The sequence below is a fragment of the Comamonas composti DSM 21721 genome (genome assembly GCF_000429845.1).
Classification (GTDB): domain Bacteria; phylum Pseudomonadota; class Gammaproteobacteria; order Burkholderiales; family Burkholderiaceae_C; genus Comamonas; species Comamonas composti.
Map to the genome: position 1 here is coordinate 230,058 of NZ_AUCQ01000002.1, position 115,343 is coordinate 345,400.

A 115,343-nucleotide genomic window follows, 5' to 3' on the forward strand; every position below is an offset into this window, starting at 1 on the left:
ATAGCTGAAGCTGTCGCTGCCCGAAAAGCCGGCGGCAGGCATGTAGCTGATGCCTACCCCGCTGACCGTGGCCGTGCCATGCGCGGCCTGCGCAACCACGGACACGCTGGTGGCCGCACCGCCGCTGATGTCCAGCGCCACCGGACTCGGGCTGCTGTTGGCCGCCACCGTGAGGCCTGAAGCATTGGTCACGGGCACGGGGATGGCCGCGATCTGCAGCGCATAGCCTTGCGTGCCGGTTGCGCCATAGCGGTCGGTGGCCTGCACCGTGAAGCCGAAAGAGCCACTGCCCGAGGGCGTGCCCGTGATCTGCCCGGTGGATGCATCCAGCACCAGCCCCGAAGCCAAGCTCCCCTGGCTGATCACATAGCTGTAGGCAGGCGTTCCCAGGCTGGCCGCCAGGCTCTGGCTGTAGGCCGCGCCCACCATGCCCGCAGGCAGGCTCGCAGGCGCCAGCGCCAGCACAGGAGCCGAGACCGTGACCGCCACCGTGGCCGGGCTGGAGCTGCCGCTGGCATTGCTCGCGGTATAGGTGAACGCATCCGCTCCCGAATAGCCGGCTGTGGGCGTGTAGCTGATGCCGCTGCCGCTGGCCGTGGCCGTGCCATGCGCGGGCTGGCTGGCCACGGCCACGCTGCTGACGGGGCCGGCAATGCTCAGGTCCATGGCATTCGCCGCGCTGTTGGCAGCCACCGTGGCCCACACATTGCCGGCCACGGGCATTTGCACCGCGACCAGCAGCGCATAGGGCTGGGCGCCTGCAGCGCCATAAACGTCCCTGGCCTGCACCGTGAAGCTGAACGAGCCGCTGGCCGTGGGCGTGCCGCTGATGCTGCCGGAGCTGCTCAGGCTCAGCCCGTCGGGCAGGCTGCCGGAGAGGATGGAATAGCTGTAGGGCGCGCCTCCTAGGCTGGCCGCCAGGGTCTGCGCATAGGCCGCGCCCACCATGGCCGATGGCAGGCTCGCAGGCTCGATGTCCAGCACCGCCGCAGTCACCGTGACCGTCACCGTGGCCGGGCTGGAGGTTCCGCCCGCATTGCTGGCCGTATAGCTGAAGCTGTCCGTGCCCGAAAAACCCGGGGCAGGCGTGTAGACGATGGCCGTACCGCTGGCCGTGGCCGTGCCCTGCGCGGCCTGCTGGGCCACGGCCACGCTGCTGGCCGCTCCCCCCGCCAGATTCAGCGGCACCGGATTTGCACTGCTGTTGGCCGCCACACTCATGCTTGCAGGATTGGCCACAGGCAGCGCCATGGGGGCGATCTGCAGCACATAGCTCTGGGTGCCCGTGGCCCCATAGGCATCGCTGGCCTGCACCGTGAAGCTGAAATCTCCGCTGGCCGTGGGCGTTCCGCTCAGGTTGCCGGTGCTGCCCAGCGCCAGCCCCGCAGGCAGGCTCCCGGCGCTGATGGCATAGGAATAAGGCGCTGTGCCCAGGCTGGCGCCCAGGGCCTGCTCATAGGCCGTGCCCTGGGTGCCTGCGGGCAGGCTGGCCGGCGTGATGCCCAGCGTGGGCGGCGTGACCGTGATCGTGGCCGTGGCCGCCGAGGAGCTGCCGCCCACATTGCTCGCGGTATAGGTGAACGCATCCGTGCCCGAAAAGCCCGCTGCGGGCGTATAGGTGATCGCCGTACCGCTGGCCGTAGCCGTTCCAGAGGCCGCCGGGCTGGCCACCGCCACGCTGGTGACGATGCCCGATGTACCCAGCGCAATGGCATTCGCATTGCTGTTGGCAGCCACCGTGGCGTTGACGGCGGCCGCCGTGGGCGGCGGCGGCAGCGTGACCGTGATGTTGGCCGTGTACGAGGTGGCATTCAGCAGGCTGGTGCCCAGCCTCGGGGTGCTGATCACATAGACGAACTTGTCCGTGCCTGTATATCCGGTGGTCGGCGTATAGAAGACGCTGTAGCCCACGATCGTGGCCTTCCCGTTGGAGGCCTGGCTGGAGATGGAAGCCCCTTTTTCGGTACCGTTCTGGGCGTAGATGCTGTTGTTGCTGCTATTGGTGTAGACGGTGTAGCTGGCCCCTGCAGCAGGGCCGGAAAAGAACGCAATGCACAAGCCCATCAACCATGCGCCAACTTGATGAAAGTGTCGCAGCATAGACATGGGAACTGGTGGAGAGCGGGGTCCTGAAAGATCCGTCTATGGGGGTTCCTCGTCTGCGAATCCTATTCCAATCGGGCCAGGATTTTTTCGTTCGCAAGCTCAAAGTGGGCCTATTCCAGGCCCGGCCTGCGCCCAGGCGCGCGCAGGCCGGCCGACACGCCCTAGTCGATGCGCGCCAGCACCGCGCCCTGGGTCTGGCTCTGGCCTTCAGCGGCCAGCAGGCGGATGCTGCCGCTGCGCGGGGCGGTGACCTGCATCTCCATCTTCATGGCCTCCATGATGGCGATGACCTCCCCCTCGACCACGCGCTCCCCCTCGCCGACCTTCCAGGCCAGCAGCTTGCCCGCAATCGGGGCCGTGACGGCGCCGGGATCGGGCGCCTGGCGCTCGGCCTGCACCTGCGCCGCAGAGCCCGCCTGCGCCACGCCGGCCAGGCCTTGCAGCAGCAGGGCCGGCAGGCCCAGGCTGACGCGGCGGCCGTCGATCTCAAGGCTGGTGCGCAGCAGCGCGGTATCGGGCGCAGGCTGGGCGCGCAGGGCTGCGGCCAGCGGTTCGGCGAAGTCGGATTCGATCCACCGCGTATGCACCTTGAAGCCATCGCTGCCGATGAAGTCCGCATGTTCTATGACCGCGCGGTGAAACGGCAGCACCGAGGCCAGGCCTTCGATCTGGAACTCGGCCAGCGCGCGGCGTGCGCGGGCCAGCGCCTGCTCGCGCGTGGCGCCGGTGACGATGAGCTTGGCCATCAGCGAATCAAAGCTGCCGGGCACGACCGAGCCCGCCTGCACGCCCGAATCCAGGCGCACGCCCGGGCCCGAGGGCGCATCAAAGCGCAGCACGGGCCCGGGCGTGGGCAGAAAGCCCCGGCCCGGGTCCTCGGCATTGATGCGAAATTCCAGCGCATGGCCCAGGGAGGCGGGGGTCTCTGACACGGACAGCCGCAGGCCGTCGGCCACGCGCAGCTGCTCGATCACCAGGTCCAGCCCCGTGACCTGTTCGGTCACCGTGTGCTCCACCTGCAGGCGGGTGTTGACTTCGAGAAACGAGATCACGCCATTGCCGCTGAGCAGAAACTCCACCGTGCCCGCGCTCACATAGGCGGCGGCCGCGCAGATATTGCGTGCGGCCTCATGGATGCTCGCGCGCTGGTCATCGCTGAGAAACGGGGCTGGCGCCTCTTCCACGAGTTTCTGGTTGCGCCGCTGCAGCGAGCAGTCGCGCGTGCCCAGCACCACCACCTGACCATGCGTGTCGGCCAGGACCTGGGCCTCGATGTGGCGCGGCCTGTCGAGGAATTGCTCGACAAAGCATTCGCCGCGCCCAAAGGCCGTGACAGCCTCGCGCACGGCGGAGTGGTAGAGCTCTTCCACCTCGTCCATGCGCCACGCGATCTTCATGCCGCGTCCGCCGCCGCCATGCGCGGCCTTGATGATGATGGGCAGGCCGTGCTGCTGCGCAAAGTCCAGCACCTCGCGCGCGCTCTTCACGGGATCGGGCGTGCCCGCGACCAGGGGTGCGCCGACCTGGAGCGCAATCCTGCGCGCCTCGACCTTGTCGCCCAGCCTGGCAATCGTCTGCGGCGACGGCCCTATCCAGACCAGGCCGGCATCGATCACGGCCTGGGCAAAGACCGCGCTCTCCGAGAGAAAGCCATAGCCGGGGTGCAGGGCATCGGCCCCGCTGCGCCTGGCCACGTCCAGCAGCTTGGCCATGTCCAGATAGGTGTCGGCCGGGCTGTCGCCGTGCAGGCCATGGGCCTCATCGGCCAGGCGCACGTGCAGCGCGTCGAGGTCGGCATCCGCATAGACGGCCACGGACTTCACGCCGTAGTCGGCGCAGGCACGGGCGATGCGGACTGCTATTTCGCCACGGTTGGCAATCAAAACTTTAGAGATCATTTCTTCCTACCTTGGACTCTGCAAATGGCAGGGCGGGCGAAGTAGCAGTCACCTGCTGCGCAGGTACGGCCATGTCGTGAAACGCCCGCGCTGCGGCCGTTTTCGCCACGGTTGGCAATCAGGACTCTGGAAATCATGGCGTGATCTCTTGGAAAGAACGTACGGAACGGAAGCGCACCCAGGCTCCCACGGGAATCTGGCCCGCAAGGTCCAGGTGGTAGGAGGCCACGGCAGCGATCACCGGATAGCCGCCGGTCAGCGGATGGTCGGCCATGAACAGCACCGGCTGGCCGTTGATCGGCACCTGGATGGCGCCGCGCACCACGGCTTCGCTGGGCAGCTCGCCCTCGACCGCGCGCTGCAGCGCCTGCGCGCCCGAAAGCCTCAGGCCCACGCGGTTGGACTGGGGCGTGACCTGCCAGGCCTGGGTGGTCAGCAGCTCCAGTGCCTCGCGCGTGAACCAGTCGCTGCGCGGGCCGGGAACTACATCCAGCACCACCTGCTGGCCGGGCGCCGGCAGCTCCTCGTGCGCCATACCGGGTGCGGCCACCGCAGCCAGGGGACGAGCGCACCCGATCTGCAGAACGCGGCCCGCAGCCAGGGGCTCGGGGCCGATCTCCGCCAGGGTGTCGCGGCTGCAGCTGCCGAGCACGGGCTCGACCACAAAGCCGCCGCGCACGGCCACATAGTTGCGCAGGCCCGCGCTGGGCGCGGCCAGGCGCAGGCTGTCGCCATCGGCCAGGGCCATGGGTGCATGACAGGGCATGGGCCAGCTTTGCCCGTCTGCCGTGGTGAGCCGGACCTCGGTGCGCGCGCCCGTGACCGCCACCAGGCTCTCGCCCCGGCTTTGCAGCACCAGGCCGCCGCCCAGCACCTCCAGGGCCGCGCTGTCGCTGGCATTGCCCACGAGGCGGTTGGCCTCCTTGAGCGCCGCTTTGTCCATGGCGCCGCTGGCCGATACGCCCTGGCTGGCCTGGCCGCTGCGCCCCAGATCCTGGAACAAGGTCTGCAGGCCCGTGGCGCGCACGACCAGGGCCGGGCCGGCCTGGGATTTTTGCGCTATCGAATTCGATGCTGCTTGCGCTTTCCCAGCCTTAGGTTGAAGGCTCTTATGCTTTGAAATCAATTGCTGGCAAGCGCTAGCCGCTTCTTCTTTGCTAGCACAAGCCAGGAAGCGCACACGCGCCCCCGGGGCCAGCAGGGCCGGGACCTCGCGCGCCATGTCCCACATGGCCAGCGGCGTGCTGCCTATGATCTGCCAGCCGCCGGGGCTGGCCTTGGGATAGATGGCGCTGAAGCTCCCGCCCAGGGCCAGCGAGCCCGCGGGCACACGCGTGCGCGGCGTGCTGCGCCGGCGCAGGTTGAAGACAGGATCGCCTCCGCTCAGGTAGGCGAAGCCGGGCGCAAAGCCCGTGAAGGCCACGCTGAACTCGCTTTGCGCATGGCGGCGCACGACTTCCCCAGCCGTGATGCCCAGGATCTGCGCGACCTCGGCCAGATCCTCGCCGTCATAGCAGACGGGAATTTCCACCAGCGCACCGGGCCGGGCCGCCTGGCGCGAGATGTTGCGCTCCGCCAGCGCCCGGGCCAGCTGCGCGGCGTCGGTCTGCCAGGGCGCAAAGCGCAGCAGCACGGTGCGCGCCGCAGGCACGAGTTCGGTCACGCCGGGCAGCGGCATGCGCTGCAGCGAGGCCAGCAGGCCCAGGGTCTGGTCCAGGTCGTCGAGCTCGACCAGCAGGGCATCGAGATTCGCAGGCAGAAAACGCATGCACTCAGCCCGCAGCGGCCACGGGTGGCACGAACGAGGCAATCGCCAGGCCTTGCTGCTCGAAGCTGGCGCGCAATTGGCGCGCAATGGCCACGGCGCCCGGGCTGTCGCCATGCACGCAGATGGAGCCGGCCTCGATGGCGACCAGGCTGCCGTCCACGGCCTCGATCACGCCTTCGCGCGCCAGGCGCAGCATGCGGCTGGCAATCAGCTGCGGATCATGCAGCACGGCCCCCGGCTCGCGGCGCGAGACCAGGGCGCCCGAGGGCTGGTAGGCACGGTCCGCAAAGGCCTCGGCAACCACGCTCAGACCCGCATCGCGCGCCCAGCCGATGATGGACGAGCCCGCAAGCGCCATGAGCACCAGCGAGGAATCCACGGCCTTGATGGCGCTGATCACATCGCCCGCCTGGCGCCTGTCCTCGGCCATGGTGTTGTAGAGCGCGCCATGCGGCTTCACATAGCGCACGCAGGTACCCGCCGCCGTGGCCAGCCCCTGCAGGGCGCCGATCTGGTAGATCACGTCGGCCTGCAGGTCGGCACTGGCCACATCCATGTTGCGCCGCCCGAAGCCCACCAGATCGCGGTAGCCCACATGGGCGCCCACGACCACGCCGCGCTGCTTCGCAGCCCGGAGCGTGGCCAGAATGCCGGCCGCATCGCCCGCATGAAAGCCGCAGGCCACATTGGCGCTGCTGACGATGTCCAGCATGGCTGCATCATCGCCCATGGCCCAGGCGCCAAAGCTCTCGCCCAAATCGCTGTTCAAGTCCATGTCCCATCCTTATGATCCAAGCCAACCGGGGGATTGTTGAGCAACCCCATAGAAACCTTCACCACCTGCCCACCATGTCCAGCAAGACCCCATCCAGCCCTGCAAGCCCTCCGAGCCTTACCGACACCGTGGCCGAAAAAATCCGCCAGCAGCTCATCGACGGCCAGCTGCGCGCGGGCCAGCGTCTTTCCGAGGCCGTTCTCAGCGAGCAGCTCGAGGTCTCGCGCAATACGCTGCGCGAGGCCTTTCGCATACTCACCAAGGAAGGCCTGCTGGTCCACGAGCCCAACAAGGGCGTCTCGGTCAGCGTGCCCAGCATCGCAGCCATCATCGACATCTACCGCGTGCGCCGCCTCGTCGAATGCCAGGCCCTGACCCAGGCCTGGCCCCGCCACCCGGCCCACAAGCGCATGCAGCAGGCCATGGACAGGGCCCAGGCCGCGCGCGAAGCCAGCGACTGGCTGGGCGTGGGCTCGGCCAACATGGACTTTCACGCCGCCATCGTGGCCCTGGCCGACAGCGAACGCCTCTCGGCACTGTTCTCGGACATCGCCGCCGAGCTGCGCCTGGCCTTCGGCATGCTCGACGACCCCGAATACCTGCACTCGCCCTATGTGGACCAGAACGCCCAGCTGCTCACCCTGTTCGAGAGCGGCCAGACCGCGGCTGCAGCCAAAACCCTGGAAGACTATCTGATTCATTCCGAACGCACGGTACTGGCCGTTTACGCAAGACGCATCGAGTAGGAGCAAGCTGCGGCGCGCCCTGCATCCACAAGGATGATCAAGTTCGCGCCCAATTATTGTTCAACAATCAAAACCAACGTGACCAGCATACACAAAATTAAAAGGCTACAAAAAACTTTTCATTGTTGATTTCCCTAGCACCAAAAGTCCTTCGGGGATGGTAATTTCGCAACCGGATCAGTCGCCCCTCGCGCACTGCCCGCGCGCCTTTCTTCCATCTTCGCAGGAGCTTTTCATGCAACGTCGCATCTTTTTTGCCGCCGCCACCCTGGCAGCCAGCCTGGCCACCACGGCCCAGGCCCAGACCAAGTGGGATCTGCCCTCGGCCTATCCGGCGTTCAACTTCCACTCGCAGAACATCGCCCAGTTCGCCAAGGAAGTGGATGCGGCCACCGGCGGTGCGCTCAAGATCACGCCCCACCCCGGGGCCTCGCTGTTCAAGGCTCCCGAGATCAAGCGCGCCGTGCAGGGCGGACAGGCCCAGGCCGGCGAGTTCTTCCTCGTGAGCTTCCAGAACGAATGGCCGCTGTTCGGAGCCGACGGTCTGCCCTTTCTGGTGAGCAACCAGCAGGACGCCTACAAGCTCTACCAGGCGCAGAAACCGCTGCTGCAGAAAAAGCTGGACCAGCAAGGCCTGACCCTGCTGTACACCGTGGCCTGGCCGGCCCAGGGCATCTACAGCAAAAAGCCCATCAACTCGGCCGCCGATCTCAAGGGGCTCAAGTGGCGCGTGTACAGCCCCACCACGGCACGCATAGGCGAGCTGGTGGGCGCCCAGCCCGCGACCATCCAGGAAGCCGAACTGTCCCAGGCCCTGGCCACGGGCGTGATCGAGGGCCTGATCACCTCCAGCGCCACGGGAGCCGACAACAAGCTCTACGAGAGCCTCAAGTACTACACCAACGTCCAGGCCTGGATTCCCAAGAACGCCATCGTGGCCAACAAAAAGGCGTTCGCCGCCCTGGACAAGAGCGCGCAGGAAGCCGTGCTCAAGGCCGCAGCCAGCGCCGAGGAGCGTGGCTGGAAGAAGGCCCTGGAAGTCGATGCCCAGTCGATCGCCAAGCTCAAGGAGGGCGGCATGCAGGTGGTCGAGCCCTCGCCCCAGCTCAAGGCCGATCTCGCCAAGGTCGGAGATGTCGTGGTCAAGGAGTGGATGGAAAAGGCCGGCCCCGACGGCAAGACCATGCTCGACGCCTACCGCTCCGCCAAGTAACAGCGGCCCGCACAAAAAACTGCTGCAGGCCCGAGCCGTGGCCTGCCTCTTTCCTATGACCCAGACCCTAGGAGCGCAAGACCATGCGCAAACTTCTTGATGGCCTCTATGCCAGCTGCGGCTGGCTCGCGGGCCTGTCCATGATCGGCGTGCTGGCCATGGTGCTGCTGACCATCGTCAGCCGGCTCTTCGGCTTTGCGGCGCCCGGCACCGACTCCTATGCCGGCTATGCCATGGCCGGCGCAGGCTTTCTGGCCCTGGCCTCGACGCTCAAAAAGGGCGAGCACATACGTGTGACCCTGGTGCTGGGCATGCTCAAGGGCCGCGCCCACCGGGGGCTGGAGATCACGGCCCTGGCAGCGGCCGTGCTGCTTTCGGGCTTTCTCGCCTGGTTCTCGCTGCGCCTGGTCTGGCAATCCTGGGAGCTGGAGGATCTGTCCGTGGGCATAGATGCCACGCCGCTGTGGATTCCCCAACTGAGCATGGCCCTGGGCTGCGTAGTGTTCTGCATCGCCTTCGTGGACGAATTCATTTCCGAACTGCTGGGCCATCGCGTACCCGTGCAAAACAAGGAGGCCCATCATGAGTGAGATCGCCGTCAGCGTTTTTCTGGTTCTGGTGTTGCTGCTCTTGCTGGGCGGCGGCGTCTGGATTGGCCTGGCCCTGGCCGGCGTGGCCTGGGTGGGCATGGAGCTGTTCTCCAGCCGCCCTGCAGGCGATGCCATGGCCATGACGATCTGGGGCTCGGCCAGCAGCTGGACGCTCACCGCCCTGCCGCTGTTCGTCTGGATGGGCGAGATCCTGTTTCGCACCAACCTCTCCGAGAACATGTTTCGCGGCCTTGCACCCTGGGTGAATGCCCTGCCGGGCCGGCTGCTGCACACGAATGTGATCGGCTGCACGATTTTTGCATCGGTCTCGGGCTCGTCGGCCGCGACCTGCGCCACCGTGGGCAAGATGAACATTCCCGAACTGCGCCGCCGAGGCTACCCCGAAGCGCAGATCATCGGCTCCCTGGGCGGCCCTGCCACGCTGGGCCTGCTGATTCCGCCGTCCATCATCCTCATCGTCTATGGCGTGGCGGCCGAAGTCTCGATCGCCAAGCTGTTCATGGCCGGCGTGCTGCCGGGGCTGATGCTCGCCGCCCTGTTCTCGGGCTGGATCATGCTCTGGGCCCTGCTCAAGCCCCAGCAGGTGCCGCGCGCCGACAGCTCCATGAGCTTCACGCAAAAGCTCTGGGAAACCCGCCACCTGCTGCCCGTGGTGCTGCTCATACTCAGCGTGATCGCGAGCATCTACTCGGGCATTGCCACGGCCACCGAGGCGGCCTCCATAGGCGTGGTCGGAGCGCTGGTGCTCTCGGCTTCCCAGCGTGCACTCACCTGGCAGAGCTTCAAGGATTCGCTGCTGGGCGCAACGCGGCTGTACTGCATGATTGCGCTGATCCTCTCGGGCGCGGCCTTCATGACGCTCTCCATGGGCTACATCGGCCTGCCGCGTCAGCTGGCCGAGTTCGTGGGCAGCCTCAACCTCTCGCCGGCCATGCTCGTCATCGCCCTGGGCCTGTTCTACATCGGCATAGGCTGCTTTCTCGACGGCATCTCGACCATCGTGCTGACCATGGGCGTGGTGCTGCCCATCATCCAGGCCGCAGGCATCGATCCGCTGTGGTTTGGCGTCTTCCTCGTGATCACCGTGGAGACCGCGCAGATCACACCGCCCGTGGGCTTCAACCTGTTCGTGCTGCAAAGCATGACCAACAAGCAGATCCTCTACATCGCCAAGGTCTGCGCGCCCTACTTCCTGCTCATGCTGCTGGCACTGGTGATCCTGTGGTTTGTGCCAGGCGTAGCGACCTGGCTGCCATCGCGCATGTAGGAAAGCCAGCAGGCGGCACAAGCCCTCAACGGGCATGCCGCCGCCCGTCGCCACGAAGGCCTTCTTCGCAGCGCAGGGATTGGGCCAGACATAAAAAAACCGCCAGCAAGCTGGCGGTTTTTTTGTGCAGGGCCGAAGCGGATTAACGCTTGGAGAACTGCTTGGCGCGGCGTGCAGAGTGCAGACCGACCTTCTTGCGCTCGACTTCACGGGCATCGCGCGTCACGAAGCCAGCCTGGCTCAGCACGGGCTTGAGCGTTGCGTCATAGTCGATCAGGGCACGGGTGATGCCGTGGCGGGCTGCGCCGGCCTGACCCGATTCGCCGCCGCCGTTGACGTTGATCTGGATATCGAAAGTCTCCAGGTTCTCGGTCAGCGCCAGGGGCTGCTTTGCGATCATGATCGAGGTTTCGCGGCCGAAGTACTCCTGAATGTCCTTGCCATTCACGGTAATCTTGCCGGAGCCCTTCTTCAGGAAAACACGGGCGACGCTGGATTTGCGACGGCCGGTACCATTGTTCCAATCACCAATCATCTAGGACTCCTTAGATTTCCAGAGCCTTGGGCTGCTGGGCGGTGTGGGGATGCTCTGCACCGCCATACACCTTGAGCTTCTTGATCATGGCGTAGCCCAGGGGGCCCTTGGGCAGCATGCCCTTGACAGCCTTTTCCAGAGCACGGCCGGGGAACTTGGCTTGCATGTCACGGAAGTTGGTTGCCGTGATGCCGCCGGGGAAGCCCGAGTGACGGTAGTACACCTTGTCCAGGTTCTTGGTGCCGGTGACCTTGAGCTTGGAGGCATTGATGATGACGATGTAGTCGCCGGTATCAACGTGAGGTGTGTAAATGGCCTTGTGCTTGCCGCGCAGACGGAGTGCCACTTCGCTGGCGACACGTCCGAGCACCTTATCGGTGGCGTCAATCACAAACCACTCGTGTTGCACCTCAGCGGGCTTTGCGCTGAATGTAGACATGAGTTTTCTCTTTCAAGAGGGTTTGGCGGGCCCTTTTCCGCGGTCGGTGCTTCTTCTTGAAAAAGGCAGGCGCAAAACCTTGTCTTGACCTGTCTTTTAAAGGAAGCCTCTTAGGCGGGGAAGTGAGCGGCCCGCACATTGCACCAAGGCAAACCAAGGCGAATCTGTGACAAGCTCTCACGCTTCGCCGCGGGACCCTAAAATCGCTGCGAAGCCCTCCATTATACAAAAACGCAAACCGCGCGCCAGAGACCGCTCGCTCGCCGGCCCTTTCCCCTGTTTCCCTGCCCCGGCCCGGGCTCTGCGCCGGGGCTTACCATCAGCGTCTATGTTCAGCTACCGCCACGCCTTCCATGCAGGCAACCATGCCGATGTGCTCAAGCACACCGTGCTGATTGCCACTGTCCAATATCTGACGCAGAAAGACGCGGCCCTTGTCGTGCTGGACACCCATGCGGGTGCCGGCCTGTACCGGCTCGACGGCGACTATGCCAACAAGAGCGGCGAGTCCGCCGATGGCGTGCTGCGCCTGGCCCAGGCCGACACCGCCGCGCTCGACCCCATGCTGCAGGCCTATCTGGAGATGGTGCGCAGCTTCAACCAGGGCCAGGGCCTGCGCAACTACCCGGGCTCGCCCTTCATCGCCCAATCGCTTTTGCGCGGCCACGACAAGCTCAAGGCCTTCGAGCTGCACCCCACGGACATGCGCTCGCTGGCCGGCAACATCGCCCAGCTCGAAGCCGGCCGCCAGGTCGCGGTGCTGCACGAGGACGGCTTCGACGGCGTCAAGAAATTCCTGCCCCCGCCCTCGCGCCGCGCCTTGCTGCTGTGCGATCCCAGCTATGAACTCAAGAGCGACTATGGGCGCGTGCTGGACATGGTGACGGACAGCCTCAAACGCTTTCCCACAGGCACCTATGCGGTCTGGTATCCGATCATTCCCCGGCCCGAGGCCCACGACCTGCCCAAGCGCCTCAAGACCATGGCCACCAAGGCCGGCAAGAGCTGGCTGCATGCAACGCTGACCGTGAAGAGCAACAAGACCTCGGAGCGCGGCGGACTGCCGGCCAGCGGCATGTTCCTGATCAACCCGCCGTTCACGCTCAAGGCCCAGCTCAAGCCCGCGCTGGCCCAGATGGCCAAGCTGCTGGGCCAGGACAGCAATGCGGCCCATACGCTGGAGTCCGGCGGCTGAGCACATGCCCGCAGCCTGCTCATGCGCCCACAGGCTCAGCCCCGTGCAGCCTTGTCCACAGGCGCGGCCATGCCTGCGGCGAGAAAGTCCACGGCCGTGCGGATCATGGCCGCATAGCTGCGGCTGCTGGCCGGCGTCACCGGCCCATGCTGGTGGATCCAGCGCGCAATGCAGTAGACCGCCTCGTTGTTGATCATCCATATCCTGTCCTTGAAGACCCGCTCCGAAAGCCCGGGCAGCAGCGCCCGCAGCATGGCCGTGCAGCGGGCATGGCCGCTCATGGCCCCGGGATCGATCAGCCGGCGCACATGCACCTGCGGGCTGAACAGGGCCTGGGCCGCAACCTTCACGTAGTCCGGCCCCCAGGGCTGGGCCTTGACCACGTCGCCCAGCACGCCCACGGTGGCGCTCACGATGGCGTGCACGTCTTGATTCCTGCCTGAGGCCTCAAGCCGGTCCAGACGCCTATGGCGCAGCTCGTTGATGACCCGCACCCGGCGCTCGACCAGGGCGCCGATCAGGGCATCCCGCGAACCGAAGTGATAGTGCGCAGCCGACAGATTTCCCTGTCCGCTGGCGCGCACGATCTCGCGCATGGACACGTTGTCAATCCCGCGCTCGGCAAACAGGCGCTCGGCCGTGTCGAGCAGATAGGCCGCCGTATCGGGCAGGACCGGCACGGCCTCTGAATTCTTGGAATGGCTCATGGGCAGGGATTTTGCGGCCTCCCGCAGGCACGGCCCTGGCCGCAAGTAGCCGAGGCGACAGACGCATGATTTGCTCCCGCATATGCTGGCCATATTAATTCACGTGAATTAATCATCCAACAATATCGACAAGGAGACAGGAAATGAGCAAGCGCCCATACGAGCAGGAGTTTGGCGGCGTCATCAAGCCCACGGTCCAGGAGTCCACCCCCTGGTGGCCGGAGCCGGAATTCAAGTCCGGAGCTCCGAATGTCGTGGTCGTCGTGCTCGACGACACGGGCTTTTCCCATCTGGGCTGCTACGGCTCCACCCTGACCACACCCCACATAGACCAGCTGGCTGCCAAGGGCCTGCGCTACACCGGCTTTCACACCACGGCCCTGTGCTCGCCCACGCGCGCCTGCCTGATGACGGGGCGCAACTCCCACTCCGTGGGCATGCGCGCCATCTCCAACTTCGACACGGGCTTTCCCAATATGCGCGGCTCGATTCCGCGCTCCGCCGCGACCATTGCCGAAGTGCTGCGCGACAACGGCTATGCCACCTACGCCGCAGGCAAATGGCATCTGGCTCCGATGGCCGAGTGCTCGGCGGCCGGGCCCTTCACCAACTGGCCGCTGCAGCGCGGCTTCGACCGCTTCTACGGCTTTCTCAACGGCGAAAGCGATCAGTTCTCGCCGGAGCTGGTGTGCGACAACCACGCCATAGAGCAAGCAAAATCCGCTGCCGAGGGCTATCACTTCTCGGAAGACGTGGTCGACCAGGCCAGCGGCTTCATCCGCGACCTCAAGTCCCTGGTGCCCGAAAAGCCCTTCTTCCTCTATCTGGCCTTCGGCGCCATGCACTCGCCCCACCAGGCACCCCAGGCGTATCTGGACAAATACCGAGGCCGTTTCGATGCGGGCTGGGACGTGGAGCGCCAGAACTGGTTCGAGCGCCAGAAGGCCATGGGCATCATCCCTGAGGACACCCAACTGGCCGGCAACAACCCCGGCGTGCGTCCCTGGGCCGAACTGTCGCGCAACGAGCAGCTTCTCGCTGCGCGCCTGCAGGAAGCCTATGCGGCCATGCTGGAGCACACCGATGCCCAGATCGGCCGCCTGATCGAGCACCTCAAGTCCCTGGATGCCTGGGACAACACCTTGTTCATCCTCATGTCCGACAACGGTGCCAGCCAGGAAGGCGGCGCCAGCGGCGTGCTCGACGAGATGCTTTATTTCAACGGCATGCGTGAAGACGTGGACACGGCCGTCAAGCGCCTGGACGACATAGGCGGGCCCAACAGCCACTCCAACATCCCCTGGGGCTGGGCCCAGGCCGGCAACAGCCCGCTCAAGTGGTACAAGCAGAACACGCATGGCGGCGGCGTGCGCGTGCCCATGATCATGCACTGGCCGGGCCGCCTCTCGGGCCCGGGCCAGACGCGCAACCAGTTCTGCCACGCCATCGACATCGCCCCCACGCTGTTCGAGGCACTGGGCATAGCCCTCCCGCAGGAGGTGGCCGGCGTGGCCCAGATGCCCATGCACGGCACCAGCCTGGTTGCGACCTTTGCCGATGCCCAGGCCGGCCTGGATCGCGGCCCCCAGTACTTCGAGATGTTCGGCCACCGGGCCATCTGGCTCGATGGCTGGAAAGCCGTGACGCGCCACAAGCCCGGCACGCCTTACGAGGACGATGACTGGGAGCTGTACCACCTGGACAGCGACTTCTCGGAATGCAGAAACCTGGCCGCAAGCGAGCCCCAGCGCCTTGAGGCCATGATCGCCCTCTGGTGGGAACAGGCGCGCGAACACGGCGTGCTGCCGCTGGACGACCGCGGCGTTGCCGAGCTGTTTCGCGCCTCGCGGCGGCCGGGCCTGCCGTCTTCGCGCAACCGCTTCGTCTACTACCCGCCGATCTCGCATATCGATGCTGCCTCCTGCCCTTCGGCGGCGCGCAGCTGGCGCACCACGGTGGAGATCGACCATCCCGCCCACGGCGGCGACGGCGCCCTGATTGCACGCGGCAATATCAACAGCGGCTTTGTGCTCTACATCCACCAGGGCCGCCTGCACTTTGACTACAACTGCTTTCACGAGCACACGCTGGCCCGCGCAGACAGCCAGCTCCCGCCGGGACCCCATGTCATCAGCCTGCATGTGGAGCGCAGCGAGGACGGCGGCGCCGAGGTGCAGCTCTATGTCGACGCAGCCCCTGTCGCGAGTGCCCGCCTGCCCAAGCTGCTGTTCATCGTCTCCAGCATGGGCATGGACCTCGGGCGCAGTCTGTCTCCTGTGAACGACGACTACCAGGCGCCGTTCGCCTATCCCGGAAAGATCCACAAGATGGTGTTCGACATCGGCAACCAGGCCAGCCTCGGCGAGATCAAGGCGCAGATGAAGGCCGAAATGGCACGTCAATGAGGGTTGGAGCGAAATCGGGCTATTTTCTAGCGCTAAAGCTTGCTTGCACCCTGGTGCAAGCTGCGCCCCATCGCTTTGAACTCATCCCGATTGCGCTCCAACGCGCCTGCGTAGAGATCGTGAACACGTTCTAAGAGCCCGGCCCCTGAAGACTCGATTCTTCAGGGACCTGCAGCCATGGCCACATGGCTTGCGCCCATGACGCCGCCAGCGCCGATCTTGTTTTCCACGAGCACCGGCTGCCCCAGGCGCCGGGTCAGGCCCTCGGCCACGACACGTGCAAGACTTCACATGAAAATCCTGCCTCTCCCGGATCCGTCCATGTCCTACTGTTTCGCAGACCTTGAAAAGCTGGCCCTCATACAGCGCGGCCTGCGCACCTGCGCGCTGTTTCGTACCTGGCCCGACGCAGCCCTGGACCGCATGGCCCGCCTTGCCCATGTGCGCTGCTACGAGCGCCACACTCAGGTGCTGACCCAGGACAGGCCGCGCCGTGAAGTGCTGGCCGTGATCTCCGGCTGCCTGGAAGTCAGCGGCGTCAACGCATCCGGGCTCAAGTTCGTGCTCGGGCTGCTCGGCCCCGGCGAAGTCACGGGCCTGATCCGGTTGCTCAAGAACCTGACGCCCATCTACGACTACCACGCGCACGAGGACACGACGCTCGTGCACCTGCCCTGCGAAGGGCTGAGCGCCGTGCTCGATGCACACCCCCATCTATGGAAGAGCGTGGCATTCGCAGCGCTTGAAAGACAGAGGGACAGCGTGGCCATCATTCAGCGCCGGGCGCTCGGCTGCTTTCAGCAAGTCCTGGCCGAGACTCTGGTCAGGCTCTCGCAATGGCATGGCCAGCCGGCCGGCAGCCCGGCCATGCTGAACCTGCATGTATCGCAAAGCGATCTGGCATCCATGCTGTGCGTCTCGCGCCAGACCATCAACAAGGAGTTGCAGCTGCTCGCACGCCAGGCCATGCTTGCGGTCAAGTACGGCCATCTGGTGATTCTCGACCTGCCGGCCCTGCAGGAGCTTGCTTCGGGGCCGCCCGGCATGCTCCCGCCCTGCAGGCCGCAGCCGCCCCCGTAGGCCGCAGACCATGCCCACGCCGATCTCAGAGCGTGTTCACGATCTCAGCGCACGGACTTGCCGCTGGTTCCGGCCTTCAGCTTGGCAGGCGCGCGCTTGCCCGCAGGCCTGGGTCTGGTCTTGGAAGCAGCCGCATGCGGCTTGGCCCTGGCCTTGCCCACAGCCGCCGCAGGCTGGGGACAGTCTTCCTCGTCCTCTTCCAGCTGCCACAGCTCCACCGACTTGATGCCCAGGCCGACCATGCCCAACTCCTGGGCCGCGCCCTGGCTCAGGTCGATGACGCGTCCCGCCGCATAGGGGCCGCGGTCATTGATGCGCACGACCACGGTCTTGCCCGTGGACAGGCTGCGCACGCAGACGCGGCTGCCAAACGCAAAGCTGCGATGCGCGGCCGTGAGATCCTGCTTGTCAAAGCGCTCGCCACTGGCCGTGCGCCGGCCGTGAAAGCCCGGCCCATACCAGGAGGCCATGCCCTGCTGGTCGCTGTCACGCACGGCAGCGGGTTCGGGCTCAGGCTCCTGGCTGACCGCCTTCTCAGGCGCTGGTTCGGGCTGGGGCTGCGGCTCGGGCTTGGGGTCGCGCTTGCGCCAGAACGGACGGCGCTCAGGCTCGGCCGGCGGCGGCAGCGTTGTTGCAGGCTGGGCCGCCTCGCGAGACGGCGCAGCCGCTGGCGGCTCGTCCACCTGGGCCAGGGGCGCGCAGCCCGCGAGCAGGGCCGTGGCCATGCCCAGAGCCATCCAGCGCCAGCAGCGCACTCCACATAAAACACTTGCCATGCGCAAGACTCCTCAATGTGCTTTTGAGGCCGCCGGGCTCACAGCCAAGGCTGTGTTCAAAGCCCCAGTCGATCGCAGATCTGCAGCGTGGCGACGCTCTGATTCATCGTATAAAAATGCAGGCCGGGCACACCCTGGCTGCGTAGCTGATCGCACAAACGCGTCACCACGTCCAGGCCGAACTCACGAATGGACGCGGAATCATCGCCGAATGCCTGCAGGCGCAGGCGTATCCAGCGCGGAATCTCGGCGCCGCAGGCGTCCGAGAAGCGCATCAGCTGCGTGGAGCTGATGATGGGCATGATGCCCGGGACCACGGGTACATCCAGCCCCATGGCACGCACGGCCTCCACAAAACGCCAATAGGCATCGGCATTGTAGAAATACTGGGTGATGGCCGAATCGGCCCCGGCGCGTACTTTAACGGCAAAGGCCTTGAGGTCGGCTTCCGGGGATTTGGCCTGGGGGTGGACCTCGGGGTAGGCGGCGGCCTCGATGTGAAACCAGTCGCCGAACTCTTCGCGGATGAAGGCAATGAGATCGCTGGCGTAGTGAAACTCGCCGCCCAGGCCGTAGCCGCTGGGCAGGTCGCCGCGCAGCGCCACCAGGCGCTTGACGCCCATGGACTTGAGCTCGTCAAGCTCTGCTCTGACCTTGCCTCGGGTCGCACCCACGCAGGAAAAGTGCGAGGCCGCGCTCACGCCCTCTTTCTGGATATCCGCCACCATGCCGAAGGTGCCGCTCTGCGTGGAGCCGCCGGCGCCATAGGTCACCGAGCAGAACTCGGGCCTGCGCGCATAAAGCTCCTGACGCACCTTGGCGTGCCGGGCCGCGCCCTCGGGCGTCTTGGTCGGGAAAAATTCAAAGCTGATGGGCAAGCTCATCAATACCACCTTTGATTCTTGAAAATGCCGGGGCCGGCAGCGGCCCCGGTATGGGCTCAGGCGTTGCGCTTGCGCTGCTTTTGGCGCGCGGGCCCGGGCATGCCATCGCTCTCGCTTTCGTCGATCACGCGCTCGTTGCGCTGCTCGCGCAGCACGGTGCGCGAAACCCGCTTGGGCGCGGCCGGCTGCTCGGGCAAGGGCAGGTCCACGGCAGCCGGCTCGGCCGCCTGCTGGGCATGGACGAAGAATTCATGGTTGCCGTCGCCGCCCTCGATGGGCGAATCCAGCCAGGCCTTGACCGTGAGCCCCAGCTCTTCCAGACAGGCGCGGATGCGTTGCTCGACCTCGGCGAACAAGGCCTTGTCGCGCACGATGCCGCCCTTGCCCACCTGGCCTGGCTGCAGCTCGAACTGGGGCTTGACCAGCATCAGCAACTGCCCATGGGGCTTGAGCAGGCGCGTGACGGCCGGCAGCACCAGGGTCAGGGAGATGAAGGACACATCGCCGGTCACGAAGTCGAACGCGGGCCGGATGTCCACATCGGCGAACTCGGGCCTGCGCTTGCGCTCGGTGGCCAGCGTGCCCTCTTCGCGCGCACGCGCCTTGGCTGCGCGCTGGGCCTTGAAGTCCTCGATGTCCTGCTCCCTGGCATCGTGGCTGTCGTCGTATTCCTCGTCGATCAGGCCGCCGTTGCGCATCCAGGCATAAGGCGCCTGGGGCTGGGTCTCGTTGTCCTCGGGCTCTTCCTCCCAGCGCTCGGACAGCACTTCTTCGCAGGCATCGAGCAGATTGTCGGCCGTCATGGCGCGCGCATTCAGCCCTTCCACACAGACCACGCGCGCATCGGCACGCAGGCGCTCGTGCAGTTGGCCATGGCCCACGTCCACGCCAATCACCTGGGCGGCACCGGCCTGCAGCAGGCAATCGGTAAATCCGCCGGTGCTCTGGCCCACATCCAGGCAGCGCAGACCGGCGACCTTCAAACCCGTGGCCGCCAGCGCGCCTTCCAGCTTCAAGCCGCCGCGCGAGATGTACCTGGCCTCGGCCGCGTCCAGCAGTTGCAGCTCGGCGCCCGCAGGAATCTCATCGCCGTTCTTCACGACCTTCTTCCAGGGCGCCAGCGGCGTGAGCCGCCACTGCACACCGCTGGCAATCAGGCGCTGGGCCTGGGAGCGCGTGGCCGCATGGCCGGCCTCCACCAAAAATACATCTGCACGCATAACCGGTCCTAGCCCAATGCTCTTTATTTCAGGAGCTGCCAGCGCTTGTCATACAAGGATTTCAGATATGAATCATGCTGAAATCCAATGACAGCAAGCGCTACCAGCTATCAATACCGTTAATCAATAACGGTAGGTCTCAGGCTTGTAAGGGCCTTCTTTTTTCACGCCGATGTAGTCGGCCTGCTCCTGACTCAGCTCGGTCAGTTGGGCGCCGACCTTCTTCAGGTGCAGACGGGCCACCTTTTCGTCGAGGATCTTGGGCAGCACATAGACCTTGCCCACTTCATAGGCGTCGGGGCGGGTGAACAGCTCGATCTGCGCCAGGGTCTGGTTGGCAAAGGAGTTGGACATCACAAAGCTGGGGTGGCCGGTGGCGCAACCCAGGTTCACCAGACGGCCCTTGGCCAGCAGAATGATCTTCTTGCCATCAGGGAAGGTGATGTGGTCCACCTGGGGCTTGATCTCTTCCCACTGGTATTTTTCGATCGATGCCACATCGATTTCATTGTCGAAGTGACCGATGTTGCAGACGATGGCCTCATCCTTCATGGCCACCATGTGCTCGTGGCGGATGATGTCCTTGTTGCCGGTGGTGGTCACGAAGATGTCGCACTTGTCGGCCGCATATTCCATGGTCACGACCTTGTAGCCTTCCATGGCGGCCTGCAGGGCGTTGATGGGGTCGATCTCGGTCACCCACACCTGGGCGCGCAAGGCCTGCAGCGCCTGGGCGCAGCCCTTGCCCACGTCACCGTAGCCGGCCACCACGGCCACCTTGCCGGCAATCATCACGTCGGTGGCGCGCTTGATGCCATCCACCAGCGATTCGCGGCAACCGTAGAGGTTGTCGAACTTGGACTTGGTCACCGAGTCGTTGACGTTGATGGCGCGGAACAGCAGCGTGCCCTTGGCCGACATTTCGTTCAGACGGTGCACACCGGTGGTGGTTTCCTCGGTCACGCCCAGGATGTGGGCGCTCTTGCGGCTGTACCAGGTGGGGTCCTGGGCCAGCTTGGCCTTGATGGCGGCGAAGACGATTTTCTCTTCTTCGCTCGTGGGATTGGCCAGCACGGAGATATCCTTCTCGGCCTTCTTGCCCAGATGCATCAGCATGGTGGCATCGCCGCCGTCGTCCAGGATCATGTTCGGGCCTTCACCCTCGCTGTCCTTGGCGCCAAATTCGAAGATGGCGTGGGTGTAGTCCCAGTAGTCCTTGAGCGACTCGCCCTTGATGGCGAACACCGGCACGCCGGTTTCGGCAATCGCCGCGGCGGCATGGTCCTGGGTGGAGAAGATGTTGCACGAAGCCCAGCGCACTTGCGCGCCCAGTGCCGTCAGCGTCTCGATCAGCACGGCGGTCTGGATGGTCATGTGCAGCGAGCCGGTGATGCGCGCGCCCTTGAGCGGCTGGGCAGCGGCGAACTCTTCGCGCACAGCCATCAGGCCGGGCATTTCGGTTTCGGCGATCAGGATTTCCTTGCGGCCCCAGGCGGCCAGGGAAATATCGGTGATCGCGGAGTCAGCAGGATTGAATCGAACAGCAGCGTTCATGGTTTTCTCCAAAAAATGAATGAAAAACCACGTTCTGCGGGGGACTTTGAATGGACCTCACCGCACAGAAAGCGTGGGTGAGCGTCGTTGCAATTGAAATCCGAGCCTCACGCCCCGCTCACACTGGGGACGCTGCAACGCTCCTCGGACAGGCCGCAATTATATGCCGCGGCCGGCACCCGACGAGGCCGGGAAAGGCCAGCTCATGCGGGCGCTTATCGGAGCTTGTCCGGCCCGGGTCTGGAGTAGGTCTTGAGGATTTGCTGAAATCTTGCGCAGGCCGGGCATTGGGCCGCGTGCTTGAGTCCTTCGCTGAGCGCCGTTTTGCACACGCACCCATTGCGCTGCAGCTCCCAAGGCCTTTGAAGCGCCGCTGGGCCGGACCGTGCACTCTGACCGGCATCGCCTTCGCCTCAGGCCTGGTGCTGCGCTGATCAGCCCGCCAGCCCCACCAGGCGATAGCCCACTTGCAGCTCGGTGATCAAGTGCCTGGGCTGGGCCGGCTCGTCTTCGAGCTTGTGGCGCAGATTGGCCATGTGCACACGCAGATAGTGGGCGCGGTTCAGATATTCGGGGCCCCAGACCTGCAGCAGCAGCTGGCGCTGGGTCAGCACCCGGCCCTGGCCTGCTATCAGGGCCGAGAGCAGCCTGAACTCTATGGGCGTGAGGTGCACAGCCTGGCCCGCGCGCTGCACTTCGTGCGTGGCCAGGTCGACCGTTATGCTGCCAAAGCTGGCCCGGCTGCCCTGCGCGGGAGCGCCCAGCTGCTGGCGTCTGCGCAGCATGGCGCGCAGGCGTGCCAGCAGCTCGGGCACGCCAAAGGGCTTGGTCAGATAGTCGTCGGCGCCTGCATCCAGGGCGGCCACCTTTTCCTGCTCGTGCTCGCGCGCCGAGAGCACGAGCACGGGCATGGAGGACCAGGCGCGCAGCTCGGCCAGCACCTGCTTGCCATCGGCATCGGGCAGGCCCAGGTCGAGGATCAGCAGATCGGGCTGGCGGCTCGCGGCCTCGATGAGGGCGCGGCGCGCGGTCTCGGCCTCGAAGACCTGCCAGCCTTCGTCCTCCAGCACCAAGCGCACGAAGCGGCGAATGCTGGCATCGTCCTCGACAAGCAGGATGCGGGCTGCGGTCTGGCCGCTTGAAGACTCCATGGGCGAACTCTAATCCATGGGCGGCGGCTCGCCCACGGGTAGATGGATCACGAACTCCGTGCCCGGCCCAGGCTCGGCCGCCATGGCCTTGATGCGCCCGCCATGGGCCTCGACGATGCGCCGCGCCAACGCCAGCCCCAGGCCTATGCCCGAGACCGTGGATTCGGCCTGCCCGCGCGTGAACGGCTCGAACAGGCTCTCCGCCACAAGACCGGCGGGCAGGCCCGGCCCCTGATCGCGCAGGCCCAGCCTGAGCTCGGCGCCTTCGACACACGCGCCTATGTGCAGCCCCGTGCCCGGCGACGTGTACTTGACCGCGTTGTCCAGCAGATTCACGAGCACGCGCTCCATGAGCAGGCCGTCGAGCTTGAGCAGGGGCAGGTCGGCGGGCAGATCGGTGCTCACGGTGCGCCCCGCAAGACTGGTCTTCATCTGGCGCAAGGCGCTGCCCACGACCTCGTCCAGCGGCAGCCACTCATGGCGCAGATGCACACCGCCCTGCTGCAGACGCGCCATGTCCAGCAGGTTCTCCACAAGCTGGCGCATGGCCTGGGCCTGGTGCTGGATCTGGGCCAGCATCTCGGCCGCCCCCTCCTTGCCCGCATGGCGCTGGGCGGCCTCGGCGGCGCCGAGAATCGTGGTCAGCGGCGTGCGCAGATCATGGGAGACGGCCGCGAGCAGGGTATTGCGCATGCGCTCGCCCTCCATGGCCAGTTGGGTCTGCTGGGCCACGGCCACGAAGTGCAGCCTCTCCAGCGCCAGCGCCACCTGGCTTGCGCAGGCCTCAAGCAGACGCTGCTCCTCGGGCACGTCCAGGTGCCCTGGCTGCTGCAGTTGCAGCACCAGCACACCGCGCATGTGCACGGGCGCGGCCAGCGGCACATAGCGGGCCGGCGCCGCAGGCAGCGTGTCCGTGCCTTGGCCCGCATGCCGGCCATGGTCCATGACCCAGCGTGCAATGCTTTCGTCCACCACGCAGAGGCTGCCCGGGGCCAGCTCCAGGGCCTCGCTGTCATCGGCCAGCATGAGGGCGGCCTGGGCATGGAACACGCCGGACACCGTGCCCAGCGCGATCTGCACGACCTGCTCCCGGGTCAGGGCCGCAGACAGGTCGCGCGCCAACCTTGCGAGAGCGCCCGCGCGACGCTCGCGCTCGGCGGCCACGCGCGCCTCATGACGCAGCCTGGCCATGAGCTGGCCGCAGACCAGGGCCACGCCCAGCATCAGCGAAAAGGTGAACAGGTATTGGGTGTCGTTGACGTGAAACGAATCGCGCGGCGGCACGAAAAAGAAATCAAAGCACAGCACGGACAGCAGCGCCGCCCAGGCCCCGGGGCCGCGCCCCCAGCGCAGGGCCGAGAGCACGACGACCAGCAGGAACAGCATGACCACGTTGGCCGGCTCGAACACGCGCATCAGCAGCTCGGCCAGGAGCGTGGCCGCAAGACAGGCCAGGGTCGCTCCCAGATAGCCCTGCCAGGCCAGGCTTGCGGCCTTTTCCACGGATACGAGCGGCAGCTCGCCGCGCACGCTTTTCTGCCCGCCGGCAAGCACCAGCACCTCCATGTCGGGATGCAGGCGCGCCAGGCGGTCGGGCAGGCTGGCCGTCCACCAGCGCCAGGGCGACCACGGCGGGCGCGGGGGCTGAGCCAGCACCAGGCGGCTGGCATTGCGCTCACGCGCAAACGCCACCAGGGCCTGGGCCACGTCGGCACCGGGCAGGGTCACGGTCTCGGCGCCCAGGCGTGCAGCCAGGGCCAGGGTTCTGAGCAGGGCCGCCTGGGCACTGCGCGGCCGGTGCTGGCGCTGCGGCGCGTCCACATAGGCCACAATCCAGTCCGCATCCAGCCTGCGCACCATGCGTGCCACCTGGCGCACCAGGGCATCGTCGCCCGCGCGCCCGGCCACGGCGACCAGCAGGCGCTCGCGCGCGGGCCAGACCTCGCCTATGGCGCGCTCGCGCCGGTAATCGCGCATGTCCTCGTCCACACGGTCGGCCGTGCGGCGCAGCGCCAGCTCGCGCAGGGCCAGCAGATTGCCCAGACGAAAAAAGCTGTGCGAGGCGCGCTCGGCCTGATCCGGGGCATAGACCTTGCCGCTTTTGAGACGGCGCAGCAGCTCCTCGGGCGGAATGTCCACGACCACGACCTCGTCGGCCTCGTCGAACATCTGGTCTGGCACGGTTTCATGCACCTTGATGCCCACGATGCCTGCCACCACGTCGTTGAGGCTCTCCAGATGCTGGACGTTGAGCGTGGTCCAGACGCTGATGCCCGCATCCAGCAGCTCCCGCACATCCTGCCAGCGCTTTGGGTGGCGCGAGCCGGCCACATTGCTGTGGGCCAGCTCGTCGAGCAGCAGCACGTCCGGGGCGCGTGCCAGCGCCGCATCCAGGTCGAACTCGGCCAGTTGCCGCCCCTGGTAGGCCAGCGCGCGGCGCGGCAGCAACTCCAGGCCCTGGAGCTGCTGCGCGGTCTCGGCGCGGTCATGGGTTTCCACCAGGCCGACGAGAACACTGCGCCCGCCTTGCCGTTCGCGCTGGGCTGCGGCCAGCATCGCATAGGTCTTGCCCACGCCGGCGTTGGAGCCGAAGTAGATGCGCAGCCTGCCGCGTGCGGCCTGCTTTTGCTCGGCCTGCAGCTGGGCCACCAGGGCATCGGGATCGGGGCGCCCGGGCAGGGCAGAGACAGGGCTGGTGTTCACGGCCATGGTCCAGCCATTTTCTCTGGTTTCAGGCCCATGCCAGGCCCAGGGCCGTCAGCAAGAGATCGATGAGCTTGATGCCCGCAAATGGCACGACGAGGCCGCCCAGCCCATAGATCAGCAGATTGCGCCGCAGCAGCGCGGCCGCGCCCAGCGCGCGGTACGTGACGCCGCGCAAGGCCAGGGGAATCAAGCAGATGATGATGAGGGCATTGAAGATCACGGCACTCACAATCGCCGACTCCGGGCTTGCCAGATGCATGATGTTGAGGGCTGCGAGCTGCGGATAAGTGCCCACAAAAGCGGCCGGGATGATGGCGAAATACTTGGCCACATCGTTGGCAATGCTGAAGGTGGTCAGCGCGCCGCGCGTCATCAGCATCTGCTTGCCGGTTTCCACCACCTCGATGAGCTTGGTCGGGTCGCTGTCCAGGTCCACCATGTTGCCGGCTTCCTTGGCGGCCTGGGTGCCGCTGTTCATGGCCACGGCCACATCGGCCTGGGCCAGGGCAGGCGCGTCGTTGGTGCCGTCGCCGGTCATGGCCACCAGCCGGCCAGCAGCCTGGTGCTCGCGTATCAGGGCCAGCTTGTCCTCGGGCCTGGCCTCGGCCAGGTAGTCGTCCACCCCGGCCTCGGCGGCAATGGCGGCGGCCGTCAGCGGGTTGTCGCCCGTGACCATGACCGTCTGGATGCCCATGCGGCGCAGCTCGGCAAAGCGCTCGCGCATGCCGGGTTTGACAATGTCCTTGAGCTCGATCACGCCCAGCACCCTGGCGCCGTCGCTCACCACCAAGGGCGTGCTGCCCTTGCGCGAGACCGCGTCCACCGCCTGCTGCACCGGCGCGGGGAAGCTGCCGCCCAGGGCCTCGACATGGCGGCGCACCGCATCGGCCGCGCCCTTGCGCAGGCTGCGCAGGCCCTGGGGCGTCTGCAGGTCCACGCCGCTCATGCGGGTCTGGGCCGTGAAGGGCACAAACTCGGCCTGCAGCTCTGCGCTGCTGCGCTCGGGCAGGCCGTGGCGTTCCCGGGCCAGGGCCACCACGCTGCGTCCTTCAGGGGTTTCATCGGCCAGCGAGGCCAGTTGCGCCGCCTCGGCCAGTTGGGCCGGTGTCACGCCGGGGGTGGCAAAGAATTCGCTGGCCTGGCGGTTGCCCAGGGTGATGGTGCCGGTCTTGTCCAGCAGCAGCACGTCCACATCGCCTGCGGCCTCCACGGCGCGGCCCGAGGTGGCAATCACATTCGCCTGCATCATGCGGCTCATGCCGGCCACGCCAATGGCCGACAGCAGGCCGCCAATGGTGGTGGGAATCAGGCAGACCAGCAAGGCGACCAGCACGGTCAGACTCACGACCTGGCCGCTGCCGGCCTGCTCCACCGCAAAGACCGAATAAGGCCGCAGCGTGACGATGACCAACAGAAACAGCAGCGTCAGCCCGACCAGCAGAATGCTCAGCGCGCGCTCGTTGGGCGTCTTCTGGCGGCTGGCCGATTCCACCATGGCAATCATGCGGTCCAGAAACGACTCGCCGGGATTGACCGTGATCTCGACCACCAGCCAGTCCGAGAGCACGCGCGTGCCGCCCGTGACCGAGGAGAAGTCGCCTCCAGCCTCGCGGATCACGGGTGCGGACTCGCCCGTGATCGCGCTTTCGTCCACCGAGGCCAGGCCTTCGATCACCGTGCCGTCCAGCGGAATCAGCTCACCGGCCTCGACCAGCACCCACATGCCGCAGCGAAGATCGCTGGACGACACGGACGAGCAGCGGCTCTGGTAGCCGGGCTGCTCCAGCTTCCTGGCCATGGTGCTGCGCTTCATGCTGCGCAGGCTGGCCGCCTGGGCGCGGCTGCGGCCCTCGGCCAGGGCCTCGGCAAAGTTGGCGAACAGCACCGTGAACCACAGCCACAGCGCAATCGCGAGGATGAAGCCGGGCCCTGCCTCGCTCTCGCCTGCGAGCGCCATCAGCCACAGCAAGCTGGTGAACAGCGCGCCCAGATAGACCACGAACATCACGGGGTTGCGCCACTGGGCGCGTGGCGAGAGTCTGGCCAGCGCATCGCACAAGGCCTGGCCCAGCAGCGCGGCATCGAACACGGAAAAGGACTTGCGCATGGTTTACTCCCCTGCCCCTGTCACATGGCGGGCCCCAGACCCGGACATGCGCTCGGACAAATCGTCGAGCGCCAGATTGAGCTGCAGCACGTTGACCCTGGGCTCTCCCAGAAGGCCTAGCGTGCGCGGCTCCACCTGCTGATCCACCAAGACCTGAACCCGGCTTTTCGCCAGGCCGCGCTCACGCGCCACGCGCGCCAGCTGCAGCCTGGCATTGGCCACCGAGATATGCGGATCCAGCCCCGAGGCCGAGGCCGTGACCGCATCCACGGGCACCAGGGCCTGGGGCTCCAGCCCGTTGAGCTTGCGATAGGCGACCACGCGCGCAGCCACGGCTTCGGCCAGGGCCTTGTTCGTGGGCCCCAGATTGCTGGCGCCCGACAGCGCCGCGTTATAGGGAGAAGCCTGCATCGCCCCGGGATTTTGCGCATCGACGGCCAGAGTCGCACTGGGCCGGCCCTGGAAATAGCGCGAGGATGAAAAGCCCTGGCCCAGCAGCGCCGAGCCCACGATCCAGCCCTGGCGCTCCATGAAGCTGCCATTGGCCTGATCTGGAAAAAGGCCCTGGGCCAGCAGCGTGGTCAGCAACGGATAGCCCAGGCCCGTGGCCACGGCCACCACAAGCGCCAGGCGCAGGCTGCTGCCCAGCAGGGAGACCGGGCCCTCGGCCCGGAGCAGATCGCCCGGTGCGCAAACAGACACAGAGCCGGAAATATCTTTTGTATTCATGGATCGAACTCCTGCTTCAGCAGTTCATTGCGCTTGCAGCGCATAAAAAACCGAGTCAACAAAGATCAGAGAAAGCCAGCGAGAACGGCCCAGCGCTTGCGAGACTCAAGGCCTGTGAAACTGGCGCCGACAAAAGCCAGAGACGCCGAGCAAGAACCGCCCCGCAGCGAGGGCGGCGCGCCCGCGTAGAGAGCGTGAACACGCTCTTAATTCCTCAACATCTGCAACTGCTCGACCACAGGCCCCAAGGCCAGCGCCGGCAAAAAGGTCAGGCCGCCGACTACCAGCACCACGAACACCAGCAAGCCCATGAACAGCGGCGTGGCCGTGGGAAAAGTGCCCGGCCCCTGGGCCACCGTGGGCTTGGCGGCCAGGCTGGCCGCCGCAGCCAGCATGGGCAGCAAGGTCAGATAACGGCCGGCCAGCATGGCCAGGCCCAGGGTGGTGTTGAAGAACGGCGTGTTGGCATTGAGCCCCGCGAACGCCGAACCGTTGTTGGCCGTGCCCGAGGCATAGGCGTAGAGCACTTCGGAAAAGCCGTGCGCCCCGGGGTTTCCGAGGCTGGCCGGCGTGCCTGGCCACAGCACGGCCAGGGCCGTGAAGCCGAGTATGGAGATGGGGTGGGCCATGACGGCCAGCATCACCAGTTTGATCTCGCGCGCCTCGATCTTCTTGCCCAGGAATTCGGGCGTGCGACCAATCATCATGCCCGCCAGGAACACCGTGAGCACCGCATACTGCAACAGGTTGATCAGGCCCACGCCGTCGCCGCCGAACACGCTGTTGAGCATCATCTGCGCGAGCGGCACAAGCCCGCCCATGGGCGTCAGCGAATCGTGCATGGCATTGACCGAGCCTGTGGTCGCGGCCGTGGTCGTGGCCACGAAGAGCGCGGTATCGGCAATGCCGAAGCGCATCTCCTTGCCCTCCATATTGCCGCCGGCCTGCTGCTCGGCGCCCACCGCCGCAAGCAGCGGATTGCCCGCCTGCTCGGCCGTATGGGCAAGAGCCAGAAAGCCCACGAACATCACCAGGCAGGCGCCGAACAGCACCCAGCCCTGGCGGCGGCGCATGAGCATGGAGCCGAAGGCATAGGTCAGCGCCGAGGGAATCAAGAGCATGCACAGAATGTGCAAGGCATTCGTGAGCGGTGTGGGGTTCTCGAACGGATGGGCGGCGTTCATGCCGAAGAAACCGCCGCCATTGGTGCCCAGGTGCTTGATGCTTTCAAAGCTGGCCACGGGGCCGAGCAGAACGTGCTGGCTGCGGCCTTCGAGGGTCGTGGCCAGGGCCTGGGTCTGCAGCGTCTGGGGCACGCCCTGCCAGACATGGAACACGGCCACGATCAGGCACAGCGGCAGCATCACGCGCCACAGCACGCGCATATAGTCGGCCCAGTAATTGCCGATGTCGCTGGCGCCAGCGCGCGACAGGGCGCGAATCACGGCAGCCGCCGCCACCACGCCCGTGGTTGCCCCAGCGAACATCAGGAACGTGATGGCCAGCATCTGCGTGGCATTGGACAGACTGTTCTCGCCCGAATACGCCTGCCAGTTGGTGTTCGTGACAAAGGACACGGCCGTGTTGAACGCCAGATCCGGCGCCTGGGCCGGATTGCCCAGCGGGTTCAGCGGCAGCCAGCCCTGCAGGCGCAAGACCGCATAGCCGAGCAGCAGCATGGCCGCGTTCGACAACAGCAAGGCCTTGCCATAGGTCTGCCAGCTCTGGCCACGCAGGCTGTCCGCAGGGTCCACGCCGATGGCGCGCAGGCTTGCACGCTCCAGCCAGCCCAGGTGCTGGCTCGAAAAACAGCGCGCCAGCCAGTGCCCCATGGGCACGACCAGGGCCGTCATGAGCAGCAGCACGGCTGCATATTCAATCCAAGGACTCCACATGTGGTTCTCTCCCAGAAAGAAGCTAGATACGCGCCAGGGCCGCAACAAAGCCCCACAGCCCGGCAAAGCAGGCGAGTACCAAGGCGATGAAGATCAGATCGGACATCGCAACCTCAGAAACGCTCGGGGCGCAGCAATGCATAGCCCAGGTAGACAAAGAGCAGCAGGGCGCCCAGGCCACCCAGCCAGAGCGCGATTTCGGACAGCGTCATGAAGATTTCCTTGCATCAGCGCACAGGCGCGCCGCCATGAAGACCCAGGAACTCTAGGCCGCACGGCATCAAGACCGGGTTGAGATTGCGCGCCCGGATATCAAGACCGCATCAAGAACCCGCAACTGACATAACATGACAAATAACCCTTGACATGTTATGTCGAACCCTGGAAACTGCAGCCATTGCCGCTGGTTGCCACACGCGACCGCCCGGCAGTCACAACGACTTGATTGGAGAGCCCATGACCGCCCTGCTTAGTCAACTCAGCCACCTGGACGCGCTGATCTCGGCCCTGCTGGGCGGCAGCAATGTCCAGCTCCAGCCGATCACGGGCGAGGTGCCCGTGGTGCAGATCAGCATAGAAGGCCGCGAGGAGCTGCCCATCTTCGTGACCTGCTCGGACTCGCAGATCATCTGCCTTTGCTATCTGTGGACCGAGCGCGATATCAAGCCCGAGCTCAAGGCCGAGCTGCACGAGGCCTTGCTCGACCTCAATCCTTCGGTTCCCCTGTCCTCGTTCGGCCGCGTGGACGGGCGCTACATGCTCACCGGTGCCCTGGCGCGCAGCGCGCGCGCCGAGGACGTGGCCCACGAAGTCGCCGTGCTCAGCGACAACGCGCTGGACGCACTCGATGCGCTGGCCGACTACCTGCTGTGACCCTTTCGAATCTTCAAGGAGCCCCACCATGACCGTCATCAAAAAGCTTGTCACCCTGTTGCGCGGCAGCGCCCGCGAACTCGGCCAGAGCGTGGTCGACAGCCAGGCCACGCGCATCTACGAGCAGGAGATCGTCGACGCCAAGTCCAGCATCGCCGAAGCCAGGAGCGAGCTCACGGCCGTGATGGCCAAGCAGATGCAGACTGCGCGCGAGATGGAGCGCATCCAGGGCGAGATACGCCGCCACGAGGACATGGCCCTGCAGGCGCTGGACAAGACCGAGGAAGGCCTGGCGCTCAAGGTCGCCGAGCGCGTGGCCGGCCTCGAAGCCGAGCTTCAGGCCCAGACCGAGGCCCATGCAGGCTTTGCGCTGCAGGTCAACCGGCTCAAGGACCTGATACGCGGCGCCGAGGCCCGCGTGCGCGAGCATGAGCGCGAGATCGGCATCGCCAAGACCACGGAAAGCGTGTATCGCGCCACGCAAAGCATTTCCGACAACATCGGCAGCACGGGCTCGCGTCTGAGCAGCGCACGTGAATCGCTGGAGCGCATCAAGAAGCGCCACGAGGACCTGGCCGACCGCATGGCCGCAGCCGAGACGCTGGACAGGGAGTTCGGCCACAAGGCGCTGGAGAACGAACTCGCGGCCGCCGGCATAGGCGACAGCGACAAGAGCCGCGCCGAGGCCGTGATGGCCAGGCTGCGCGCCAGGCAGCTTGCCGCAGCCCAGCCCTCGCCGCAGCCCAAGGCCGACAGCCAGGGCGGCTGAGCGCCCGGCCACCCGACACAGGAACGCCCCATGAACGCCACCAGAAAGACACCGCCGCGCTGGCAAGGCACGGAGCCCGCGCTGCGCGCAGTGCAGGTGGCCTTCGATGTGGAGCAGGCCGTGATCGAGGCCATACGCGTGGCGGCCTTTCATGAGAACGTCTCCACCTCGACCCAGATCCGCTCCGTGCTGGGCCTGCCCGTGGCCGACAAGCCCAAGCGCCCCAGGCTCACGGTGACGCTGAGCGAGGCCGACTATGCGCTGCTCGCGCAGCGCTACGGACTCTCGCCCGAAGACCGGCTGGGCATCAAGGAGGCAGCCACCAGAGAGCTCATCGCCTTCACCGCCCCGGCCCTGCCCAGTCCCGCCAGCACTCCCCATCGACACAAACGCTAGCCCTCGGGCTTTTCAGGCTTTGCTCACCAGAACCGATACACCAACACCATGAGCGAATTTCTTTCCGTAGCCCTGGGCTTTCCCACCATGCTGTTCAGCATAGGGCTGGCCGTCGTGCTGTTTTACTGGCTGATGGCCATCATCGGCCTCGTGGATTTTGGCGAAGGCGCCATCGACCTGGATATCGGCGATGCGGCCGACGGCAGCGAGCTGGGCCTGATCGCCAGCTATGTGGTGGCCTTCGGCCTTTCGGGCGTGCCCTTCTCCATCGTCGTGACCCTGCTGGTCGTCGTCGCCTGGACCCTGTCCACGCTGGCCGGCATCTGGCTGCTGTCCTGGCTGCCCGGCCTGCCGCTGCAACTGCTTGGCGGCCTGGTGGTGCTGGTCCTGAGCATGGCGCTGTCCGTCATCATCACGGCACGCCTGGTGCGCCCGCTGCGCGGCATGTTCGCCACGCAGTACGGACAAAGCAGCGCCGACCTCGTGGGGCAAAGCTGCCGCATTCTCACGGGCGAGGTCAACGAGCGCCTGGGCCGTGCCGAGGTCGCGCAGCGCGGTGCCAGCCTCAACATCCGCGTCTGGTCGCCCAGCCCCAACCCTCTGTGCCGCGGCAGCCTGGCGCTGATCGTGGAATACGATGCCGCCGCGCACCGCTACCTGGTCCAGCCCTGTGATGACTGAGACGCTCCCCCTGAGCGGCTGCGCCGCAGGGCCCTTGCTTGGCATCCCCGGTTTGGCCCGGCCGGTTTTTTGCGCTTCGCCCCCTTGTTTTGCGCCCCACCCCTTTGGGGAAGGGCCCGCCCTGCACTGCGCTATTGATGACTACTGATGACTGAAACGCAGCAACCTTCTGCCATTCCCCAGATTTTTAACCAGCCGTAGCCCATGACACTCTCCTCTTCGTCCATCACCTTTCTGGTCCTTGCGGGCTGTGCCGTCGTCATCCTCTTCGGCCTGTTCGCGATGTTCGCGCGCTTCTTCCACAAGGTGGAGCAGGGCCAGGCGCTCATCATCAACCCCTTCCGGGGACCGGCCAAGGTCACGTTCACGGGCGGGCTGGTGCTGCCCATCATCAACCGTGCCGAGCTCATGGACATCTCGATCAAGACCATCGAGATCGACCGCTCGGGCGACCAGGGGCTGATCTGCGCGGACAACATCCGCGCCGACATCAAGGTCAAGTTCTTCGTGCGCGTGAACCAGACGCCCGAGGACGTGCTGCGCGTGGCCCAGGGCATTGGCTGCGCCCGCGCCTCCAACCACGAGATCCTCGAGGATCTGTTCTCGGCCAAGTTCTCCGAAGCGCTCAAGACCGCAGGCAAGGCCCTGGACTTCGTGGACCTGTACCAGGCACGCGACCGCTTTCGCGACAAGATCATCGAGCAGATCGGCGACGACCTCTCGGGCTATGTGCTCGAGGACGCAGCCATCGACTATCTGGAGCAGACGCCTCTGACGCGCCTGGACTCGAACAACATCCTCGACGCCCAGGGCATCAAGAAGATCACCGAGCTCACGGCCGTCGAGCATGTGGTGACCAACGAGCTGCGCCGCAACGAGGAAATGCAGATCAAGAAAAAGAACGTCGAAACCCAGGAAGCCCTGCTGGAGCTGGAGCGCCAGCAGGCCGATGCCACGGCCCGCCAGGCACGCGAAGTGGCCGGCGTGCGCGCCCGCGAGGAGGCCGAGACCTCCAAGATCCAGGCCGAGGAGCGCACGCGCTCCGAGATGGCCCGCCTGCAGTCCGAGCAGCAGCTGGCCGTGCAAAACGAGAACGTGCTGCGCGAAAAAGAGGTGGCCGAGAACAACCGCAAGCGCGCGGTGGTGATAGAGCAGGAGCGTGTGACGCGCGCCCAGGAGCTCGAAGTCGTGGCCCGCGAGAAGGAAGTCACGCTGCAGCGCATCGAGAAGGACAAGGCCGTCGAAGTGCAGAAGAAGGCCATTGCCGACGTGGTGCGCGAGCGCATCGTGGTCGAGCGCACCGTGGCCGAGCAGGAAGAAGCCATCAAGGAAGTGCGTGAAGTGGCCGAGGCCGACCGCACGCGCAAGGCCGTGATCATCGGCGCCGAGGCCTCGGCCGAGGAAAAGGCCGTGATCGAGGTCAAGGCCGCCGAGGCGCAGGAACGCAAGGCGCGCCACAAGGCGGCCGAGGACCTGGTGCTGGCCGAGGCCCGCCTCAAGGTCGCCGAGCGCGAAGCCGAGGCCAAGAAGCGCGAGGCCGAAGGCATTGAAGCCCTGAGCGCCGCCCCGGGCCTGGCCGATGCCAAGGTGCAGGTGGCCACGGCCAGCGCCAAGCTGGCCAGCATGGAGGCCGAAGCCACGGGCCGCGAGAAGGTGGGCCGAGCCGAGGCCACGGTCACCGAAGCCCAGGCCCAGGCCGAGGCCACGGGTCTGCGCGCCCGCATGGACGCCGAAGCCGAAGGCAAGCAAAAGGTCGGCATCTCCGAAGCCCAGACCACCCAGGCCAAGGCCGAAGCCGAGGCCACGGGCCTGCGCGCACGCATGGAGGCCGAGGCCATAGGCAAGGAGAAGATCGGCCAGGCCGAAGCCCTGGTGCGCACGGCCGATGCCGAAGCGCTGGCCAAGCAGGGCGATGCCGAGGCCCACAACATCGACGCCAAGTTCAGCGCCGAGGCGCGCGGCCTCAAGGAAAAGTTCGAGGCCATGAAGGCCATGAGCCCCGAGACGCGCGAGCACGAGGAATACCGCATGCGCCTGGAGCGCGCGCATGTCGAGACCCTCAAGCAGATCGAGGCCCAGCAGCACATCGCCCGGGAACAGGCCGAGGTGCTGGGCGTGGCACTCAAGAATGCCAAGATCGACATCGTGGGCGGCCAGGGCGACTACTTCGACAGCTTTGTGCGCGCCCTGTCCGTGGGCAAGAACATCGATGCCACGCTGGGCAAGAGCGAGACCCTGCAGGTCGCGTTCAAGGACCAGCTCTCGGGCGAGCGCAATGTGGTGGACGACCTGCAAAGCCTGCTGGGCGCGGCCGGCAGCTCGGCCAGCGAGCTGCAAAGCCTCAGCCTCTCGGGTCTGATCACCAAGATCATGCAAGGCGGCAACGAGAGCCAGAAGCAGGCCTTGATGCAGCTCGCCCAAAGCCTGCGCAAGCCCGAGTGATACGCAGCAGGATGCAGGCGGCCCGCCCGAGGACCGCCTGCATCACGGCCGCACATTCTCCAAAAACATAGCTTCGAGCGCTTGCCACCACTCGGTTTCAGGTTGATTCCCATTTGAAATCCAGTCTAGACAAGCGCTAACAGCTTCTTTTTTCAAAGCATGTCCACCTCGCCCGAAGCACCAGACTCCGCCGCCGTCGATACCAGCGTGGCCGAAAGCAGCAGCTACGAGCTGCTCAAGAAACGCCTGGAACTCCAGGGCGAGCAGTTGCTGGCCAAGGCCCAGGCGCTGAACACCACGCGCGTGCAGCAGTTCGGCCAGCGCGAGCAGCGCCTGCTGCAGCGCCTGCGCGCGCGCACCGAGCACAACTGCGTGGCGCGCGACCTGGCCTTCATCGGCCACAACCGGCTGCTGTTCGGCTACAACGTGTTCATGGGCCTCAAGCGCGAGACCCGCGTGGAGGACGTGTTCGCGATCTACGAGCTCGCCCACCACGACGAAAGCCAGGAGCAGCCCGAGAGCGACGAGCTCGTGCAGGTGCCGCTGGCCGGCAGCTTTCTCGACGATGCGCGCTTTGTCGCCGACTTCAACGAGCTCTACACCTATTACAAACAGGCCACGCTGCAGCTGCTGCGGCCCACGCAGGACTTTCTGCTGGCCTCGTTCCAGATCGGCCAGCAGGCCCAGGACATACGCGTCTTCCGCTGGAAGCGCGAGAGCGACGGCACGCTCAAATACGTGGACAACCGGGGCGAGCGCGACCTTGCGCCCCCGCCCAGCCACGACTTTCACTGGACGGCGCTGACGCGCGAAAACCATGTGGGCGGCGCCCACCCGCACATCAATGTGCTGGACACGGTGTTCGTGGAAACCATTGGCGGCACGCTGACCATCAAGGTCGAGAACAACACCGAGACCGGCCTGGGCATCTACGAAGAGCCCGTGGAAGACGCCAACCAGGCCCTGGGCGATGCCGAGATCAGCTACGCCAGGCTGGGCCTTCTGATCCTGCTGCAGGTGCGGCCCTACCGCGAATCCACCACGCGCTACCTGGTCTACAACCAGCGCACGCAGGAGGTGGTGCGCATCGATGCCATAGGCGCCTCGTGCATGCAGCTGCCCGAGGACCACGGCATCATCTTCCCCGGCGGCTACTACCTGCAGTCGGGCGAGCACAAGCGCTTTGACCTGCCGGCCGACCTCACCGAGCAACTGCGCTTCACGCGCATGCTGCGCTCGCCCGGCGGCGAGGACGTGGCCTATATCTTCTACGGCACGGTGCAGCTCGACCAGGACGGGCGCGACGCGGGCTGGTATGCGCTGTTCACCTACAACCTCATCGAGAAGTCCCTGGCCCCGCCCATCGTGGCCGACGGCTACGGGCGCTTTCCCGACGGGCGCATGCTGGTGTTCCAGGCCGCACGCGGCGAGGCCACGCGCGTGCATCCCATGCAGCTGTGGCACACGCCGTTTGCCACCGAGGAATATGCGAGCCGCCAGCCTGCGGGCACGGGCTTTTTCGCGCGCGTGGGCAATGCCGACCTGGTGCGCGGCATCTCCGACCTGCTGGGCATTGCACGCGCCGTGCGCGAGCAGGCCCCCACGCGCACCGCCTATGAAGACCTGATACGCCAGTGCCAGCGCGCGCGCGACGCCTACTTCTGGCTGGATGCCGAAGAAGCGAGCAACGCGGCCGCCGACCTCGGCTCCATCGAGCAGGCCGCGCAGGCCACGCTGGGCGAGTTCGAGAAGGTGGAGAGCATCCGCCAGGACACGGCGCGCGCGCTGCAAAGGGCCGAAGGCCGGCAGCGCGAGCTCATGACCGAGATCGCCAGCCAGATGTGGCGCGCGCCCGCCGACTTCGTGCACGCGCTGGACAAGCTGCGCCAGCGCCAGGGCGAGCTGCATCTGCTGCGCGATCTGCGCTATGTGAACCTGGCCAGCATTGATGCCATGGCCGCCCAGCTGACCGCCGAGCAGCAGCGCGTGGGCGAGCGCGCCATGCAGTTTCTGTCCGACGAAAAGGCTTTCGACGCACAGCGCAAGGCCCTGGATCAGGTGGCCGCCAGCCTGCCCCAGACCGCCACGGCCAGCGAGCTCGCCGAGCTGCTGGCCAGCCTGGATGCCGAAGCCGGAGGGCTGGACCTGCTCAGCGAGCAACTGGGCAACCTGCCCGGCGGCGACGCCGTGCAGCGCACGGCCATCCTGGACCGCATTGCCCTGCTCTATGCCGACATCAACCGCCTGCGTGCCGATGCGCGCACGCGCCGGCGCTCCCTGGGCGCGGCCGAGCAGCGCGCCGAATTCGGCGCCCAGTTCAAGCTCTTTGCCCAGGCCGTGGAAAACGCGCTCGAACTCTCGGACACGCCCGAGAAATGCGACGAGGCGCTGACCCGGCTGCTGGCCCAGCTCGAAGACATAGAGGCCCGCTTTGCCGAGCAGGAAGACTTTCTTGCCGACATCGCCACCCAGCGCGAGACCGTCTACGAAGCGCTGACGGCGCGCCGCCAGAGCCTGGTCGAGGCCCAGCAGCGCCGCGCCCAGGCCCTGAGCGACGCCGCAGCCCGCATCCTGGACGGCATACCGCGCCGCGTGGCCGGCTTTGCCGAGCTGACCCAGGTGCACAGCTACTTCGCCTCCGACCCCATGCTGGCCAAGCTGCGCGAGCAGGTGGCCGAGCTGCGGCGCCTGGGCGCGGCCGTGGCCGCCGACGACCTGGAGACCAGGCTCAAGACCGCGCGCGACCAGGCGGTGCGCGCCGTGCGCGACCAGCGCGAGCTGGCCGCAGGCAGCGGGGACGGCATCCAGTTCGGCTCCCATGTGTTCACGGTCAACAAACAGCCCCTGGACCTCACGCTCGTGGCCCAGGGCGATGGCCTGGCCTGGCAGATCACGGGCACGGACTATATGGCGCCCGCCCATGACGAGCGCCTGCAGGCCCTGCGCCCGTTCTGGCAACAGGCCCTGGTCTCGGAGACCCCGCAGCTGTCGCGCGCCGAATACCTGGCCGCCGAGTGGCTGACCGCCCAGAAAAGCGGCAGCGCCGAGCCCGGCTGGAACGAGCTTCTGGTCCAGCTCACCGAACATGCACAGACCGGCGATGCCGAGCAAAAGCCGCCAGCCGCGCTGCTGGAACAGCTGCGCCGCTTCGCAGCCAGCCGCTACCAGGAGGGCTACCAGCGCGGCATTCACGACGACGATGCCCTGGCCATCGTCAGCCGGCTCGCGCCCATGGAGGCAGCAGCCGGCCTGCTGGCCTATGGCCCGGCCGAGCGCGCGCTGGCCAAGCTCTACTGGCACCAGGGCCTGCGCGATGAGAGCCGCCAGTCGCTGATGCGGCGCGCACGCAGCGCCGCGCAGATTGCCGAGCTCTTCGGCCAGAGCGCGGCGCGCGAGACACTGGAGCACGAAGCCTGCAAGGGCCTGGCCCATTTCCTGGAGCAGCACGCCATGCTGCGCGAGGAATGGCTGGCCGAGCTGGCCCAGACACTGAATGCCCCGCCCGAGGACATGCAGCACAACCTGGCCGAACAGGCCGCGGCCTATCTGGTGCGCGAGCTGGCCCAGGCCCAGCCGGGCCCGGCCGAACAGGCACAGGCGGCACCGCACTGGGTGATCAGCGGCGCAGGCGAAGACCTGCTGCAGGCCTTGCAGCGCGCGCTCGACCGTGGCGGCCTGGCCGCCGCCTGGCAGCGCGACCTGCAGGCCGCCGAGCCGCTGGAGCGCTGGCGCCTCGCACGCGGCTGGCTGCGCGCCTTTGCCCTCACACAACAAGACGACCAGGCCCTGGCCTGGATAGACGATGCAGCCACCGCCCTGGCCTATGCAGGCCAGCGCCGGCGCATCAACGCCCAGCTGGATGTGGAAATCCCCGGCCTGCGCAGCGAGCATGCGCGCATCCAGGACGGCCTGCTGCATCTCAACCTCAATGACTTTGCGCGCCGCCTGCAGCACCACCGCAACCATGCGGCGCGCGGCTTTGCCCGGCTCCAGGCCCTGCGCCACGATCTGCTCAAGCAGGAAAAGGCCCAGTTGCACCTGGAGCAGTTCCAGGCCAAGCCCCTGTCCACCTTTGTGCGCAACCGCCTCATCGACGAGGTCTACCTGCCCCTGGTGGGCAACAACCTGGCCAAACAGCTGGGCGCGGCCGGAGACAGCGCGCGCACCGACCGCATGGGCATGCTGCTGCTGATCTCACCCCCGGGTTACGGCAAGACCACGCTCATGGAGTACGTGGCCAACCGCCTGGGCCTGGTGTTCGTGCGCATCAACTGCCCGGCCCTGGGCCATGGCGTGACCAGCATCGACCCGGCCACGGCGCCCAACAGCGCCGCGCGCCAGGAGCTGGAAAAGCTCAACCTGGGCCTGGCCATGGGCAGCAACGTCATGCTGTACCTGGACGACATACAGCACACCCACCCCGAGTTCCTGCAGAAGTTCATTGCGCTGGCCGACGGCACACGCCGCATCGAAGGCCTGTGGCAAGGCCAGCCGCGCACCTGGGACATGCGCGGCAAGCGCTTTGCGATCGTGATGTCGGGCAACCCGTACACCGAGTCCGGCGATGTGTTCCGCATCCCCGACATGCTGGCCAACCGTGCCGACATCTACAACCTGGGCGATGTGCTCTCGGGCCGCGAATCCGTGTTCGCGCTGTCCTATATCGAAAACAGCCTCACGGCCCACCCGCTGACCCAGCCCCTGGCCTCGCGCGAGCCCAAGGACGTGCTGCTGCTGGTGCGCCTGGCCCAGGGCGAGGCCGTGGACACGACCCTCTTTGCCCACCCCTACAGCGCGGTGGAGTTGGACGAGCTCAAGAACCTGCTGCAGCGGCTGTTCAAGATCCGCGACGTGCTGCTCAAGGTCAACCTCGCCTATATCGCGTCGGCGGCCCAGGACGACCGCTACCGGGAATCGCCGCCCTTCAGGCTGCAGGGCAGCTACCGCAACATGGCGCGGCTCGCGCCCCAGGTCACGCCCCAGATGCAGGATGCGGAAATCGACGCCCTGCTGCGCGACCACTACCGTGGCGAGGCCCAGACCCTGACCACGGGCGCCGAGGAAAACCTGCTGCAACTGGCCCAGCTCATCGGCCGGCCCAGCGAGGAGGAAAGCCGGCGCTGGCAGCAGATCTGCGAGGACTACCAGCGCCAGCGCAAGCTGGGCGGCGCCGAGGACGACCCCAGCCTGCGCGTGACCGGCGGCCTGCTGGACATTGCGCGCAGCGTGGACGCCCTGGCCCAGGACCGGCGCGCTGGCGAAACCCAGGCCCAGCAGCAGCTCTTGCAGCAGGCCCAGGCCATGGACCAGCAGTGGCGCGCCAGCCTGGAGGCGAGCGCGGCCTCGCTCCAGGCCTTGCGCGAGAGCACCCAGGCCTTGAACACGCACAGCAGCTCGGCCCAGGACCAGCGCATGGTCGATGCGCTGCTGTCCCTGTCGGTCACCTACCGCCAGCTCATCATGCCCCTGGTCAAGGCCGTGGAGACGCGCCTGGGCGTGGACGATAGCCACGCCGACATCGCCCGCGTGGAGCAAAGCCTGAACGAGCTGGCCCGCAAGCCGCCGTCAGGAAAAAACTAGGGCACGGCCCCGGGTGAATCCGGGTGCCGCGCTCCAGGGCCACGTGCGAACTGGGATAATTGCAGGATTTTTCCGCTCGCGCGCGGCCCGCTTTCTCGCGGCCCCGCGGCCACGCGGATTCGCACTGGAGCCCTCGTGTCCTTTCTTTCCGAAACCCGCCGCCGCCGCACTTTTGCCATCATCTCCCACCCCGACGCGGGCAAGACCACGCTGACCGAAAAGCTGTTGCTGTTCTCGGGCGCGATCCAGATTGCCGGTGCCGTCAAGGGCCGCAAGGCCTCGCGCCACGCGACCTCCGACTGGATGGAGATCGAAAAGCAGCGCGGCATCTCCGTGGCCTCGTCGGTGATGCAGATGAGCTACCGCGACCACGTGATCAACCTGCTGGACACCCCCGGCCACAAGGACTTCTCCGAAGACACCTACCGCGTGCTGACGGCCGTGGACTCGGCGCTGATGGTCATCGACGCGGCCAACGGTGTGGAAACCCAGACCCGCCGCCTGATCGAGGTCTGCCGCCAGCGCGACACGCCCATCATCTCCTTCATCAACAAGTTCGACCGCGAGGTGCGCGACCCGCTGGACATCATGGACGAAGTGGAGCGCGAGCTGGGCATGCCCTGCTGCCCCATCACCTGGCCCGTGGGCCAGGGCAAGAGCTTTGGCGGCATCATCAATCTGCAGACCCAGAGCATGACGGTGTTTGCGGCCGGCAGCGAAAAGCGCCCCGAGGACTTCGAGGTGATTCCGCTGACGGAAGTCGACAAGCTGCGCGCCCGCTTCGGCAAGGCCTATGACGATGCGCTGGAGAGCATGGAACTGGCCCAGGGCGCATCGGCCGAATGGAACCATGAAGCCTTTCTGGCCGGCAAGCTGACGCCGGTGTTCTTTGGCTCCGGCGTGAACAACTTCGGTGTGATGGAGGTGCTGAACGCCGTGGTCGACATGTCGCCCCCGCCAGGCCCGCGCATTGCCTTCACCGAGGTCAACCGCAACCGCGAAGAAAAAACCATACACCCCGAAGACAAGGGCTTTGCCGGCGTGGTGTTCAAGGTCCAGGCGAATATGGACGCCAACCACCGCGACCGCATTGCCTTTGTGCGCGTGGCCAGCGGCAAGTACACACCCGGCATGAAGATGAAGGTGCAGCGCACCGCCAAGGAGCTGCGCCCCACCAGCGTGGTGACCTTCATGTCCCAGCGCCGCGAGGCCGTGGACGAGGCCTATGCGGGCGACATCATCGGCTTCACCATCCACGGCGGCGTGCAACTGGGTGACTCCATCACCGACGGCCCCAATCTGCAGTTCACCGGCCTGCCCTTCTTCGCACCCGAAATGTTCATGACCGTGGTGCTGAAGAACCCGCTGCGCACCAAGCAGCTGCAGCAAGGCCTGATGCAACTGGGTGAGGAGGGCGCCATCCAGGTCTTCAAGCCCGACGCCGGTGGCAACATGCTCTTGGGCGCCGTGGGCCAGCTGCAGTTTGAAGTGGTGCAGCACCGCCTGAAGACCGAGTACGACTGCGATGTGCGCCTGGAAGGCTGCCAGTACACGGGCGCGCGCTGGATCACGGCCGACACCCCGGCCGAGCTGCGCGAATTCGAAGCCGCCTACCCGCTGCGCCTGGCCCATGACGCGGCCGACACCCTGGCCTATCTGTGCACCAGCCCCTATGACGTGCGCCTGGCCCAGGAGCGTTTCCCCAAGATCCATTTCCACCCGCTGCGCGAGCATGCAGGCCTTTCGCTAGGCAGCGCGAATTAAGTGCCTTCACGCCCTCCCCTCCGGGGGAGGGTTGGGGTGGGGGCCTGCGGCGAAAGCCCATCAAGACGGCTGACTTGGCCCCGGAGGCAGCCCCCATCCCCGCCTTCCCCCGAGGGGGGAAGGAGCCATACCGGCAGGTCAGCGCATGGAGCTGAGCATTTGTTTTTGAGAGTTTGTAGTGAGCCAAGAATTTCTGCGCCCTTTGTCCGAGCTGGTCGTACCAGCGAATGTGCTGGGCGTGTTGACCGATATCGATGACACGCTGACCACCGAGGGCGAGGTGCCGGCCCATGTGGTGGCGGCCATGGCCCGCCTGAAAGATGCCGGCCTCAAGGTGGTGCCCATTACCGGCCGCCCCGTGGGCTGGAGCGTACCGTTTGCTACGGCCTGGCCGGTGGATGCCATCGTGGCCGAGAACGGTGCCGTGGCGCTGAAGCGCAATGCAGCAGGCGGGCTGGACAAGCTCTACCAGCAGGGCGAGGCCGAACGCACCCACAACTTTGCACGCATGCAAGAGGTTCTGGCCCAGGTCGAGGCCCAGGTGCCCGGTGCTCTGCGCGCCACCGACTCCCCTGGCCGCGAATGCGATATCGCCGTGGACCACAGCGAATTCACCCAGTTGCCCCAGGCACAGATCGATGCCTGCGTGGCCATCATGCAGGCCGCCGGCATGAATGCCACCGTCAGCTCCATCCACATCAATGGCTGGTTTGGCGGGCATAACAAACTCGAAGGCGCGCGCTGGATCGTGCGCCAGCTGTTCGACATCGACCTGGACGCCACGCTGGACCGCTGGATTTACATCGGTGACTCCACCAATGACCAGCTGATGTTCCAATCCGTGCCGCTGTCGGTGGGCGTGGCCAATATCGCCCGCTTTGTGCCCCAGTTGCAGCACCTGCCGCGCTACGCCACCCAGGCCGAGCGCGGCGACGGCTTTGTGCAGCTGGCCGAGCATATTCTGGCCAGGAAAAAATAAGAGCTTCCAGCGCTTGCTACATATAGATTTCAGATAGAAAAACACCTGAAATACCCGTATACCAAGCGCTAGCAGCTATGAAATCCATTTGGCCCTGAGCCCCAGCTCGCCCCGCCATCGCATTCGCAGATGTCACCAAACGTATAAGACGAAACCTGAATACCCCCGGATTCAGGGTTGGTGCTCACTACAATTTTTGCTTCCATTTCAAAGACATAACTAGAGAGAGAGCACTGTCATGCACATGACCCGCCGCCCCCTTGTCGCCGCCCTGGCCACCACTCTTGTCGCAGCCACCGCCAGCCTGGCTGGCGGCACCGCTTTTGCCCAGGGCAAGGAAGTCAAGATCGGCTATGCCCTGGCCGTGAACTCGCACTTTGGCGCTGCCGCCAATACCTGGGCCGAAGCCGTGGATCAGGGCACGAACGGCGCCTACAAGTTCAAGCAGTTCCCCTCCTCGGCCCTGGGCGGCGAGCGCGAACTCATCGAAGGCCTGCAACTGGGCACGGTGGAGGCCGCCGTGGTCTCCACGGGCGCCTTGAGCAACTTCGTGCCCGATGTGGGTCTGGTGGATATTCCCTTTCTGTTCCGCGACACCCAGCATGCGCGTGCCGTCATGGACGGCGCCTTTGGCCAGGAGCTGCTGGCCAAGTTCCAAAAGCGCGGCCTCGTGGCCCTGGCCTGGGGCGAGCAGGGCTTTCGCCATCTGTCCAACAACAAGCACGCGGTCAATGGCGTGGCCGACCTCAAGGGCCTGAAGATCCGCGTGACCGAGAACCCCGTGCACATCACGGCCTTTCGCACGCTGGGCGCATCGCCCACGCCCATGTCCTGGCCCGAGGTGATCGGCGCCCTGCAGCAGGGCACCATCGATGGCCAGGAAAATCCGGTCTCGGTGCTGACCTCGGCCAAGCTGTGGCAGGTGCAAAAGCATTTGACGCTGACCTCGCACGTGTACGCGCCCATGGCCTTGCTGGTCTCGCCCTCGTTCTGGGGCTCGCTCAACGCCAGCCAGAAGGCAGCCTTCACCGAAGGCGCGAAAAAAGGCGCCATTGCTTCGCGCGCCTTTGTGGACACGGTGGAGAAAAAAGGCATTGAAGAGGCCAGGGCCAACGGCATGAAGGTCGTGGACAAGGTCGACCAGGCGGCCTTCCGCGCGGCCCTGGAGCCGGCCTACAAGGAATACGCCAAGAAGTTCGGCCAGAAGACCCTGGACGCCATCACCGCCACCAAGTAAGCACCACGGCGCATCCCGAACAGCAGGCCGGGCCCATGCCCGGCCTTGTCCATGGAGCGCCGGCCTGCTGAAAGAATCCCATGCTTGAACGCTTCGAACGCCTTCTCGTGGCCTGCAACCGCTGGCTGCTCATCGTCCTGTTGCTGGCCATGGCCTGCATCGTCTTTGCCAACGTGGTGCTGCGCTACACCACGGGCGACTCCATCATCTGGGCCGAGGAAGTCGCGCGCCACATGATGATCTGGGTCACCTTCCTCGGCGCGGGCCTGGTGCTGCGCTTCGGCGGCCATGTGGCCATCGACAATCTGCACCGCGCCGTGGGCACGAAGAGCGCGCGCGTCATACGCGCCCTGGTCATGGCCAGTCTGGCCGTGTTCTTCATCGTGATGACGGTCGCCTCCTCTCAATACGTGTACGCCACGCGCTTTCAGACCACGGCGGCCACCGACATTCCCATCTCCTACATCTATGGCGCCATGCCCGTGGGCTTTGTGCTGATGCTCATGCATTTGCTGTTCATCGCACGCGGCTATATCGCGGGCGGCGACTTCGCCGAGTCCGAGGAGATGGATGCAGACGCTGCGGCGTCGGTATGAGCCACATCCTGAGTCGCACTCGGCACCTTCCCTCAGAACGTGTTTACGTTCTCAGGAAGGGGGACGACAGCCGAGCGCAAGAGACGGCTCTTGCCCTGCGGTCCCCGGCCCTGGGCCCTGCAGGCTCACACGCTGCATACCGTGCCAGGCCTTCATGCAGCACCTGGCGCACCTGGGCGGCGCACCGGTTTTTTGCGCCGCGCCCTGCATAACTGATTCGATTTCAACACCATGGGACTCACTCTTTTAATCGCCATCATCGTCCTGCTCGCGCTGGGCTTTCCCGTGGCATTTGCGCTCGCCATCTCGGCCGCGCTGGCCGTGTTCGTGGGCGGGCGCTATCCGCAGCTCATCGTCTTCAAGGAGATGTTCACGGGCATTGACAGCTTTCCGCTGATGGCCGTGCCGTTCTTCATTCTCGCGGCCGAGCTGATGTCGGGTGGCGCGCTCACGGCCGTGCTGCTGCGCTTCGCGGCCCAGTTCGTAGGCCATTTGCGCGGCGGCCTCGGCTATGCCAACGTGCTGTCGCTGACGCTGTTCTCGGGCATTTCGGGCTCGGCCCTGGCCGACGCGGCCGGCCCGGGCTCGATGATGGTCAAGATGATGGACAAGGCCGGCTACGGCCGCCCCTATGCGGCTGCGCTCACGACCAGCACCTCCGTGCTCGGCTCCATCATCCCGCCCTCGGTGACCATGATCATCTACTCGCTGCAGGACGAGAACGTCTCGGTGGGCGGCCTGTTCATGGCGGGCTTCATCCCCGGCCTGCTGACCGCGCTGGCCATGGCTGCCGTGAACTGGTGGGTCTGCAGACGGCGCGACTACCGCTCCACCGAGCCCCGGCCCAGCGCGCGCGAGATGTGGATCAACAGCTTCAAGGCGATTCCCGCGCTGATGCTCATCGTGCTCATCGTGGTCGGCATACGCTTTGGCATCTTCACGCCCACCGAGGCTTCCGTGGTCGCGGTGTTCTACGCCCTGGTCTGTGGCAAATGGGTGTACCGCACGCTGCAATGGTCGGCCGTGCCCGGCATTCTCGCGCGCTCGGCCATGCTCACGGCTTCGGTGCTGCTGGTCATGGCAACCTCGGCGGCCTTTGCCTGGGTGCTCACCGTGGAAGGCATTCCGCAGTACCTGTCCGAGCTCATCGTGGGCTGGGAGCTCTCGCCCGTGCTGTTCCTGATCGCCGTGAACATCCTGCTGCTGATCTTCGGCATCTTCATGGAGCCTCTGCCCGGCGTGATGATTCTGGTGCCCATACTCGCGCCGATTGCGGTGAGCCTGGGCATCGATCCCACGCACTTCGCCATGGTGGTCATCGTCAACCTCACGCTGGGCATGATCACGCCGCCCGTGGGCGGCCTGCTGTTCGTGACCTCGGTGGCCACGCGCGTGAGCATTACCGACCTCACACGCGAAATGCCGCTGTTCCTGGTCGCACACCTCGTGGTGCTGGGTCTGCTGACCTTCATCCCCGCACTCTCCACCTGGCTGCCGCATACGCTGGGCTTTCAGTGATCCGCCCCCCGGGATCGCAGGCACGATCCCGGGGCGGGGCCTTGAGCTGGGGGCACGCATAGAACGCCCAGGAAAACAACGTGCAAGACGGCCAGGCACGAGACCGAGTGCACCACCAGCGGCGGAGATTGCGTTCCAGCCAGTGAGCCGGGCACTTTCTCCCTGATCCTCAAGCGCCGAAGGGCTGCGGATAAAAATCCACCGCCTCAAGAAGCCCGCGCCGGCTCAGTTCTTTTCGGCTGCAGAGCAGAACACGTCCTGCAAGACCTGGATATTGGTCGTTTCCAGCCCGTCATGGAATGCGAGCCCGCTGCTGCTTCCCCGACACAGATTGGAGTGCGCCTCTTTGGAATAAGCGAATCTATGGGGAGAGGTTTTCCACTCCACCAAATAGCTTTGCGCAAAGGAGGCAATGATCAGGCCAGCCAGGCCAAGCGAAAGACGCAGATCCACCCTGCTTCTGGAGCTTCCCAGGATCAGCAGATTTCCGAGCAGCAGGGGAAGGGCAAACGTATAGTATCTGGAAGCATTCGGCTGCCAATGCCCGCCTTTCAGCCTGGCATAGGCAATCATCAGACAGGAAGCCAGGGAAAAGCCGATGAGAAGATAAGCAAAGACCTTCTCGTATCTGCTGTTCCAGGAAATCTTGATCGTATATGCAGTGCAGCCCAGCACAGCTGCCCCCAGGCACAGGGAATAAACATCATCACCCCGCTCACTGAATGAGAACAAGGCATTGGCAAAAAATGCCAAAACATAGGTGATGAAATTTCCCGGACTCATCAGGGAAGCACCGACAGCGCCTCCCCCCGAAGGCAGCATGTACATGAAAACCAGTGCCACAAAAACGATTTCAATGACGGCAAAAATCAGCCGCAAGGAATTCTTTCTGCACACGACGACAAGAGCGGCCATGGTGATCACAAAGGATGCAAGCCCGCCGCCATTGGAGAGCAAGGCCATGAGGCCACAGATCGAGGCCAGGATGGCCTGCATGCCATCCTGGGATTCCGCGTATCGATCGACCCAATAAAATGCGGCAATCGTGAAGAAGAACATGCTTGCAGCACTTATTTGAAGTGCCCAATACAGGTTCTCCCATTGGCGCGCACTTCCCAGCGCCAAGGCTGCAGAAACTGCCAGCAGCAGCCGGATCTTGGAAGAAGTCTTGACCAGGCTGTAGTGGGCGACCATGGCCATGGTCAGGACCATAAAGGCCGCCTGCGCATACATGCTGACCCGCCAGTCCAGTTGGTAATGCACCACCGCCCAGAACCAGGATTTCAACAGGACGTAGACATGGCCGAAGTGGGGCTGAACCATTGTCTGAAGGTCGAAATCGCCCTGTCTTGCCTTCAGATAAATTTCATAAAAATAAAACTCATCGGAGAACGGCGTTGGGAAAGCGCCCCGGAACAAAAGCCCCACGAGAAAAACACCGACGACAGCCGCAATCACAAAGGCCTGTGTCTTGAACCTCCCCTCTTCGGGACGAGCAGATTCAGAGCCGTCCACTGCCGGGCCATGATTCATTGCGCGCATATCAGATATTTATCTTGTTGAAAACAAAAGCCGGCAGATGTCTTATGACCATCATGATGAGCCACCATTTGCGGGGTGCATAAATGCATGCCTTGCCTGCGGCCACGCCATCGACGATCTGCCCTGCCACGCTTTCCACGGAGGCCAGCTTTGCGCCCTTTGCCTTGAGATGCGAGGTCATGGGAGTCTCGGTCGGGCCGGGCTTGATGAGCACGACCTTCACCCCGCTTCCCGCGAAGCGGTGTTGCAGGCCCTCGGCATAGCGAGTGACCAGGCCCTTGGCCGCGCCATAGATGTAGTTGCTTTTGCGCCCCCGGTCACCGGCCACCGAGCCGATCAGCGCAATGCACCCGCTGTCGGCCTTGGCCATCCGCTTCGCAAAGGCCTCGGCATAGAGCACCGGAGAAATCCCGTTCACCTCAAGCGCTTCACGGCATGCCTGCAGATTCTCCTGCCCGTCCGCTTGGTCCGGCAGCGAGCCATGCGCTATGAGCACGATGTCCACGCCGCCTGATGCAAAGATTTGCCCGACCGTTGCATCGATCGCGGCCGGGTCCAGAAACTGGGCCACGACCGTCTGCAATCCGGATTCAGGGCTGCGCACGCGCAGATCCGAGGCCACGCGCTCCAGGCGCTGGGCATCACGGCCCACCAGGACCAGGTCCACGGCCTGTTTCTGGCTCCACAAGCGGGCGCAGTGCTCGGCCATGGCCGAGGTTGCGCCAATGATGACGATTCTTTTTTTGCTGCTCATTCAGGCTCCCATCAGGCGGCGCGAGAGATCCGAGCTGATTTTTGGATCTCTGTATTTCATGAATTCGGACAGGCGCGGATAACCGGCTTCGAAAAGCTCTCTGGGCATGCGCGCGTCCTTGGCGGGATAGATGCGGCCCCTGGCCTCGCGCACGATGGCATCGAGGCGCTCCAGGAGCCTGTGCGTTCGGCTTCCGTTGTTCGGAAAATCCAGCGCAAGCGTGACGCCAGGCTGTGGAAAGCTCAGCATTCCCACAGGCTGGCGATCACCAAAGGTCTTGAGCACGGCCAGAAACGAACCATCCCCGCTGCGGGCGATCTCCTTGAGCATGGCCTGCACCGCATCCTGCCCGATGTCGCGCGGCACCACGCTCTGGTACTGGAAAAACCCCTTGGGACCATACATGCGGTTCCAGGCCTGCACATTGTCCAGGGGGTAGAAAAATGGCTCGTAATGCGCCAGCGCCCTTTTTGCACGCCACTTATTCAAATGAAAGTAGCTCATGTTGAAGGGTCTGAGCGTCAAGCGGTTGACCAGAGAAACCGGCGGGACCACGGGCATGCTCAGCTTGCGCCCTCCGGGCTCGGGCAGCGGTCCCGGATCGGCGGGGTTGGCGCGCATGAACAGGCCGCGCCCGCCGCCGCCGGCAATACAGTCAATCCATGACACCGTATGCTCCCAGCCGGCTTCGGAGCCATCGGCAAGTCCGAAGAACGCGTCCAGATCCGCATAGGCAATCGTCTCGGTATCCAGCCACGGCCCGGCCACCTTGCGCAACTGGATCTCGGCCTGGGTGATGACCCCGGTCAGGCCCAGCCCGCCCACCGTGGCCGCAAACCAGTCCGCACGCACATCCGGCCCGCAATGAATGAGCTCGCCATCAGTGCGCACAAGAGTCAGGCTCTGGACATGGTCGCCAAAAGATCCCAGCACATGATGGTTCTTGCCATGCACGTCGTTGGCAATGGCCCCGCCCACGGTCACCAGCTGCGTGCCCGGCGTCACCGGCAGCATCCAGCCGCGCGGCAGCGCCATTTTCTGGATATCCCGCAGCAACACCCCGGCCTCGCAAACCAGGCGCCCGCAGACTGCGTCAAAGGCCATGAAGTGGTCCAGCCCGGTGGTCATCCAGAGCGTGCCCTCGCGATTCAGAGCGACATCGCCATAGCTGCGGCCCATGCCATGCGCAATCCCGAGGTGAGGCCCGCGGCCCACCTGGCTGGCCACACTGCAAGGGTTGCTCAAGACCTCGACATGGTGCAAATCAGCGCTCAGGCGCCCCCAGGAAGAGACTTTTCTCATCGAGAGCCCGCCCTGCCCGGGCACCCGCCCGCATTATCAAGAGCCCGCGCGACCGATTCAATATATTCTTTATTATTGCTTTTCAACAGCATAAACGCCACCATTGCTCATCTGCATTTCTCAGCCCTGAAAAATCATGAAAACATTTATTCTTCATATTCAGCAGTCTTTTCAATAACCGCATGAACGGGCAGCACGCAATTCATGTATTTATCCATCCCATTGATCCGTGGGTTGAAGAATATCCAGCCACCAAGGGCAGATATGTGCATGATCCAATATCAGAAACACCTTGCTTCCAGCAGAGGGCTCTTTTTATTTCATCACCTGCATGATTCGGCCATGTTATTTTGCTAAAATTTGCCGAACACAAATCTTTTGTCAAGCTGGTACTTCGTCAGATAGCCAATGCCCAAGCCGATCACACCACCGAGGTAGCGCATCTCCTTGGTCTCGAAGATATGCTGAAAGCCGAACTCGAACCCCCAGAAAAGCAGCGTCGTGGCCAAGCCCATGAAGGAATATAGCGCAAAGGTCCGGGTATCGTGGGCAATACTGTTCGCATGAAAAAAGAAAATATAACGCTTGTCCAGAATATACTTGATAACCAACCCGACCCCAGTACCGACGATCACCGAAGCCAGAATATAAAAAGCCCCGTCATATATGCGAATACTAAGATCCTGAGCGCCAATGTTTGCTGCGGTTGCAATGATTGCAAAAATGGCATACTTAATAGCCAGCTTGGTTGAAGCAAACATACAATAACATCATAGAGATTCCGAAAAAATGCATGATACCGTAACAGACCGCTCGCCCCTGGCTCAGACGCTTGGTTTAATCAAGCTAATGCGGCCCAAGCAGTGGGTCAAGAATGGGTTTGTTCTGGCACCCCTGGTTTTTTCCGGATCGTTCCTGGATGCCGATGCCATCGGTCAGGCTCTCTTGGCCGTGCTGCTGTTTTGCACGGCATCGTCTGCGACCTACATCATCAACGACCTGCACGACATCGAGCATGATCGTCGTCACCCCAAGAAATCCAGGACCCGTCCTCTGGCAGCCGGCATCGTCTCCGTACCTGCAGCCCTGGTTCTGCTCGCCGTCCTCTACATCGTTCTGGGATGGGGCTGGTTTGTCGCGCCCCAGGTGGTCATGGTCATCGTGGCCTATCTGATTCTCAATCTGGCCTATACCTTCGTGCTCAAGCACCAGCCCGTGGTCGACATCTTCACCATCGCCATCGGCTTTGTGCTGCGCGTCTATGCAGGCGCCATGGCACTCAGCGTCCCCGTGTCATCGTGGATGTTCATCACCACGCTGTGCCTGGCGCTGTACCTGGCCGCCGTCAAGCGGCGCCAGGAGCTGAGTCAGAACGGCGCCGGCGGGCGCAAGGTGCTTGAGAAATACTCGGTCTCGCTGATAGACCGCTATGCGGAAATGTCGGCCACGGGAGCCCTGCTGTTCTACAGCATCTTTGTCATGTCGGCCAAGCCGGAGCTGGTCATCACCATCCCCCTGGTCTTGTTCGGCCTGTTCCGCTATTGGTTCGTGGTGGAAGCACTCGACGGCGGCGAATCGCCCACGGATGCCCTGCTGGCCGACTGGCAGTTGCTGCTTGTCGTGCTGCTGTGGGTCGCCGCATGCATCTGGGCCCTGCTGCCCGCACAGGGGGCATGATGGACTACTCCTACGCCGCAACGCCCTTTCTGGCCTGGCTGGTGGCCGGCATCGCCAAATTTCTCATCAACAGCATCAAGGCCAGGCAGCTCGCCTTCGGCCTCATAGGCTACGGCGGGCTGCCCAGCAACCACAGTGCCATTGTCAGCAGCATGGCCGCACTCATCGCCTTGAAAGAGGGCGTGGGGCACCCGGCCTTCGGCGTGGCCGTCACGCTGGCCTTCATCGTGATGCTCGATGCGAACAGCCTGCGCCGGCAGGTCGGCAAGCATGCGCAGGCGATCAACAAGCTGGCCGCCCGAACCGCAGACCCCGTGCAACTGCGCGAACGCATGGGCCACAGCCGCGTGGAGATTGCCGCAGGCATGGTCACAGGCATTGCGGTTGCCGCCGCAGTCCACGCCTTTTTGCCACGCTGAACACAGCACGGGCCGCGCCCGTGATAAGAGCGTGTTCACGACCTCCTCGCGGCGCGGCAGCGTAGAGATCGTAAACACGTTCTCAAGACATTGCATCGCCCGGCCCAGACCTGCGGCGCGGCCAGGCCGCCAGCCACGGGGCAAACCGCCCTGCGCAGTCGATGCGGCCGATGCCCTCGTCATGGAGCAGCAGCACGGCCGCTCTTTTGCAGCCACGGTTATTGAGCTTGCAGGTTTTTTGGGATCAGGCCATGAAAGGCCTTAGAACGTGTTTACGATCTCCTCGGTGCCGCGCCAGTGTCTTTGCGGGATGGAATACGAGGCGCGACACCGCAGCAATAGCCGTGCTATTGCGAGGATTCGCAACGCTGTAGACCACCCGCAAAGGCACTGGCCCGAAGGGTTGGAGCGAAATCGGGCGATTTCTTCGCGCTGGCCCTTGCTTGCACCCCGGTGCAAGCTGCAGCCCATCGACTCGAACTCATCCCGATTGCGCTCCAACGCGGCAGCGTAGAGATCGTAAACACGTTCTTACGCGCAAGCATTGCGCAATACGCACTCAGGCGATGAGCGGCGAGAAAACCAGTGCAAAAAAAACAGGCTTCGGCGGCCGGGGAATGGCGGGTTTCCCGCTACATTTCGAGGTGCAACCCGACAAGAAATTCAATCAAAAAAAGGTTGCACCTTCGTGTTTTCAATTTTCCGAACTGCATACCATGTCCACTACCGTAGGCATCAAAGTTGACGAGATCCTGCGCGAACGCATACGCACGGCCGCCGCGCAGCTGGGCCGAACACCGCACTGGCTGATCAAGCAGGCCGTGGTCCAGTATGTGGAGGCACTGGAGCGTGGCAGCAGCGTCATCCGGCTGCAGAACCCGGCCTCGGCAGCCGAGCAGGGGCCGGCCACGGAGGCGCAACCACAGGTCTCGGGAGAGGTGCAACCTTTTTTGTTGTTCGCCCAGTCCGTACTGCCCCAGACCGAGCTGCGCGCCGCGATCACCGCCGCCTGGCACAGGCCCGAGCCCGAATGCCTGCCCGCGCTGATACCCCTGGCCCGCTCTCAGAACGAGGACAAGGTCTGCGAGCTGGCCACGCGTCTGGTCAGGGGCCTGCGCAGTGCCCCGGCCAGCAGCGGCGTGGCGGCCCTGGTGCAGGAGTTCTCCCTGTCCAGCCAGGAAGGCGTGGCCCTGATGTGCCTGGCCGAAGCCTTGCTGCGCATTCCAGACCGCGCCACGCGCGACGCGCTGATTCGCGACAAGATCAGCAAGGGCGACTGGCGCGCCCACGTGGGGCGCTCTCCCTCGCTGTTCGTGAATGCTGCGGCCTGGGGTCTGGTGCTCACGGGCAAGCTCACCACCACGAGCAGCGAGAAAAGCCTGTCCTCGGCGCTCACACGCGTGATCGCCAAGGGCGGCGAGCCGCTGATCCGCCAGGGCGTGCACCGCGCCATGAAGCTCATGGGCGAGCAGTTCGTGACCGGACAGAACATCGCGGAAGCCCTGGCCAACAGCCGCACCCATGAAAAGCAGGGCTTTCGCTACAGCTATGACATGCTGGGCGAGGCCGCTGCCACCGAAGCCGATGCCCAGCGCTACATGCTGGCCTATGAGCAGGCGATCCATGCGATCGGGGCCGCCTCCAACGGGCGCGGCATCTTCGAGGGGCCGGGCATCTCCATCAAACTCTCGGCCCTGCACCCGCGCTATGCGCGGGCCCAGCACCAGCGCGTGATGCGCGAGCTGCTGCCGCGCGTGCTGCGCCTGGCCGAGATGGCCAAGCATTACGACATGGGCATGAACATCGATGCCGAGGAGGCCGACCGGCTGGAGCTGTCCCTGGACCTGCTCGAAGCCCTGTGCGCCGCCCCCTCGCTCAAGGGCTGGAGCGGCATAGGCTTTGTGGTCCAGGCCTACCAAAAGCGCTGCCCCCAGGTGATCGACTACCTGGTCGAGCTCGCGCGCCGCAGCCGGCGGCGCATCATGGTGCGCCTGGTCAAGGGCGCCTACTGGGACAGCGAGATCAAGCGCGCCCAGGAGGGCGGCCAGGCCGGCTACCCCGTCTATACGCGCAAGGTCTATACCGATGTCAGCTATCTGGCCTGCGCGCACAAGCTGCTGACTGCGTCCGATGCGATCTACCCCCAGTTCGCCACGCACAATGCCCAGACCCTGGCCAGCATCTACCACCTGGCCCAGGCCGTAGGCGGCAGCTATTACAGCGGCCAGTATGAATTCCAGTGCCTGCACGGCATGGGCGAGCCCTTGTACTCCCAGGTCACCGGGCCGGCCAGCGAAGGCCGGCTTGCACGGCCCTGCCGCATCTACGCCCCCGTGGGCAGCCATGAGACCCTGCTCGCCTATCTGGTGCGCCGCCTGCTGGAGAACGGTGCCAATACCTCGTTCGTGAACCGCATCGGCGATGCCGCCGTGCCCATCAGCGCGCTGGTCGCCGACCCCGTCAGCGAAGCCTTCAGGATTGCGAACCACGAAGGCCAGCTCGGCGCCCCCCACAAGCGCATCCCCTTGCCCGCCGATCTTTTCGTGCGCCAGGCCGGCCTGGCCCGGCCCAACTCACAGGGGCTCAATCTGGCGCATGAGCAGCAATTGGCCTCGCTGGCCGCCGCCTTGCTGCAAAGCACGCGCCAGCCGCATATGGCGGCTCCCTCCGGCGTGGAGTTGCCGCAGGAGCCGGCCCACCTACCAGGCTGGCAGGGCTTGCGCAACCCTGCAGAGCTCAACGACATCGTCGGCTGGGTGCGCGAAGCCAGCGCCGCCGAGGTCGAGGCCGCGGCGCAGCGCGCAGCCCAGGTCGCCCCCATCTGGGCCGGCACGCCGCCCACGGCCCGCGCCGACGTGCTGGCCCGCGCAGCCGACCTGCTGGAGCAGCGCGGCCAGGGCCTGATGGGGCTGATCATGCGCGAGGCCGGCAAGACCGTGCCCAATGCCGTGGCCGAGATCCGCGAAGCCGTGGACTTTCTGCGCTACTACGGCGCCCAGGTGGCCGCCCATTTCGACAATGCCCACCAGCGCCCGCTGGGCGTGATCGCGGCCATCAGCCCCTGGAATTTCCCGCTCGCGATCTTCTGCGGCCAGGTGGCGGCGGCCCTGGCCGCAGGCAATGCCGTGCTGGCCAAGCCGGCCGAACAGACCCCGCTCACGGCAGCGGCCATGGTGGCCATGCTGCACGAAGCCGGCGTGCCCCAGGATGCGCTCCAGTTGCTGCCGGGCAGCGGCGAAGACGTGGGCACGGCCCTGGTGGCCCAGCCACAGATCGCAGGCGTGATGTTCACGGGCTCGACCGAGGTTGCCCGCCTGATCGCAGTCCAGCTGGCGCGCAGGCTGTCGCCCCGGGGCCAGGTGATTCCGCTGATCGCCGAGACCGGCGGCCAGAACGCCATGGTCGTGGACTCCTCGGCCCTGACCGAACAGGTCGTGGCCGATGTGCTGGCCTCGGCCTTCGACTCGGCCGGCCAGCGCTGCTCGGCCCTGCGCCTTCTGTGCCTGCAGGACGATGTGGCTGAGCGCACGCTGTCCATGCTGCGCAAGGCGCTGCAGGAATACAGCCTGGGCAATCCCGACCGGCTGGACACCGACGTGGGCCCGGTCATCGACGATGCTGCACGCCAGCAGATCGAGCAGCACATCGCGCGCATGCAGCAGGCCGGCCAGCGCGTGGTCCGCGCCGCCTACCGGGGGCCGGATGCCGGCGCGCTCAACGGCCATTACGTGACGCCGGCCATCATCGAGATCGACAGCACGCGCCGCCTGGGCCGTGAAGTCTTCGGCCCCGTGCTGCATGTGCTGCGCTTCAAGCGCGAGCAACTGGGCCGGCTGATGGACGAGATCAATGCCACGGGCTATGGACTGACCTTCGGCATCCACAGCCGCATCGACGAAACCATAGAGCAGCTGAGCCAGCGCGCGCAGGCCGGCAATATCTATGTGAACCGCAGCATCACCGGCGCCATGGTCGGCGTGCAGCCGTTTGGCGGCATGGGCCTGTCGGGCACGGGCCCCAAGGCCGGCGGCCCGCTGTACCTGCACCGCCTGGTGCACGAGCCCGCGAACTCGGCCCTGGCGCACATAGAGCCCGCCGCCGTCCACAGGCCGCATGCCAGCCTGCAGTTGCTGGAGCATTTTCTGCACAGCGACCTGCCCCTGCCCGGCCATGAAAAAGCCCTGGCCCTGGCCGCCTGCGGCGCTGCGCGCGCGGCCAGCCGGCTGGGCGCCAGCATGCTGCTGCCCGGCCCCACGGGAGAGAGCAACCGCTACCGTCTGTTGCCGCGCGGCCCGGTCTGGGCCCTGCCCTCGACGGCGCTGGGCCTGGTGGCCCAGCTGGCTGCGGCCCTGGCCAGCGGCAACCCCTGCCATGTGGTCCTGCCCGAGGCAAATCCCGACTGCGCGCGGCTGTGGCAGGAGCTGCTCGCCCTGGCCGGCGACGCCGGGCGCGAATGGCTGCACGGCGCATCCTCCGACGCCCTGGCCGATGCGCCTGTGGCAGCCTTGCTGTTCGAAGGCGATGGCGATGCCTTGCTGCAGGTCACGGCCCGGGTCGCGGCACGTCCGGGAGCCCTGGTGCGCGTGGAAAGCCGCAGCAGCGACGAGCTGCACATGGGCCGGGGCTACGACAGCACAGGCCTGTACACCGAACAGGCGATCTGCACGAATACCGCGGCAGCCGGGGGCAATGCACAGCTGATGGTGATGGAGTGAAGCCCCGCGCCTGCAGGAGCGGGCCGGGCAGCACCTGGGTGGCCGCGCACGCTCGACGAGCACGAAAGACATACAAGGAATTTTGATGCAACTGAACTGGAACGACCCCACGGCGATCATGTTCGCCATCTACCTGGCCGCGATGATGGGCATAGGCCTGCTGGGCTACCTGAGCACCAAGAACCTGTCGGACTACATCCTCGGCGGGCGCAGCCTGGGCAGCGTGGTGACCGCGCTGTCGGCCGGGGCTTCGGACATGAGCGGCTGGCTGCTCATGGGCCTGCCCGGTGCGGTCTATGTCTCGGGCCTGTCCGAGTCCTGGATTGCCATCGGTCTCGTCATGGGGGCCTATTTCAACTGGCGCCTGGTCGCGGCCCGGCTGCGGCTGTACACCGAGCGCGCGGGCAATGCGCTGACCCTGCCCGACTATCTGGCCAACCGCTTCGAGGACCGCGGCAATGTGCTGCGCATCGTCACGGCGCTGGTGATCCTGGTGTTCTTCACGCTGTACTGCGCCTCGGGCGTGGTGGCCGGTGCGCGCCTGTTCGAGAACATGTTCGGCATGCCCTATGCGACAGCCCTGTGGGTGGGTGCGCTGTGCACGATTGCCTATGTGTTCGTGGGCGGCTTTCTGGCCGTGAGCTGGACCGACACCATTCAGGCCTCGATGATGATTACCGCGTTGATCCTCGCGCCGGCCATCGCCTGGCTGGCCGTCAACAACCAGTTGCAGGCCGGAATGGACCTGCACTCCGTGATCGCCGCCGAGAAATTCGATCTGCTGCACGGCGCGAGCTTCGTGAGCGTGATCTCGCTGCTGGCCTGGGGCCTGGGCTATTTCGGCCAGCCGCATATCCTGGTGCGCTTCATGGCCGCCTCCTCGGTGCAGACCATTCCTGCGGCGCGCCGCATCAGCATGGTCTGGATGATTCTGTGCCTGGGCGGCGCCGTGGCCGTGGGCTTTATCGGCATCCCCTATTTCGCGGCCTACCCCGAAGGTGCGGCAGCCGTGAGCGCAAATGCCGAGACCGTGTTCATGGAGATCACCAAGCAGCTGTTCAACCCCTGGATTGCGGGCGCCCTGCTGGCCGCCATCCTGGCCGCCGTGATGAGCACCCTGTCCTGCCAGCTGCTGGTCTGCTCGAGCGCGCTGACCGAGGACATCTACCGCACCTTTCTGAACAAGAACGCGGGCCAGCAGGAGCTGGTCTGGGTCGGCAGGGCCATGGTGCTGCTCGTAGCCGTGATTGCGATTGCGATTGCCAGCGACCCGGACACCAAGGTGCTGGGCATGGTCAGCTATGCCTGGGCCGGCTTTGGCGCGGCCTTCGGCCCGGTGATCATCCTGTCGCTGTTCTGGGGCCGCATGACGCGCGCCGGCGCACTGGCCGGCATCATCGTGGGCGCGATCACGGTGCTGGTCTGGAAGCAGTACGGCTGGCTGGGCCTGTATGAGATCATTCCCGGCTTTGTCTTCGCGGGTGCCGCCACGGTGCTCGTGAGCCGCCTGGGCAACCCCTCGCCGCGCATGCTGGAGCGACATGCTCAGGTCGAGGCCGAGTTCGCGCAGATAGGGGCGCAATAGCCCCTCTCACCCATGCGCTCCCGGGAGCGCATGGATAAAAAGAGAGCTGCCAGCGCTTGCCCTTAAAGAATTTCAGATGAAAATCATCTTGAAATCCAATACAGACAAGCGCTAGCAGCTCTCTTTTTCATATGCACAGCCCGGACCAGGGCCGCCATGCGCAGCGTTTATTTCAGGGTCACGCGCGCAAACTTGCGCTTGCCCACCTGCAGCACATAGGTGCCGGCTTCGAGCTTGAGCGCGCGGTCGCTGACGACCGCACCGTCCACGCGCACGCCGCCGCCCTCCATGAGGCGGTTGGCTTCGCTGCTCGAAGGCGCCAGCCCGGCCTGCTTGAGCAGCGAGGCAATGCCTGCGGGCGCGCCGTCCAGGCTGAGCTCGGGGATGTCGTCGGGAATGCCGCCCTTGCTGCGGTTGATGAAGTCCTGCTGTGCAGCCTCGGCCGCAGCCGCGCTGTGAAAGCGCGTGGTGATCTCCGTGGCCAGCATGACCTTGGCATCCTTGGGATTGCGCCCGCCCTCGACTTCCTTTCTGAGCGCCGCGATCTCGGCCAGGCTCTTGAAGGACAGCAGAGTGAACCAGTCCCACATGAGCTCGTCCGAGATCGACAGCACCTTGGCGAACATGGTGTTCGCATCCTCGGTGATGCCGATGTAGTTGTTCTTGGACTTGGACATCTTGTGCTCACCGTCCAGGCCCACGAGCAACGGCATGGTGAGCACGCACTGCGGCTCCATCCCGTATTCCTGCTGCAGATGGCGACCCATGAGCAGGTTGAATTTCTGGTCCGTGCCGCCCATCTCCAGATCGGCCTTCAGGGCCACGGAGTCATAGCCCTGCAGCAGCGGGTAAAGGAATTCGTGCAGGCTGATGGAGTTGCCTTCGGTAAAACGCGTATGAAAGTCATTGCGCTCCATCATGCGCGCCACCGTGTACTTGGCCGACAGCTCGATCATGCCGCGCGCGCCCAGCTTGTCGCACCATTCGCTGTTGTAGCGCACCTCGGTCTTGGCGGGATCCAGCACCTTGGCAGCCTGGGTGTAGTAGGTCTCGGCATTGGCCTTGATCTGCTCGGCACTGAGCGGCGGGCGCGTGCTGTTGCGGCCCGAGGGATCGCCGATCAGCGTGGTGAAGTCACCGATCAGAAAGATCACCTGATGCCCGAGGTCCTGCAGCTGGCGCATCTTGTTGAGCACCACCGTATGGCCGAGGTGGATGTCGGGCGCCGTGGGGTCCAGGCCCAGCTTGATGCGCAGCGGCACGCCCGTGGCCTCGGAACGGGCCAGCTTCTGCGCCCAATCCTCCTGGGGCAGCAGCTCGTCCACCCCGCGCAGACTGATCTCAAGGGCCTGCCTAACGGCATCCGTTATGGGATAAGTTTTAACAATTGTTTGATTCATAAGGGTTTTCGTCGGGACTCGGATCAACTCCGTCGGTATACTTTGGCGGTTTTCTTTCTGCGACGAATTCTAGACTGCAGCCTTTCCGCACCATGGAACGCGGGCTTGGCCCCTCTGCAGCGCGAACACGTCCCCGAGAGAGCATCATCAGCCCTGACCCAAACACATCCCCGCCCCAAGGATCCAAGTTGTGACATCTGGCTTGACCCATGCCTGCAATGCTTTTGTTGCCCGGCTGACCTCTGTTGTGCAACAACACCCCCAACGCATCAGTGCGGCACTGGCGGCCATCATGCTCACCGGCGGCGGTGCCGCCTTTGCCGTGGCCAATCTGGGCCCGGACCCGGCCGACATGCCGGTGCGCATGCTGTCCGAACCCGTGAGCTCCCTGGCCGAAGGCCAGTCGCTCGCCGCCCTGACCGACCTGCAGCAGGACTTCTCTCTCTACCGCTCCGAATACACGCAGCGCAGCGACACGGCCGAAACCCTGCTCCAGCGCCTGGGCGTTGCCGACCCGACGGCAGCCGCCTTCATGCGCTCGGACGAGCAGGTGCGCCAGCATGTGCTGGGCCGCGCCGGCCGTCTGGTCACGGCCGAGACCACGCCCGACCACCAGTTGACCCAGCTCACCGTGCGCTGGGCTCCCGATGAGGACGGCAGCTTCCGCCGCCTCGTGGTCGAGCGCAAGAACGACACGCTGAGCACGCGCATCGAAAGCGGACGCCTGACCACCACCACGCGCCTGGCCGGCGCCGTGATCCGCAGCTCGCTGTTTGCGGCCACCGACGCAGCCGCCATCCCCGATTCCGTGGCCATACAGATGGCCGACATCTTCCAGGGCGATGTGGACTTCCGCCGCGGTCTGCGCAAGGGCGACCGCTTCTCCGTGGTCTACGAGTCCCTGGAGGCCGACGGCGAGCCGCTGCGCATGGGCCGCGTGCTCAGCGCCGAGTTCCACAACAACGGCAAGACCTACCAGGCCATGTGGTTCCACGACCCGGCCCAGTCCAAGGGCACCTACTACAGCATGGACGGCAAGAGCCGCCGCCAGGCCTACCTGTCCTCGCCCGTGGAGTTCTCGCGCATCAGCAGCAACTTCTCCATGCGCATGCACCCCATACACAAGACCTGGCGCGCCCACCTGGGCACGGACTTTGCCGCAGCCACGGGCACCAAGGTGCGCACCGTGGGCGACGGCGTGGTCTCGTTCGCCGGCGTGCAAAACGGCTACGGCAACGTGATCTTCGTCGACCATGCGAATCAGCACACCACGGTCTACGCCCACCTGAGCCGCATCGGCGTGACCAAGGGCCAGCGCGTGGAGCAGGGCGACATCATCGGCAATGTGGGCTCCACGGGCTGGGCCACGGGCCCGCACCTGCACTTCGAGTTCCGTGTGGCCGGCCAGCACCGCGACCCCATGACCATCGTCCAGGCCACCGATGCCCAGCCCGTCTCCAAGGCCGGCCGTGCCGAGTTCCAGAAGCTGGCCGCGCAGATGCGCGTCGAGCTCAAGGCCTCCAGCGATGCCCTGGCCCTGGCCGACACCGAGAGCAAGCAGGCAGGCAGCTAAAGCCCGCGCTCCAAGCAAACCCCAAAGGCCGCCGGACTGCTCCGGCGGCCTTTTTTGATCTGAAGCGCCAAGACCGCGCGCTACCATGTGCGCCATGAACCAAGCCCCAGCCTCCTCCCTGTACATAGGCCTGATGTCCGGCACCTCCCTGGACGGTGTGGATGGCGTGCTGGCCGACTTCGACCATGGCATGCAAGTGCTGGCGCATGCAAGCGTGGGCTTCGACGAGGAACTGCGGGCCGAGCTGCTGGCCCTCAACAGCCCCAAAGGCCAGGACGAGCTGCACCGCGCGGCCCTGGCCGCGAATGTGCTGGCCCGACTCTATGCCCAGGTCGTGGGCAAGCTGCTGCAGACCAGCGGACTGCAGCCGGACCGCATCGCCGCACTGGGTGCCCATGGACAAACCGTGCGCCACAGGCCGCAGATGTTCGATGGCACGGGCTATACGCTGCAGCTCAACAGCCCGGCCCTGCTGGCGGAGCTCACGGGCATTTCCGTGGTCGCAGACCTGCGCAGCCGCGATCTTGCAGCCGGTGGCCAGGGCGCCCCCCTGGTGCCGGCCTTTCACCAGCAAATCTTCGGCCGCAAGAACCACACGGTGCTGGTGCTCAACCTCGGCGGCATCGCCAACCTCAGCGTGCTCGGGGCCGACGGCAGCGTGCAGGGCTTTGACTGCGGGCCCGCGAATGCGCTCATGGACGGCTGGTGCCTGGCCCATACCGACCGGCCCTTTGACAGCGGCGGCTGCTGGGCCGCATCCGGCCAGGTGCTGCCCGCGCTGCTGCAAAGCCTGATGAGCGAGCCCTTTCTGCAGGCCGAGCCGCCGAAAAGCACGGGGCGCGATCTGTTCCATGCGGGCTGGCTGGCCGCCCACCTCGCCGCCTGCCCCGAGGCAGCGCAGGCACCGCCCGCCGATGTGCAGGCCACGCTCACCGAGTTCACGGCCCTGGCCTGTGCCCAGGCCGTGCAACGCTTCGGCCGTGGCGCCGGCGAGCTGCTGATCTGCGGTGGCGGCGCCTTCAACCACCATTTGATGCGGCGCCTTGCCGCCCAGCTGCCCGAAGTCCGCGTGGCCAGCACGGCCGAGCATGGACTGCCGCCTCAGCAGGTCGAGGCTGCGGCCTTTGCCTGGCTGGGCCGCCAGGCCATGCTGGGCCTGCCCGGCAATCTTCCCGCCGTGACCGGCTCCAAGGGGCCGCGCATTCTGGGGGCCATTTACCCGGCCTAATCGGTCAATCCGTCAGGCTCCATGGCCAGACGCGTGGGCTCGACCTGGGCAATCAGCCATTCGCAAAATGCGGCCACCTCGGGGCGCCGAAAGCTGCGCGGCCCCACCAGCAGCCAGTAGGCAAGAGGCGACTCCATTCGGTGCGCGGGCAGAACCTCGACGAGCTCGCCTGCGGCCAGTGCATCCGCGACCAGGGGCAGGCGCGCAATCGCCAGACCCTGTCCGGCCAGAGCCGCCTGCACGATCTGGTGCGCATAGTTGAAATACAGCCAGCGCGGCGGCTGCAGTTGATCGCAGCCCTGGGCACCAAACCAGCGCTGCCAGCTCAACCACTCCAGTTGCGGCATGCGATGCGCATCGCCGGTTTCGATCAGCGTGTAATGCGCGGCATCGGCGGGCCTGCGCAGCGGCGGACCGGCAGCCAGCAGCCCGGGGCTGGCAACCACGGCCAGTTGCTCGCCAAACAGGCGCCTGGCCTGCGGATCGCTGGCGCGGCCATAGCGCAAGGCCAGGTCCACGTCCGTGGTGTCCAGATCCACGACCGCATCGCTGGTATCGATGCGAATGTCTATGTCCGGCCAGATCCGCTGAAACTCCTGCAACCGGGGAATCAGCCACATGGCCGCAAAGCTGGCCCAGGTGGTGATGGCCACGCTTTTGCGGCCCACGGTCTGGCGTATCTGGCGCACCGTGGCATCGACCTGCTCCAGCGCCGGAGCCACCGAGCGCAGCAATTGCGCGCCCGCGCCTGTGAGCTCCACGGCCCGCGTATGGCGCAGAAAGAGCGGCACACCGACCTCATCCTCCAGCGCCTGGATCTGACGGCTCACGGCCGACTGGGTCAGCGCCAGCTCATCGGCCGCAGCACGAAAGCTCAGCTGACGGGCCACGGCCAGAAAGGCGCGCAAGTGACCTGCGCCTATGGCACGTGTACGCAGCAGCGGAGCAGAAGAGGGAGTGACATGGGGCATGGCGCCGCCAAGCATAAGCCAAACCCAGGTGCGCCGATCCGGGCCTGCATGCGCGACGAGCCTGTACGGCTTTCATCCTTAGAGCGTGTTTACGATCTCTACGCTGCCGCGAGGAAATCGTGAACACGCTCTTACAGGGCCTGCCCTGTATTGCGGCCCATCCTCACACGCCCATAATTGCGCCTGTTGCCGGCAACAGGCCGGCCCAACCATAGTACGTTTATGAGAGCACCTCTGGATCTAGTCATCATGGCTGCGGGCAAGGGCACGCGCATGAAAAGCCGCACCCCAAAAGTCCTGCAACGTCTCGCAGGCCGCCCCCTTCTCGGCCATGTGCTGGCCACGGCCGGCCAGCTCAAGGCACGCTCGGCCGTGGTCGTCACCGGCCATGGTGCGGACCAGGTGGAGTCCGCGATTGCTGGGTCCGCACAGGCCAGCGGCCTCAAGCTCGGCTTTGTGCGCCAGGAACCCCAGCTCGGCACCGGCCATGCCGTGCAGCAGGCCGTTCCGGTCCTGCCTGCCGACGGCATGGTGATCATCCTCTCGGGCGATGTGCCGCTGACCCAGGCCGCAACCCTACAGGCCCTGGTCGATGCCGCAGGCGGCGACAAGCTGGCTCTCCTGACCGTCAACATGACCGACCCCACGGGCTATGGTCGCATCGTGCGCTCTGCGGACGGCGGCGTGCAACGCATCGTCGAGCAAAAGGATGCGAGCGAGGCCCAGCGCACCATCTGCGAAATCTACAGCGGCATCATGGCCGTTCCGGCCCGCCACCTGGGGCCCTGGCTGTCGCGCCTGACGAATGACAATGCCCAGGGCGAGTACTACCTGACCGACATCGTCGCCATGGCCGTGGCCGACGGCATTGCCGTGACCGCGCACTGCATCACGGACGAGCTGCAGGTTGCAGGCGTGAACAGCCCGCTGCAACTGGCCGAACTCGAGCGTGCCCACCAGACGGCCCAGGCCCGCACCCTCATGGAGCAAGGCGTGCGCCTGGCCGACCCGGCCCGCTTCGATCTGCGTGACGATGCGCGCAGCGGCCAGGCGGCCCGGCTGAGCTGCGGCCAGGATGTGGAAATCGATGTGGGCTGCATCTTCAGCGGACAGGTGGAGATAGGCGAAGGTGCACACATAGGCGCCTACTGCTGTATCAGCAATGCCAGCATCGGCGCCGGCGCCGTCATTCATCCCTATACCCACATCGACGGCGAAGGTGCAGGTGTCGACGTGGGCCAAGGCTCGCTGATCGGTCCGTTTGCCCGCCTGCGCCCCGGCGCCCAGTTGGGCCGCGAAGTGCACATCGGCAACTTCGTCGAGGTCAAGAACTCACGGCTTGCCGATGGCGCCAAGGCCAACCATCTCGCCTACCTCGGCGATGCCACGGTGGGCGAGCGCGTGAACTATGGCGCGGGCAGCATCACCGCCAACTATGACGGAGCCAACAAACACCGCACCGTCATCGAGGCCGATGTGCACATAGGCAGCAACAGCGTGCTCGTGGCCCCCGTGACCATAGGCACGGGCGGCACCGTGGGTGCAGGCTCGACCGTGACCAAGAACACCGAACCCGGCGTACTGACCGTGGTGCGCGGCAAGCAGATCAGCACGGCCAACTGGAAGCGCCCCGTCAAACAGCCCAAGGTCTAGCCCCATGGAAAACAGCCCGCAAAACCTTCCCGACATGGACACGCTGGCTCGGCTGGCCAAATATGAGCGCGAGCTGCGCGCACTGCAAATGGGCCAGCAAAGCTGGCTCCAGGCCATATCCCATGATTTGCGGGCACCGCTGCGCCACCTGCTGTCCTTCGGCCCCCTGGTCAGCGAGTTATTGGAGCAGCCAACCCCCTCGACCCAGGATCTGGCCGAGGCACGCGGCTTTCTGCTGACCATGGACCAATCCGCAAAGCGATTGGCCGCCATGCTCGATGCCTTGCTCAGGCTATCACGCCTCGCGATCACGCCCTTGCAGACCCGCTCCGTGGATTTGCTGGAACTGCTGGAGAATGCGAAGGCAGCGGTGCTGGCCCGGCCGCAATGGGCCGGGCTGTCCTCGACCAAGCCCCCGCGATGGAGCTGGCCCGCACAAGGAGCAACCCTCCTGGCCGACGCCCAATTGCTGCAGCAAACACTTGAAGAGCTGCTGGACAATGCCATCAAGTTCTCCCAGCACAGGGAGCAGCCCCATATCGAGATCAGCGTGGAAAGCGAGTCCGATGGCGATATTGCTCTGAGCATTCGCGACAATGGCGCGGGTTTCGAGCCGGCACGCGCCGACGCCTTGTTCGGGATTTTTCAACGCATGCATCGCGAAGCCGAGTTCCCTGGGCTGGGCACAGGCCTGGCCATGGTCCAGAGCGTCATGCGGCGCCATGGCGGCCAGGCCAGCATCAGCGCCCACCCGGACCAGGGCTGCAATGTGCGCCTGTACTGGCCAGCACCCGCATTCATCTGCAACGAGGCCTAGGACAACTGAGGCAAAGGCAGGGCCGTGGAGAACTTGGCGCGCTTGATGCTGAAGAAGCTCTTCACATTGCGCACATTCGCATCCCGGGTGAACAAGGCCTGGGTGAGTTGCAGATAGGCCGGCATGTCCAGCGTTGCAACCACCAGGATGAAATCCGGCCCCGAAGAGACGCGCCAGCACTGCTGCACGCTCCCATGGGCCACGGCCCTGGCCTCGAAGGCATCCAGGGCATCGCTGCCCTGATGGTCGAGCGAGACTTCGACAATGGCTTGCAGTCCATGACCGAGCGCTTCGGCCAGCTTGCCGGGATCGACGATTGCCACCTGACGTTCGATCAGCCCCAGTTCCTGTAGCCGGCGCACCCGGCGCAGGCAGGTCGGCGCCGACAAACGCAGGCTCTGCGCCAGAGCCTGATTGCTTTGACTCGCGTCCTGCTGCAAGACCCCCAGCAACTGCAAGTCCACAGCATCCAGCTCCATGGAATTTAAATTCATAAAAAGCAATATTTTGAATATTTATTTCAAAACTACATACCAATGAAATATTAGATCAAATTTTTGATAATTATTATTATAAATTTCTAATCGACCTACGTAATATGCGCCTCAGTTATCCATGGCATCCAAAGCGTGTGTGCGTTGCGAGGCGGGCGCAAGCCACGGCCTGAAAGTCGCCCCGCGGCATCGCCGCCCCCTCTTCTGGGAAACGGTGCCAGCCACGCAAAAAAGGTTTTATTTCACCCCTTAAAGGGATGAAAGAAGCAGCAAAGTGCATGCTGCCGGGAAGCTGGTGCGATCCAGAGGCAAAGGCTCAGGCCTATCCCCTTCAAGCATGGGGATGCGGCTCTCGCCGCACGCAGGTGTTTTATTTCGACAAGGAGTTTGGCTTATGTGCGGCATCGTCGCTGCGGTTTCCCACCGCGATATCGTCCCCGTTCTGGTTCAGGGCTTGCAGCGGCTCGAATACCGTGGCTATGACTCATGCGGCGTCGCCGTGCAGGCGCTGGATGCGCAGGGCATGCACAGTCAGGGCCTGCAGCGCACGCGTTCCACCGCACGCGTGGCCGAGTTGCTGGCCCAGGTCACTCAGGACCACGTCACAGGCCGTACAGGCATCGCCCATACGCGCTGGGCCACACACGGCGAGCCCGCAGTGCGCAACGCCCACCCCCACTTCAGCCACGGCCCCGGCGTCTCGCCCGTTGCCGATGCCGACCAGCCGGCCCATGTGGCCCTGGTACACAACGGCATCATCGAAAACTACGAAGCCCTGCGCGCCGAACTCCAGGCCAAGGGCTATGTGTTTGCCAGCCAGACCGACACCGAAGTCATCGCCCACCTCGTGGACAGCCTCTACGGAGGCGACCTCTTCGAGGCCGTAGAGGCCGCCACGGCCCGTCTGCATGGAGCTTTTGCGATCGCCGTCATGCACAAGGACGAGCCCCAGCGCGTGGTGGGCGCGCGCGCGGGCTCGCCGCTGATTCTTGGCGTTGCCCGGGATGGCAGCGAGCACTTTCTGGCCAGCGATGCCATGGCCCTGGCCGGAGTCACCGACCAGATCGTCTATCTGGAAGAGGGCGACCTCATCGATCTGCAGCCCGGCCGCTACTGGCTTCTGGGCAAGGGCGGCGAGCGCCTTTCGGCCGAGCAGCGCCCCGTGCGCACCGTACTGGCCCATAGCGGCGCAGCCGAGCTGGGGCCCTACCGCCACTACATGCAAAAGGAAATCTTCGAGCAGCCGCGCGCCATTGCCGACACGCTCGAAGGCGTACAGGCCATCGTGCCCGAACTGTTCGACGGCCTGGGCGCTGACGGCAAGACCAGCACCGCCGCCTGGCGCGTGTTCAAGGAAATCGACCGCGTGCTCATCCTGGCCTGCGGCACCAGCTACTACAGTGGCTGCACGGCCAAATACTGGATCGAGTCCCTGGCCGGCCTGCCCTGCAGCGTGGAAGTGGCCAGCGAATACCGCTACCGCACCAGCGTGCCCGACCCCAGAACCCTGGTCGTCACGATCAGCCAGTCGGGCGAAACCGCCGATACCCTGGCCGCGCTGCGCCACGCCCAAGGCCTGGGCATGAAGCACACGCTGACCATCTGCAACGTGGGCACCAGCGCCATGGTGCGCGAGTGCGAACTGGCCTACATCACGCGCGCCGGAGTGGAGATCGGCGTGGCCTCGACCAAGGCCTTTACCACCCAGCTGGCCGGCCTGTTCCTGCTGACCCTGGCCCTGGCCCAATCCAAGGGCCGCCTCAGCGAAGACAAGGAGCAGCAGTATCTGGCGGCCATGCGCCACCTGCCGGTCGCACTGCAGTCGGTGCTGGCGCTGGAGCCGCAGATCATCAACTGGTCCGAGGACTTCGCCAAGCGTGAGAACGCCTTGTTCCTCGGCCGGGGCATCCACTACCCCATCGCTCTGGAAGGCGCGCTCAAGCTCAAGGAAATCAGCTACATCCACGCCGAAGCCTATCCGGCGGGCGAGCTCAAACACGGCCCTCTGGCCCTGGTGGACAGCGCCATGCCTGTAGTCACCGTGGCTCCCAACGATGAGCTGCTGGAAAAGCTCAAGAGCAATATGCAGGAAGTGCGTGCTCGCGGTGGCGTGCTCTACGTGCTCGCGGATGCAAAAACCAATCTCGAGAGCAGCGAAGGCGTGCATGTGATCCGCATGCCCGAGAACTATGGCGCGCTAAGCCCCATCCTCCACGTCGTGCCCCTGCAACTGCTGGCCTATCACACGGCCTGCGCGCGCGGCACCGACGTGGACAAGCCACGCAACCTGGCCAAAAGCGTGACCGTGGAGTGATTCACGCGCCCCTGTCGTCGGCTGCGAGCAGGGGAAAGCTGAGCTGAAAATGGGCAGAAAGCTTCTGGCGGAAACGGACAGGCGCTGGGCATTTCTTCTGATCAGCGATACGCGATGACGGAACGGCGCCAGGTCCATGATCTCCAGCGCCTGCATGCCCCACTGCTGCGCAATCACCGCCGTGTATCCGGGAGCGATCAGAAACCCAGCCCCAGCCTTGAGCAGACCCAGGGCTGCAGTCAGTGTCCCGACTTCGATAGGGCTGTCTTAGCGTATGCCCGTGTCGACGAAAATCTGATCCAGGCTTCGCCGAATGCTGTAGGAGCCACGCAGCGAAATATAGTTATAGGACACCAGCTCCTCCAGCCTCACTGCCTTGCGCGAGCACACCGAGGAGATCCTCTCGGAATGGGCCCGGGCGAGCTGAACGACATCCCCCTTCGCACCTCGTCCACGGCATGTCGAATGCCAGGGCTCGCGAACAGGCTCGCAAGCCCTGGCTGCCGCCCTCCGTATCCGCCCATTTCCTCAAGGGTTTCAAGGCCTTGAACCACCCCGGCGGCCATAGCCATCAATAATCAAAACCGTCGTCCGCGCACGCAGCCCCCCGGCGCCTCACCATTCGCGGAGCATCATGGCGAAAGCAACCATTGCCGCCGCTTGGAAAGGAAAAGGCCTGGACCTGTTTCCTCGCCTTGTTCAAGAGCCAAGCGCATCATGGCGGGGCCATGGCAGCGCAGATCTGTGCGGCCGTCACTCTCCTGTCTGCCGGTCAGGCGGCCCGCAAGATCTTGGCCGCAGCAACCATGTTCCTCAGTGCCGGAATAACTTCGGCCCATTGCCGGGTCTTGAGCCCGCAGTCGGGGTTGACCCACAGCCGCTTCGCAGGAATGCGCTCAGCCGCCTTCTTCATCAGTCCCACAATGTGCTCCTGCGTTGGGATGTTGGGCGAGTGGATGTCGTACACGCCCGGGCCGATCTCGTTGGGGTAGTGAAAGTTCTCGAACGCATCGAGCAGCTCCATGTCCGAGCGCGAAGTCTCTATGGTGATCACATCGGCATCCATGTCGGCAATCGACTCGATGATGTCGTTGAACTCCGAATAGCACATATGGGTATGGATTTGCGTTTCGTCGGCCACACCGTTGGCCGTGATGCGAAAGCTCTCCACAGCCCAGTCCAGATACTGCTTCCATTGCGACCTGCGCAGCGGCAGGCCTTCGCGCAGCGCAGCTTCGTCGATCTGGATGACGCGCACGCCGGCCTTTTCCAGATCCAGAACCTCCTCGCGCATGGCCAGCGCCAGCTGTTTGCAGGACACGGAGCGTGGCTGGTCATCGCGCACAAAGGACCAGTTCAAGATGGTCACGGGGCCGGTCAACATGCCCTTCATGGGTTTGTCGGTGAGCGACTGGGCATAGCTGATCCAGCTCACGGTCATGGCCTTGGGCCGGCTGATGTCGCCGAACAGGATGGGCGGCTTCACGCAACGCGACCCATAGGACTGCACCCAGCCGAACTGGCTGAACGCATAGCCATCCAGTTGCTCGCCAAAGTACTCGACCATGTCGTTGCGCTCGGCCTCGCCGTGCACCAGCACGTCCAGGCCCAGACGCTCCTGCTCGCGCACGCTGCGCTCTATCTCGGCACGCATTGCGGCCTGATAGCCGACCTCCTCGAGGCGGCCGGCCTTGAACTCGCTGCGGGCCTGACGAATCTCGGCGGTCTGCGGAAACGAGCCTATGGTCGTGGTCGGGTAGGCCGGCAGCTTGAGCCGCTGCGCCTGTTGGGGCGCACGCTGGCTGTAGGCACTTGCACGGCACCCGAGCTGGGCATCAATCCTTGCCACCGCAGCCTGCACCACCGGATTGTTCACTCGCGGCGAGGTCCGGCGCGCGGCCAATGCGGCCTGGTTCTGCGCAAGCTCGGCCTTGACGGCATCCCGCCCCTGGCTCAAGGCCTTGCCCAGCACGCGCAACTCGTCCAGCTTTTGCTTTGCAAAGGCCAGCCAGGAGAGGATTTCGGGGTCGAGCTTTTTCTCGCTGTCCAAGTCCACGGGTACATGCAGCAGCGAGCAGGAAGGGGCAATCCACAGGCACTCGCCCAGACGTTCGGCCAGGGGCTCGAGCCAATCGAGCACGGCATTCAAATCGGTCTTCCAGATATTGCGTCCGCTGATCACGCCCAGGGACAGCACCTTGTGCGCCGGCAGCAGGCCCAGCAACTGCTGTACATCTTCACGGCTGCCGTTGACGACATCCACGTGCAGTCCAGCCACCGGCAGATTGGCCGCCAGGTACTTGTTGTCCTGCAACTGGCCGAAGTAGGTGGCCAGCAGAATCTTGAGCCTGGCGCTCTTGAGCTGGTGGTAGGCAGTGTTGAACGCATGCTGCCAGTCGGCATCGAGTTCGGTGACGAGAATCGGCTCGTCCACCTGCACCCACTCCACACCTTGTGCAGCCAGGGTATCGAGCAGCTCGGCATACACGGGCAGCAGACGTTCCAGCAGATCCAGCTTGCCGGAGCCATCCTTGGCCTTGCCCAGGGCCAGATAGCTCACGGGCCCGATGATCACGGGCTTGAGCTTGACGCCTTGGGCCCTGGCCTCGGCCAGTTGCTCCAGCAGGCGCGAGGCATCGAGCTTGAAGCGCGTGGCCGCCGTGAACTCGGGCACGATGTAGTGGTAGTTGGTGTCGAACCACTTGGTCATCTCTGCTGCCGCCACGCCGCCGCAGCAGGCACCATGATCCTCCTCGCCCTTGGCTGCCGCCGAGCGGCCGCGTGCCACGCGAAAGTAATTGTCCAGTGCATCGCCATGAAAGCCCTGCACGCGCTCGGGCAGGTTGCCCAGCGCAAAGCTCATGTCGAGAACCTGGTCATAGAACGAGAAATCCCCCACAGGCACCAGATCCAGCCCTTGCTGCTCAACCCAATGACGCTGGCGCAACTCAGCCCCCAGGGTCTTGAGCGCATCGCGCGAGGACTCACCCGTCCAGTAGGACTCGAGCGCGAACTTGAGCTCGCGCCTGGCGCCTATGCGGGGAAAACCGAGGTTGTGAATGGTCGTCATGTGTTGCGGCTCCAGGTAGGAAAAACGGAATGCTCTGCATGCTAGGCCTCGACAACCATGAAGTAAAATGGTTATTTCTCACAAATTGATGAATTTAAATCATGAAAAGGAGTGGACATATCGATATCTGCCATGCGGAAATGCAGACATCTGGCCATCGTCCAGGAAACAGAAAAAGCATGGCTGGCTGAGCACAGCGACCGGGATGCTGGTCTGCCCAAGGCCTGCACCCGCTCACCGGCATGGGGACAGACACGCAGGCATGGCCGACTGGCTTCGCCTGCCTTTTGGAAAGCGCCAGACCATGAGCCAACACGCTCTTAGAACGTGTTTACGATCTCCTCGGTGCCGCGCCAGTGTCTTTGCGGGATGGGATGCAAGGCGCGACACCGCAGCAATAGCCGTGCTATTGCGAGGATTCGCAACGCTGCAGACCGCCCGCAAAGGCACTGTCCCCAAGGGTTGGAGCGAAATCGGGGCGATTTCTTCGCGCTGGCCCTTGCTTGCACCCCGGTGCAAGCTGCGGCCCATCGACTCGAACTCATCCCGATTGCGCTCCAACGCGGCAGCGTAGAGATCGTAAACACGTTCTTAGAAGAGCGGCCAACACAACCCAGCAAACCGCAGGGTTGCGTTTGAGACAAGGCGAAGCAACGACGTATCAAGGCTTGTGTCAGCAGGTCTAAGTCTTCAAAGGCCTGAAGACTGCGCGCTGAAGTTCATCCACCTATTACAGGCTTCAAGCTATGCAGCGGCGTTTTCATCCAGCAAGCGCAGCACTTTTCCTGCCAGTGGCCGCGCTTTTCTCTGGATGCTTTCTGCCTGCAGCCCTGAGCCTGCTGGGCCTTTGCGCCACAGGTCTCGCCGCCACGGCACCACCGATGGCCAACAACATCACCATGACGGTGGCAAAAAACAGCGCCGAAGTGGCCATCACGCCCAGCGTCACCGGCACGTTCACCGGGCTGTCCATCAGCACGCTGGCCGTGAATGGATTTGCCCGTGCGGGTGACGACCTTCAGCTGTACTACCGCCCTGCCAGCGACTACTCAGGCAGCGACACCTTCGCCTACGCGGTCAGCAGTGATGACGGCACATCCGCCCCCGCCACGGTCACCATCACCGTGAACCCAGCCCTGCCGATTGCCAAGAGCAGCACCAGCACCGTGGCCGCCAACAGCCAGGCGAATGCACTCACGCTGAGTCTCTCCGGCGGCCCCTGCGACAGCCTGACCATACTCACACCGGCAACCAACGGAACACTGGAGGTAGCTGGAGCCTCCGTGAGCTACACCCCCACAGCCGGCTACCACGGCACAGATTCGTTCAGCTATGCCGCCAGCAACGCAGGCGGAACATCGCAAACCGCCACGGTCACGATCACCATTACGCAGCCACCGCCGGTTGCCAACGACATCAGCGTTTCGGTGACCAAGAACAGTGGCTCGAACTCCATCACGCCCAACGTCACAGGCACTTTTCGCAGCGTCGTCAAGGCTTCCGACCCCGCCCACGGAACCGCCTGGACCACGAATGCAAAAACCATGCTGGCCTATACCCCCAGTCAGGATTACTCGGGGTCCGACTCCTTCACCTACACCGCCACCAATGACGGTGGAACCTCGGCGCCGGCCACGGTCTACGTCACCGTCGGCCTGCTCGCACCTGCTGCAAGCAGCAACCAGGTTTCCGTCGCCGCCAACAGCAGCGCCCAGCCCATCACCCTGCAGCTCTCGGGCGGAGCCGCCACCCAGCTGAGCATTACCAGCACCACCACACATGGCACGCTCGTCGTGACCGGATCGGCCATCACCTACACCCCCGCTGCCGGCTACTCAGGCACGGATGCCTTCACCTATACGGCCAAGAACGCCAGCGGCAGCTCCAGTCCTGCCACGGTCAGCATCAGCGTCACTGCGCCGACGCTGCTGCTCGCCCCAGCCAGCCTGGCAACGGCCACGGCAGGCATGGCTTACAGCCAGATCCTGTCCGCCAGCCTGGGCACGACGCCCTATGGCTATGCCGTCGCTTCGGGCAGCCTGCCCGCAGGGATGTCGCTGCATGCCGATACCGGAGAGATCAGCGGTCTCCCGGCAAGCGACAGCGTGTTCAGCTTCAGCATCCAGGCCACCGATGCCTATGGGGCCACGGGCTTGCAGACCTATGCGCTGACGGTGGTCTCCCAGGCTCCGGCAGCACATGCCATCGACCTGGATGTGGCCGCCAACAGCGGCTCCAACACCGTCACGCTCAATCTTGCCGACAGCAGCATCACCAGCGTGGCCATTGCCGATCAGCCCGCACATGGCACGGCCACGTCCGGCGGGCTCTCCATCAGCTACACCCCCGATGCGGGCTACTCCGGCACAGACTCGTTCACTTATACCGCGACCAATGCCGCAGGCACCTCCACGCCCGCCACCGTGACCCTGACCGTGGCCGCGCCAGTGCTGCTGCTCGCGCAGAGCACGGCCACATCGCAGACGCCATCCGCCACACCATCCACCGAAACGGCCGCCGTCGGCATCACCTACTCCATGCGCCTGAGCGCTTCCAGGGGAACGGCGCCCTATACCTATGCCCTGGTGTCCGGCAGCCTGCCTGCGGGGCTGTCACTCGACACGTCGACGGGAGAGATCAGCGGCATGCCCACGGACAGCGGATCATTCAGCTTCACCATCCAGGCCACCGACATCTACCAGGCCACGGGCAGCCAGACCTATGCCTTGACAGTTGCCAACCGGCCCAGCGCCAACCCCTTCAGCACCAGCGTGGCCGCGAACAGCGAAGCCAATCTCATCGATCTCACGCCCTATCTGAAAGGTGGCAGCCTCACCCATCTGAGCATCACGCCCCCGGCGCATGGCACGGCAGTTGTCAGCGGCCTCGACAGCATCCTCTACACCCCCTTGCCCGGCTTCTCGGGCAGCGATGCATTCGACTATGTGGCAAGCAACGCCTATGGCGACTCTTCGGCCACGGTAGAAGTCAGCGTGACGCCACCGCTATTGCTTATGGCACCGAGCAGCCTCTCCGATGGATCCATGGGCGCTGCCTATGCACAGCAGCTGAGCACCAGCCTGGGCATGGCACCCTATGGCTATTCGCTGAGCTCGGGCAGCCTGCCCCAGGGACTGAGCCTGAGCAACAGCGGTTTGCTCGGAGGGACCCCTACAGAGTCCGGCAGCTTCTATTTCCTGGTGACGGTCACCGACAGCTGCGGCGCCTCGAACTGGGGCAGCTACGCGCTCAACATCAGGCCGCAAGTGCCTGCCGTCGAAAACAGCACACTCACCGTGCTGGCCAACAGCACCGACAACCCCGTTCCCCTGAGCATCACAGGCGGCACTCCCCTGACGCTGATCCTGACCCAGGCCGCCGCGCACGGCTCGATCGTGATCACCGGACTCTCCATCACCTACACGCCCAATAGCTCGTATTGGGGGCCCGACGCGTTCGCCTACAAGGCTTCGAATGACGGCGGCACCTCGCCTGCCGCACAGGTCAGCATCACCGTGACGCCGCCGCAACTGCAGCTCTTGCCCGAGACACTGGCTGCGGCCGCCACGGGGGAAAGCTACAGGCAGGGCGTGTTTGCCACACAGGGGACGGCGCCTTATGTGTACGCCCTCATCACAGGCGGACTGCCGCCCGGGCTCTCGCTGAGCCCGGGCACGGGTACGATCTCCGGCACGCCCACGCAGGCCGGCAGCTTTGCCTTCACGCTTGAGGCCACCGATGCCACGGGCTTCTCCGTGAGCCGCGACTACACACTGGCGGTGACCACCCTGCCCCCCCAGGCCGTGGACCTGACGGTAAATATCGCAGCCAACAGCAAGTCCAATGCCATCGACCTGCAGCCTGCGGTCTTGCAGGCCACCAACCTCAACATCACCACCGCAGCCAGCCATGGCGAGGTGGTGATCGATGCAAGCACGCTCAGTCTCAGCTACACGCCCAACCCCGGTTTTTCAGGCACGGACTCGTTCAGCTACACCCTGGGCAATGCCGGAGGCAGCACAACCGCCACGGTGACGATCAAGGTCGCGGCCCCGACCCTGACACTGGAGCCGGCCCTGCTTTTGCAGGGCACTGCCGGCACGCCCTACCAGCAGCAGCTGAGTGCCGACCTGGGCACGCCGCCCTATGCCTATGTACAGCTCTCGGGAAGCCTGCCGCCAGGCATCAGCCTGGGCAGCGACGGGGAGCTGCGCGGCACGCCGACAGCGTACGGCAGCTTCATCTTCAAGGTCCAGGCAACGGACAGCCTCCAGGCCACCGGCAGCAGAACCTTTACCCTGTTCGTCGCCATCCAGGCTCCGCTGGCCGGCGACAGCAGCCTCGAAGTGCAGGCCAACAGCAGCGACAACCCGGTCCAGCTGCAGCCCGCAGGCGGAGCCGCCGCCAGCGTGGAAGTGGCCCGCCAGGCCGCACATGGAACGGCCCTCTCCAGCGGCATCGCCATCACCTACACGCCCACAGCCGGCTACTCGGGCACGGACAGCTTCACCTACACCCTGACGAACGACTCCGGAACCTCGGCCCAGGCCACGGTGACGGTCACCATCCTGCCCCCGACGCTTGCCATCGCGCCAAGCTCACTGCCGCCAGGCATCGTCGGCACGGCCTATGGCCAGCACCTGAGTGCCAGGCTGGGCACAGCGCCCTATGCCTACAGGCTGGAGTCGGGCAGCCTGCCTCCAGGTCTCAGCCTGGCCCCGAGCGGACTGCTCGGCGGCATGCCCAGCGCCAACGCCAGCTTCGACTTCACGGCCCGGGCCACCGATGCCTATGGCGCCACCGGCCTGCAGCGCTATGCACTGGCCATTGCCATCCAGGCGCCCGCCGCAGGCCCCGTAAGCCTCAGCGTGCCGGCCAACAGCCAGAACAATCCCGTCGCACTCAATCTGAGTGGTGGCGCCGTGGCCAGTGCAGCCGTCACCGTGCAGGCATTGCACGGCACGGCCACGGCCAGCGGCACGACCATCAGCTACACGCCCACAGCCGGCTATTCGGGAGAGGACGCATTCACCTACACGGTCGTCAACGCGAGCGGCACCTCCTCGGCCCGGGTGACGGTCACCGTCACCGGTCCTGTGCTGAGCATCGCACCTGCAGCCGGCGCCCTGCCCCATGCCACCGAGGGCACGGCTTACAGCCAGAGCCTGACGGCCAGCGGCGGCACCGCCCCTTACGCCTATGCGCTGAGCAGCGGAGCCCTGCCTGCGGGCCTGTCCCTGTCCGCGGGCGGCCAGATCTCCGGCACGCCGCAATTGCATGCCACGGGCAGCTTCAGTTTCAGCATCGGCGTGAGCGATGTATACCAGGGCACGGGAGCAGCCAGCTACACGCTGCGCGTGAGCCAGATGCAGCCCGTGGCCCCGTCGCTGAGCGTGACCCTGGCCCCGAGCAGCAGCCTGGAGCTGGACCTGAGCTCCAGCGCCACGGGCGGACCGTTCACCAAGGCAGACCTGCTGTCCCTGTCACCTGCCGATGCCGGACAGGCGAGCATACAGAGCAGCTCTTCTGCCCAAGCCCCGGGCGCGCCGGTCTACATGCTGCGCTTTACCAGCAGCCGCAATTTCAGCGGCACGGCCACGCTGGCCTACACCTTGAGCAATACTGCAGGCACCTCGGCCCCGGCCCGGATCAGCATACAGGTGCTCGCGCGCAGCGACCCCGGCCAGAATGCCGAAGTGACGGCTCTGGTCGCAGCCCAGACCAATAGCGCCCGCCGTTTTGCAAGTGCCCAGGTCTCCAATTTCACCTCGCGCCTCGAAGGACTGCATGGCGATGGCTGGGGCCGCTCCAGCTTCGGCCTGAGCCTGGATACGGGCAATCAGCCTGCCACAGCAGGTCAGACCTATGGACGCGAAGACCTCATGCCCGGCAATCTTCCCCCGCCCGGCATGCACAGGACCAGCCTGCGCCCCGAGCCCCTGCGTGCCGAAGCCATGCCTGGCGACTTGCCCAGCCTGCCCGGCGGCGCTGCCGTGCAAGGCCACCCCCAACAGGCTTTCGCATTCTGGACTGCAGGCTCCGTGAGCTATGGACGCGAGCATCTGCACGGCATGGACACGGACTACCGCTTCACCACCAGCGGCATCAGTGCCGGCGCCGACTGGCGCATCAGCGATCTGGCCACGCTGGGCCTGGGCCTGGGTCTGGGCCGGGACAGCTCGCTCGTGGGGCAGAACGGCAGCAAGAGCGCCGCCAGCAGCGTGTCGGCCGTGCTCTACGGCAGCCTGCGGCCCGCCAGGCATCTGTTCGTCGACGGCCTGCTCGGCTATGGCCGGCTGAGCTTCGACTCCACGCGCTTCATCAGCGAGGAAAGCGGCACGGCCACGGGCACGCGCCAGGGCAGCCAGGTATTCGGCGCGCTGATCGCAGGCATGGAGTTTCGCGAAACCGGCTGGCTGTGGTCGCCCTATGCGCGCCTTGAGCTCAGCCGCACCACGCTGAACACTTATAGTGAATCGGCTTCGGGATTCGAGGCCTTGACCTACTACGCGCAAACAGCCAGCGCACTGGCTGCCGTGCTCGGCCTGCGCCTCGAAGGCAATTACGCCCTGGGCGCAATCCAGCTCTCCCCAAAGATCAGGCTTGAATACACGCACAGCCTGCAGCGCAGCGGCGACGCAGGGCTCGCCTATTCCGATCTGGCCGACCTGGGCCCGGCCTATACCTTGAGCGGCAGCAGCTCCAGAACCCGCAACTGGGCCCTGGGCCTGGGCCTGCGGCTGCGCTGGCGCAGCGGGCTGGAGCTGTCCCTGGAAATCAACACCAGCCGGGATATCGGCAACAGCCACAGCCAGGGCCTGTTACTGGGGCTGCGCCTGCCTTTTTAGAGCGTGTTCACGATCTCCTCGCGGCGCGCCATAGGCGTAGCAGTAAAACGGCCGGCCCTGCAGCGCATTCTTGTCCCAGCTCAGGGCGGGCGTGGCATAGAGCCCGTCGGACCACAGCTGCACGCGCTGCACATAGGCCTGGGCCATGAGTGCCATGTGCACCATGAGCGCGCCGCGATGAACAAAATCCAACGCCCGGGACAACCCCGTGGTGCCGGCTTGCGGCCTACTCGGCCTCGGCCGGCTCCATGGGCCTGGCACGCACGTCCTCGTCATTGCCGAGCTGGGAGAAGACCATGCTCGATGCCATGGTCACCAGGCCCATGCAGACAAAGGTGGCCCTGAAGGCATTGAGCGTATCCGCAGGCTGGGCATGGCCGAACCACTGGCTGAAGCCCGCCAGCACGGCGCCGGCTGCGGCCACGCCCATGCTCATGGCCAGCATCTGCACCATGGACAGCAGGCTGTTGCCGCTGCTCGCATTGCCCACGTCCAGGTCCTTGAGCGTGACCGTGTTCATGGCCGTGAACTGCATGGAGTTGCTTGCGCCGAACACCAGCAGCAGGGCAATCACCAGCCACAGCGGCAGCGTGGGCGAGAGCAGCCCGAAACTCGCAATCATCACCGACAGCACCAGCGTATTGCCCACCAGTACGCGCTTGTAGCCCAGGCGCTCTATGAGCTGGGTCGTGCGCCGCTTCACGGCCATGCTGGCCAGCACCGTGGGCAGCATCATCATGCCGGCCTGCATGGGAGAAAAGCCCATGCAGACCTGCAGCACCAGCGGCATCAGAAACGGCATGCAGGAGCTGCCCAGGCGCGAGAACAGATTGCCCAGCAGACCCACGCGCAGGCTGCGCACCGCGAACAGCTCGGGCGAGAACAGCGGATCGGGCCGGCGCAGCGCATGCAGCCAGTAGCCTGCCAGGCTGGCCAGGCCGAAGACCAGCAGCACCAGCACCATGGCCCCATGGATTCCCTGGCCCGACATGCTGTCCAGCGCCAGCGACACGGCCACCATGCCAAAGGCCAGCAGCACATAGCCCTTGCCATCGAAGGGCTTGACCGCATAGCTCTCGCCGCGCGGCATGAAGCGCAGCGTGGCCGCCAGCCCCAGCAGGCCCACGGGCAGGTTGACGAGGAAGATCCAGTGCCAGCTCAGATACTCGACCATCCACCCCCCCAGGGTCGGGCCGATCAGAGGGCCGACCAGGCCGGGGATGACCACAAAGCTCATGGCCTTGAGAAACTGCTCGCGCGGAAATGCACGCAGCACGGCCAGCCGCCCCACGGGCAAGAGCAAGGCCCCGCCCAGACCCTGGAGCACGCGCGCAGCCACCAGAAAGCCCAGGCTGGGTGCCAGCGCGCACAGCAGCGACCCGAGCACGAACAGGCTGATCGCCAGCACATACAGGCGCCGCGTGCCGAAGCGGTCGGCCAGCCAGCCCGAGGCCGGGATCAGCATGGCCATGGTCAGCGAATAGGAAACGATGACGGACTGCATGCGCAGCGGGCTCTCGCCCAGCGCATGCGCCATCGTGGGCAGGGCGGTGTTGACGATGGTCGCATCCAGCGTCTGCATGAAAAAGCCCACGGCCACCAGCCACAGCAGGGCCGAGCGCGGGGCTGGGGAAGGCGTTGCGGGTTCTTCGGGAAGACTCATGGCGGTGACGGGGCAGACAGATGACGGCCCTATTCTCCACGACCTGATCTGCGCCCGCCTGCAGCCAGGCGCCACGCAGCGCCACCTTGCCGCCCGGGGCTTGGCCGGCGCTCATCCGATGAGAGCGCCCGCTGGCTGGCCGGCACGCGCGCCAGGCCAGCCGCGGCGGCGCGATCTCAGAGCGTGTTCACGCTCTCAAGTCCGCGCCAGCACCGGCGCCAGCGCCCGGCCCGTGTGCGTGCCCGCCCGGACCAGGTCCTCGGGCGTGCCCACAGCGACGATGCGACCACCGCCGCTGCCGCCTTCGGGGCCGAGGTCGATGATCCAGTCGGCCTCGGCGATCACGTCCAGATCGTGCTCGATCACGACCACGCTGTGGCCGCCGTCGACGAGGCGGTGCAGCACGCGGATCAGCTTGTCCACATCGGCCATGTGCAGGCCGACCGTGGGCTCGTCGAGCACATACAGCGTGTGCGGTGCCTTGTTGCCGCGCCGGGTCACGTCATCGCGCACCTTGGTGAGCTCGGTCACGAGCTTGATGCGCTGGGCCTCGCCGCCGCTCAAGGTCGGCGATGGCTGGCCCAGGGTCAGATAGCCCAGGCCCACGTCCTTCAGCAGCTGCAGCGGATGGGCGATGGAGGGCATGGAGGCGAAGAACTCCACGGCCTCGTCCACTTCCATCTTGAGCACATCGCCAATGCTCTTGCCGCGCCAGGAGACGGCCAGGGTCTCGGGGTTGAAGCGCGCGCCCAGGCAGACCTCGCATGGCACTTTGACGTCGGGCAGAAAGCTCATCTCGATGGTGCGCATGCCCTGGCCTTCGCAGGCCGGGCAGCGGCCCTCGCCGGTGTTGAAGCTGAAGCGCCCGGCCGCATAACCGCGCGCCTTGGCTTCCAGGGTTTCGGCGAACAGCTTGCGGATCAGGTCCCAGAAGCCGATGTAGGTCGCGGGGCAGGAGCGCGGCGTCTTGCCGATCGGCGTCTGGTCGACTTCGAGCACGCGGTCCACGCCCTCAAAGCCCTGCAGGCCCTTGCAGCCCACGAGCGCCGGGGCCTGGCCCGCATCCATGGCGTCGCGCCCGGCCTTGGTCGCGCGCTGGCCCACCCAGGCCGCGACATTCGCCAGCAACACGTCGCGCGCCAGCGTGGACTTGCCCGAGCCCGAGACCCCCGTGACCGCAACCAGACGCTTGAGCGGCACGCGCGCATCCACGTTCTGCAGATTGTGCAGATGCGCACCGCGCAGGGTCAGCCAGCGCAGGGCTTCGGAAGCCTCTACATCTTCTATAGCTGGTAGCGCTTGCTTCTTCTTGGTTTTAGATGGTTTCTTATCTGAAATCGTTTCAGGACTTGCGCTAACAGCTTCTTTTTCAATAGCAGCCTTGGCAGACTCAGCCACAGGCCCGGCCCCTTCGCCGACCCAGCGGCGCGGCTGGAAGGGGTGGCGCATGGCATGCAGCAGATAGCGGCCCGTGACCGAGTCCTCGGCGGCCATGATGTCTGCGGGACTGCCCTGGGCCACGAGCCGGCCGCCGCGCAGGCCGGCGCTGGGGCCGATGTCGATGATGTGGTCGGCGCGGCGTATCGTGTCCTCGTCATGTTCGACCACGACCAGGGTGTTGCCCTTGTCGCCGAGCTTGTGCAAGGCATTGAGCAGGATCTGGTTGTCGCGCGCATGCAGGCCGATGGTGGGCTCGTCCAGCACATAGCACACGCCTTGCAGATTGCTGCCCAGTTGGGCCGCAAGCCGTATGCGCTGGGCCTCGCCGCCGCTGAGGCTGGGCGCGCCACGGTCCAGCGTGAGATAGCCCAGGCCCACTTCCTCGAGGAATTCGAGCCGGCTCTGGATCTCGGGCAGCAGGTCGCGCGCAATGTCCGCCTCGCGGCCCGACAGCACAAGCTGCTGTGCCCAGCGGCGCACATCGCCCACGGCCAGTCTGGCGATGTCGGCAATCCCCATACCGTGGAATTGCACGGCGCGCGCCGTGGCGTTGAGCCGCGTGCCTTCGCAGCTCGGGCAGCAGACCTCGGCCAGGTCCTCGATCTCCTGGCCCTCGAACCTGACCTCGCGGCCACGGTTGTCCTCGGCCAGCAGCGTGTCGTCATAGACCTTGCGCTGGTCCTTGGAGAGCTTGACGCCCGTGCCCACGCAGTCCGGGCACCAGCCATGCTTGCTGTTGTAGGAGAACAAACGCGGATCGAGCTCGCCATAGCTGGTCGCGCAGACCGGGCAGGCGCGCTGGGTGGAGAACACCTGCAGCCGGCCGATGTCGGCCGTGCTGTGGCCGCCGGCCATGGCGTCCTGCAGATTCTCCAGGTCCGAGAGCACATGCAGCACACCCTTGCCGATGTCCAGCGCCTGGGCCAGGTGCTGGCGCAGCTCGGCCTCGTGCGCGGCCAGCACGGTGATGCTGGCCACGGGCAGCTCGATGGTGTGCTCCTTGAAGCGGTCTATGCGCGGAAAGCCCGTGGTCGGCAGAAACTCGCCATCCACGCGCAGATGGGTGTAGCCGCGCGGGCGCGCCCAGTCGGCCAGCTCGGTGTACACGCCCTTGCGGTTCACGACCAGGGGCGCCAGGAGGCCTATGGTCTGGCCGCGAAACTCGGTCATGAGCTGGGCCGCAATGCTTTCCGGCGTTTGCGGCGCCACGGCCGCGCCATCGTGAATGCAGTGCTGGGTGCCGAGCTTCACATACAGCAGGCGCAGAAAGTGCCAGACCTCGGTGGTCGTGCCCACCGTGGACTTGCGCCCGCCGCGCGACAGGCGCTGTTCGATGGCCACCGTGGGCGGAATGCCGTAGACCGCATCCACCTCGGGCCGGCCTGCGGGCTGGACGATGGAGCGCGCATAGGCGTTCAGCGATTCGAGGTAGCGGCGCTGGCCTTCGTTGAACAGGATGTCGAAGGCCAGCGTGGACTTGCCCGAGCCCGAAACGCCCGTGATCACGTTGAACCGGCCGCGCGGCACCTCCACGCTCAGCGATTGGAGGTTGTGCTCCCTGGCGTTGACGATCTCGATCACGTTCTTCGCCACGGCCCCGCTCACGGCCTGGGCCTTGCGCCTGGGCTTGTAGAGCATGGGCGCGACTTCGCGCACGGCCAGGCCCCCGACGCCCATGGCCAGGTCGTATTCGCGCAGCGCCTGCGCCGTGTGCGAGCCCTCGACCAGGCGGATTTCCTCGGGCGTGCCCTGGGCGACGATGCAGCCGCCGCCCTCGCCACCTTCGGGGCCGAGGTCGATGAGCCAGTCGCTGGCGCGGATCACGTCCAGGTTGTGCTCGATGACGATCAGCGAGTGCCCGGCTTCGAGCAGCTTGCGCAGCGCGCGCATGAGCTTGGCGATGTCCTCGAAGTGCAGGCCCGTCGTGGGCTCGTCGAACAGGAACAGGCTGCCCTTTCTGGCCAGGGCCTGCCTGGATTTGCTTTGCACGCGCGCGGCCTCGGCCAGAAAGCCCGCGAGCTTGAGGCGCTGGGCCTCGCCGCCGCTCAAGGTGGGCACGGGCTGGCCGAGCTTCACGTATTCGAGGCCTACATCGACGATGGGCTGCAGCGCGCGTATCACCTCACGGTCCTCGGAGAACAGCACAGCGGCCTCGGCCACCGTGAGCTCCAGCACATCGGCCACGTTGAGTCTGCGCGGCGCGGCCTCGCCGGGCATGTGGCGCTCGATGCGGACTTCCAGGACCTCGGGGCGGTAACGGCTGCCATTGCAGTCGGGACAGCGCAGGTAGATGTCGGAGAGGAACTGCATCTCCACATGCTCGAAGCCCGAGCCGCCGCAGGTGGGGCAGCGCCCGTCGCCGCTGTTGAAGCTGAACTTGGCGGCCGTGTAGCCGCGCTCGCGCGACAGCGGCGCAATCGCGAACAGCTCGCGCAGGCTGTCCCAGGCGCCCACATAGCTCACGGGGTTGGAGCGTGCGGTCTTGCCGATCGGCGACTGGTCGACGAACATCACGTCGCTCAGATGGTCGGCGCCCAGCAGGCGGTCGAAGGCACCGGCCGCATCCGTGGGCTTGCCGAAGTGGCGCATCAGCGCGGGCACGAGCACGTCCTGGATCAGCGTGGACTTGCCCGAGCCCGAGACACCCGTGATCGTGACCAGGCGCTGCAGCGGAAAGTCCACGTTGAGATCGCGCAGATTGTGCTCGCGTGCGCCTTCGAGGATCAGGCGCGGTGTGGCGTCCGTGACCATGCGCTTGGCGCCGAAGCCCACCTGCTTGCGCCCGCCCAGATAGGCGCCAGTCAGCGTATCGGCCTGGCGCAGATCCTCGGGCGTGCCGTCGAACACGATCTGCCCGCCGCGTGCACCCGGCCCCGGGCCCATGTCTATCATGCGGTCGGCCGCAAACATCACGGCCGGGTCGTGCTCGACCACGACCAGGGTGTTGCCCGCATCGCGCAGGCGCTGCATGGCTTCGGTGATGCGCTCCATGTCGCGCGGGTGCAGGCCGATGCTGGGTTCGTCGAGCACGAACAAGGTGTTGACCAGGGAGGTGCCCAGGGCCGTGGTCAGGTTGATGCGCTGCACCTCGCCGCCCGACAGCGTGCGGCTTTGCCGGTCCAGCGTGAGATAGCCGATGCCCACATCGCACAGGTATTGCAGGCGCGCCATGATCTCGGCGTGCAGCATCTTCAGTGCCTGGGCTTCGCCATCGCTGGCCGCCGCATCGGGGTCAGGCGCCATGGCCGCGAAGAATTCGCGCAGGCGCACAATCGGCAGGCGCATCAGGTCGTGCAGGCACAGGCCGGGCAGGCCGTCGAGCTGCTCGCGGCTCCAGCCCACGCCGCACGGCATGAAGCGCTGGTAGGCGCCCTGGCCCGCGCTTTCTCCGCCTATGCGCCACAGCAGGCTCTCGGTCTTGAGGCGCGCGCCATTGCAGGTCGGGCATTCGGTATAGCTGCGGTATTTGGACAAGAGCACGCGTATGTGCATCTTGTAGGCCTTGCTCTCCAGGTATTCGAAGAAGCGCTTGATGCCATACCAGGTCTGGGTCCACTTGCCGTTCCACTGGGGCGAGCCGTCTATGACCCAGGCCTTTTGCGCATCGGTGAGCTTGGCCCAGGCCGTGTCGCGCGGAATGCCCTCGGCTTCGGCATGGCGCATGAGATCGTCCTGGATCTCCTTCCAGGCCGGGGTCTGCACGGGCTTGATCGCGCCCGTGCGCAGGCTCAGCTTGTCGTTGGGCACGACCAGGCCCCAGTCCACGCCGATGACGCGGCCAAAGCCGCGGCAGGCCTCGCAGGCACCGGCCGCCGAATTGAAGGAGAACAGCGAAGGCAGAGGCTCCTGGTAGCTGAGCCCGCTTTCGGGGCAGTGCAGGCCGAGCGCAAACTTCCAGAGCACGGGCTCGGTGCCCGCATCTGCCCCGGACTCGGGCAGCACATACACCGTCATGTGACCGCTGCCGCGCTTGAGTGCCAGCTCGATGGCCTCCATGGCGCGCACACGCTCGACACTGCCCATGCGAAAGCGGTCGGCCACCACGTCCAGCAGCTTGACCGTCAAGGGCGCAGCACTCCTGGCCTTCTTCTTGCCGCCAGCCTCCTCGGCAGGGGCCGGCTTGTCGATCTCGCGCTCGGCCTGGATCTTGGTGAAGCCGCTGGCCGACAGCCATTGCTCGACCTCCTCGGCCGAGGTGTTGGCCGGCAGCTCCACCGCAAAGGTGATGACGATGCGCGGATCGCCGGCAGCCTCGCAGCGGCGCCTGAGCTCGGCATGAATCGTGTCCGCCGTGTCGTGGTTCACGGCCCGGGCGGTCTCGCGGTCATACAGGCGGGCCGCACGCGCGAACAAGAGCTTCAGGTGGTCGTTGAGCTCGGTCATCGTGCCCACGGTGGAGCGCGAGTTGCGCACGGGATTGGTCTGGTCGATGGCAATCGCCGGAGGCACGCCTTCGACCCGGTCCACCGCAGGCTTGTCCATGCGGTCCAGAAACTGGCGCGCATAGGCCGAGAAGGTCTCCACATAGCGGCGCTGGCCTTCGGCATACAGCGTGTCGAACACCAGGCTGGATTTGCCCGAACCACTGGGACCCGTGACCACGGTGAGCTCGCCCGTGCGGATGTCCAGATCCAGGTTTTGGAGATTGTGCTGACGTGCACCGCGTATACGAATCAGACCCTGCGTCATACCTCTGGTTTTTCTTGGGTTGGGGCGCGGTCATTCTAGGCGCGGAAGCCATATCCCTGCAGGCATGGCGGGCCAGCGCCGCTGCGCCCCGAATGGCTTTTGCCTGGGCATAAAACGCGAGGCAGCAGCCCGTTATTGCAGCCATCAGGACCGGGCGCTCAGAGCGTGTTTACGATCTCAGGCGCGGCAGCGTAGAGATCGTAAACACGTTCTAAGCAGCCGGTACAAAACAAAAACCCGCAGGCTGTGCTGCGGGTTTTTCGAGATGGCTCAGTCAAGCCGGTCTGATGCGGCTCAGGCCGCCGTCATCAGAAGTTGTGGCGCACGCCCACGGCGAAGGAGCTGAAGTCGTCGCCAGCCTTGCCGGTCATGTAGGCCGATCCGGCCTTGTTGTCCACCTTGGTGTAGTAGCCATACACCTTGGTGCGCTTGCTCAGGTTGTAGTTGTAGCCCAGGGTCCACTGCTTGGCGGAAGAGTCGCTCACATTGCTCCACTTGTCGGCATAGCCCACGTTGGCATGGAACTCGGAAGCACCCAGGGTGTACATGCCCGACAGACGGTAGTTGTTGCGGTTGCCGTCCATCCAGCCCAGACGCTGGGAAACCTGGTGGCTGCGCTGGTAGTAGCCGCCCAAGGTGAACTGACCGAAGGTGTAGAGTCCGCGCAGCGATGCCTGCCAGTCATCACCCACGGCGCTGTAGCCGGCGCCCAGGCTCAGAGGGCCCATATCGTAAGTCGCGGCCAGGTCGTAGCCGTTCTTCTGATAGGTGGTGGGGGTCTTCTCGTGCATGGACACCGAAGCATTGATCACCAGACCGCCCATGTTGGGGGTGCGATAGCCGATCTTGTTCTGCGTGCTCAGGCCGCCGAACCAGATCGGGTCCTGGTACAGGGCGTCAGCGGAAGAGCCGGTGTCATGGTTGTGCATGCTCACGGCGTCGGCCGATGCGAAGTAGGACTCGGGGATGAAGTTGCCCAGACGCAGCATACCGAAGTTGCTCGACAGGTTCACTTCGCTCTGACGAGCAAACGACATGCCGGCACCCGTACCGTGGGTCCATGCAGAGCCCATGCCGGTATCGGAGTTGAAGCCGCTTTCCAGCACGAAGCCGGCCTTCAGACCGCTGCCCAGATCTTCCACACCGCGAATGCCCCAGCGCGAAGAATTGTTCTCCATGGAGGTGCGGTTGACATCACCGGTCTTCTGACGCTCCACCGTCGTGTTGAGACGACCATAGATCGTCACGCTGCTCTGAGCCATCACTGTGGTTGCACCCAACACAGCCAGCACGGCCACAGCAACGCGGTTCATCTTCATCATTTGGGAATCTCCTCAGCTTACACGGCCCGGCATATACCACGCCAAAGTTACAATAGGTTCTAGTGGATTCTATGTGTAAGCTATTGAAGACACCCAGGCTTTGGCCGTGGATTTTTGACATTTGACGTATTAACACAACAAGCACCTCCCAAGCCGGAATGCCTTCCGTTCGGCGAGGATCCCTGGGCCAGATCAGGAAGCTGCTTGCCAGAATTCAAGAACAAAGCCCCGCAGCCTTGAATGCTGCGGGGCTTTGTTTTGGAGGGTTCTGGCGCGTCAGCAGCCTTCTTTGGGGTCAGAAGTTGTGGCGCACGCCCAGGGCAAAGGAAGAGAAGTTCTGTCCGGCGCCGCCACTGGCCGTGGCATCGTAGCCGTAGCTGGCATTGCCGTCGTTATTGATGCGCGTGTAGTAGCCGTAGACCTTGGTGCGCTTGCTCAGGTTGTAGTTGTAACCCAGCGTCCACTGCGTGGCGCCGGAGTCGCTAAGCTTGCTCCACTTGTTCGCCCGGCCCACATTCGCATGGAATTCGGATGCGCCCAGCACATACATGCCCGACAGGCGGAAGTTGTTGCGCGATCCGAGCAGATCATCGTCATTGCGCTGGTAATAGCCGCCGACCGTGAACTGTCCCAGGGTGTAGGCTGCGCGCAAGGCAGCCTGCCAGTTGTTGTTCCAGTAGCTGTAGCCACCGCCTAGCGCCAGGGGGCCGGCGTTGTAGTTGGCAGCCAGGTCGTAGCCGTTCTTGTTGTTCGTGCCGGCCGTCTTCTCGTGCAGCGACATCGAGCCTTCGGCCGAGAAACCGCCAAAGGTGGGCGCCGAATAGCCAATCCTGTTCTTGGTTCCAAGACCTCCTGCGCCGTATTGGCTGGCAACACCGGCGCCCATCCAGTTCGGATCCACGTACAGGGCGTCCGAGGAAGGGCCTGTGTCATGGTTGTGCATGCTCACATAGTCCGGAATTGCAAAGTAGGAGCCGGGGAAGTAATTGCCCAGCCGCAGCATGCCGAAGCCCCCCTCCAGGTTGACCTCGCTTTGGCGGCCAAAGAAGGTGGCATCTGCGGCCCCGGTGTCGGACGAAAAACCGCTTTCCAGCACAAACCCTGCCTTGAGTCCATCGCCCAGGTCTTCGGTCCCGCGAACGCCCCAGCGCGAAGCATTGTTCTGCATGACGGTGTTGGAGACATCCCCGAGCTTCTGGCGCTCCACCGTCGTATTGATACGGCCGTACAGCGTGACGCTGCTTTGCGCCATTGCTGCGCCAGCCCCAAAAACTGCAAGAGCGGCCAGCACGAGGCGATTCATCTTGGGCATTCTGGATTCCCTTCAATTTCAAAACGATTTACGATTTAGCACGCCGATCAGCGACAAGCGGCCCTGGAAAATTGTAGGGCCGCCTCTGCTACAAGAAAGAATAATGCAGCACATAAATTGAATACGATGCTTTGCGACAACAGTATTAAAATTTACAAAGCTTACATATAAATAAAGCCCGCCCTGCAATCAACAGGGCGGGCTTTATTATTTAAATAGCAGAAATATTTTCAGTCGTCAGCGTAAATATCCCTATCCTTGGTTTCCGGGAGAAACAAAGTACCTATCACGGCCGTGGCACCTGCAATCACGATCGGATACCAGAGTCCGCTATACATATTTCCGGTTTGCGCCACGATGGCAAACGACATGGTCGGCAGCAGCCCGCCAAACCAGCCATTGCCGATGTGATAGGGCAGACTCATCGAGGTATAGCGAATGCGCGTGGGGAACAGCTCCACCAGCATGGCCGCGATGGGGCCATAAACCATGGTCACAAGCAACACCAGATACGCGAGTATGGCGACCATCATGATCTTGTTCATCTTCGCGGGGTCTGCCTTGGCCGGATAGCCATCCTTGGTCAGCTCGTCGGCCACGGCCTGCTTGAAGGCCGCTTCCTTGACCTTGGCCTCGTCGGGGCTCAGCCCCTTGAGCGACAGCGAGGGAATCTCCGTGCTGCCGATGCGCACCACGGCCTGGGTGCCTGCGGCAGCCTCTTCTGCGTCATAGCTGACCGAACCCGCAGCCAGCACCTGCTTGGCCACGTCGCAGGAGCTCGTGAACTTGGTCGTGCCCGTGGGATTGAACTGGAACGAGCACTCTGCAGGGTCGGCCACGATCACCACCTTGTTCTTCGCCTGGGCGGCGGCCAGATCGGGGTTGGCGGCCTCGGTCAGTGCCTTGAACACGGGGAAATACGTCACCACGGCGAGCACGCAGCCCAGCATGATGATGGGCTTGCGGCCGATCTTGTCCGACAGCGTGCCGAAGATCACGAAGAAGGGCGTGGCGATCAGCAGTGCGGCCGCGATCATGAGGTTGGCCGTGACCGCATCCACCTTGAGCTGCTGGGTCAGGAAGAACAGCGAATAGAACTGGCCCGTATACCAGACCACGGCCTGGCCGGCCGTGAGGCCCAGCAGCGCCAGAATCACGACCTTCAGGTTTTTCCACTGGCCAAAGGACTCGGACAGAGGGGCCTTGGAGACCTTGCCCTCGGCCTTCATCTTCTGGAAAGCCGGGGACTCGGACAGCGTCATGCGGATCCACACCGAGACCCCGAGCAGCAGGATGGAGACCAGGAAGGGAATGCGCCAGCCCCAGTCCACAAAAGCCTCTTCGCCCAGCGAAGTGCGCACGCCCAGAATCACCAGCAGGGACATGAACAGGCCCAGCGTGGCCGTGGTCTGAATCCACGAGGTATAGGCTCCGCGCTTGCCGTCGGGCGCATGCTCGGCCACATAGGTGGCAGCGCCGCCGTACTCGCCGCCCAGCGCCAGGCCCTGCAGCATGCGCAGGCCGATGAGGATCACCGGAGCGGCCACGCCAATGCTCGCATATGTGGGCAGCACACCGACGATGAAGGTGGACAGGCCCATGATCAGAATCGTCACCAGAAAGGTGTACTTGCGGCCGATCATGTCGCCCAGGCGGCCGAACACCAAGGCGCCAAACGGACGAACAATGAAGCCGGCGGCAAAGGCCAGCAAGGCAAAGATAAAGGCCGAGCCCGCATCCAGGCCACTGAAGAACTGCTTGGCAATAATGGCCGCAAGCGATCCGTACAGATAAAAGTCATACCACTCGAATACCGTTCCCAGGGAGGACGCAAAAATCACCTTGCGTTCTTCCGGGCTCATCGGCCTTGGCGTGGGCTTGATGCCACCCACTCCTGCTGCAGCGTTGATAGCCATAACTGTCTCCTGGATTGATTTATTGCTTGGGCCGACCTGGCAAAGGGCCTGCAATTCAACTATCCGCCTCGCCGCTGACTCCGATCTGACGCTTGCATTACATAAAATTACGCCGACCTGAATGGATTCTTACAAACCGATCGGATAACACCAAAACCCCTGATTCAATGCACAAAAAACCCGTAAAAACCCTTGAACATCAAGCCTTGAAAGCCTCATACAAGCGCTTTGACGATATTCATCAAATCCAATAAAAAAATCACGCAAACCCCAGACAAACCATTATTCAAGCCATCGCCGGTTTGTGATTTGCGCTGAAACTCCATCATTCGCGATTCCGCAAAAAAACGGCCCTGCAATACAGCAGGGCCGGCTTTCGGACAAAGGCGCAACTCAGGGCTTGATGCCTGCCTGCACCTCGCTTGCGAGCTCCCAGGCCTGCCCGAACCAGGCATCGCCTTGCAGATAGGCTCGCAGCATGGGAAGGCTGTCCAGGCCCCAGAACAGACGGCCGTCGACTTCCCAGGCGGGCACGCCAAAGACCTGGTGCGCGGCTGCGGCGTCGGTGTTCTCGCGCAGCAGACGCTTGGCCTGCTCCTGCGCGTTCTCGCGCAGTTGGGGAGCCAGCGCAGAACGCAGGGCTTCAAGCCGCTCCGGGTCGAGCGCATCACCCCCGCCCAGCCACACATGGCGCAGCAGGGTTTCGGCCACGAAGCGGTTGATGGTGCCATCGTCGCTGCATTCCAGCGCCAGGCGCAGCAAGGGCAAGGGGTTGAACGGGTGCTGGGCCGGCATTTGCAGGCCGCAGCCCAGCGAATGGCCGAGCCAGCTCACATGGCGGTAAGTCCATTCGCGCTTGCCCGGAATGCCGGCCGGCCCCGGGTTCGCGTTTTTCTGGAGCAGGGCCCCCAGCAGCACGGGCCGGTATTGCATGTGGTAGCTCAGGCCCTGCAAGGCCTGGGGCAACTGGTCAAATGCCAGCCACGCATAGGGCGAGACAAAGTCCAGATAGAACGTCACCTGTTTCATGCAATCTCCTGGTTGTTGTGATTCACGCCTCGGGCATGGCCAGCCCCGCGCGGCTCAGAAGCCGCTGCCAGGTCGCGCGCCGAACCTCGTTGTCCGCGGCCGACCAGGCGCGGATTTCCTCTATCGTGCGAAAGCAGCCCTGGCAATGGCTGCGGTCCGCCGTCATGCGGCAGACCGAGATGCAGGGCGAAGCCAGGGGTTGCTCGTCCACGCCGGCCGCAGTGCCTGCGGCCCGCAGCACGAGCTGTGCCCTGGCCTGGAGCAAATCCAGCGGTGTGGTGCTCATGGCTTGTCCTCCTGCACCACGTCGTGCCAGGGAGCATCGGTCAAGGCCTGCAGGGCAGTGGGCGTGGCTTCGAACACCGCATGCGGATGGCCGGCTGCAGCCCAGACCACGTCGAAGCGCTGCAGCTCGCGGTCCATGAGCGTCACGGGCGCGGCCGCATGGGCCACGGGGCTTACGCCGCCAATCGAAAAACCCGTCTGCGCCTTCACAAAGTCGGCATCGGCGCGGCCCACGGGGCCGACCAGCGCCGCGACCTTTTTCTCGTCCACGCGCCTGTCACCCGAAGTCACGACCAGCACCGCCAGTCCATCGCTCTTGCGCCTGAAGATGATGCTCTTGGCCACCTGGCCTACGAGAATGCCCAACTGATCTGCGGCCTCCTGGGCCGTGCGCGCCGCACCATCGAGCATACGCGGCGCGGTGCCATGGCCGGCCTGCTGCAGGAAGGCGGCCACGCGCTGCACGCCTTCGGGCAATGAATGAAGTTCTGAACCACACATAGCTTGTTCCACGGCGCCCCGCGCCTGCTGTCTCCCAAGGCCCGGCATGGCTGGCATGCGGGCTCGAACCCGCGATCATGCCCCAGCTTTGAAAACCGGTGTGGCCCAGGGCCCGAAGAGAGCGCAGAAAGCCGCGCAGCCGCTCAGGGGGCGGCTCTTTTCGCAAGAATGGCCCGCGCCACGCGCGACTGCGAGGGTCGGCCCAGATGTTCGCTGATGAACTGGCCCGCATCGATGAGTGCGTCCAGATCGATCCCCGTGTCTATGCCCATGCCATGCAGCATGTAGACCACATCCTCGGTGGCCACATTGCCCGTGGCGCCCTTGGCATACGGGCAGCCGCCCAGACCTGCGACCGAGGTGTCGAACTGCCATACGCCCATGGCCAGGGCCGCCAGCGTATTCGCCAGGGCCTGGCCGTAGGTATCGTGAAAGTGGCCCGACACGTTGTCGATGTCGTAATGCGCGAGCGTCGCCTCGATGGCGCGGCGCACGGCAATCGGCGTGCCCACGCCTATGGTGTCGGCCACGCCCACATGCTGCACGCCGATGCTCTTCATCAGGCCCGCCAGATAGCCCACGCGCTCGGGCGCGATCTCGCCTTCGTAGGGACAGCCCACGGTACAGCTCATGGCGCCGCGCACATGGATGCCCTTGGCGCGCGCAGCTTCGACCACGGGCGCAAAGCGTTCGATGCTCTCGGCGATGGAGCAGTTGATGTTCTTCTGGCTGAAGGCCTCGCTGGCCGCACCAAAGACCACGATCTCGTCGGGCCACTGTTCGCCGGGCGCGGCCAGGGCCGCTTCCAGCCCCTTCATGTTCGGCGTGAGCACGCTGTAGCGCACGCCGGGACGGCGCACCAGGCCGGCCATGACTTCGGCGTTGTCGGCCATCTGCGGCACCCACTTGGGGCTGACGAAGCTGGTGACCTCGATTTCCTTGAGGCCGGCCTGCTGCAGCATGTGCACCAGGGCAATCTTGACGGCCGCAGGCACGGGCTGTTTTTCATTTTGCAGGCCGTCGCGCGGGCCTACATCGACAAGCTTTACATACTGGGGATAGCTCATGTCTGCTCCTGGATCTTTGCAGGCTTTTTATCAATATCCGGGCCACACCTGCCTGCGCACGCGAATTGTCCGACTCCGGCCCGGGGCTGACCCAGCCGGAGCACGGGACAAGGCAGCAGCCCTGTTTCCGCTATGGAAAAGTGTGCTGCTAGCGCTTGATATCAAACGAATTCAAGCTCTTTTCATACTGAAATGGCTTGAATGCATGCGCTACCAGCTCCTTTTTCAATAGTCGCCTCAGGCCTGGATGCGCAGCAGCTCGGCCCCTTCGGCCACCTGGTCGCCGGCCGCATAGAGCAGCTCGGTGACTTCGCCATCGGCCGGTGCGGCAATGGTGTGCTCCATCTTCATGGCCTCCATCACGGCCAGGGGCTGACCCTTGCTGACCTTGTCTCCGGCCTTGACCGCGAACGACACCAGCTTGCCCGGCATGGGGGCCGTGAGGCGCCCGCCTTCGGACTGGGCATCGCCCGCATGGGCCAGCGCATCGGCCAGGCTCAGCACGGCGGCTCCGGCCTGGGCGAACACATGGTAGTGCTCGCCCCGCACATGGACCTGGGCCACCAGGCGCTGGCCCGCAAAGTGCAGCACCAGGGCGCCATCCTCGCGCAGCTGCCATTCGAGACCGCCCAGCTCATCACCCACGGCCAGCTCCAGGCCGCCCTGGTGCAGATAGCGCAGCCGCGCCTCCAGGGGCTGATCACCACTCTGGAACTGCCACAGGCGCAGGCTTTCGCCATGCGAGCGCCAGCCATCGCGGCGGCTGAACGGATCGGCGGTTTCCAGGGAGCGCTCGCCCTCCAGGGCACGCGCCACGGCAGCGGCCACGGCCAGGCCCAGGGCCAGCGGCTGCTGGTGGAACAGGCCGTCCTTTTCGCGCTCGATCAGCGCCGTATCCAGCTGGGCCGTGGCAAAGGCCTGGCTGCGAATCACCTGGCGCAGAAACTGCACATTGGTGGACAGGCCCACGATGTGCGTCTGCTGCAAGGCCTCGTCCAGCCGCGCCAGCGCCTGCTCGCGCGTCTCGCCGCGCACGATGAGCTTGGCGATCATGGAATCGTAGAAGGGGCTGATGGCATCGCCCTCGCGCACGCCGTCGTCCACGCGCACCGCACCGATTTCAAAGCTGGTGCAAGCCGGCTTGCGGTAGACATGCAAGGAGCCGGTGGCGGGCAGAAAGCCGTTGTCGGGGTTTTCGGCGCAGATGCGGGCCTCGATCGCGTGGCCTTGAATGCGCAGTTCCGATTGCTGTTTTGGCAGAGGTTTGCCGGCAGCCACCTGCAGCTGCCAGGCCACCAGGTCTTCGCCGGTGATGGCCTCGGTCACGGGGTGCTCCACCTGCAGGCGGGTGTTCATTTCCATGAAGTAGAACTTCATCTGCTCGGGGGCCTCATAGCCCCCGGGCTGCTCGACGATGAATTCCACCGTGCCCGCGCCCACATAGTGCACGGCCTTGGCCGCGGCCACGGCGGCCTCGCCCATTTGCTTGCGCAAGGCCTCGGTCATGCCGGGGGCCGGGGCTTCTTCCAGCACCTTCTGGTGACGGCGCTGGACCGAGCAGTCGCGCTCGAACAGGTAGACGCAATTGCCCTGGGTGTCGCCAAACACCTGGATCTCGATATGGCGCGGGCGCAGCACGTATTTCTCGATCAGCACGGCATCGTTGCCAAAGCTGTTGATGGCCTCGCGCTGGCAGCTGGCCAGGGCAGCGGCAAAGTCTTCGCTTTTTTCCACCAGGCGCATGCCCTTGCCACCGCCGCCGGCGCTGGCCTTGATGAGCACCGGGTAGCCGATGCGGTCGGCCTCGCGCTGCAGCAGCTCGGGGTTCTGGTCGGCACCGTGGTAGCCGGGCACCAGGGGCACGCCAGCCTTTTCCATGAGTTGCTTGGACTCGGCCTTCAGGCCCATGGCGCGAATCGCACTGGCTGGAGGACCGATGAAGACCAGGCCGGCTTGAGCGCAGGCATTGGCAAAGTCTTCGTTTTCCGACAGAAAGCCATAGCCGGGGTGAATGGCCTCGGCACCGGTTTGCTTGGCCGCTTCCAGAATGCGCTCCCAGCGCAGATAGCTGTCCTTGGGCGCGCTGCCCCCGATGTGCACGGCCTCGTCGCAGGCCGTCACATGCTTGGCATTCGCATCGGCATCGGAATACACGGCCACGGTGCGCACGCCCATGCGGCGGGCGGTGGCGGCCACACGGCAGGCGATTTCACCACGGTTGGCAATCAGTATTTTTTTGAACATGTGAAATCTCTGTCAGGTTATCAAAGCTCAACCGCTTATCCATCAAGCGCTTGCAGCTATATTTATTGGAGCAAACAACAAACCGGTGGCCCCGCGCCACAGGCGTCAGGCAAGGGCCCGCCGCCCCGGCGCTGCATACTTCAAGAGGTTACCCAGCCCGGCTTGCGCTTTTGCAGAAAGGCCTGCACGCCCTCCTTGCCCTCGGCGCTGGCGCGGATGTCGGCAATGCCTTCGACGGTGGCGGCTATCAGCTGCTCGTTGATCTCGCGCTCGGCCACGTCCATGACCAGGCGCTTGCAGGCGCGCACCGCATCCGGGCCTGCGCTGACCAGGTGCTTGAGCAGGCCGTCCACGGCCGAGTCCAGATCGTCGGGTTCGACCACGCGGTGCACAAAGCCTATGCGCAAGGCCTCGGCGGCGTCGAAGCGCTCGCCGGTCAGAAAGTAGCGGTGGGCCGCACGCGCGCCCATGGCCCGGATCACATAGGGGCTGATGGTCGCGGGGATCAGGCCGATCTTGACTTCGGAAAGGCAAAAGCCCGCATTGCTGGAGGTCACGGCCATGTCGCAGGCCGCAACCAGCCCCATGCCGCCCGCGTACACATCGCCCTGCACGCGCGCTATCGTGGGCTGGGGGCACTCGTAGATCACGCGCAGCATCTCGGCCAGCAGGCCTGCGTCCTCGCGGTTCTCATCGCGCGAATAATCGGCCATGCGGCGCATCCAGTTGAGGTTGGCGCCCGCGCAAAAGGCCGGGCCTTCGGCGGCCAGCACCACGGCGCGTACATCGCTGCGCTCGGCCACGGTACGGAAGGCGCGCGTGATCTCGGCAATCACCTCGTCGCTGAACGCGTTGCGCACCTCGGGCTGGCTCAGCGTGATCGTGGCCACGCCGGCGTTGACGGCAAGAGTCAGGGCTAGGGTCATCACAGTCTCCTGGTTGAAGGGCTTGCACGCATCCGGCTTACATGCGGAACACGCCGAACTTGGTGTCCTCGATCGGCGCATTGCGCGTGGCCGCCAGGCCCAGGGCCAGCACGCGGCGCGTATCGGCCGGGTCGATCACGCCATCGTCCCACAGGCGGGCACTCGCGTAATAGGGGTGGCCCTGGTCCTCGTATTGCTGGCGGATCGGCGCCTTGAAGGCCTCCTCCTCCTCGGCCGACCAGTTGCCGCCCCGGGCCTCTATGCCGTCGCGCTTGACCGTGGCCAGCACGCTGGCCGCCTGCTCGCCGCCCATGACGGAGATGCGCGCGTTCGGCCACATCCACAGAAAGCGCGGCGAGTAGGCACGGCCGCACATGCCGTAGTTGCCCGCGCCAAAACTGCCGCCAATGATGATGGTGAACTTGGGCACCGCGGCCGTGGCCACGGCCGTGACCAGCTTGGCACCATGGCGCGCAATGCCTTCGTTCTCGTACTTGCGGCCCACCATGAAACCCGTGATGTTCTGCAGGAACACCAGCGGAATCTTGCGCTGGCAGCACAGCTCGATGAAGTGGGCGCCCTTGACGGCCGACTCGCTGAACAAAATACCGTTGTTGGCAATGATGCCGACCTGCATGCCTTCGATGCGCGCAAAACCGCAGACCAGGGTGGCGCCAAAGCGCGCCTTGAATTCGTCGAACTGGCTGCCGTCCACGATGCGCGCAATGATTTCGCGCACATCGAAGGGCTTGCGCGTGTCCACAGGAATCACGCCGTAGAGCTCCTGGGCATCGAACAGCGGTGCTTCGGGCCTGGCATCGCCCGCATGGGCCGGTTTTTGGTGGTTGAGGTTGGCCACGGCCTGGCGCGCCAGGGCCAGCGCATGGGTGTCATTCTGGGCCAGGTGATCGGCCACGCCCGACAGGCGCGTATGCACATCGCCGCCGCCCAGGTCCTCGCTGCTCACCACCTCGCCGGTCGCCGCCTTGACCAGGGGCGGGCCGCCGAGAAAGATCGTGCCCTGGTTCTTCACGATGATGGACTCGTCGCTCATGGCCGGCACATAGGCGCCGCCGGCCGTGCACGAGCCCATGACCACGGCGATCTGGGCAATGCCGGCCGCGCTCATGTTCGCCTGGTTGAAGAAGATGCGGCCGAAGTGGTCGCGGTCGGGGAACACATCGTCCTGGTTGGGCAGGTTGGCGCCGCCCGAGTCCACGAGATAGACGCAGGGCAGGCGGTTTTGCGCGGCGATCTCCTGGGCACGCAAATGCTTTTTCACCGTCATCGGGTAGTAGGTTCCACCCTTCACGGTGGCGTCGTTGCACACCACCATGCAGTCCACGCCGGCCACGCGGCCCACGCCCGCAATCATGCCCGCGCCCGGGGCATCGTTGTTGTACATGTTGAGCGCGGCCAGCGGCGCGAGCTCCAGGAACGGCGTGCCCGGATCGAGCAGCAGGGCCACGCGCTCGCGCGGCAGCAGCTTGCCGCGCGCCACATGCTTGGCGCGCGCGGCCTCGCCGCCGCCCTGGGCGATTTCGGCCAGGCGCGTGTTCAAGTCCTCGACCACGGCGCGCATGGCTGCGGCATTGGCCAGAAAGTCCGCCGAGCGCGGGTTGAGTTGGGTTGCAAGAATGCTCATGCTGGGCCTCTTTTTTCGTTTTTCCGTGCGAAAAACTTGGTTTTTGTTACAGACTTCGGAGATACAAGGACATCGAGTAAGGACAATGCCGCATGCACACCGTTGAAATCGTTTTGCTGGTCCTGCTGCTGGGCTCGCTCACGGGCATTGCGGCCCGCTATGTGCGCGCAATTCCCTTGCCGCTGATACAGATAGCGCTGGGCGCGCTCATGGCATGGCCTCAAAAAGGCCTGCACATTGCGTTCGATCCCGAGCTGTTTTTGCTGCTCTTCATACCGCCGCTGCTGTTCGCCGACGGCTGGCGCATTCCCAAGCGCGAATTCTTCGCGCTGCACCGCCCGATTCTGCTCCTGGCCCTGGGCCTGGTGCTGTTCACGGTGCTGGGCCTGGGCTGGCTGATCCACTGGCTGATTCCGGGCATGCCGCTGACCGTGGCCTTTGCGCTGGCCGCCGTGGTCTCGCCCACGGACGCCGTGGCCGTCTCCGCCATCACCCGCAACCTGGGCATGCCCGAGAAGACCATGCACATCCTGGAGGGCGAGTCCCTGCTCAACGATGCATCGGGTCTGGTGGCGCTCAAGTTCGCAATCGTGGCCACGCTCACGGGCCTGTTCTCCTGGACCGAGGTCGCCAAGGAATTCATGTGGATGGCCCTGGGCGGTCTGGGCGTGGGCGCACTGCTGGGCTGGGGCTTTGCCCATGGCCGCAGCACGATCACGCGCCGCCTGGGTGACGTGGCAGCCACGCAGATGGTGCTGCTGCTGGCCCTGCTGCCGTTTGCGGCCTATATCGTGGGCGAGAAGATCGGTGTCTCGGGCATTCTGGCGGCCGTGGCGGCCGGCATCACCACCAACTTCGCGGATCTGGAGCGCAGCAGCTACGTGAGCGAGCGCATGCAGACCGAGGGCACCTGGAGCCTGATCGAGGCCTCGTTCAACGGCGCCATCTTCCTGCTGCTGGGCCTGCAGCTGCCATCCATCATTGGCGTGAACCTGCACGACGCGGGCGACCAGTGGTGGATGCTGATCCTGTATGTGGTGCTGGTCTCCAGCGCGCTGCTGCTCATGCGCTGGATCTGGCTGACGCTGGGCGTGCAAGGCTCGCTGGCCCGCGCCCACCATCAGGGCAAGATGGCCGAGCGTCCCTCGCACCTGCTGAACCTGCTCACCACCATGGCCGGCATTCGCGGCGCCGTGACGCTCGCCGGCGCCTTGTCCGTGCCCATGCTGCTGAACAACGGCCAGCCGTTTCCGGGCCGCAACATGCTGATCTTTCTGGCCACGGGCACCATCTTGTTCACCCTGGTCCTGGGCTCGATCTCCCTGCCCCTGATACTGCGCCGCCTGCCACCGCCCGGCGAATCGCCCACGGTGCGCGAGGAGCGTCTGGCGCGCTCCGAAGCCTGCCATGCGGCCATGCGCGGCCTGACGCTCAGCGACGAGGAAATCCACAGCAACACCGCCGAATGGGTGCACATGCACCAGGAGGTCATGGGCCACCTGACCCAGGAATACCGCAACCGCGCCCAGCTGCTCGACGACGGCAGCGGCACGGCCCTGAGCATCGAGGCCCAGCGCGAAGCGCCCGAAGTCGTGCGCCAGCGCAAGCTGCGCTATGTGCTGGAGCTGGAACTGAGGCTGCGCTGCATCCACCTGGAGCGCGACACGCTGTATGCCGAGCGCCAGGCCCATCGCATCAACGACGAATCCCTGCGCCATCTGGTCAGCGAACTCGACATGCAGGAGATCGCACTGCGCAAGCGCCTCACGGTGGCGCGCCGCGCGGCCGCCATGACGGACGAAGAGGCCCGGACGGTCGAGCATTGATCTTCCCTGCCGGCGCTCAGGCCGTCCTGGCCGGGCGCAGATCCAGCATGGCGATCATCTCGTCGCGGATCTTGAACTTCTGGATCTTGCCCGTCACGGTCATGGGAAAGGCCTGCACGAAGCGGATGTAGCGCGGCACCTTGTAATGGGCGATGCGGCCCTTGCAGAAATCGCGCACGGCCTCCTCGGTGAGATCCTGGCCGGGCTTGGCGATGATCCAGGCACACAGCTCCTCGCCATAGCGCTGGTCGGGCACGCCCACGACCTGCACGTCCTGCACCTGGGGATGGCCGTAGAGGAATTCCTCGATCTCGCGCGGGTAGATGTTCTCGCCGCCACGGATCACCATGTCCTTGATGCGGCCCACGATGTTCACATAGCCCTCGGCGTCCATGGTGGCCAGGTCGCCAGTGTGCATCCAGGCCTCCGCGTCTATGGCTTCGCGGGTCTTTTCCTCATCGCCCCAGTAACCATGCATGACCGAATAGCCGCGCGTGCACAGCTCGCCCGAGATGCCGGGCGCCACGGTCTCTCCCGTGGCCGGATCGACGATCTTCACCTCCAGGTGCGGCTGCACCTTGCCCACCGTGGCCACGCGCTTTTCCAGCGGCGTGTCGGCATCGCTCTGGCAGCTCACGGGGCTGGTCTCGGTCATGCCATAGGCAATCGTGATCTCGGACAAATGCATGTCGCTGACCACGCGCTTCATGACTTCGATGGGGCAGGGCGAGCCCGCCATGATGCCGGTGCGCAGCGTGGACAGGTCGAACTGCGCAAAGCGCGGATGGTCGAGCTCGGCAATGAACATCGTGGGCACGCCGTGCAGGCCCGTGCAGCGCTCGGCCTCCACGGTCTCCAGCACCAGCAGCGGATCGAAGCCGTCGTTAGGATAGACAATGCAGCTGCCGTGCGTGAAACAGGCCAGGTTGCCAAGCACCATGCCGAAGCAGTGGTACAGCGGCACGGGAATGCACAGCCGGTCCTCGGGCGTGAGCCGCATGCACTCGCCAATGAAGAAGCCGTTGTTGAGGATGTTGCGGTGGGTCAGCGTGGCGCCCTTGGGAAAGCCCGTGGTACCGCTGGTGAACTGGATGTTGATGGGATCGGTGTTCCTGAGCCTGGCGGCCATCGTGTCGATGCGCTCATCGTCGGCCCGGCCCGTGGCCATCAGATCGGAAAAGCGCTGCATGCCGGCCTGCTCCCCGCCCTCGCCGGCCACATCGATCCAGACCACATGGCGCAGCTCGGGCAGGCGTGCTGCCTGCAGCCGGCCCGGCTCGACACCAGCAATCTCGGGGGCGAGCTCGCGCAGCATGCCCAGATAGTCGCTGGTCTTGAAGCTGGGCATGCTCACCACGGCCTTGCAGCCCACTTTGTTGAGCGCGTACTCGACTTCGGATGTCCGGTAGGCCGGATTGATGTTCACCAGCACCAGCCCCACCTGGGCCGTGGCCAACTGCATGAGCACCCATTCGGCATTGTTGTGCGACCAGATGCCGATGCGATCGCCCTTGTTCAACCCCAGGCCCAGCAGCGCGCTGGCCAGCTGGCGTGTGGCCTGATGCAGTTCTGCGTAGCTGTAGCGCAGGCCTTGATGGCGGCTGACCAGGGCTTCGCGTTCGGGCTGGCGCGCGGCCATGGCGGCAAAGAAGTCGCCAATCGTCTGCTCGATCAGAGCAACATCGGTGCGGCCTTGCGCCTGGCTTTTTTCAAGCAAAACAGTGGGCGTCATGTTCTTGTCTCCTGAGGATCTTCGCGCCATGGCTCGAGCCGGCCATTGGAGCAGCATGTCTGCCGGCCAGCATAAGGGCCAACCCCGATCAGAACAGGTCACAAGGGTTGCAATAATTGCCAGCATGTCAACCCCTTCACTGGTCAAGATCCCTCTGCCGCAGGCTGCGGCCACGGCTTCCTCTCACCCGGCGGTCACTCCCATGGCCTTTGTGCAAGCCATTGTCCTGGCCTATGAACGCCGAGGCCTGAGTGCCCTGCCTGCACTTGAAAAGGCACAAATAGCGCCAGACCTGGTCAGCGATGCCAGCCAGCGCATCACGGCCCTGCAGATGGAGGCCTTGTCCGATGCCGCGATGCGCGAGCTCGACGACGAAGGTCTGGGCTGGTTTGCACGCCGCCTGCCCTGGGGCAGCTACGGCATGCTGGCGCGTGCCAGCATCGGCAGCGACCGGCTGGGACTGGCCCTGGTGCGCTGGTGCCGCCACCACGGCCTGCTGGCCGACGACATCCATCTGACGCTCAGCGAGGACGCGGGGCTGGCCACGCTGACCATCGAGGAAGCCAGGGATCTGGGTCCCATGCGCGAGTTCTGCTTGGTCTCGGTGCTGTGCAATATTCACGGCTTCGCGAGCTGGCTGGTGGACGAGCCCATCCCCGTGCTGCGCGCCAGCTTTCCCTTTGAAGCCCCCGCGCATGCGAGCGCCTACGGCATTCTGTTCTCGGCGGGCGAGCTCGAATTCGACGCCCCCCGTGCGAGGCTGCAGTTCGAGGCGCGCTTTCTGTCCCTGCCGCTGGCACGCGACGAGGCTGCGCTCAAGCTCATGCTGCAGCGCGCCCTGCCGATACAGGTACGCCCTTACCGGCGCGAGCGGCGCCTGGTGCAGCGCGTGCGCCAGCTGCTGGCCGCCGATGGGGAGTGCCTGCAGACGGCGGACACGCTGGCACGCCAGCTGCACATGTCCCAGCGCAGCCTGCACCGCCAGCTCAAGGAAGAAGGCGCCTCGCTGCAAGCCCTCAAGGACGAGGTGCGGCGCGAGCGCGCCATAGGCCTGCTGCTGCGCACCAGCCGCCCCATCAAGCGCATCGCCCAGGCCTGCGGCTTTCTCAACGACAAAAGCTTCATCCGCGCCTTCCGGCTCTGGACGGGTTTGTCCCCTTCGGAATTTCGCAAGTCGCTGCGGGCTTCCCAGACTTGACCAGGAGCACAGAAAGAAGCAACGGAAAAACTTGGTAACCACCTGAAACCCAAACTGCACACTTCATCGGCACACGCCCCTGGACCGGATGTCTCAAAGGCCATGTCACATCTGCTCCAAACCTCATCAACCCAGTGGCGCAATCTGGAACAACAAGCGCAACCAAACGTGACACATCCCTGGTACAAGCCCGTGCCAGACTGTGACTCCAGGCTTTCGACCAAGCTGGCACAAAGCTTGTATGTAGTCTGGCAACCGGCATTTCCTCGCCGGCCTTTACAGCAAAGGAGACAACCATGGACATGTTCGAACTCAAGCGCTTCAACCTGGATATCGCCTATCCCTACAAGCAGCAGTACGACAACTTCATCGGCGGAAAATGGGTTGCGCCGCTCGCCGGTCGCTATTTCGAGAACGTCTCGCCCATTACCGGCAAGGCGTTCTGCAAGGTCGCCCAGTCCGATGCCAGCGACATCAACCTGGCCCTGGACGCAGCCCATGCAGCCCAGGAAAAATGGGGTTCGACCTCGGTCACCGAACGCGCCAACCTGCTGCTCAAGATTGCCGACCGCATGGAGCAGAACCTGGAGCTGCTCGCGGTTGCCGAAACCATAGACAACGGCAAGCCGCTGCGCGAGACCATGGCCGCAGACATCCCCCTGGCCATCGACCACTTCCGCTACTTCGCCGGCTGCATACGCGCCCAGGAAGGCGGCATCTCCGAGATCGACGCCAACACCGTGGCCTACCACTTCCACGAGCCGATTGGCGTGGTCGGCCAGATCATCCCCTGGAATTTCCCCCTGCTGATGGCCTCGTGGAAGCTGCCGCCCGCACTCGCGGCCGGCTGCTGCGTGGTCCTGAAGCCTGCCGAGCAGACGCCGGCATCCATCATGGTCCTCATGGAGCTGATCGCCGACCTGCTGCCGCCCGGCGTGATCAACGTGGTCAACGGCTTTGGCCGCGAAGCCGGCGAGGCCCTGGCCACGAGCAAGCGCATCACCAAGATCGCCTTCACGGGCTCCACGGCCGTGGGCCAGCGCATTCTGCACGCCGCCGCCGACAGCCTCATCCCCTCGACCGTGGAGCTGGGAGGCAAAAGCCCCAACATCTTCTTTGCCGACGTCATGGACGCCGATGACGAGTACCTGGACAAGGTCATGGAGGGCTTCTCCATGTTCGCGCTCAACCAGGGCGAGGTCTGCACCTGCCCCTCGCGCATTCTCGTGCAGGAGTCCATCTACGACCGCTTCATCGAGCGCGCCGTCAAGCGCGTGCAGTCGATGAAGCAGGGCCACCCGCTGGACAAGAGCACCATGGTCGGCGCCCAGGTCTCGCAGGCCCAGCTCGATCGCATCCTCGGCTACATCGACGTGGGCCGCCAGGAAGGCGCGCAATGCCTGACCGGCGGCGAACGCAACCGCCAGGGCGGCGACATCAACGACGGCTTCTTCGTCAAGCCCACGCTGCTGTTCGGCCAGAACAACATGCGCGTATTCCAGGAGGAAATCTTCGGCCCCGTGGCCTCGGTGACCACCTTCAAGACCATGGAGGACGCGATCCGCATCGCCAACGACAGCGAATACGGCCTGGGCGCCGGCGTCTGGAGCCGCAGCGGCACCACGGCCTACAGGATGGGCCGCGCCGTCAAGGCCGGTCGCGTGTGGACCAACTGCTACCACCTCTACCCCGCCCATGCAGCCTTTGGCGGCTACAAGAAGTCCGGTATCGGCCGCGAAAACCACAAGTCGGCCCTGTCCAACTACCAGCAGACCAAGAACCTGCTGGTCAGCTACAGCCCCAAGGCCCTGGGCTTCTTCTGATTCCCAAAACCAGACAAGCGTTGAGCTTGCCGGTGGCGCCTGCCGAGCCTGCAGGCGGCAGGCGCCCCGCCTTCGCACACGCCAACGAGCTGGATATGGAATAACAACAAGCCTGGACACGACACCAGGCGCTGCCCCGGTCCATGGGCCTGGCAGCCGCCTCCACGCAAGGCCGCAACAGGCCGGCCCTGCCCCTTCCCCTTTCTGTATTCTTTCTGTGCAAGGAGCATCCATGCATGCTTTTCAGCCTCGCGCGTCCGCCTTCGGCCTGCCCCGGCTGACCGGCCTGGGCAGCCTCATGGTGCTGGCCCAGGCCGCATTCGCCCAGGAGTCGCGCACGCCCCAGGCCCCCGATGCCGCCCTCCCCAGCGTCGCCGTGCACAGCAGCCTCGCCCAGTCGCCGGTGGAGCAGTTACCGGCCTCGATCACGCTCATCGACGGCGAACGCCTGCGTGATCGCCAGTGGCAGGTGAACCTCTCCGAAGCCCTGCCCGCAGCGCCCGGCCTGCTCATACAGAACCGCCAGAACTACGCCCAGGATCTGCAGTTGTCGATTCGCGGCCATGGCGCACGCTCCACCTTTGGCGTGCGCGGCGTGCAGATCTTCGTCGATGGCATCCCCTCGACCATGCCCGACGGCCAGGGCCAGACCAGCAACATCGACCTGGCCTCGGTGGAGCGCATCGAGGTCTTGCGCGGCCCTTATTCCGCGCTCTATGGCAATGCCTCGGGCGGCGTGATCAGCGCCTATACCGAGCGCGGAGAAGGCCGGCCCTCGGTGGAGAGCAACTTTGCCGCAGGCAGCGACGGGCAAAAGCGCCTGGGCCTCAAGGCCCGGGGCGAAAGCCATGGCATAGGCTATGCGCTCAGCGCCAGCCGCTTTCTGACCGATGGCTGGCGCCGCCACAGCAGCGCCGACAAGAACCTGTTCAACGCGCGCCTGGATACCGAAACCGCCCATGGCGGCCAGCTGACCCTGGTGGCCAGCCATGTGGACATCAACGCCAAGGACCCGGGTGGCCTCACGCCCGCGGACTGGGCGGCCGACCCGCGCGCCGTGGCCCAGGGGCCGCTGGACTTCAACGCGCGCAAGAGCACGCGCCAGACCCAGGCCGGCATCACCTACGAGCAAAAACTCGATGCGGCCAACAGCCTGCGCTTCATGGTGTATGCGGGGCAGCGCCAGATCACCCAGTACCAGTCCACACCTGCGGCCGCGCAAAAGCCGGCCACCAGCGCGGGGGGCGTCATCGACATGGGCCGCGACTACGGCGGCCTCGATGCGCGCTGGGCCCATGCAACCCGGCTCGCCAACCAGCCCCTGACCCTGGTCGCAGGCCTGGCCGCAAACCGGGTCGAGGAAGACCGCAAGGGCTACAACAACTTTGCGGGCAGCCAGCTCGGCGTCATGGGCGATCTGCGCCGCGACGAGCGCAATACGCTGAGCAACATCGACCCCTATCTGCAGGCCTCCTGGTCGTTCGCCCCGGACTGGAAGGCCGAGGCCGGCCTGCGCTGGAGCCATGTGCGCGTCAAGTCACGCGACCAATACCTGGCCCCGGGCAATGGCGACGACAGCGGCAGCACCCGCTTTCACCGTCTGCTGCCCGTGGTCTCGCTGCAGTACCGGCTCAGCGAAGGCAGCCAGCTCTATGCCTCGATGGGCAGCGGCCTGGAGACACCGACCTTCAACGAGCTCTCCTACCGCCCCGCAGGCCGCAGCGGCCTGAACTTCGACCTGCAGGCCGCGACCTCGACCAGTGCCGAGATCGGCTGGCGCCAGCGCTTTGCGGGCAGCGGCCTGCGCGGCGAATGGACGGCGGCGCTGTTCCAGACCGACACCCGCAACGAAATCGTGGCCGCAGAGAACATCGGCGGGCGCACCAGCTACCAGAACGCAGGCCGCACGCGCCGCCAGGGGCTGGAGCTGGGCTCGACCGCCTGGTTTGGCAGCCAGCTGCGCCTGGATGCGGCCCTGACCCTGCTGGACGCCAAGCTGCGCCAGGGCTTTTGCGATGCCAAGGGTGTTTGCGTGCCCGCAGGCAAGCGCCTGGCCGGCACGGCGCGCCACCAGGCCTGGCTGGCCCTGGACTGGAAGCCGCACGAGAGCTGGAAATTCGGCCTCGACTGGCGCCACGTGGGCTCGCTGGCCGCGAACGACAGCAACAGCGTGCTGACCCCGTCCTACGGAGTGTTCGGCGCCAGCGCCGGCTATACCCGGCGCCTCGGCGACTGGAAGCTGCAGGCCTATGCACGCCTGGACAATCTCGCGGACAAGCGTTATGTAGGTTCCGTCCTCGTCAACGAGGGCAATGGCCGCTATTTCGAAAGCGCGCCGGGCCGCCAGTGGATGGCCGGGCTCAACCTGTCCTACCAGTTCTGAGAACGTGCTGGCGGCCTCCCCGGGCCGCCCCTGCTCGAGGACCGCCAACCGATTCCGAGGTGAACGCCATGCACCATGCCGACCTGCTGGAAATCGCCCCCTGGCTAGAGACACAGCCGTTTTTCCTGCTGGGCTCGGCGAGTGCGGCCGGCGACTGCGACTGCTCCTACCGAGGCCGCGAGACCGCAGGCCCGCCCGAGCCCCTGCTCAAGGTCGTGGGCCCGCAGCAGCTCGTGTTCCCCGACTACCCGGGCAACAACCTGCTCAACACCCTGGGCAATCTGCTCGAACGCCCCGAGGTTTCCATGCTGTTCGTGGATTTCGCCCGCCAGTCCACCTTGCAGATCCAGGGGGGCTGCTGCATTGAAGCGCCGGATGCCAGCCTGCGCGCCATCTGGCCCATGGCCCCGCGCGTGCTGCGGGTGGAGGTGACAGCCATCGAGCAGGCATCCGTTGCCGGGCTGCCGCATCTGGTCCTGGCCTAGACCTTCGTCCTTTGACCGGCCCGTCACGGCCACCTTTTCAGGAGCCCGCCATGCGCATCATTCTTGAAGACCCGGGCGCGCCCGACCTCTTTCACGCGGGCGAGCGCCAGGCCCACCAGCGCTTTGGCGTGCAGGAGCAGGCCAGGGAAGCCCGGGCGGGGATTGCCGACCGGCTGAGCGCAGGCAATGCGCGCTTCATGGCGGCCCAGCCGTTCTTCTTCCTCAGCGTCTGCGAGGCAGACGGCCGCATCTTCACGCAGATGCTGCCCTGCGCCACCACGGACCAGGGCAGCTACCCGCTCGTGGCCTTTCTCGACGAAAAGCGCTTTTGCTTTCTGCTGCCCGCACAGGCCGCAGCCCGCCTGCCGCTCCTCGCCAGCGACCAGGGCTGCAAGGCCGGCATGATCTTCGTGGACTTTGCGCGCCGCGCGCGCTTTCGCGTCAACGGCCATGTGCGCGCAGCAGCCCCCGACCTGCTGGCCGGCTTCGAATGCCCGCCCGGCTTTCATCTCATGCAGGTGCAGCTCGACCAGGCCTATGCCAACTGCCAGTCACGCATCGTGCGCCTCAAGCCCGCAGAGCAGGCCTGAGACACGACGCGCAGGCTCACTGATCGCGCCGCACTTCGAGGTAGGAGCGGATGGCCCAGACCGCTTCCTGCGTGAGCGTGCCCTCGAACGGCGGCATGTAGACGCGTCCGTCGCGCGTGCGTCCGCGCCTCACGGTGCCCACGTAGTAGTCGTCCATTTCCTTGTAGCAGACCTCTTTCTTGGCCGCATCGGCCAGGCCGCTGCACTCTTCGTCGAACTTGCGCAGATCGGGCGCGATGCCGCCCGAGATGGCCTCCAGCCCGTGGCAGCGCGCGCAGTTCTGGTTATAGGCCGAGCTGCCTATGCGCAGCGCCTCCTGCCTGGCCTTGCTCTGCTTGTCGTAGGGGTTGGACTCCAGCCATTTGCTGCCCAGCTGGGGCAGGGAGCTGGTGTCCACGGCCTGGGGCACGACATCGCCATGGGCCATGGCCAGCGAGGCGCTGCATGCCAGAGCCAGTGCCATCAGGCCGCGCAGGCCTGCCAGTGGAAGTTGTGATGATTTTTTCATGGGGGAATGTCTCCGGTTTGCAAAGATGTCCCCAGTCCAAAAGCAATATGCGGGCCATGCAAAAAAAGTTCTGAGCCCGCCTGCGCGCACTGTCTCAATTTGAATCAACCCGGACCTGGCCGCGCACAGATGGCATGCAGGTGTCTCAGCCTGGAACACCCGATCGGCCGTGTTTGTGAACAACAATTGCAGCACCCAGGGATATCCTGGTTGCGCCCGATGCCATCATTCGCAAAATCCCATAGCGATTGGATAAAAAAACAAAGCCCTGACGCCCTGTCTGCATGAACCCGTGGATTGCAGGCCGACGCGCAGGGATGCTGGAGCCGCCTCTTCCAGCGCTGGAGACACGTATGAGCACAGGTTTTTTCGGTCGTCCCCCTGAACGACACGGTGAGTCGCCCTCCCCCATGGCACTCACGCAGCACACCGACGTCGTCGGCAAGGCACACAGGCGCTCCGAAGCCTATGGCGTCACGGCCCACGATGCCCCCGACTGCACCAGCCTCCCCAAGGGCGATCTGAGCGATGTTCTTGAGGAGAACCACTTTCTGTTCCGCCATGCAGCGCCCGTGATGGAGACGCTGTTCGAGCAGATCGCCAACACCCACAGCATGGTCTTGCTGACCTCGGCCAAGGGCATGGTCCTGCACTCGCTGGGCGACAGCGACTTTCTTGAGAAGGCCTCTCGCGTGGCCCTGATACCGGGCATGGACTGGTCCGAGCAGATCAAGGGCACGAACGCCATCGGCACGGCGCTGCGCGAGCAGGAGGCGATGACCATCTACGGCAGCGAGCACTACCTGAACGTGAACAAGGGGCTGACCTGCTCGTGCTCGCCGATCTTCGACCCCTACGGCCAGGTGATCGGCGCGCTCGATGTCACGGGCGACCAGAGCAGCGCCCACCAGCACACGCTGGCCCTGGTGCGCATGTCGGCGCAGATGATAGAGAACCACATGTTCGCGGGCAGCTTTCCCAAGGCCCTGCGGCTGCACTTTCACTCGCGCGCGGAGTTCCTCGGCACCCTGGTCGAGGGGATTGCGGTGTTCTCGCCCGAGGGGCGCTTCATCTCGGCCAACCGCAGCGCCCAGTTCCAGCTGGGGCTGTCCTTCAATGCGCTGCAGGCGCATACCTTTTCCTCGCTGTTCGGCCAGCCGGTGTCGGCGCTGTTCGAGCAGTTCGGCGGCGCCGCGCAACTGCCGCGCCAGCTGTGCATGCACAACGGCGTCTCGGTCTGGTGCCGTGCCGAGATCAAGCCCGCCAGCCCCTGGTCCGCGCCCTTGCTGACCTCCATGGCCGACAGCCCTGCGGCCAGCCGTGCGATCCCGGGCAGCCAGCGCCCGGCCGCCGCAGCACGCAAGCCCCAGCTGTCCTCGCTGCAGTATCTGGACACCGGCGATGCCCAGGTCAGAACCGTGATCCACAAGCTGCGCCGCGTCGCCGACCGCGACATTCCCGTGATGATCCTCGGCGAGACGGGCACGGGCAAAGACCTGCTGGCCCAGGCCATACACAACGATTCGGCGCGTGCGCGCCAGCCCTTTGTGCCGGTCAACTGCGCCTCCATCCCCGAGTCCCTGATCGAGGCCGAGCTGTTCGGCTACGAGGAAGGCGCGTTCACGGGCGCGCGCAAGAAGGGCGCCGTGGGCAAGATCGTCCAGGCCCATGGCGGCACCCTGTTCCTCGACGAGATCGGCGACATGCCCAAGCATTTGCAGGCGCGGCTTTTGCGCGTGCTGCAGGAGCGCAAGGTCAGCCCCCTGGGCTCGGCCAAGGAGGTCGAGGTGGATGTGACCGTGGTCAGCGCCACGCACAAGAACATCAAGGAGATGATTGCGCGCGGCGAGTTCCGCGAGGATCTCTACTACCGCCTCAACGGCCTGGTCGTGCGCCTGCCCGCGCTGCGCGAGCGTTCGGACTTCGAGCTCGTGGTCAGAAAGGTGCTCAAGTCGATCTGCGCCGCCGAGCAGCATGTGCGCATCTCGCCCGCCGTCATGCAGCTGCTGGCGCGCTACCACTGGCCCGGCAATCTGCGCCAGCTGCACAACCTGCTGCGCACGGCCGTGGTCATGGTCGGCGACGACGAGGCCATAGAGCCGCTGCACCTGCCCGACGATTTCCTCGAAGAGCTGCAGATGGCGCAGCTGCCCGCGCCGGCCACGCTCCCGATGGCGCTTGCCGCGCCGCTGGCCGAACCGATTTTGCTGCCTGCCGCAGGCGAGGATGGGCGCGGCGACAGCCAGAGCCTGCACGACGTGACCCTGCAGGCCATGGCACAGATGTTGCGTCTGCACAAGGGCAATGTCTCGGCTGCAGCCAAAGCCCTGGGCGTGTCTCGCAACACGATCTACCGCAAGAAAAGCCAGCTGCCGCCGGACTTGCTCGACTGACCGGGCTTGCGCATCGCTGGCCAGGCCCTGTCTCAGCAACCCTGGCCTCAAGAACAAAGATGACGCAAGTTCCCCCCCACCACAATCACCACGACCGCTACGACCGCTTCTCCATCCTGCTGCACTGGCTCATGGCCGCCCTGCTCCTGGCCGAGCTCGGCCTGGGTCTGTGGATGACGGGCCTGCCCAAGGACAGCAGCGGCACGCGCGTCTACTGGTTCAACCTCCACAAGTCGCTGGGCATGGTGCTGGGCCTGCTCATCGTGCTGCGCCTGGCCTGGGCCGCCCTGCGCCCCCGTCTCGCCCCCATCGCCCAGAGCCCGCTCATGCAGCGCCTGGCCTCGGGCAACCACAAGCTGCTGTACCTGTTCATGCTGCTGGCGCCGGCCACGGGCTTTCTGGGCTCGGTGTTCTCGGGCTATCCGATCCGCTTTTTCGGCCTGCGCCTGCCGCAGCTGGCCGAGCGCTGGGATGCCGCCAAGCAGTTGCTGAGCTTTCTGCACCAGTGGGCCGTCTATGCGCTGCTGGTGCTCATCGCCCTGCATGTGCTGGCGTTCTTCCACCATCAGTTCATCTTGCGGGATGGGTTGCTGAGGCGGATGAAATAAGGCACCCCCTGAGCGGCTGCGCCGCTTCCCCCTCTCTCTTCGGGAGGGGGACGACAGCCTCGCGGCGGGGCGGCCCTTGCTCGCTGTCCCTGGCCTGGGTTGCGCCAGTTTTTTGCGCTCCGGGCATCAGCATGCCTTGCGGGCTCTGACCTGACTTGTGCCCCTATCTCAAGCGACTTCAGCAAGACAGTTTTAATAGCTGCTAGCGCGCATCCACAGTCGATTTGGGCAATGTTTCAGTCTCATATCCATACAGGACAAGCGCTGCCAGCAATGCTTTCGATAGTGCCCGTGCACATTGCTCCGTAACTGAGCACCCCCGGAGTCACACTGCGTTGCACATTTGAACGCCGCTCCCAGCCGTTCCCGGTCACCGACACGCGGCAGTCACTGCATCTACCTCTGAGTCGAATACGTGGCACGCGTCTTGCGTTGACGAGGCCGGGACCACCCACAACAACACAAGGAGCAAAACCAGCATGACCCGCTCAGCCATCCATCAGCCGCGCAAGCAGCACGCCCCGCGCATCCGCACGCTTTGTCTGGCCCTGGCCGCCACCCTGGCCCTGCCCGCCATGGCCGTCAAGCCCGTGACCTGGGACGACATTGCCAACGACCACAAGAGCACCACCGATGTGCTGACCTACGGCCTGGGTCTGACGGCGCAGCGGCACAGCCCGCTGAAGACGCTCAACACCAAGAACGTGGCAGGCCTGCTGCCGGCCTGGACCTATTCCTTCGGCGGCGAGAAGCAGCGCGGCCAGGAAGCCCAGGCCCTGATCCATGACGGCGTGATCTACGCCACCGCCTCCTACTCGCGCTTCGTGGCACTGGATGCGCGCACCGGCAAGCGCCTGTGGACCTACGAGCACCGCCTGCCCGAGGACATCCGCCCCTGCTGCGACGTGGTCAACCGGGGCCCGGCCATCTATGGCGACAAGGTGTACTTCGGCACGCTGGACGCGCGCATCATTGCGCTGGACCGCACCACCGGCAAGGTGGTCTGGAACGAGAAGTTCGGCGACCACAAGGTCGGCTACACCATGACCGGCGCGCCCTTCATCATCAAGGACCAGAAGTCGGGCAAGGTGCTGCTGGTGCACGGCTCCTCGGGTGACGAATTCGGCGTGGTCGGCTACCTCTATGCACGCGATCCCGACACCGGCGCCGAAGTCTGGGCCCGCCCCATGGTCGAAGGCCATGTGGGCCGCCTGAACGGCAAGCCCAGCACGCCCACGGGCGATCCCAAGGCTCCGAGCTGGCCCAACGACCCGAACTCGCCCACGGGCAAGGTCGAGGCCTGGAGCCAGGGCGGCGGCGCTCCCTGGCAGACGCCCTCGTTCGACATCGAGACCAACACCATCGTGGTCGGCACCGGCAACCCCGCACCCTGGAACACCTGGAAGCGCACGGCCAAGGGCGACGATCCGCGCAACTGGCCCAGCCTCTACACCTCGGGCCAGGCCTATGTGGACCCCACGACCGGCGACCTCAAGGGCTTTTTCTCGCACACGCCCAACGACGCCTGGGACTTCTCGGGCAACAACTCGGTGCTGCTGTTCGATTACAAGGACCCCAAGACCGGCAAGACCGTCAAGGCCTCGGCCCATGCGGACCGCAACGGCTTCTTCTTCGTGACCGACCGCCAGAAGCTCGCGGCAGCCGACGGCAAGCATCCGTGGAAGCAAAGCTCCATCATCAACGCCTGGCCCTTCGTGGACAGCATCACCTGGGCCTCGGGCTTCGATCTCAAGACCGGCCTGCCCATCGAGAAGAACAACCGTCCGCCCGAGCCCAAGGACGGCGAGGAAAAGGGCGAGAGCGTGTTCGTCTCGCCACCGTTCCTCGGCGGCACGAACTGGATGCCCATGAGCTACAGCCCGGACACCGGCCTGTTCTACATCCCGGCCAACCACTGGGCCATGGACTACTGGTCCGAGCAGATCACCTACAAGCCCGGCGCCGCCTACCTGGGCCAGGGCTTCCGCATCAAGAAGCTCTATGACGACCACGTGGGCATTCTGCGCGCCATCAACCCCGTGACCGGCAAGATCGCCTGGGAGCACAAGGAAGAATTCCCGCTGTGGGCCGGCACGCTGACCACGGCCGGCGGCCTGCTGTTCACGGGCACGTCCGACGGCTTCGTGAAGGCCTTCGACCAGAGAAACGGCAAGGAGCTGTGGAAGTTCCAGACCGGCTCGGGCGTGGTCTCGGTGCCCGTGACCTGGGAGATGGATGGCGAGCAGTATCTGGGCATACAGTCCGGCTACGGCGGCGCCGTGCCGCTGTGGGGCGGCGACATGGCCGAGCTGACCAAGCAGGTCTCGCAAGGCGGCTCCATGTGGGTCTTCAAGCTGCCCAAGCCCCAGGTCGCCAGCCGCTAAGCCATTGCCGGGCCGGCCTGCCCAGGGGGCAGCGGCCCGGTTCAGGAGATCCGTATGCGACTACCCCCACGCGCTTTGCTCATGGCCGGCCTGCTGGGCCTGAACCTGCTCGGCGTCCCGCCCGCGGCCGCCGAGCCCCCACCCGAAGGCACCGAGCCCCTGGTCATCAACGGCTGCCCGATCTGGCCCTATACACGCTGCCCGGGGGCCGATCTGCGCCATGCCGACCTCGTCGGCAAGAACCTGGCCGGGGCCGATCTGCGCGGTGCCGACCTCACGCGCGCCGACCTGCGCGGCGCCAACCTCTCGGCCGCCGATCTCGAAGGCGCCAACCTCACGGGCGCGCGCATGAGCAAGGCCTCGGCCGCGAACACCGACTTCAAGAACGCACGCTTCATAGGCACGGATCT

The 115,343-nt window shown here is 65.1% G+C and carries 79 protein-coding genes and 1 riboswitch (2 of these 80 cut by a window edge); of the genes, 38 read left to right on the forward strand and 41 right to left on the reverse strand.

Translation table 11 applies throughout. The features are described from left to right. From G486_RS23075 to G486_RS0102770, 4 genes are all read right to left on the reverse strand, one after another. Nucleotides 1–2,106: the 5' portion of an Ig-like domain-containing protein gene (locus G486_RS23075; protein WP_156919861.1), read on the reverse strand. It extends 6,531 nt beyond the left edge of the window; 2,106 of the gene's 8,637 nt are visible here — the first part of the coding sequence; it begins with the start codon at nucleotides 2,104–2,106; the stop codon falls past the left edge of the window. Nucleotides 2,107–2,267: 161 nt separating this feature from the next. After that, nucleotides 2,268–4,001: an acetyl/propionyl/methylcrotonyl-CoA carboxylase subunit alpha gene (locus tag G486_RS0102760; RefSeq protein ID WP_027014154.1), complete on the reverse strand. Its 1,734-nt coding sequence runs from the start codon at nucleotides 3,999–4,001 to the stop codon at nucleotides 2,268–2,270. A 136-nt stretch (nucleotides 4,002–4,137) separates the two neighbouring features. Further along, nucleotides 4,138–5,772 (reverse strand): 5-oxoprolinase subunit B/C family protein, encoded by a 1,635-nt coding sequence (locus G486_RS0102765; protein ID WP_027014155.1) that lies wholly within the window; start codon nucleotides 5,770–5,772, stop codon nucleotides 4,138–4,140. A gap of 4 nt (nucleotides 5,773–5,776) precedes the next feature. After that, nucleotides 5,777–6,547, reverse strand: a complete 771-nt coding sequence (locus G486_RS0102770) for a LamB/YcsF family protein (RefSeq protein ID WP_027014156.1) — start codon at nucleotides 6,545–6,547, stop codon at nucleotides 5,777–5,779. 74 nt (nucleotides 6,548–6,621) lie between these two features. On the opposite strand from G486_RS0102770, the gene G486_RS0102775 reads away from it, so the two are divergent. The 4 genes from G486_RS0102775 to G486_RS0102790 all read left to right on the forward strand — a co-directional run bounded on the left by G486_RS0102775 (nucleotide 6,622) and on the right by G486_RS0102790 (nucleotide 10,384). After that, on the forward strand, nucleotides 6,622–7,293 hold the full coding sequence (locus tag G486_RS0102775; RefSeq protein ID WP_027014157.1) for a GntR family transcriptional regulator: 672 nt from the start codon (nucleotides 6,622–6,624) through the stop codon (nucleotides 7,291–7,293). A gap of 235 nt (nucleotides 7,294–7,528) precedes the next feature. Further along, nucleotides 7,529–8,506, forward strand: coding sequence for a TRAP transporter substrate-binding protein (locus G486_RS0102780; protein WP_027014158.1), 978 nt, complete (start codon nucleotides 7,529–7,531; stop codon nucleotides 8,504–8,506). A gap of 83 nt (nucleotides 8,507–8,589) precedes the next feature. Beyond that, nucleotides 8,590–9,096, forward strand: coding sequence for a TRAP transporter small permease (locus G486_RS0102785; protein ID WP_027014159.1), 507 nt, complete (start codon nucleotides 8,590–8,592; stop codon nucleotides 9,094–9,096). Beyond that, nucleotides 9,089–10,384 carry a TRAP transporter large permease gene (locus G486_RS0102790; RefSeq protein WP_027014160.1) on the forward strand — a complete coding sequence of 432 codons (1,296 nt, stop codon included), beginning with the start codon at nucleotides 9,089–9,091 and terminating at the stop codon, nucleotides 10,382–10,384. Before G486_RS0102785 ends, G486_RS0102790 begins: the two co-directional genes overlap by 8 nt. 142 nt (nucleotides 10,385–10,526) lie before the next feature. Here G486_RS0102790 and rpsI read toward each other — a convergent pair whose 3' ends face one another. Beyond that, nucleotides 10,527–10,919: a 30S ribosomal protein S9 gene (gene rpsI, locus G486_RS0102795; RefSeq protein WP_027014161.1), complete on the reverse strand. Its 393-nt coding sequence runs from the start codon at nucleotides 10,917–10,919 to the stop codon at nucleotides 10,527–10,529. A 10-nt stretch (nucleotides 10,920–10,929) separates the two neighbouring features. Further along, nucleotides 10,930–11,358, reverse strand: coding sequence for a 50S ribosomal protein L13 (rplM, locus tag G486_RS0102800; RefSeq protein WP_027014162.1), 429 nt, complete (start codon nucleotides 11,356–11,358; stop codon nucleotides 10,930–10,932). A gap of 328 nt (nucleotides 11,359–11,686) precedes the next feature. Between rplM and G486_RS0102805 the strand changes: the two genes are divergently transcribed. Continuing rightward, the gene (locus G486_RS0102805) at nucleotides 11,687–12,553 is read left to right on the forward strand and encodes a 23S rRNA (adenine(2030)-N(6))-methyltransferase RlmJ (RefSeq protein WP_027014163.1); all 867 of its coding nucleotides are present in this window, start codon (nucleotides 11,687–11,689) and stop codon (nucleotides 12,551–12,553) included. A 35-nt stretch (nucleotides 12,554–12,588) separates the two neighbouring features. Here G486_RS0102805 and G486_RS21385 read toward each other — a convergent pair whose 3' ends face one another. After that, nucleotides 12,589–13,260 carry a TetR family transcriptional regulator gene (locus tag G486_RS21385; RefSeq protein ID WP_051303051.1) on the reverse strand — a complete coding sequence of 224 codons (672 nt, stop codon included), beginning with the start codon at nucleotides 13,258–13,260 and terminating at the stop codon, nucleotides 12,589–12,591. 143 nt (nucleotides 13,261–13,403) lie between these two features. On the opposite strand from G486_RS21385, the gene G486_RS0102815 reads away from it, so the two are divergent. Then, a complete protein-coding gene (locus G486_RS0102815) occupies nucleotides 13,404–15,665 on the forward strand; it encodes an arylsulfatase (protein ID WP_027014164.1) in 2,262 nt (753 codons plus the stop codon). A gap of 161 nt (nucleotides 15,666–15,826) precedes the next feature. Here the strand turns inward: G486_RS0102815 and G486_RS24240 are convergent, their stop codons facing one another. After that, nucleotides 15,827–15,937 carry a tripartite tricarboxylate transporter substrate-binding protein gene (locus G486_RS24240; RefSeq protein WP_169728572.1) on the reverse strand — a complete coding sequence of 37 codons (111 nt, stop codon included), beginning with the start codon at nucleotides 15,935–15,937 and terminating at the stop codon, nucleotides 15,827–15,829. Between the two features lie 49 nt (nucleotides 15,938–15,986). On the opposite strand from G486_RS24240, the gene G486_RS21390 reads away from it, so the two are divergent. Then, entirely contained in the window at nucleotides 15,987–16,745 is a 759-nt protein-coding gene (locus G486_RS21390; protein ID WP_051303053.1) for a Crp/Fnr family transcriptional regulator, read from the forward strand. Between the two features lie 44 nt (nucleotides 16,746–16,789). Here G486_RS21390 and G486_RS0102835 read toward each other — a convergent pair whose 3' ends face one another. The 10 genes from G486_RS0102835 to kdpF form a co-directional block, all read right to left on the reverse strand. Further along, entirely contained in the window at nucleotides 16,790–17,521 is a 732-nt protein-coding gene (locus G486_RS0102835) for a septal ring lytic transglycosylase RlpA family protein (protein ID WP_027014165.1), read from the reverse strand. 56 nt (nucleotides 17,522–17,577) lie between these two features. Then, a complete protein-coding gene (gene metF / locus G486_RS0102840; protein WP_027014166.1) occupies nucleotides 17,578–18,405 on the reverse strand; it encodes a methylenetetrahydrofolate reductase [NAD(P)H] in 828 nt (275 codons plus the stop codon). A 56-nt stretch (nucleotides 18,406–18,461) separates the two neighbouring features. Beyond that, on the reverse strand, nucleotides 18,462–19,625 hold the full coding sequence (locus tag G486_RS0102845; RefSeq protein WP_027014167.1) for a TlyA family RNA methyltransferase: 1,164 nt from the start codon (nucleotides 19,623–19,625) through the stop codon (nucleotides 18,462–18,464). 123 nt (nucleotides 19,626–19,748) lie between these two features. Then, nucleotides 19,749–21,179, reverse strand: a complete 1,431-nt coding sequence (gene ahcY / locus G486_RS0102850) for an adenosylhomocysteinase (RefSeq protein WP_027014168.1) — start codon at nucleotides 21,177–21,179, stop codon at nucleotides 19,749–19,751. Between the two features lie 72 nt (nucleotides 21,180–21,251). Continuing rightward, a riboswitch (S-adenosyl-L-homocysteine riboswitch) is annotated at nucleotides 21,252–21,331 on the reverse strand. Nucleotides 21,332–21,613: 282 nt separating this feature from the next. Next, nucleotides 21,614–22,330, reverse strand: coding sequence for a response regulator (locus G486_RS0102860; protein WP_027014169.1), 717 nt, complete (start codon nucleotides 22,328–22,330; stop codon nucleotides 21,614–21,616). Nucleotides 22,331–22,339: 9 nt separating this feature from the next. Beyond that, nucleotides 22,340–25,033, reverse strand: coding sequence for a DUF4118 domain-containing protein (locus G486_RS0102865; RefSeq protein WP_027014170.1), 2,694 nt, complete (start codon nucleotides 25,031–25,033; stop codon nucleotides 22,340–22,342). Between the two features lie 28 nt (nucleotides 25,034–25,061). After that, nucleotides 25,062–27,143 carry a potassium-transporting ATPase subunit KdpB gene (gene kdpB / locus G486_RS0102870; protein WP_027014171.1) on the reverse strand — a complete coding sequence of 694 codons (2,082 nt, stop codon included), beginning with the start codon at nucleotides 27,141–27,143 and terminating at the stop codon, nucleotides 25,062–25,064. Nucleotides 27,144–27,146: 3 nt separating this feature from the next. After that, the gene (gene kdpC / locus G486_RS21395) at nucleotides 27,147–27,872 is read right to left on the reverse strand and encodes a K(+)-transporting ATPase subunit C (RefSeq protein WP_084455001.1); all 726 of its coding nucleotides are present in this window, start codon (nucleotides 27,870–27,872) and stop codon (nucleotides 27,147–27,149) included. A 206-nt stretch (nucleotides 27,873–28,078) separates the two neighbouring features. Continuing rightward, entirely contained in the window at nucleotides 28,079–29,767 is a 1,689-nt protein-coding gene (gene kdpA, locus G486_RS0102880; protein ID WP_034386437.1) for a potassium-transporting ATPase subunit KdpA, read from the reverse strand. Between the two features lie 113 nt (nucleotides 29,768–29,880). Further along, on the reverse strand, nucleotides 29,881–29,979 hold the full coding sequence (kdpF, locus tag G486_RS0102890; RefSeq protein WP_027014173.1) for a K(+)-transporting ATPase subunit F: 99 nt from the start codon (nucleotides 29,977–29,979) through the stop codon (nucleotides 29,881–29,883). A gap of 244 nt (nucleotides 29,980–30,223) precedes the next feature. Between kdpF and G486_RS0102895 the strand changes: the two genes are divergently transcribed. The 11 genes from G486_RS0102895 (at nucleotide 30,224) to G486_RS0102945 (ending at nucleotide 46,602) form a co-directional block, all read left to right on the forward strand. Next, nucleotides 30,224–30,640 carry a DUF2170 family protein gene (locus G486_RS0102895; protein WP_027014174.1) on the forward strand — a complete coding sequence of 139 codons (417 nt, stop codon included), beginning with the start codon at nucleotides 30,224–30,226 and terminating at the stop codon, nucleotides 30,638–30,640. A gap of 28 nt (nucleotides 30,641–30,668) precedes the next feature. After that, complete coding sequence (locus G486_RS21400; RefSeq protein WP_051303055.1) at nucleotides 30,669–31,409, forward strand: PspA/IM30 family protein; 741 nt, start codon at nucleotides 30,669–30,671, stop codon at nucleotides 31,407–31,409. A gap of 30 nt (nucleotides 31,410–31,439) precedes the next feature. Continuing rightward, a complete protein-coding gene (locus G486_RS21405; RefSeq protein WP_034386440.1) occupies nucleotides 31,440–31,805 on the forward strand; it encodes a hypothetical protein in 366 nt (121 codons plus the stop codon). Nucleotides 31,806–31,853: 48 nt separating this feature from the next. Beyond that, a complete protein-coding gene (locus tag G486_RS0102910) occupies nucleotides 31,854–32,486 on the forward strand; it encodes a hypothetical protein (protein ID WP_027014175.1) in 633 nt (210 codons plus the stop codon). A gap of 204 nt (nucleotides 32,487–32,690) precedes the next feature. Next, entirely contained in the window at nucleotides 32,691–34,928 is a 2,238-nt protein-coding gene (locus tag G486_RS0102915) for a flotillin family protein (protein WP_027014176.1), read from the forward strand. Between the two features lie 159 nt (nucleotides 34,929–35,087). After that, nucleotides 35,088–40,508, forward strand: coding sequence for a DNA repair ATPase (locus G486_RS0102920; protein WP_027014177.1), 5,421 nt, complete (start codon nucleotides 35,088–35,090; stop codon nucleotides 40,506–40,508). 135 nt (nucleotides 40,509–40,643) lie between these two features. After that, nucleotides 40,644–42,272, forward strand: coding sequence for a peptide chain release factor 3 (locus G486_RS0102925; RefSeq protein WP_027014178.1), 1,629 nt, complete (start codon nucleotides 40,644–40,646; stop codon nucleotides 42,270–42,272). A gap of 178 nt (nucleotides 42,273–42,450) precedes the next feature. Further along, entirely contained in the window at nucleotides 42,451–43,251 is an 801-nt protein-coding gene (locus G486_RS0102930) for an HAD-IIB family hydrolase (RefSeq protein ID WP_027014179.1), read from the forward strand. A gap of 238 nt (nucleotides 43,252–43,489) precedes the next feature. Next, nucleotides 43,490–44,488, forward strand: coding sequence for a TRAP transporter substrate-binding protein (locus G486_RS0102935; RefSeq protein ID WP_027014180.1), 999 nt, complete (start codon nucleotides 43,490–43,492; stop codon nucleotides 44,486–44,488). Nucleotides 44,489–44,568: 80 nt separating this feature from the next. Beyond that, nucleotides 44,569–45,084, forward strand: coding sequence for a TRAP transporter small permease (locus tag G486_RS0102940; RefSeq protein ID WP_027014181.1), 516 nt, complete (start codon nucleotides 44,569–44,571; stop codon nucleotides 45,082–45,084). A 231-nt stretch (nucleotides 45,085–45,315) separates the two neighbouring features. Continuing rightward, on the forward strand, nucleotides 45,316–46,602 hold the full coding sequence (locus G486_RS0102945; protein ID WP_027014182.1) for a TRAP transporter large permease: 1,287 nt from the start codon (nucleotides 45,316–45,318) through the stop codon (nucleotides 46,600–46,602). 225 nt (nucleotides 46,603–46,827) lie between these two features. Here G486_RS0102945 and G486_RS0102950 read toward each other — a convergent pair whose 3' ends face one another. The 4 genes from G486_RS0102950 to G486_RS0102965 all read right to left on the reverse strand — a co-directional run bounded on the left by G486_RS0102950 (nucleotide 46,828) and on the right by G486_RS0102965 (nucleotide 50,961). Continuing rightward, complete coding sequence (locus tag G486_RS0102950) at nucleotides 46,828–48,144, reverse strand: hypothetical protein (RefSeq protein ID WP_156919863.1); 1,317 nt, start codon at nucleotides 48,142–48,144, stop codon at nucleotides 46,828–46,830. 1 nt (nucleotide 48,145) lies between these two features. Then, nucleotides 48,146–48,898, reverse strand: coding sequence for an SDR family NAD(P)-dependent oxidoreductase (locus G486_RS0102955; RefSeq protein ID WP_027014184.1), 753 nt, complete (start codon nucleotides 48,896–48,898; stop codon nucleotides 48,146–48,148). After that, on the reverse strand, nucleotides 48,899–50,200 hold the full coding sequence (locus G486_RS0102960; RefSeq protein ID WP_027014185.1) for an FAD-binding oxidoreductase: 1,302 nt from the start codon (nucleotides 50,198–50,200) through the stop codon (nucleotides 48,899–48,901). It lies immediately after the preceding gene. Between the two features lie 353 nt (nucleotides 50,201–50,553). Further along, nucleotides 50,554–50,961 (reverse strand): GtrA family protein, encoded by a 408-nt coding sequence (locus G486_RS0102965; RefSeq protein WP_027014186.1) that lies wholly within the window; start codon nucleotides 50,959–50,961, stop codon nucleotides 50,554–50,556. Between the two features lie 28 nt (nucleotides 50,962–50,989). Between G486_RS0102965 and G486_RS0102970 the strand changes: the two genes are divergently transcribed. From G486_RS0102970 to putP, 4 genes are all read left to right on the forward strand, one after another. Then, the gene (locus G486_RS0102970; RefSeq protein WP_027014187.1) at nucleotides 50,990–51,877 is read left to right on the forward strand and encodes a decaprenyl-phosphate phosphoribosyltransferase; all 888 of its coding nucleotides are present in this window, start codon (nucleotides 50,990–50,992) and stop codon (nucleotides 51,875–51,877) included. Next, nucleotides 51,877–52,296: a divergent PAP2 family protein gene (locus G486_RS0102975; RefSeq protein WP_211233744.1), complete on the forward strand. Its 420-nt coding sequence runs from the start codon at nucleotides 51,877–51,879 to the stop codon at nucleotides 52,294–52,296. Before G486_RS0102970 ends, G486_RS0102975 begins: the two co-directional genes overlap by 1 nt. A gap of 716 nt (nucleotides 52,297–53,012) precedes the next feature. Then, the gene (gene putA, locus G486_RS0102980) at nucleotides 53,013–57,011 is read left to right on the forward strand and encodes a trifunctional transcriptional regulator/proline dehydrogenase/L-glutamate gamma-semialdehyde dehydrogenase (RefSeq protein ID WP_027014189.1); all 3,999 of its coding nucleotides are present in this window, start codon (nucleotides 53,013–53,015) and stop codon (nucleotides 57,009–57,011) included. 85 nt (nucleotides 57,012–57,096) lie between these two features. Then, nucleotides 57,097–58,596 (forward strand): sodium/proline symporter PutP, encoded by a 1,500-nt coding sequence (gene putP, locus G486_RS0102985; protein WP_034386444.1) that lies wholly within the window; start codon nucleotides 57,097–57,099, stop codon nucleotides 58,594–58,596. A gap of 167 nt (nucleotides 58,597–58,763) precedes the next feature. On the opposite strand, the gene tyrS is transcribed toward putP, so the two are convergent. Further along, a complete protein-coding gene (gene tyrS, locus G486_RS0102990; RefSeq protein ID WP_027014191.1) occupies nucleotides 58,764–59,996 on the reverse strand; it encodes a tyrosine--tRNA ligase in 1,233 nt (410 codons plus the stop codon). A 190-nt stretch (nucleotides 59,997–60,186) separates the two neighbouring features. Between tyrS and G486_RS0102995 the strand changes: the two genes are divergently transcribed. After that, nucleotides 60,187–61,569 carry a M23 family metallopeptidase gene (locus G486_RS0102995; RefSeq protein WP_027014192.1) on the forward strand — a complete coding sequence of 461 codons (1,383 nt, stop codon included), beginning with the start codon at nucleotides 60,187–60,189 and terminating at the stop codon, nucleotides 61,567–61,569. 94 nt (nucleotides 61,570–61,663) lie between these two features. Beyond that, nucleotides 61,664–62,797, forward strand: coding sequence for an anhydro-N-acetylmuramic acid kinase (locus G486_RS0103000; RefSeq protein ID WP_027014193.1), 1,134 nt, complete (start codon nucleotides 61,664–61,666; stop codon nucleotides 62,795–62,797). Here G486_RS0103000 and G486_RS0103005 read toward each other — a convergent pair. Next, nucleotides 62,794–63,768, reverse strand: a complete 975-nt coding sequence (locus tag G486_RS0103005; RefSeq protein ID WP_027014194.1) for a LysR substrate-binding domain-containing protein — start codon at nucleotides 63,766–63,768, stop codon at nucleotides 62,794–62,796. The two genes, G486_RS0103000 and G486_RS0103005, sit on opposite strands and share 4 nt — an antisense overlap. 222 nt (nucleotides 63,769–63,990) lie before the next feature. Here G486_RS0103005 and glmU point away from each other — a divergent pair, with 222 nt between their 5' ends. Further along, nucleotides 63,991–65,421 (forward strand): bifunctional UDP-N-acetylglucosamine diphosphorylase/glucosamine-1-phosphate N-acetyltransferase GlmU, encoded by a 1,431-nt coding sequence (gene glmU, locus G486_RS0103010; protein ID WP_027014195.1) that lies wholly within the window; start codon nucleotides 63,991–63,993, stop codon nucleotides 65,419–65,421. A gap of 4 nt (nucleotides 65,422–65,425) precedes the next feature. Beyond that, nucleotides 65,426–66,238 (forward strand): sensor histidine kinase, encoded by an 813-nt coding sequence (locus tag G486_RS0103015; RefSeq protein WP_027014196.1) that lies wholly within the window; start codon nucleotides 65,426–65,428, stop codon nucleotides 66,236–66,238. Here the strand turns inward: G486_RS0103015 and G486_RS0103020 are convergent. Then, nucleotides 66,235–66,732, reverse strand: coding sequence for an Lrp/AsnC family transcriptional regulator (locus G486_RS0103020; RefSeq protein WP_027014197.1), 498 nt, complete (start codon nucleotides 66,730–66,732; stop codon nucleotides 66,235–66,237). The genes G486_RS0103015 and G486_RS0103020 overlap by 4 nt on opposite strands. Nucleotides 66,733–67,126: 394 nt before the next feature. On the opposite strand from G486_RS0103020, the gene glmS reads away from it, so the two are divergent. Further along, entirely contained in the window at nucleotides 67,127–69,046 is a 1,920-nt protein-coding gene (glmS, locus tag G486_RS0103025; protein ID WP_027014198.1) for a glutamine--fructose-6-phosphate transaminase (isomerizing), read from the forward strand. Between the two features lie 772 nt (nucleotides 69,047–69,818). On the opposite strand, the gene metE is transcribed toward glmS, so the two are convergent. Beyond that, nucleotides 69,819–72,116, reverse strand: a complete 2,298-nt coding sequence (gene metE / locus G486_RS0103035) for a 5-methyltetrahydropteroyltriglutamate--homocysteine S-methyltransferase (RefSeq protein WP_027014199.1) — start codon at nucleotides 72,114–72,116, stop codon at nucleotides 69,819–69,821. An 881-nt stretch (nucleotides 72,117–72,997) separates the two neighbouring features. On the opposite strand from metE, the gene G486_RS23080 reads away from it, so the two are divergent. After that, nucleotides 72,998–78,964 carry an Ig-like domain-containing protein gene (locus G486_RS23080; protein WP_407059784.1) on the forward strand — a complete coding sequence of 1,989 codons (5,967 nt, stop codon included), beginning with the start codon at nucleotides 72,998–73,000 and terminating at the stop codon, nucleotides 78,962–78,964. On the opposite strand, the gene G486_RS0103045 is transcribed toward G486_RS23080, so the two are convergent. The 13 genes from G486_RS0103045 to G486_RS0103110 all read right to left on the reverse strand — a co-directional run bounded on the left by G486_RS0103045 (nucleotide 78,938) and on the right by G486_RS0103110 (nucleotide 99,003). After that, on the reverse strand, nucleotides 78,938–79,156 hold the full coding sequence (locus G486_RS0103045; protein ID WP_027014200.1) for a hypothetical protein: 219 nt from the start codon (nucleotides 79,154–79,156) through the stop codon (nucleotides 78,938–78,940). The genes G486_RS23080 and G486_RS0103045 overlap by 27 nt on opposite strands. A gap of 34 nt (nucleotides 79,157–79,190) precedes the next feature. Continuing rightward, the gene (gene mdtD, locus G486_RS0103050) at nucleotides 79,191–80,627 is read right to left on the reverse strand and encodes a multidrug transporter subunit MdtD (protein WP_027014201.1); all 1,437 of its coding nucleotides are present in this window, start codon (nucleotides 80,625–80,627) and stop codon (nucleotides 79,191–79,193) included. Nucleotides 80,628–80,822: 195 nt separating this feature from the next. Then, on the reverse strand, nucleotides 80,823–86,756 hold the full coding sequence (uvrA, locus tag G486_RS0103055) for an excinuclease ABC subunit UvrA (RefSeq protein WP_027014202.1): 5,934 nt from the start codon (nucleotides 86,754–86,756) through the stop codon (nucleotides 80,823–80,825). Between the two features lie 308 nt (nucleotides 86,757–87,064). Next, nucleotides 87,065–88,078: a porin gene (locus G486_RS0103060; RefSeq protein WP_027014203.1), complete on the reverse strand. Its 1,014-nt coding sequence runs from the start codon at nucleotides 88,076–88,078 to the stop codon at nucleotides 87,065–87,067. A 295-nt stretch (nucleotides 88,079–88,373) separates the two neighbouring features. After that, nucleotides 88,374–89,390: a porin gene (locus G486_RS0103065; protein WP_027014204.1), complete on the reverse strand. Its 1,017-nt coding sequence runs from the start codon at nucleotides 89,388–89,390 to the stop codon at nucleotides 88,374–88,376. A gap of 230 nt (nucleotides 89,391–89,620) precedes the next feature. Next, nucleotides 89,621–91,306, reverse strand: a complete 1,686-nt coding sequence (locus G486_RS0103070; RefSeq protein ID WP_027014205.1) for an MFS transporter — start codon at nucleotides 91,304–91,306, stop codon at nucleotides 89,621–89,623. A 393-nt stretch (nucleotides 91,307–91,699) separates the two neighbouring features. Continuing rightward, nucleotides 91,700–92,335, reverse strand: a complete 636-nt coding sequence (locus tag G486_RS0103075; RefSeq protein WP_027014206.1) for a 2-hydroxychromene-2-carboxylate isomerase — start codon at nucleotides 92,333–92,335, stop codon at nucleotides 91,700–91,702. A gap of 22 nt (nucleotides 92,336–92,357) precedes the next feature. Then, nucleotides 92,358–92,621, reverse strand: a complete 264-nt coding sequence (locus G486_RS0103080; protein WP_027014207.1) for a DUF1289 domain-containing protein — start codon at nucleotides 92,619–92,621, stop codon at nucleotides 92,358–92,360. Next, complete coding sequence (locus G486_RS0103085; protein ID WP_027014208.1) at nucleotides 92,618–93,121, reverse strand: YbaK/EbsC family protein; 504 nt, start codon at nucleotides 93,119–93,121, stop codon at nucleotides 92,618–92,620. Before G486_RS0103085 ends, G486_RS0103080 begins: the two co-directional genes overlap by 4 nt. A gap of 143 nt (nucleotides 93,122–93,264) precedes the next feature. Continuing rightward, entirely contained in the window at nucleotides 93,265–94,188 is a 924-nt protein-coding gene (locus tag G486_RS0103090) for a hydroxymethylglutaryl-CoA lyase (RefSeq protein WP_027014209.1), read from the reverse strand. A gap of 237 nt (nucleotides 94,189–94,425) precedes the next feature. Beyond that, nucleotides 94,426–96,432, reverse strand: a complete 2,007-nt coding sequence (locus tag G486_RS0103100) for an acetyl/propionyl/methylcrotonyl-CoA carboxylase subunit alpha (protein WP_027014210.1) — start codon at nucleotides 96,430–96,432, stop codon at nucleotides 94,426–94,428. Nucleotides 96,433–96,572: 140 nt separating this feature from the next. Further along, nucleotides 96,573–97,358 carry an enoyl-CoA hydratase/isomerase family protein gene (locus G486_RS0103105; RefSeq protein WP_027014211.1) on the reverse strand — a complete coding sequence of 262 codons (786 nt, stop codon included), beginning with the start codon at nucleotides 97,356–97,358 and terminating at the stop codon, nucleotides 96,573–96,575. Between the two features lie 37 nt (nucleotides 97,359–97,395). Further along, on the reverse strand, nucleotides 97,396–99,003 hold the full coding sequence (locus tag G486_RS0103110; RefSeq protein WP_027014212.1) for a carboxyl transferase domain-containing protein: 1,608 nt from the start codon (nucleotides 99,001–99,003) through the stop codon (nucleotides 97,396–97,398). A 92-nt stretch (nucleotides 99,004–99,095) separates the two neighbouring features. Here G486_RS0103110 and G486_RS0103115 point away from each other — a divergent pair, with 92 nt between their 5' ends. Beyond that, a complete protein-coding gene (locus G486_RS0103115) occupies nucleotides 99,096–100,829 on the forward strand; it encodes a Na+/H+ antiporter (protein WP_027014213.1) in 1,734 nt (577 codons plus the stop codon). 16 nt (nucleotides 100,830–100,845) lie between these two features. Here the strand turns inward: G486_RS0103115 and G486_RS0103120 are convergent, their stop codons facing one another. Next, complete coding sequence (locus G486_RS0103120) at nucleotides 100,846–102,561, reverse strand: AMP-binding protein (protein ID WP_027014214.1); 1,716 nt, start codon at nucleotides 102,559–102,561, stop codon at nucleotides 100,846–100,848. A 124-nt stretch (nucleotides 102,562–102,685) separates the two neighbouring features. Between G486_RS0103120 and G486_RS0103125 the strand changes: the two genes are divergently transcribed. From G486_RS0103125 to G486_RS0103150, 5 genes are all read left to right on the forward strand, one after another. Next, the gene (locus G486_RS0103125; protein WP_027014215.1) at nucleotides 102,686–103,759 is read left to right on the forward strand and encodes an AraC family transcriptional regulator; all 1,074 of its coding nucleotides are present in this window, start codon (nucleotides 102,686–102,688) and stop codon (nucleotides 103,757–103,759) included. A 296-nt stretch (nucleotides 103,760–104,055) separates the two neighbouring features. Further along, nucleotides 104,056–105,582 carry an acetaldehyde dehydrogenase ExaC gene (exaC, locus tag G486_RS0103130; protein ID WP_027014216.1) on the forward strand — a complete coding sequence of 509 codons (1,527 nt, stop codon included), beginning with the start codon at nucleotides 104,056–104,058 and terminating at the stop codon, nucleotides 105,580–105,582. A gap of 298 nt (nucleotides 105,583–105,880) precedes the next feature. Next, the gene (locus G486_RS0103140) at nucleotides 105,881–107,965 is read left to right on the forward strand and encodes a TonB-dependent receptor (RefSeq protein ID WP_051303081.1); all 2,085 of its coding nucleotides are present in this window, start codon (nucleotides 105,881–105,883) and stop codon (nucleotides 107,963–107,965) included. A 68-nt stretch (nucleotides 107,966–108,033) separates the two neighbouring features. Beyond that, nucleotides 108,034–108,450 (forward strand): pyridoxamine 5'-phosphate oxidase family protein, encoded by a 417-nt coding sequence (locus G486_RS0103145; RefSeq protein ID WP_027014218.1) that lies wholly within the window; start codon nucleotides 108,034–108,036, stop codon nucleotides 108,448–108,450. A 50-nt stretch (nucleotides 108,451–108,500) separates the two neighbouring features. After that, nucleotides 108,501–109,040 (forward strand): hypothetical protein, encoded by a 540-nt coding sequence (locus G486_RS0103150; RefSeq protein WP_027014219.1) that lies wholly within the window; start codon nucleotides 108,501–108,503, stop codon nucleotides 109,038–109,040. A gap of 16 nt (nucleotides 109,041–109,056) precedes the next feature. On the opposite strand, the gene pedF is transcribed toward G486_RS0103150, so the two are convergent. Continuing rightward, nucleotides 109,057–109,548: a cytochrome c-550 PedF gene (pedF, locus tag G486_RS0103155; RefSeq protein WP_034386452.1), complete on the reverse strand. Its 492-nt coding sequence runs from the start codon at nucleotides 109,546–109,548 to the stop codon at nucleotides 109,057–109,059. Nucleotides 109,549–109,901: 353 nt separating this feature from the next. On the opposite strand from pedF, the gene G486_RS0103160 reads away from it, so the two are divergent. From G486_RS0103160 to G486_RS0103175, 4 genes are all read left to right on the forward strand, one after another. Then, nucleotides 109,902–111,941: a sigma-54-dependent Fis family transcriptional regulator gene (locus tag G486_RS0103160; protein ID WP_027014221.1), complete on the forward strand. Its 2,040-nt coding sequence runs from the start codon at nucleotides 109,902–109,904 to the stop codon at nucleotides 111,939–111,941. Nucleotides 111,942–112,000: 59 nt separating this feature from the next. Beyond that, the gene (locus G486_RS0103165) at nucleotides 112,001–112,549 is read left to right on the forward strand and encodes a cytochrome b (protein WP_051303062.1); all 549 of its coding nucleotides are present in this window, start codon (nucleotides 112,001–112,003) and stop codon (nucleotides 112,547–112,549) included. A 479-nt stretch (nucleotides 112,550–113,028) separates the two neighbouring features. Next, on the forward strand, nucleotides 113,029–114,933 hold the full coding sequence (locus G486_RS0103170; RefSeq protein ID WP_051303064.1) for a methanol/ethanol family PQQ-dependent dehydrogenase: 1,905 nt from the start codon (nucleotides 113,029–113,031) through the stop codon (nucleotides 114,931–114,933). 54 nt (nucleotides 114,934–114,987) lie between these two features. After that, a protein-coding gene (locus tag G486_RS0103175; protein ID WP_051303066.1) for a pentapeptide repeat-containing protein crosses the window boundary here: on the forward strand, nucleotides 114,988–115,343 show its 5' portion. Its footprint extends 247 nt past the window's final position; only the first 356 of its 603 coding nucleotides appear in the window; the start codon lies at nucleotides 114,988–114,990; its stop codon lies off the right edge, out of view.

Excerpts from the sequence above, each read along its gene's own strand:
- G486_RS21390 (WP_051303053.1), top strand. The coding sequence starts at position 15,987 with ATGTCCTACTGTTTCGCAGACCTTGAAAAGCTGGCCCTCATACAGCGC.
- G486_RS0102860 (WP_027014169.1), bottom strand. The coding sequence starts at position 22,330 with ATGGAGTCTTCAAGCGGCCAGACCGCAGCCCGCATCCTGCTTGTCGAG.
- G486_RS0102815 (WP_027014164.1), top strand. The coding sequence starts at position 13,404 with ATGAGCAAGCGCCCATACGAGCAGGAGTTTGGCGGCGTCATCAAGCCC.
- G486_RS0103115 (WP_027014213.1), top strand. The coding sequence starts at position 99,096 with ATGCACACCGTTGAAATCGTTTTGCTGGTCCTGCTGCTGGGCTCGCTC.
- kdpF (WP_027014173.1), bottom strand. The coding sequence starts at position 29,979 with ATGACGCTGTCCGAAATCGCGCTCTGGCTGGGTGGCCTGGGCGCCCTG.
- G486_RS0103110 (WP_027014212.1), bottom strand. The coding sequence starts at position 99,003 with ATGAGCATTCTTGCAACCCAACTCAACCCGCGCTCGGCGGACTTTCTG.
- metE (WP_027014199.1), bottom strand. The coding sequence starts at position 72,116 with ATGACGACCATTCACAACCTCGGTTTTCCCCGCATAGGCGCCAGGCGC.
- G486_RS0103150 (WP_027014219.1), top strand. The coding sequence starts at position 108,501 with ATGCGCATCATTCTTGAAGACCCGGGCGCGCCCGACCTCTTTCACGCG.
- G486_RS0102780 (WP_027014158.1), top strand. The coding sequence starts at position 7,529 with ATGCAACGTCGCATCTTTTTTGCCGCCGCCACCCTGGCAGCCAGCCTG.
- G486_RS0102790 (WP_027014160.1), top strand. The coding sequence starts at position 9,089 with ATGAGTGAGATCGCCGTCAGCGTTTTTCTGGTTCTGGTGTTGCTGCTC.
- G486_RS23080 (WP_407059784.1), top strand. The coding sequence starts at position 72,998 with ATGGCCAACAACATCACCATGACGGTGGCAAAAAACAGCGCCGAAGTG.
- G486_RS21405 (WP_034386440.1), top strand. The coding sequence starts at position 31,440 with ATGAACGCCACCAGAAAGACACCGCCGCGCTGGCAAGGCACGGAGCCC.
- G486_RS0103070 (WP_027014205.1), bottom strand. The coding sequence starts at position 91,306 with ATGGCTATCAACGCTGCAGCAGGAGTGGGTGGCATCAAGCCCACGCCA.
- G486_RS0102845 (WP_027014167.1), bottom strand. The coding sequence starts at position 19,625 with ATGCGTGCAGATGTATTTTTGGTGGAGGCCGGCCATGCGGCCACGCGC.
- G486_RS0103080 (WP_027014207.1), bottom strand. The coding sequence starts at position 92,621 with ATGAGCACCACACCGCTGGATTTGCTCCAGGCCAGGGCACAGCTCGTG.
- G486_RS0103005 (WP_027014194.1), bottom strand. The coding sequence starts at position 63,768 with ATGCCCCATGTCACTCCCTCTTCTGCTCCGCTGCTGCGTACACGTGCC.
- G486_RS0103020 (WP_027014197.1), bottom strand. The coding sequence starts at position 66,732 with ATGAATTTAAATTCCATGGAGCTGGATGCTGTGGACTTGCAGTTGCTG.
- kdpB (WP_027014171.1), bottom strand. The coding sequence starts at position 27,143 with ATGCGCAAGTCCTTTTCCGTGTTCGATGCCGCGCTGCTGGGCCAGGCC.
- G486_RS0103090 (WP_027014209.1), bottom strand. The coding sequence starts at position 94,188 with ATGAGCTATCCCCAGTATGTAAAGCTTGTCGATGTAGGCCCGCGCGAC.
- uvrA (WP_027014202.1), bottom strand. The coding sequence starts at position 86,756 with ATGACGCAGGGTCTGATTCGTATACGCGGTGCACGTCAGCACAATCTC.
- pedF (WP_034386452.1), bottom strand. The coding sequence starts at position 109,548 with ATGAAAAAATCATCACAACTTCCACTGGCAGGCCTGCGCGGCCTGATG.
- G486_RS21385 (WP_051303051.1), bottom strand. The coding sequence starts at position 13,260 with ATGAGCCATTCCAAGAATTCAGAGGCCGTGCCGGTCCTGCCCGATACG.
- G486_RS0103000 (WP_027014193.1), top strand. The coding sequence starts at position 61,664 with ATGAACCAAGCCCCAGCCTCCTCCCTGTACATAGGCCTGATGTCCGGC.
- G486_RS0102775 (WP_027014157.1), top strand. The coding sequence starts at position 6,622 with ATGTCCAGCAAGACCCCATCCAGCCCTGCAAGCCCTCCGAGCCTTACC.
- G486_RS0103065 (WP_027014204.1), bottom strand. The coding sequence starts at position 89,390 with ATGCCCAAGATGAATCGCCTCGTGCTGGCCGCTCTTGCAGTTTTTGGG.
- G486_RS0102785 (WP_027014159.1), top strand. The coding sequence starts at position 8,590 with ATGCGCAAACTTCTTGATGGCCTCTATGCCAGCTGCGGCTGGCTCGCG.
- putA (WP_027014189.1), top strand. The coding sequence starts at position 53,013 with ATGTCCACTACCGTAGGCATCAAAGTTGACGAGATCCTGCGCGAACGC.
- mdtD (WP_027014201.1), bottom strand. The coding sequence starts at position 80,627 with ATGAGTCTTCCCGAAGAACCCGCAACGCCTTCCCCAGCCCCGCGCTCG.
- tyrS (WP_027014191.1), bottom strand. The coding sequence starts at position 59,996 with ATGAATCAAACAATTGTTAAAACTTATCCCATAACGGATGCCGTTAGG.
- G486_RS0103140 (WP_051303081.1), top strand. The coding sequence starts at position 105,881 with ATGGTGCTGGCCCAGGCCGCATTCGCCCAGGAGTCGCGCACGCCCCAG.
- G486_RS21400 (WP_051303055.1), top strand. The coding sequence starts at position 30,669 with ATGACCGTCATCAAAAAGCTTGTCACCCTGTTGCGCGGCAGCGCCCGC.
- G486_RS0103085 (WP_027014208.1), bottom strand. The coding sequence starts at position 93,121 with ATGTGTGGTTCAGAACTTCATTCATTGCCCGAAGGCGTGCAGCGCGTG.
- putP (WP_034386444.1), top strand. The coding sequence starts at position 57,097 with ATGCAACTGAACTGGAACGACCCCACGGCGATCATGTTCGCCATCTAC.
- G486_RS0102765 (WP_027014155.1), bottom strand. The coding sequence starts at position 5,772 with ATGCGTTTTCTGCCTGCGAATCTCGATGCCCTGCTGGTCGAGCTCGAC.
- G486_RS0102940 (WP_027014181.1), top strand. The coding sequence starts at position 44,569 with ATGCTTGAACGCTTCGAACGCCTTCTCGTGGCCTGCAACCGCTGGCTG.
- kdpA (WP_034386437.1), bottom strand. The coding sequence starts at position 29,767 with ATGTGGAGTCCTTGGATTGAATATGCAGCCGTGCTGCTGCTCATGACG.
- G486_RS0103145 (WP_027014218.1), top strand. The coding sequence starts at position 108,034 with ATGCACCATGCCGACCTGCTGGAAATCGCCCCCTGGCTAGAGACACAG.
- G486_RS0102970 (WP_027014187.1), top strand. The coding sequence starts at position 50,990 with ATGCATGATACCGTAACAGACCGCTCGCCCCTGGCTCAGACGCTTGGT.
- G486_RS0102955 (WP_027014184.1), bottom strand. The coding sequence starts at position 48,898 with ATGAGCAGCAAAAAAAGAATCGTCATCATTGGCGCAACCTCGGCCATG.
- metF (WP_027014166.1), bottom strand. The coding sequence starts at position 18,405 with ATGAGCTTGCCCATCAGCTTTGAATTTTTCCCGACCAAGACGCCCGAG.
- G486_RS0102910 (WP_027014175.1), top strand. The coding sequence starts at position 31,854 with ATGAGCGAATTTCTTTCCGTAGCCCTGGGCTTTCCCACCATGCTGTTC.
- G486_RS0103015 (WP_027014196.1), top strand. The coding sequence starts at position 65,426 with ATGGAAAACAGCCCGCAAAACCTTCCCGACATGGACACGCTGGCTCGG.
- exaC (WP_027014216.1), top strand. The coding sequence starts at position 104,056 with ATGGACATGTTCGAACTCAAGCGCTTCAACCTGGATATCGCCTATCCC.
- G486_RS0103105 (WP_027014211.1), bottom strand. The coding sequence starts at position 97,358 with ATGACCCTAGCCCTGACTCTTGCCGTCAACGCCGGCGTGGCCACGATC.
- G486_RS0102920 (WP_027014177.1), top strand. The coding sequence starts at position 35,088 with ATGTCCACCTCGCCCGAAGCACCAGACTCCGCCGCCGTCGATACCAGC.
- G486_RS0103160 (WP_027014221.1), top strand. The coding sequence starts at position 109,902 with ATGAGCACAGGTTTTTTCGGTCGTCCCCCTGAACGACACGGTGAGTCG.
- G486_RS0103060 (WP_027014203.1), bottom strand. The coding sequence starts at position 88,078 with ATGATGAAGATGAACCGCGTTGCTGTGGCCGTGCTGGCTGTGTTGGGT.
- G486_RS0103170 (WP_051303064.1), top strand. The coding sequence starts at position 113,029 with ATGACCCGCTCAGCCATCCATCAGCCGCGCAAGCAGCACGCCCCGCGC.
- G486_RS0102975 (WP_211233744.1), top strand. The coding sequence starts at position 51,877 with ATGGACTACTCCTACGCCGCAACGCCCTTTCTGGCCTGGCTGGTGGCC.
- rpsI (WP_027014161.1), bottom strand. The coding sequence starts at position 10,919 with ATGATTGGTGATTGGAACAATGGTACCGGCCGTCGCAAATCCAGCGTC.
- G486_RS0103075 (WP_027014206.1), bottom strand. The coding sequence starts at position 92,335 with ATGAAACAGGTGACGTTCTATCTGGACTTTGTCTCGCCCTATGCGTGG.
- G486_RS0103165 (WP_051303062.1), top strand. The coding sequence starts at position 112,001 with ATGACGCAAGTTCCCCCCCACCACAATCACCACGACCGCTACGACCGC.
- G486_RS0102965 (WP_027014186.1), bottom strand. The coding sequence starts at position 50,961 with ATGTTTGCTTCAACCAAGCTGGCTATTAAGTATGCCATTTTTGCAATC.
- G486_RS0102945 (WP_027014182.1), top strand. The coding sequence starts at position 45,316 with ATGGGACTCACTCTTTTAATCGCCATCATCGTCCTGCTCGCGCTGGGC.
- kdpC (WP_084455001.1), bottom strand. The coding sequence starts at position 27,872 with ATGAATACAAAAGATATTTCCGGCTCTGTGTCTGTTTGCGCACCGGGC.
- G486_RS0102960 (WP_027014185.1), bottom strand. The coding sequence starts at position 50,200 with ATGAGAAAAGTCTCTTCCTGGGGGCGCCTGAGCGCTGATTTGCACCAT.
- G486_RS0102950 (WP_156919863.1), bottom strand. The coding sequence starts at position 48,144 with ATGCGCGCAATGAATCATGGCCCGGCAGTGGACGGCTCTGAATCTGCT.
- G486_RS0102915 (WP_027014176.1), top strand. The coding sequence starts at position 32,691 with ATGACACTCTCCTCTTCGTCCATCACCTTTCTGGTCCTTGCGGGCTGT.
- G486_RS0102805 (WP_027014163.1), top strand. The coding sequence starts at position 11,687 with ATGTTCAGCTACCGCCACGCCTTCCATGCAGGCAACCATGCCGATGTG.
- rplM (WP_027014162.1), bottom strand. The coding sequence starts at position 11,358 with ATGTCTACATTCAGCGCAAAGCCCGCTGAGGTGCAACACGAGTGGTTT.
- G486_RS0102770 (WP_027014156.1), bottom strand. The coding sequence starts at position 6,547 with ATGGACTTGAACAGCGATTTGGGCGAGAGCTTTGGCGCCTGGGCCATG.
- G486_RS0102935 (WP_027014180.1), top strand. The coding sequence starts at position 43,490 with ATGCACATGACCCGCCGCCCCCTTGTCGCCGCCCTGGCCACCACTCTT.
- G486_RS0102835 (WP_027014165.1), bottom strand. The coding sequence starts at position 17,521 with ATGGCAAGTGTTTTATGTGGAGTGCGCTGCTGGCGCTGGATGGCTCTG.
- glmU (WP_027014195.1), top strand. The coding sequence starts at position 63,991 with ATGAGAGCACCTCTGGATCTAGTCATCATGGCTGCGGGCAAGGGCACG.
- G486_RS0103125 (WP_027014215.1), top strand. The coding sequence starts at position 102,686 with ATGTCAACCCCTTCACTGGTCAAGATCCCTCTGCCGCAGGCTGCGGCC.
- G486_RS0103100 (WP_027014210.1), bottom strand. The coding sequence starts at position 96,432 with ATGTTCAAAAAAATACTGATTGCCAACCGTGGTGAAATCGCCTGCCGT.
- G486_RS0102895 (WP_027014174.1), top strand. The coding sequence starts at position 30,224 with ATGACCGCCCTGCTTAGTCAACTCAGCCACCTGGACGCGCTGATCTCG.
- ahcY (WP_027014168.1), bottom strand. The coding sequence starts at position 21,179 with ATGAACGCTGCTGTTCGATTCAATCCTGCTGACTCCGCGATCACCGAT.
- glmS (WP_027014198.1), top strand. The coding sequence starts at position 67,127 with ATGTGCGGCATCGTCGCTGCGGTTTCCCACCGCGATATCGTCCCCGTT.
- G486_RS0103120 (WP_027014214.1), bottom strand. The coding sequence starts at position 102,561 with ATGACGCCCACTGTTTTGCTTGAAAAAAGCCAGGCGCAAGGCCGCACC.